111 protein-coding genes and 7 pseudogenes are annotated in these 108929 nt (G+C 56.9%); 59 read left to right on the top strand and 59 right to left on the bottom strand.

From position 1 onward, the window contains the following. Positions 1-41 precede the first annotated feature (41 nt). The 12 genes from M0H32_RS22380 to M0H32_RS22435 form a co-directional block, all read right to left on the bottom strand. Entirely contained in the window at positions 42-656 is a 615-nt protein-coding gene (locus tag M0H32_RS22380; RefSeq protein WP_248157778.1) for a plasmid pRiA4b ORF-3 family protein, read from the bottom strand. Further along, positions 653-2290, bottom strand: coding sequence for an IS66 family transposase (tnpC, locus tag M0H32_RS22385; protein ID WP_425607350.1), 1638 nt, complete (start codon positions 2288-2290; stop codon positions 653-655). Before tnpC (M0H32_RS22385) ends, M0H32_RS22380 begins: the two co-directional genes overlap by 4 nt. Before the next feature lie 45 nt (positions 2291-2335). Beyond that, positions 2336-2683 (bottom strand): IS66 family insertion sequence element accessory protein TnpB, encoded by a 348-nt coding sequence (gene tnpB, locus M0H32_RS22390; protein WP_248157780.1) that lies wholly within the window; start codon positions 2681-2683, stop codon positions 2336-2338. Continuing rightward, positions 2680-3117 (bottom strand): IS66-like element accessory protein TnpA, encoded by a 438-nt coding sequence (gene tnpA, locus M0H32_RS22395; protein ID WP_190294435.1) that lies wholly within the window; start codon positions 3115-3117, stop codon positions 2680-2682. Before tnpA (M0H32_RS22395) ends, tnpB (M0H32_RS22390) begins: the two co-directional genes overlap by 4 nt. Positions 3118-3440: 323 nt before the next feature. Further along, positions 3441-4343, bottom strand: coding sequence for an alpha/beta fold hydrolase (locus M0H32_RS22400; RefSeq protein WP_248157782.1), 903 nt, complete (start codon positions 4341-4343; stop codon positions 3441-3443). A gap of 249 nt (positions 4344-4592) precedes the next feature. Further along, entirely contained in the window at positions 4593-4961 is a 369-nt protein-coding gene (locus M0H32_RS22405; RefSeq protein WP_248157784.1) for a VOC family protein, read from the bottom strand. A 65-nt stretch (positions 4962-5026) separates the two neighbouring features. After that, positions 5027-6265 (bottom strand): RNA polymerase sigma factor, encoded by a 1239-nt coding sequence (locus M0H32_RS22410; RefSeq protein ID WP_248157786.1) that lies wholly within the window; start codon positions 6263-6265, stop codon positions 5027-5029. A gap of 23 nt (positions 6266-6288) precedes the next feature. Next, positions 6289-6606, bottom strand: a complete 318-nt coding sequence (locus M0H32_RS22415) for a YciI family protein (protein WP_248157794.1) — start codon at positions 6604-6606, stop codon at positions 6289-6291. A 479-nt stretch (positions 6607-7085) separates the two neighbouring features. Then, on the bottom strand, positions 7086-7559 hold the full coding sequence (locus M0H32_RS22420) for an SRPBCC family protein (protein WP_248157796.1): 474 nt from the start codon (positions 7557-7559) through the stop codon (positions 7086-7088). Then, complete coding sequence (locus M0H32_RS22425) at positions 7556-7912, bottom strand: ArsR/SmtB family transcription factor (RefSeq protein WP_248157804.1); 357 nt, start codon at positions 7910-7912, stop codon at positions 7556-7558. The genes M0H32_RS22420 and M0H32_RS22425 overlap by 4 nt, the downstream gene beginning before the upstream one ends. Positions 7913-7955: 43 nt before the next feature. After that, positions 7956-8312: a nuclear transport factor 2 family protein gene (locus M0H32_RS22430; RefSeq protein WP_248157805.1), complete on the bottom strand. Its 357-nt coding sequence runs from the start codon at positions 8310-8312 to the stop codon at positions 7956-7958. A gap of 354 nt (positions 8313-8666) precedes the next feature. Beyond that, positions 8667-8945, bottom strand: a complete 279-nt coding sequence (locus M0H32_RS22435) for a winged helix-turn-helix transcriptional regulator (RefSeq protein ID WP_425607351.1) — start codon at positions 8943-8945, stop codon at positions 8667-8669. A 23-nt stretch (positions 8946-8968) separates the two neighbouring features. Here M0H32_RS22435 and M0H32_RS22440 point away from each other — a divergent pair. Beyond that, positions 8969-10320, top strand: a protein-coding gene (locus M0H32_RS22440) for an IS3 family transposase (protein WP_248157806.1) whose coding sequence is annotated in 2 segments (ribosomal slippage) — positions 8969-9305 and positions 9305-10320 — 1353 coding nt in all. Because the reading frame shifts where the segments join, the coding sequence is not laid out codon by codon here. A 108-nt stretch (positions 10321-10428) separates the two neighbouring features. On the opposite strand, the gene M0H32_RS22445 is transcribed toward M0H32_RS22440, so the two are convergent. Continuing rightward, complete coding sequence (locus M0H32_RS22445) at positions 10429-10863, bottom strand: winged helix-turn-helix transcriptional regulator (protein WP_248157807.1); 435 nt, start codon at positions 10861-10863, stop codon at positions 10429-10431. Between the two features lie 45 nt (positions 10864-10908). On the opposite strand from M0H32_RS22445, the gene M0H32_RS22450 reads away from it, so the two are divergent. The 4 genes and pseudogenes from M0H32_RS22450 to M0H32_RS22465 all read left to right on the top strand — a co-directional run. Further along, positions 10909-11304, top strand: coding sequence for a hypothetical protein (locus M0H32_RS22450; protein ID WP_248157808.1), 396 nt, complete (start codon positions 10909-10911; stop codon positions 11302-11304). Next, positions 11304-11696 (top strand): MAPEG family protein, encoded by a 393-nt coding sequence (locus M0H32_RS22455; RefSeq protein WP_248157810.1) that lies wholly within the window; start codon positions 11304-11306, stop codon positions 11694-11696. The genes M0H32_RS22450 and M0H32_RS22455 overlap by 1 nt, the downstream gene beginning before the upstream one ends. 227 nt (positions 11697-11923) lie before the next feature. After that, a pseudogene (locus tag M0H32_RS22460) lies at positions 11924-12633 on the top strand (IS3 family transposase); the annotation flags it as partial. A gap of 296 nt (positions 12634-12929) precedes the next feature. Then, positions 12930-13409: pseudogene (locus tag M0H32_RS22465) on the top strand (transposase); the annotation flags it as partial. A gap of 15 nt (positions 13410-13424) precedes the next feature. Here the strand turns inward: M0H32_RS22465 and M0H32_RS22470 are convergent. The 4 genes from M0H32_RS22470 to tnpA (M0H32_RS22485) all read right to left on the bottom strand — a co-directional run bounded on the left by M0H32_RS22470 (position 13425) and on the right by tnpA (M0H32_RS22485) (position 16155). Beyond that, positions 13425-13721: a hypothetical protein gene (locus tag M0H32_RS22470; protein ID WP_248157812.1), complete on the bottom strand. Its 297-nt coding sequence runs from the start codon at positions 13719-13721 to the stop codon at positions 13425-13427. Continuing rightward, a complete protein-coding gene (gene tnpC, locus M0H32_RS22475) occupies positions 13721-15358 on the bottom strand; it encodes an IS66 family transposase (RefSeq protein ID WP_248157819.1) in 1638 nt (545 codons plus the stop codon). The genes M0H32_RS22470 and tnpC (M0H32_RS22475) overlap by 1 nt, the downstream gene beginning before the upstream one ends. Before the next feature lie 135 nt (positions 15359-15493). Continuing rightward, entirely contained in the window at positions 15494-15769 is a 276-nt protein-coding gene (tnpB, locus tag M0H32_RS22480; protein WP_345779356.1) for an IS66 family insertion sequence element accessory protein TnpB, read from the bottom strand. Further along, on the bottom strand, positions 15766-16155 hold the full coding sequence (tnpA, locus tag M0H32_RS22485; protein ID WP_248157820.1) for an IS66-like element accessory protein TnpA: 390 nt from the start codon (positions 16153-16155) through the stop codon (positions 15766-15768). The genes tnpB (M0H32_RS22480) and tnpA (M0H32_RS22485) overlap by 4 nt, the downstream gene beginning before the upstream one ends. A 98-nt stretch (positions 16156-16253) precedes the next feature. On the opposite strand from tnpA (M0H32_RS22485), the pseudogene M0H32_RS22490 reads away from it, so the two are divergent. The 3 genes and pseudogenes from M0H32_RS22490 to M0H32_RS22500 all read left to right on the top strand — a co-directional run. After that, a pseudogene (locus M0H32_RS22490) lies at positions 16254-16985 on the top strand (IS256 family transposase); the annotation flags it as partial. Between the two features lie 510 nt (positions 16986-17495). Further along, positions 17496-19007 (top strand): group II intron reverse transcriptase/maturase, encoded by a 1512-nt coding sequence (ltrA, locus tag M0H32_RS22495; RefSeq protein ID WP_248157821.1) that lies wholly within the window; start codon positions 17496-17498, stop codon positions 19005-19007. Positions 19008-19071: 64 nt separating this feature from the next. Beyond that, positions 19072-19551, top strand: a pseudogene (locus M0H32_RS22500) (IS3 family transposase); the annotation flags it as partial. 239 nt (positions 19552-19790) lie between these two features. Here M0H32_RS22500 and M0H32_RS22505 read toward each other — a convergent pair. Then, complete coding sequence (locus M0H32_RS22505; protein WP_248157822.1) at positions 19791-20363, bottom strand: EamA family transporter; 573 nt, start codon at positions 20361-20363, stop codon at positions 19791-19793. Between the two features lie 171 nt (positions 20364-20534). Here M0H32_RS22505 and M0H32_RS22510 point away from each other — a divergent pair, with 171 nt between their 5' ends. After that, entirely contained in the window at positions 20535-21464 is a 930-nt protein-coding gene (locus tag M0H32_RS22510; RefSeq protein WP_248157824.1) for a LysR substrate-binding domain-containing protein, read from the top strand. A gap of 99 nt (positions 21465-21563) precedes the next feature. Here the strand turns inward: M0H32_RS22510 and M0H32_RS22515 are convergent, their stop codons facing one another. Then, complete coding sequence (locus M0H32_RS22515) at positions 21564-22475, bottom strand: LysR family transcriptional regulator (RefSeq protein WP_248157826.1); 912 nt, start codon at positions 22473-22475, stop codon at positions 21564-21566. Between the two features lie 103 nt (positions 22476-22578). Between M0H32_RS22515 and M0H32_RS22520 the strand changes: the two genes are divergently transcribed. Next, positions 22579-23532 (top strand): DMT family transporter, encoded by a 954-nt coding sequence (locus M0H32_RS22520; protein ID WP_248157828.1) that lies wholly within the window; start codon positions 22579-22581, stop codon positions 23530-23532. A 396-nt stretch (positions 23533-23928) separates the two neighbouring features. On the opposite strand, the gene M0H32_RS29760 is transcribed toward M0H32_RS22520, so the two are convergent. Further along, on the bottom strand, positions 23929-24222 hold the full coding sequence (locus M0H32_RS29760; protein WP_425607352.1) for a TetR/AcrR family transcriptional regulator: 294 nt from the start codon (positions 24220-24222) through the stop codon (positions 23929-23931). Positions 24223-24310: 88 nt separating this feature from the next. Between M0H32_RS29760 and M0H32_RS22525 the strand changes: the two genes are divergently transcribed. From M0H32_RS22525 to M0H32_RS22540, 4 genes are all read left to right on the top strand, one after another. After that, positions 24311-25449, top strand: a protein-coding gene (locus M0H32_RS22525; protein WP_248157830.1) for an IS3 family transposase whose coding sequence is annotated in 2 segments (ribosomal slippage) — positions 24311-24578 and positions 24578-25449 — 1140 coding nt in all. Because the reading frame shifts where the segments join, the coding sequence is not laid out codon by codon here. 516 nt (positions 25450-25965) lie between these two features. Further along, the gene (locus tag M0H32_RS22530; RefSeq protein ID WP_248157832.1) at positions 25966-26691 is read left to right on the top strand and encodes a DMT family transporter; all 726 of its coding nucleotides are present in this window, start codon (positions 25966-25968) and stop codon (positions 26689-26691) included. Positions 26692-27570: 879 nt separating this feature from the next. Next, positions 27571-29355 carry a methyl-accepting chemotaxis protein gene (locus tag M0H32_RS22535; RefSeq protein WP_248157834.1) on the top strand — a complete coding sequence of 595 codons (1785 nt, stop codon included), beginning with the start codon at positions 27571-27573 and terminating at the stop codon, positions 29353-29355. Between the two features lie 187 nt (positions 29356-29542). After that, a complete protein-coding gene (locus M0H32_RS22540; protein WP_248157836.1) occupies positions 29543-30022 on the top strand; it encodes a hypothetical protein in 480 nt (159 codons plus the stop codon). 259 nt (positions 30023-30281) lie between these two features. Here the strand turns inward: M0H32_RS22540 and M0H32_RS22545 are convergent. From M0H32_RS22545 to trbB, 12 genes are all read right to left on the bottom strand, one after another. Next, positions 30282-31384, bottom strand: a protein-coding gene (locus tag M0H32_RS22545) for an IS3 family transposase (RefSeq protein ID WP_248157838.1) whose coding sequence is annotated in 2 segments (ribosomal slippage) — positions 30282-31123 and positions 31123-31384 — 1104 coding nt in all. Because the reading frame shifts where the segments join, the coding sequence is not laid out codon by codon here. 162 nt (positions 31385-31546) lie between these two features. Continuing rightward, complete coding sequence (trbI, locus tag M0H32_RS22550; protein ID WP_248157841.1) at positions 31547-32890, bottom strand: IncP-type conjugal transfer protein TrbI; 1344 nt, start codon at positions 32888-32890, stop codon at positions 31547-31549. Between the two features lie 12 nt (positions 32891-32902). Beyond that, on the bottom strand, positions 32903-33367 hold the full coding sequence (locus tag M0H32_RS22555; protein WP_248157842.1) for a conjugal transfer protein TrbH: 465 nt from the start codon (positions 33365-33367) through the stop codon (positions 32903-32905). Between the two features lie 2 nt (positions 33368-33369). Continuing rightward, positions 33370-34203 carry a P-type conjugative transfer protein TrbG gene (gene trbG, locus M0H32_RS22560; RefSeq protein WP_425607353.1) on the bottom strand — a complete coding sequence of 278 codons (834 nt, stop codon included), beginning with the start codon at positions 34201-34203 and terminating at the stop codon, positions 33370-33372. A 29-nt stretch (positions 34204-34232) separates the two neighbouring features. Next, positions 34233-34895, bottom strand: coding sequence for a conjugal transfer protein TrbF (trbF, locus tag M0H32_RS22565; RefSeq protein WP_248157844.1), 663 nt, complete (start codon positions 34893-34895; stop codon positions 34233-34235). Positions 34896-34910: 15 nt separating this feature from the next. After that, complete coding sequence (trbL, locus tag M0H32_RS22570) at positions 34911-36128, bottom strand: P-type conjugative transfer protein TrbL (protein ID WP_248157857.1); 1218 nt, start codon at positions 36126-36128, stop codon at positions 34911-34913. A 20-nt stretch (positions 36129-36148) separates the two neighbouring features. Next, positions 36149-36391, bottom strand: coding sequence for a hypothetical protein (locus M0H32_RS22575; RefSeq protein ID WP_248157858.1), 243 nt, complete (start codon positions 36389-36391; stop codon positions 36149-36151). A 4-nt stretch (positions 36392-36395) separates the two neighbouring features. Further along, positions 36396-37187, bottom strand: a complete 792-nt coding sequence (gene trbJ, locus M0H32_RS22580; protein WP_248157859.1) for a P-type conjugative transfer protein TrbJ — start codon at positions 37185-37187, stop codon at positions 36396-36398. Next, on the bottom strand, positions 37165-39600 hold the full coding sequence (locus M0H32_RS22585; RefSeq protein ID WP_248157860.1) for a conjugal transfer protein TrbE: 2436 nt from the start codon (positions 39598-39600) through the stop codon (positions 37165-37167). The genes trbJ and M0H32_RS22585 overlap by 23 nt, the downstream gene beginning before the upstream one ends. A gap of 2 nt (positions 39601-39602) precedes the next feature. Then, positions 39603-39899, bottom strand: coding sequence for a conjugal transfer protein TrbD (locus tag M0H32_RS22590; RefSeq protein ID WP_228933519.1), 297 nt, complete (start codon positions 39897-39899; stop codon positions 39603-39605). Next, positions 39892-40251 (bottom strand): TrbC/VirB2 family protein, encoded by a 360-nt coding sequence (locus tag M0H32_RS22595; protein WP_248157861.1) that lies wholly within the window; start codon positions 40249-40251, stop codon positions 39892-39894. Before M0H32_RS22595 ends, M0H32_RS22590 begins: the two co-directional genes overlap by 8 nt. Beyond that, entirely contained in the window at positions 40241-41245 is a 1005-nt protein-coding gene (gene trbB, locus M0H32_RS22600) for a P-type conjugative transfer ATPase TrbB (RefSeq protein ID WP_248157863.1), read from the bottom strand. Before trbB ends, M0H32_RS22595 begins: the two co-directional genes overlap by 11 nt. Positions 41246-42011: 766 nt before the next feature. Here trbB and M0H32_RS22605 point away from each other — a divergent pair. Then, entirely contained in the window at positions 42012-43034 is a 1023-nt protein-coding gene (locus M0H32_RS22605) for a nucleotidyltransferase family protein (RefSeq protein ID WP_248157865.1), read from the top strand. Between the two features lie 116 nt (positions 43035-43150). On the opposite strand, the gene M0H32_RS22610 is transcribed toward M0H32_RS22605, so the two are convergent. The 4 genes from M0H32_RS22610 to M0H32_RS22625 form a co-directional block, all read right to left on the bottom strand. Continuing rightward, entirely contained in the window at positions 43151-43600 is a 450-nt protein-coding gene (locus M0H32_RS22610) for a Ros/MucR family transcriptional regulator (RefSeq protein ID WP_248157868.1), read from the bottom strand. Between the two features lie 907 nt (positions 43601-44507). Beyond that, positions 44508-44861 carry a hypothetical protein gene (locus M0H32_RS22615; protein WP_248157870.1) on the bottom strand — a complete coding sequence of 118 codons (354 nt, stop codon included), beginning with the start codon at positions 44859-44861 and terminating at the stop codon, positions 44508-44510. 142 nt (positions 44862-45003) lie between these two features. After that, positions 45004-45708: a B3/B4 domain-containing protein gene (locus tag M0H32_RS22620; RefSeq protein ID WP_248157872.1), complete on the bottom strand. Its 705-nt coding sequence runs from the start codon at positions 45706-45708 to the stop codon at positions 45004-45006. Positions 45709-45799: 91 nt separating this feature from the next. After that, positions 45800-46591, bottom strand: coding sequence for an SDR family NAD(P)-dependent oxidoreductase (locus M0H32_RS22625; protein WP_248157874.1), 792 nt, complete (start codon positions 46589-46591; stop codon positions 45800-45802). A 102-nt stretch (positions 46592-46693) separates the two neighbouring features. Between M0H32_RS22625 and M0H32_RS22630 the strand changes: the two genes are divergently transcribed. The 9 genes from M0H32_RS22630 (at position 46694) to M0H32_RS22670 (ending at position 55555) form a co-directional block, all read left to right on the top strand. Next, complete coding sequence (locus M0H32_RS22630; protein WP_248157876.1) at positions 46694-47530, top strand: helix-turn-helix transcriptional regulator; 837 nt, start codon at positions 46694-46696, stop codon at positions 47528-47530. 651 nt (positions 47531-48181) lie between these two features. Next, positions 48182-49420 carry a plasmid partitioning protein RepA gene (gene repA, locus M0H32_RS22635; RefSeq protein ID WP_248157878.1) on the top strand — a complete coding sequence of 413 codons (1239 nt, stop codon included), beginning with the start codon at positions 48182-48184 and terminating at the stop codon, positions 49418-49420. Further along, positions 49420-50433, top strand: a complete 1014-nt coding sequence (gene repB / locus M0H32_RS22640) for a plasmid partitioning protein RepB (protein ID WP_248157880.1) — start codon at positions 49420-49422, stop codon at positions 50431-50433. Before repA ends, repB begins: the two co-directional genes overlap by 1 nt. A gap of 371 nt (positions 50434-50804) precedes the next feature. Then, complete coding sequence (gene repC, locus M0H32_RS22645) at positions 50805-52076, top strand: plasmid replication protein RepC (RefSeq protein WP_248157881.1); 1272 nt, start codon at positions 50805-50807, stop codon at positions 52074-52076. Between the two features lie 91 nt (positions 52077-52167). Beyond that, complete coding sequence (locus tag M0H32_RS22650; RefSeq protein WP_248157882.1) at positions 52168-52416, top strand: type II toxin-antitoxin system VapB family antitoxin; 249 nt, start codon at positions 52168-52170, stop codon at positions 52414-52416. Beyond that, positions 52413-52826 carry a type II toxin-antitoxin system VapC family toxin gene (locus tag M0H32_RS22655; protein ID WP_248157883.1) on the top strand — a complete coding sequence of 138 codons (414 nt, stop codon included), beginning with the start codon at positions 52413-52415 and terminating at the stop codon, positions 52824-52826. The genes M0H32_RS22650 and M0H32_RS22655 overlap by 4 nt, the downstream gene beginning before the upstream one ends. 528 nt (positions 52827-53354) lie before the next feature. Next, the gene (locus M0H32_RS22660; RefSeq protein ID WP_248157884.1) at positions 53355-54632 is read left to right on the top strand and encodes a Fic family protein; all 1278 of its coding nucleotides are present in this window, start codon (positions 53355-53357) and stop codon (positions 54630-54632) included. 270 nt (positions 54633-54902) lie between these two features. Next, entirely contained in the window at positions 54903-55151 is a 249-nt protein-coding gene (locus tag M0H32_RS22665; RefSeq protein ID WP_248157885.1) for a type II toxin-antitoxin system VapB family antitoxin, read from the top strand. Then, positions 55151-55555, top strand: a complete 405-nt coding sequence (locus M0H32_RS22670; protein WP_248157887.1) for a type II toxin-antitoxin system VapC family toxin — start codon at positions 55151-55153, stop codon at positions 55553-55555. Before M0H32_RS22665 ends, M0H32_RS22670 begins: the two co-directional genes overlap by 1 nt. Positions 55556-55597: 42 nt before the next feature. Here the strand turns inward: M0H32_RS22670 and M0H32_RS22675 are convergent, their stop codons facing one another. Further along, positions 55598-56527, bottom strand: coding sequence for a recombinase family protein (locus M0H32_RS22675; protein WP_248157960.1), 930 nt, complete (start codon positions 56525-56527; stop codon positions 55598-55600). A 282-nt stretch (positions 56528-56809) separates the two neighbouring features. Between M0H32_RS22675 and M0H32_RS22680 the strand changes: the two genes are divergently transcribed. Together M0H32_RS22680 and M0H32_RS22685 are read left to right on the top strand one after the other, a co-directional pair. After that, a complete protein-coding gene (locus M0H32_RS22680; protein ID WP_248157889.1) occupies positions 56810-57916 on the top strand; it encodes an RHE_PE00001 family protein in 1107 nt (368 codons plus the stop codon). A 126-nt stretch (positions 57917-58042) separates the two neighbouring features. Further along, positions 58043-58210, top strand: a pseudogene (locus M0H32_RS22685) (IS6 family transposase); the annotation flags it as partial. A 55-nt stretch (positions 58211-58265) separates the two neighbouring features. On the opposite strand, the pseudogene M0H32_RS22690 reads toward M0H32_RS22685, so the two are convergent. After that, positions 58266-58841, bottom strand: a pseudogene (locus tag M0H32_RS22690) (IS6 family transposase); the annotation flags it as partial. Positions 58842-58936: 95 nt separating this feature from the next. Here M0H32_RS22690 and tnpA (M0H32_RS29765) point away from each other — a divergent pair. The 4 genes from tnpA (M0H32_RS29765) to M0H32_RS22710 all read left to right on the top strand — a co-directional run bounded on the left by tnpA (M0H32_RS29765) (position 58937) and on the right by M0H32_RS22710 (position 62083). Beyond that, positions 58937-59347, top strand: coding sequence for an IS66-like element accessory protein TnpA (tnpA, locus tag M0H32_RS29765; protein WP_425607354.1), 411 nt, complete (start codon positions 58937-58939; stop codon positions 59345-59347). Beyond that, positions 59344-59691, top strand: coding sequence for an IS66 family insertion sequence element accessory protein TnpB (gene tnpB / locus M0H32_RS22700; protein ID WP_248157892.1), 348 nt, complete (start codon positions 59344-59346; stop codon positions 59689-59691). The genes tnpA (M0H32_RS29765) and tnpB (M0H32_RS22700) overlap by 4 nt, the downstream gene beginning before the upstream one ends. Positions 59692-59753: 62 nt before the next feature. Continuing rightward, positions 59754-61325, top strand: a complete 1572-nt coding sequence (gene tnpC / locus M0H32_RS22705) for an IS66 family transposase (RefSeq protein ID WP_248157893.1) — start codon at positions 59754-59756, stop codon at positions 61323-61325. Further along, complete coding sequence (locus M0H32_RS22710; RefSeq protein ID WP_248157894.1) at positions 61322-62083, top strand: hypothetical protein; 762 nt, start codon at positions 61322-61324, stop codon at positions 62081-62083. Before tnpC (M0H32_RS22705) ends, M0H32_RS22710 begins: the two co-directional genes overlap by 4 nt. Before the next feature lie 30 nt (positions 62084-62113). Here M0H32_RS22710 and M0H32_RS22715 read toward each other — a convergent pair. Beyond that, positions 62114-62296, bottom strand: a pseudogene (locus tag M0H32_RS22715) (IS6 family transposase); the annotation flags it as partial. Here M0H32_RS22715 and M0H32_RS22720 point away from each other — a divergent pair. Continuing rightward, a complete protein-coding gene (locus M0H32_RS22720; protein WP_248157895.1) occupies positions 62295-63095 on the top strand; it encodes a type IV secretory system conjugative DNA transfer family protein in 801 nt (266 codons plus the stop codon). The pseudogene M0H32_RS22715 and the gene M0H32_RS22720 sit on opposite strands and share 2 nt — an antisense overlap. Positions 63096-63243: 148 nt before the next feature. Here the strand turns inward: M0H32_RS22720 and M0H32_RS22725 are convergent, their stop codons facing one another. The 4 genes from M0H32_RS22725 to M0H32_RS22740 form a co-directional block, all read right to left on the bottom strand. Further along, positions 63244-64614: an IS1182 family transposase gene (locus M0H32_RS22725; RefSeq protein WP_248157896.1), complete on the bottom strand. Its 1371-nt coding sequence runs from the start codon at positions 64612-64614 to the stop codon at positions 63244-63246. Positions 64615-64744: 130 nt separating this feature from the next. After that, a complete protein-coding gene (locus tag M0H32_RS29770; protein WP_425607357.1) occupies positions 64745-64924 on the bottom strand; it encodes a transposase in 180 nt (59 codons plus the stop codon). Between the two features lie 253 nt (positions 64925-65177). Continuing rightward, complete coding sequence (locus M0H32_RS22735; RefSeq protein WP_248157899.1) at positions 65178-65447, bottom strand: transposase; 270 nt, start codon at positions 65445-65447, stop codon at positions 65178-65180. Between the two features lie 102 nt (positions 65448-65549). Then, the gene (locus M0H32_RS22740) at positions 65550-66302 is read right to left on the bottom strand and encodes a DeoR/GlpR family DNA-binding transcription regulator (protein WP_248157901.1); all 753 of its coding nucleotides are present in this window, start codon (positions 66300-66302) and stop codon (positions 65550-65552) included. 149 nt (positions 66303-66451) lie between these two features. Here M0H32_RS22740 and deoC point away from each other — a divergent pair, with 149 nt between their 5' ends. The 8 genes from deoC (at position 66452) to M0H32_RS22780 (ending at position 75792) form a co-directional block, all read left to right on the top strand. Further along, a complete protein-coding gene (gene deoC / locus M0H32_RS22745) occupies positions 66452-67438 on the top strand; it encodes a deoxyribose-phosphate aldolase (RefSeq protein WP_425607356.1) in 987 nt (328 codons plus the stop codon). Positions 67439-67443: 5 nt separating this feature from the next. Continuing rightward, complete coding sequence (locus tag M0H32_RS22750) at positions 67444-69807, top strand: aldehyde dehydrogenase family protein (protein ID WP_248157903.1); 2364 nt, start codon at positions 67444-67446, stop codon at positions 69805-69807. Positions 69808-69858: 51 nt separating this feature from the next. Beyond that, positions 69859-70797, top strand: coding sequence for a ribokinase (gene rbsK, locus M0H32_RS22755; RefSeq protein WP_248157905.1), 939 nt, complete (start codon positions 69859-69861; stop codon positions 70795-70797). Further along, positions 70794-71669: a carbohydrate ABC transporter permease gene (locus tag M0H32_RS22760; protein ID WP_248157907.1), complete on the top strand. Its 876-nt coding sequence runs from the start codon at positions 70794-70796 to the stop codon at positions 71667-71669. Before rbsK ends, M0H32_RS22760 begins: the two co-directional genes overlap by 4 nt. After that, positions 71666-72694 carry a carbohydrate ABC transporter permease gene (locus M0H32_RS22765; protein WP_248157908.1) on the top strand — a complete coding sequence of 343 codons (1029 nt, stop codon included), beginning with the start codon at positions 71666-71668 and terminating at the stop codon, positions 72692-72694. Before M0H32_RS22760 ends, M0H32_RS22765 begins: the two co-directional genes overlap by 4 nt. A 51-nt stretch (positions 72695-72745) precedes the next feature. Continuing rightward, positions 72746-74200, top strand: a complete 1455-nt coding sequence (locus M0H32_RS22770) for an ABC transporter substrate-binding protein (protein ID WP_248157909.1) — start codon at positions 72746-72748, stop codon at positions 74198-74200. Between the two features lie 75 nt (positions 74201-74275). After that, entirely contained in the window at positions 74276-75364 is a 1089-nt protein-coding gene (locus M0H32_RS22775; RefSeq protein ID WP_248157910.1) for an ABC transporter ATP-binding protein, read from the top strand. Between the two features lie 14 nt (positions 75365-75378). Continuing rightward, the gene (locus M0H32_RS22780; protein ID WP_248157911.1) at positions 75379-75792 is read left to right on the top strand and encodes a putative quinol monooxygenase; all 414 of its coding nucleotides are present in this window, start codon (positions 75379-75381) and stop codon (positions 75790-75792) included. Between the two features lie 80 nt (positions 75793-75872). On the opposite strand, the gene M0H32_RS29775 is transcribed toward M0H32_RS22780, so the two are convergent. From M0H32_RS29775 to M0H32_RS22810, 7 genes are all read right to left on the bottom strand, one after another. Continuing rightward, complete coding sequence (locus M0H32_RS29775) at positions 75873-76052, bottom strand: transposase (RefSeq protein ID WP_425607357.1); 180 nt, start codon at positions 76050-76052, stop codon at positions 75873-75875. Positions 76053-76186: 134 nt separating this feature from the next. Beyond that, positions 76187-76498, bottom strand: a complete 312-nt coding sequence (locus M0H32_RS22785) for a hypothetical protein (RefSeq protein ID WP_248157912.1) — start codon at positions 76496-76498, stop codon at positions 76187-76189. Between the two features lie 71 nt (positions 76499-76569). Then, on the bottom strand, positions 76570-77352 hold the full coding sequence (gene istB, locus M0H32_RS22790; protein ID WP_248157913.1) for an IS21-like element helper ATPase IstB: 783 nt from the start codon (positions 77350-77352) through the stop codon (positions 76570-76572). Continuing rightward, on the bottom strand, positions 77342-78871 hold the full coding sequence (gene istA, locus M0H32_RS22795; RefSeq protein ID WP_248157914.1) for an IS21 family transposase: 1530 nt from the start codon (positions 78869-78871) through the stop codon (positions 77342-77344). Before istA ends, istB begins: the two co-directional genes overlap by 11 nt. A 555-nt stretch (positions 78872-79426) precedes the next feature. Beyond that, positions 79427-81649 carry a S8 family peptidase gene (locus M0H32_RS22800; protein ID WP_248157915.1) on the bottom strand — a complete coding sequence of 741 codons (2223 nt, stop codon included), beginning with the start codon at positions 81647-81649 and terminating at the stop codon, positions 79427-79429. After that, complete coding sequence (locus M0H32_RS22805; protein WP_248157917.1) at positions 81642-82772, bottom strand: AAA family ATPase; 1131 nt, start codon at positions 82770-82772, stop codon at positions 81642-81644. Before M0H32_RS22805 ends, M0H32_RS22800 begins: the two co-directional genes overlap by 8 nt. Before the next feature lie 213 nt (positions 82773-82985). Further along, complete coding sequence (locus M0H32_RS22810) at positions 82986-83351, bottom strand: helix-turn-helix domain-containing protein (RefSeq protein WP_248157919.1); 366 nt, start codon at positions 83349-83351, stop codon at positions 82986-82988. A gap of 283 nt (positions 83352-83634) precedes the next feature. Between M0H32_RS22810 and M0H32_RS22815 the strand changes: the two genes are divergently transcribed. From M0H32_RS22815 to M0H32_RS22850, 8 genes are all read left to right on the top strand, one after another. After that, entirely contained in the window at positions 83635-84312 is a 678-nt protein-coding gene (locus M0H32_RS22815; RefSeq protein ID WP_248157921.1) for a multiubiquitin domain-containing protein, read from the top strand. Then, on the top strand, positions 84287-85471 hold the full coding sequence (locus M0H32_RS22820; RefSeq protein ID WP_248157922.1) for a ThiF family adenylyltransferase: 1185 nt from the start codon (positions 84287-84289) through the stop codon (positions 85469-85471). The genes M0H32_RS22815 and M0H32_RS22820 overlap by 26 nt, the downstream gene beginning before the upstream one ends. Continuing rightward, positions 85468-85929, top strand: coding sequence for a ubiquitination-like system serine protease family protein (locus M0H32_RS22825; protein WP_248157923.1), 462 nt, complete (start codon positions 85468-85470; stop codon positions 85927-85929). Before M0H32_RS22820 ends, M0H32_RS22825 begins: the two co-directional genes overlap by 4 nt. Before the next feature lie 300 nt (positions 85930-86229). Then, the gene (locus tag M0H32_RS22830; protein WP_248157924.1) at positions 86230-86541 is read left to right on the top strand and encodes a hypothetical protein; all 312 of its coding nucleotides are present in this window, start codon (positions 86230-86232) and stop codon (positions 86539-86541) included. Positions 86542-86555: 14 nt separating this feature from the next. Then, positions 86556-86996 carry a DUF3846 domain-containing protein gene (locus M0H32_RS22835; RefSeq protein ID WP_248157925.1) on the top strand — a complete coding sequence of 147 codons (441 nt, stop codon included), beginning with the start codon at positions 86556-86558 and terminating at the stop codon, positions 86994-86996. A gap of 17 nt (positions 86997-87013) precedes the next feature. Further along, positions 87014-87859 carry a methyltransferase gene (locus tag M0H32_RS22840; protein ID WP_248157926.1) on the top strand — a complete coding sequence of 282 codons (846 nt, stop codon included), beginning with the start codon at positions 87014-87016 and terminating at the stop codon, positions 87857-87859. A 991-nt stretch (positions 87860-88850) separates the two neighbouring features. Next, positions 88851-89054 carry a trans-acting factor B gene (locus M0H32_RS22845; RefSeq protein ID WP_228933632.1) on the top strand — a complete coding sequence of 68 codons (204 nt, stop codon included), beginning with the start codon at positions 88851-88853 and terminating at the stop codon, positions 89052-89054. 179 nt (positions 89055-89233) lie between these two features. Then, the gene (locus M0H32_RS22850; protein WP_248157933.1) at positions 89234-89872 is read left to right on the top strand and encodes an HAD family hydrolase; all 639 of its coding nucleotides are present in this window, start codon (positions 89234-89236) and stop codon (positions 89870-89872) included. Between the two features lie 49 nt (positions 89873-89921). Here the strand turns inward: M0H32_RS22850 and M0H32_RS22855 are convergent, their stop codons facing one another. Beyond that, a complete protein-coding gene (locus tag M0H32_RS22855; RefSeq protein WP_248157934.1) occupies positions 89922-90374 on the bottom strand; it encodes a Ros/MucR family transcriptional regulator in 453 nt (150 codons plus the stop codon). 544 nt (positions 90375-90918) lie between these two features. Here M0H32_RS22855 and M0H32_RS22860 point away from each other — a divergent pair. From M0H32_RS22860 to M0H32_RS22900, 9 genes are all read left to right on the top strand, one after another. Beyond that, positions 90919-91782 carry a DUF932 domain-containing protein gene (locus M0H32_RS22860; protein ID WP_248157935.1) on the top strand — a complete coding sequence of 288 codons (864 nt, stop codon included), beginning with the start codon at positions 90919-90921 and terminating at the stop codon, positions 91780-91782. Between the two features lie 85 nt (positions 91783-91867). After that, on the top strand, positions 91868-93784 hold the full coding sequence (locus tag M0H32_RS22865; RefSeq protein ID WP_248157936.1) for a ParB/RepB/Spo0J family partition protein: 1917 nt from the start codon (positions 91868-91870) through the stop codon (positions 93782-93784). Positions 93785-94378: 594 nt separating this feature from the next. Continuing rightward, positions 94379-94921 (top strand): hypothetical protein, encoded by a 543-nt coding sequence (locus M0H32_RS22870; RefSeq protein ID WP_248157938.1) that lies wholly within the window; start codon positions 94379-94381, stop codon positions 94919-94921. A gap of 29 nt (positions 94922-94950) precedes the next feature. Next, positions 94951-95244 (top strand): hypothetical protein, encoded by a 294-nt coding sequence (locus M0H32_RS22875; protein ID WP_248157940.1) that lies wholly within the window; start codon positions 94951-94953, stop codon positions 95242-95244. A 100-nt stretch (positions 95245-95344) separates the two neighbouring features. Then, positions 95345-95632, top strand: a complete 288-nt coding sequence (locus tag M0H32_RS22880) for a hypothetical protein (protein ID WP_248157942.1) — start codon at positions 95345-95347, stop codon at positions 95630-95632. After that, the gene (locus M0H32_RS22885) at positions 95633-96937 is read left to right on the top strand and encodes a Fic/DOC family protein (RefSeq protein WP_248157944.1); all 1305 of its coding nucleotides are present in this window, start codon (positions 95633-95635) and stop codon (positions 96935-96937) included. It begins immediately after the preceding gene. A gap of 456 nt (positions 96938-97393) precedes the next feature. Further along, positions 97394-97738 carry a DUF736 domain-containing protein gene (locus tag M0H32_RS22890; protein WP_248157946.1) on the top strand — a complete coding sequence of 115 codons (345 nt, stop codon included), beginning with the start codon at positions 97394-97396 and terminating at the stop codon, positions 97736-97738. 551 nt (positions 97739-98289) lie between these two features. Beyond that, the gene (locus tag M0H32_RS22895; RefSeq protein ID WP_248157947.1) at positions 98290-98922 is read left to right on the top strand and encodes a glutathione S-transferase family protein; all 633 of its coding nucleotides are present in this window, start codon (positions 98290-98292) and stop codon (positions 98920-98922) included. A 347-nt stretch (positions 98923-99269) separates the two neighbouring features. Next, on the top strand, positions 99270-100118 hold the full coding sequence (locus M0H32_RS22900; RefSeq protein WP_345779357.1) for an MBL fold metallo-hydrolase: 849 nt from the start codon (positions 99270-99272) through the stop codon (positions 100116-100118). Positions 100119-100373: 255 nt separating this feature from the next. Here the strand turns inward: M0H32_RS22900 and M0H32_RS22905 are convergent, their stop codons facing one another. Both M0H32_RS22905 and M0H32_RS22910 read right to left on the bottom strand, forming a co-directional pair. Further along, a complete protein-coding gene (locus M0H32_RS22905; RefSeq protein ID WP_248157949.1) occupies positions 100374-100736 on the bottom strand; it encodes a DUF805 domain-containing protein in 363 nt (120 codons plus the stop codon). 57 nt (positions 100737-100793) lie between these two features. Next, positions 100794-101426: a hypothetical protein gene (locus M0H32_RS22910; RefSeq protein ID WP_248157950.1), complete on the bottom strand. Its 633-nt coding sequence runs from the start codon at positions 101424-101426 to the stop codon at positions 100794-100796. A gap of 95 nt (positions 101427-101521) precedes the next feature. On the opposite strand from M0H32_RS22910, the gene M0H32_RS22915 reads away from it, so the two are divergent. After that, positions 101522-102208 carry a hypothetical protein gene (locus tag M0H32_RS22915; RefSeq protein WP_248157951.1) on the top strand — a complete coding sequence of 229 codons (687 nt, stop codon included), beginning with the start codon at positions 101522-101524 and terminating at the stop codon, positions 102206-102208. A 400-nt stretch (positions 102209-102608) separates the two neighbouring features. Here M0H32_RS22915 and M0H32_RS22920 read toward each other — a convergent pair whose 3' ends face one another. From M0H32_RS22920 to M0H32_RS22935, 4 genes are all read right to left on the bottom strand, one after another. Further along, a complete protein-coding gene (locus M0H32_RS22920) occupies positions 102609-103160 on the bottom strand; it encodes a hypothetical protein (protein ID WP_248157953.1) in 552 nt (183 codons plus the stop codon). After that, entirely contained in the window at positions 103115-104005 is an 891-nt protein-coding gene (locus M0H32_RS22925; protein ID WP_248157954.1) for an SMODS domain-containing nucleotidyltransferase, read from the bottom strand. Before M0H32_RS22925 ends, M0H32_RS22920 begins: the two co-directional genes overlap by 46 nt. A gap of 704 nt (positions 104006-104709) precedes the next feature. After that, entirely contained in the window at positions 104710-104919 is a 210-nt protein-coding gene (locus M0H32_RS22930; protein WP_248157955.1) for a hypothetical protein, read from the bottom strand. Positions 104920-104936: 17 nt separating this feature from the next. Further along, positions 104937-105161, bottom strand: a complete 225-nt coding sequence (locus M0H32_RS22935) for a DUF2188 domain-containing protein (RefSeq protein ID WP_116700225.1) — start codon at positions 105159-105161, stop codon at positions 104937-104939. A 107-nt stretch (positions 105162-105268) separates the two neighbouring features. Here M0H32_RS22935 and M0H32_RS22940 point away from each other — a divergent pair, with 107 nt between their 5' ends. Both M0H32_RS22940 and M0H32_RS22945 read left to right on the top strand, forming a co-directional pair. After that, positions 105269-106348, top strand: coding sequence for an XRE family transcriptional regulator (locus M0H32_RS22940; RefSeq protein ID WP_116700174.1), 1080 nt, complete (start codon positions 105269-105271; stop codon positions 106346-106348). After that, positions 106345-106851 (top strand): PIN domain-containing protein, encoded by a 507-nt coding sequence (locus tag M0H32_RS22945; protein WP_116700173.1) that lies wholly within the window; start codon positions 106345-106347, stop codon positions 106849-106851. The genes M0H32_RS22940 and M0H32_RS22945 overlap by 4 nt, the downstream gene beginning before the upstream one ends. A gap of 341 nt (positions 106852-107192) precedes the next feature. Here the strand turns inward: M0H32_RS22945 and M0H32_RS22950 are convergent, their stop codons facing one another. Both M0H32_RS22950 and M0H32_RS22955 read right to left on the bottom strand, forming a co-directional pair. Beyond that, positions 107193-107771, bottom strand: a complete 579-nt coding sequence (locus tag M0H32_RS22950; protein ID WP_248157956.1) for a VirC2 family conjugal transfer protein — start codon at positions 107769-107771, stop codon at positions 107193-107195. Then, entirely contained in the window at positions 107761-108678 is a 918-nt protein-coding gene (locus M0H32_RS22955) for an AAA family ATPase (protein ID WP_248157957.1), read from the bottom strand. The genes M0H32_RS22950 and M0H32_RS22955 overlap by 11 nt, the downstream gene beginning before the upstream one ends. Between the last annotated feature and the right edge of the window lie 251 nt (positions 108679-108929).

A 108929-nucleotide genomic window follows, 5' to 3' on the forward strand; every position in this document is an offset into this window, starting at 1 on the left:
AGTAAGCATCCGGCGAAGACCGCCTCGCGGTCAGTTTCCGGTCAGCGCTGTTGGTTCTGGCTCTTTGCGAAGCCCGCCTTGCCGAGTGTTCGACGCCGGACGAGCTTTTCGATGCGCTCGTTGATCAGATCGATGCTGATATCACCCGGATCAAAGCGACCGCCATACCACCGCACCAGCTCGCGATGTTGCGGGTGGCGTGGCTTTGACATCGCCTCCAGGAAGTCCGTGAAGCCGAAGGTCCCGCCAACGTCTTCCGGCGGAGCACGGTTTTCGCCTTCCAGGAAGCGAGGATACTCGTAGGCGGGATCGGCATCCTCAACAGCTTCAACGATGAGGGTGTGGCGCCAATTGTCGCCAAAGTCATAGGTATAGGTGAAGGTGGTGATGCCGCGGTCGATGAGCGTTCGGATGCGGACATTCTTCGCAGCATAGGTCTTGCGGCCGAAGTCCTCGGCAGGGTCAGGAACATCATAGAACCTGCCACCGGCCTCAAATTCAAAAAGGTGGTAGTCCTCAAACAGCATGACGGCCTGGATAACGTCGTGCAGCCCCTTCAGGCTCATGGCGAGCGGAACTTCAACCCGGCGCCAGATCAGGGGTTCGATGTCATCAAGCTTGATGAGCAACCGGGCGTTCTGTTCGTTCTGCATCATGACGCTGGTGCCGATGCCGGAGTACGCGGTTCCCAGTTCCAGGGCAGCAATTCTTCGACCCTGGAAACGGGCGTTTCGGCGATGCGGGCGAGGACATCGGCAAGCCAGGCTTGAGGATCGACGTCGTTGAGCTTTGCCGTGTTGAGCAGCGTCGCCATAAAGGCGGCGCGGTCGGCGCCGCGATCCGATCCGGCGAACAGCCATGACTTCCTTCCGAGGGCAAAGCCGCGCAGTGCCCGTTCGGCCGCATTATTCGTCAGGCAGATCCAGCCGTCGTGAAGGAAGGTGGTGAAGCCGTCCCAACGCTTGAGCATGTAATCTATCGCCTCGGCAACAGAGGAGCTGCGCGACAGCTTGCTCCGCTCGGCACGCAGCCATTCCTCAAGACCTTCGGCAAGAGGAACGCTGTCCCTGCGCCGCCGCTCCAGGCGTTCGCCGGCGGAGAGCCCGTTGATCTCGCGCTCGATGTCGAACAGGGCATCGATGCGCTTGACCGCCTCCAGCGCTATCGGTGAGATCGGTGCGGCGTTCTTCCTGCGCCTGGCGTTGGCGGCGATGTCGGCAAGCACGAAGAATTTGCGGCGCGCATGTGACCAACACAGCGCCTGGGTCAGCGGACCAGGATCACGGTCCACCTTGAACAGCGGATTGTAACCGCTGTAGGCGTCGGCTTGCAGAATACCGGCGAAGCTCCTCAGATGGCGCTCGGGATGTTCCTGGCGCCGGTTGCGAGAGGCATAGTAAAGGGCCGCCGGAGGAGATTGCCCACCGAACGGGCGATCGTCGCGGACATAAGTCCAGATGCGGCCGGTATCGGTCTTGCCCTTTGCGAGGATCGGCACGGTGGTGTCGTCGCCGTGCAACCTCTCGGCACTCATCACATGCGCCTCGATCAGCGAATGGACCGGCTTGAGAGCCGCCGCGCAGGCGCCGACCTGGTCGGCCAGCGTCGACAGGCTGAGATCGATACCCTCGCGCGAATAGCGCTCGCTCTGCCGGTTCAGCGGCTGATGCTGTGCAAACTTCTCGAAAAGGATCATCGCCAGAAGGTTCGGACCGGCAAAGCCGCGAGGCGTCACATGGAACGGAGCTGGCGGCTGAGTGATCTTCTCGCACTCCCGGCAGGTGAACTTCTCCCGCACGGTCTGGATCACCTTCCACTGGCGCGGGAGCACTTCAAGCGTCTCGGTGACATCTTCACCGAGTTTGGCCAGCTTCGCGGATCCGCAGCACGGGCAATTCACCGGCGCGGCGACAACAACACGCTCGCGCGGCAGATGCTCCGGAAACGGTTTCTTTGACGGACGTCGGCGTTCAAACGCTTTGATGGTCGATGTTCGCGCCGAGACCTCAACCGCCAGCTCGTCTTGGGCGGCATCGGCTTCCAGCTCTTCGAGCTGCAATTCCAACTGTTCCAGAAGACGGGCTTTGCGCTCCGAACGGTGTCCGTGGATCTCCCGCTTGAGCTTCTCGATCTCCAGCTTCAGCCGGGCGATCAGGGCTTCCGAGTGCGAGTTTACCGCCTGGGCACGGGTAGCGAGTGCCTCAGCTTCACGGCGGGCCGCACGCTCCGCGAGGATCATCGCGTGCGCACTGGCAAGGTCGTCGGGAAGGTGTTCGGCCGCATCGAGCATGGCGGGATGGAATCATATTCGCTCCCGCCACACCAGCGCTTTCCACTATCCGGCCGAGCTCGGCCGCCAGGTTTTTTGCGGCATCCGCCAATCGATACCTTCCAGAAGATATCCGAGCTGAGCCGGGGTGATGGATACCGTGCCGTCCGCCGCCGATGGCCAGATGAACCGGCCGCGTTCCAGCTTCTTCGTGAACAGGCAGGCCCCTTGTCCATCGTGCCAGATCACCTTGATCAAGCCTCCGCTTCTGCCGCGGAAGACAAACAGGTGGCCGCTCATAGGATCCCGCCTCAGTGTCTCCTGAACCATCAGCGACAGCCCGGGAAAGCCTCTGCGCATATCCGTGTGGCCCGTCGCAAGCCAGACCTTCACACCACTCGGGACCGGGATCATCGCCGCTCCAGGAGATCGAGAATGCGTCCCAGAGCTTCCGTGTCGATATCACTGTCGACCCGAACCCGTTTACCCCGGCCCAACTCGATCGTCACAACGCTCGGCTTACGCCGCGAACGTGGTGGCGGAGTTGGTTCCGGCGATTGACTAGGGGCCGGCAAAGACCCGGCATCGGAGATCGTTACCGGGACAAACTCAGGTGAAGATGTCGGTGCGGGTGTCCCGTGATCCGCAGCCGTTCGGCCGTCAGAGATCGTGCAGAGTTGCTTGCGCCACCGAAATAACTGGCTCACGTGGCAACCCGCCGCCCGGGCAATCTCAGACACGCTTGCGCCCGGTTCGAGGCATGCCGCTACAAGTCGCTCCTTGTCTTCCTGCGACCACCGCCGGCGGCGCTCCACCGACGTGATCACCTCAATATGCTGCTTGGTCATATGACTACTCCTAGTGCTACCACTAGGACTGACAGTCTTCAGCCTTCGCCAGCAAGACGGCCTTCACCGGAGGGGTACGTCATTGCCCGCGTCAAGGCTCAATCGCCGCGGTAACAATCGGTCGGTTACGATTGCTCAGCCCCCTGAGCGCAACGGTTCTGGGATGGGGTTTTCTGAACGAAACGCTGACCATGTCTCAGGCCCTTGGCCTGTGCGTGGTATTGGGAAGCGTGGTCGCGGGACAATACGCCTTAAGATCCGGCTAAGGCAGCTCTGTTGGGGGCGTTTTGATCATCACCCGAAGGGGCTTACCACTGGACAGATCAATTTGACCTGACGATCTGACTGACCATCTCGGCGACACGCATGGGGTTTTCTTCGGACAAAAAGTGATGTCCCGGGCCAAAATCATGCGCTTGGATTTGCGGAAACATCTGGCAGAAGCGGGCAAACTTCTGTTGGGATGGCGGATAATCTTCGGACACGATGACACCGGGTGATGGTAACAGCCAATCGATGGGCATCGGATGCGTTTTCATGCCTCTTTGGATTTCCCTGATGATCTCCATCGACGCTTTTGGGCGGCCTTCAAGCGGGTTCAGCTTGACCAGGGCAAGGACTGATCTGCGCGAGCGGATCGTCGGCAGACACTCCTTATAATAGCGCATTCCCTCATCCGGTATCGGGCAGTGTTCAGGGATAAGTTTTTTGATCATCAAGTTCAGCACTTGCACAACGAAGTACCCAGCCGGGCCGCGCATCATCTTGAAAGGAAGCCGGAATTTGGGTTCAAAGTCATCGGCGTAGGTGAAATCCCAAAGGAAGGATTCAAACAGCACGGCCCGCGCGAACAGCTCTGGTCGGCGCACCGCGTTCAGCATGCCCAGTGGCCCGCCCCAGTCTTCAGCGACCAATGTGATGTCTTTCAATCCTAATTGGTCAACCAGTCCTGCGATGATCTCGGCATGAATATCCAGAGTGTATCGCAGGTCCATCGGTTTGTCCGACTTGCCAAATCCAAGCAGATCCAATGCGATACAGCGCGCACCGGTGTCGCGCTGAACCTTCGGCATGATGTCGCGCCAGACATAGGAATTGGTAGGGCTGCCATGAACAAAGAGAATGGGTTGAGCGTTCTCTGGCCCCAGTTCCACAACGTGGATTTTGTAGCCGTTGATTGTCACAAATCGGCTATTGAACGGGTAGGCGGGTGAGTGATCGAACATGGTGCCGACCTCCTTTAAGCATTCGCAGGTGCGCGCCTTGATAGATCAGGCCCAGACACAGGACCAAACAGGGTGAATTGCAAATGGCGGGCACTGGCCTCGGTCATAGTCCAAGCACGAACACCGGCGGTGGCATAGTTTGACGGGTCAGCCAGCGCGATATCGGAGCCGAAAAAAGCAGTGCACCTGATAATCCCGGAGGCCTCATATGCAAGTGGCGCGCTGGCCGCCAAGGCCAACGCGTCGGTCTCAGGCCTTCGAGTAGTCAATCAGCGTCAGGCGGGCACCAAAAGGATCCTCAATCGTGGCCATGCGGCCCACACCTGATACTGTCATGGGCTTTGCAACAACCGAAGCGCCAGCGGTCTCGGCTTTTGCGACACGCGCATCAACGTCGTCCACGGTGATGTAAAGCTTCCAGCCGTCATTTCCGGGCATAGGGGCAAAACCGCCCACAGGCTTTTCTTCGATCATGATGGCGGCATATGTGCCTTGTTCCATCTCGGTATCCGCGACGGTCCAGTCCAGCACATCCTGATAAAAACTCCGCGCTTTATCCGCGTCGGGGCCGGAATGCTCGACCCAGCTGACTGCGCCATGTGTTTCCATTGGGTTCATGTGTGTCTCCTTGTCAATACGGCGTCCATTCTTTGGACGTCATACCAAGGACGCATCGGTGCCTTTCATTCGGACAGCCCGTCAGTATTTTTTTCCAACCGTGCGATTTCGCATCGCAGGTGGTTTTCTTCTTCTTTGGACGGCCCGCATTCCAACGCCCGTCGCAATGCGTCCAGGGCATTGTCCGTGTTGCCAACGGCCTCGGACAGGCCCGCAAGTACGGCATGATAGGGCAGGTAATCAGACAGCTGCTCTGACAGTTGCGCCATCTGCGTCAGTGCCTCGGTTGCGCCCACCACTTGGGACAGCGCCACCAGCCTAGCCAAAAGAATGACCGGCGTTGGCTGCATTTTCGTCAAAGCGTCATACAGCCGCAGAATCTCGGGCCAGTTTGTATCTGTCGCGCATGTCGCCGAATTATGGACATCACAGATCGCCGCCTGCAGCTGGAACGGACCGACCCGACGGTTCAACAGGGCCTTCTGCGCCAAAAACCGCGCTTCTGAGATTGCGCTTTGATCCCACAATTTGCGATCTTGAGCCTCAAGCGACACCAAGGTGCCGCTGGCGTCTGCTCGTGCAGGAAATCGCGCCGTATGACCTATCATCAGCGATAACAGTCCCATCGTTTCAGGCTCATTCGGGAACAGGCGCAGCAATAGTCGGGTCAGTCGAATGGCCTCACGACAGAACAGAGGCTGAATATGCGGCTGGTTTTGACTTGCGGCATATCCCCTGTTGAACATGAGATAGAGAACAATCCTGACTTGACCGATTTGATCTGCGCGCTGTTTTGCCGATAGCGCGCCGCCATCAGGCGAGCCAAGCCGCCCTGCGCGGTCTCGGGCCCGCGAGATCCGCCGTTGAAGCGTATCCGGGGTGACGAGAAAAGCCTGAGCCATATCAGGCACCGCCAAGCCGACAACATAGCGCAATGCCAATGTGATCTGGTCGAGGTCGGTAAGCTGTGGGTGACAACAAAGAAACTGCAGCCGCAGAACATCATCCTGAAAACTGGCGGCGTCGAACGCCCCTTCGATGTCTTCGCCGTTTGTATTTGGAACAGGGCCGGTGCTGTCCATTTCGGTCAGGCGGCGGTCTTTGCGATACTGGTCCAACAATGCGTTATGACCCACCCGCACCAGCCACCCCTCTGCGTTGCGTGGCACTCCGGTTTCGGGCCAGGCTTGCAGTGCCCTGACGACAGCCATCTGATATCCTTCTTCGGCTGTCTCCAGATCCCTGAACCGACGCAAGAGGGCCGCGATCACCGCAGGGCGGCTCGCGGTCAGATGGGCCTCCAATCCAGGCTCTTTCCCGGAACCAGTCAAAAACCGGAAGACCAGTTTACCGCGCGGATCTCTATGTGCGAGATACCTTGCGGCAGGTCCTTGGCCGCTTCGGTGACATATTCGAAACTGTCGCTTTCGATCAAATAGAACCCGAGGAATTGTTCTTTGGTCTCGGCAAAAGGTCCGTCGATAATCAAAGGGTCTGCGCCACTACCGTCGATATGAGATGCCGTCGAGGGTGGCATCAACTGCACAGATCCGCGATAGGTCTTGTCCCTTTCCAATCGCGCCTGAAGCGCGCGGTGTTTTTTCAGAAGCGCTTCATGTTCATCCGGGGGCAGCGCGTCGGCCACTCCCTCAACTCCAAAGACAAGTACTGAATAAAGCAACGCTGCATCTCCTCGCGTGGGATTATACTGATTCAAGAACGTTCTACACCGGTGATTTCGGACACGCCTAGCCTAGCCGATTTTTGGGCCAGGTCGCTGCTGCGCTAAGGGCCAACACCACATTTCACAAGACTCGGAGTCTGTGTACTGCGTCCGCCGCCGCGCAGCGTTCGAACCGGGAGCAGCCCGGTTACTTTGGTGGACTGCATCTCCAATTAGCCAACGTCAACGCGGGATCTAAATATCGCTTATCTGCGAAGCTATTCGCGACAACACGACAGGTGTCTTATTTCAGAACACGCATTTCGCCGACCGAACCGGCATGTTGAGATACAGCGTCAGACAGGTCCCGCCTTATAACGACGCTTTTTGCACTGCATTCGGAACAGCAGCGTTGAAGCTACCCGGGGACGGATGCGCGTGGATAATGATCGTGTCAAATTTCAGCTGTTCCATGCATTGCCCGTGTTCAAATGCCGAGCAAGGTTTTCAAGCGTCGGTGTCCAGCCATTCTCGTGGAAAATGCGGCTGGCCTCATCCATCAAGCCGTCATGCTCAAGGACGAGTACGGTCTTGTCACCCTTGGGAGTCATTGTGATCGTGACGCGGCTTGTCTCCTCCCGGCCTTCCCATGCCCATGAAAAGGCTAACTCATGAGGCGGCTCAATCCGCTGATATGATCCATAGGCCGTCAGGTGGTCACCCACCTCGGGCGGTGGGCGCATGGCGGCGCCACTCGCGTCCATCACGATCCGAAATGTACCGCCAAGCCGAAAGTCTGCCTCAACTTCAATTGCCTTCATACCAAGAGGGCAGAACCATTGCTTCATAAGCTCGGGCTTTGTCCAAGCATCCCAGGCCCGGCCCGTGGAAGAGTTCAGAACGCGCGTTTGAAGGACGGTGTGAGTGGTGGTCATTTGCGCTTTTTCTTCTTGATATCGTGGTCTCGGGACTCCTCAAGAAATCTCTCGAGCCCATCCAGATTATCCGACCAGAACTTTTGATAGAAGGCGAGCCAGTCGAAAGCCGCGTGCAGCGGTTCGGCTTGCAGGCTGCAAATGTGCCGCCTTCCATCCAGTTGCTTGGTAACCAGCCCTGCGGACTGAAGCACCGACAGATGCTTGGAGAACCCTGCGGGCGAAAGCGAAAACGGCTTTGACAACTCGCCCACCGAGAGCGGACCTTCGGCGAGCCTTGCCACGGTGGCCATGCGCACCGGGTCACTCAGCGCGGCGAATGTGCGTGTCAGTTCAGGGGTCAGGTCTTGCACATCGACAGCCTCTCTGGCGCGGCTCCGCAGGCCGGGTGTGGCCCTAGGCGGCCTCGGCCGCGACGAAGTTCGCCGAATCGGTATAAAGCGTTTGCTTGACGATCTTGTCGCCCTGGAAGGTGAATACATCGCACATCTCGATATGTTTTTCACCATCGGGAAGCTCAGCGACAAGCGTATAAAGATGCGCGACGGACTCACCTTCGGCGATGAACCGCGATTGGGTTACGCGACCGACGAAATTGACCAGATGGGCGATATAATCATCGGGGTTGTCGAAATTCATCAGCGGCGAGTTATGCGAGAAGTTATCGGTCAGAAGCGGCCGGATCATCGCGGGATCCTGGGCGGTGGCACCGGCATAGAACTGATCCAGGGTGGCTCTTTGTTCGGGGGTCATAGTCTTTTCCATGTTATTGATTCGGTACTTATCTAATATTTCGCTATCTGGCGAATTTGTCAAGGCACCAAGAGCTATTTTCACGACTGCTGTACCCCCAAAATTAGGCAACTTTGGACGGCAAGCACCCTAAAAATGATCAAACCGAATAGATGAAACTAGCCCTCCGACACGCGGTTGGATGCGCATAAACCACCGCTTCTGCAAGCTCCGTCTAGATAACCCCGTCTTATGCGTCTTTGGCAGAGCGCGAACGTCTCCGGTCACATGGCGTGATTCTACCCGTGAACAATTGATCGTTTGCAACCAACCTGATCATACCTGCCCGTCCACACGTCCTGCGTTGACAGCGATCTACTCGTGCCGCTTCCACCAATCGTGAAGCGCCAGAAAAACAGGTTGAAGATCCAAGGCAAGTTCCGTCGCCGAGTATTCCACGCGTGGTGGAACTTCGGGAAAGACTTCGCGATGCACCAATCCGTCTTTCTCGAGCGCCCTGAGCTGGCCCGTCAGCATCGACTGTGTCACGCCATTTATCGCGCGCTTTAACTCACCAAAGCGCTTTGTGCCCTGTCTGACGTCAGCACCAATGGGACAGTTTAGGTCGATTTGATAAGAGAGGGTTTCTGGCACATCGTAACCACCAAGGAGTGGAGATGAGACAGAAACCCGGAACCCGTAAGAGCCACGGCGAGAAGGTTGTTAAGGACATCCGCCGTGCCACACGCAAGCAGTATTCGGCCGAAGAGAAGATCCGGATTGTGCTGGACGGCCTGAAGGGCGAGGACAGCATCGCGGAGCTGTGCCGCCGCGAAGGTATTGCCCAGAGCCTGTATTACAGCTGGTCCAAGGAGTTTCTTGAAGCTGGGAAGAAGCGCCTGGCTGGGGATACAGCACGTGCGGCAACGTCGAACGAGGTAAAGGACCTGCGTCGGGAATCCCGCGATTTGAAAGAGGTCGTGGCCGAACAGGCCCTGGAGTTGCGGCTGCTCAAAAAAAGCATGCTCGGGGATGGGGGCGACGACGAATGAGGTATCCTGCATCTGAGAAGCGGGAGATCATCCGGCTGGTCGAGCGGTCGCACCTGCCGACCAAGCGCACACTGGACAAGCTGGGCATCCCCAGGACCACGTTCTACCGCTGGTATGATCGGTATCAGACCGGCGGCCCCGAAGCGCTTGAGGATCGTAGCCCCAAACCCTCACGGGTCTGGAACCGCATTCCTGAGCCCATTCGTGAGAAGATCAAGGACCTGGCCCTGCAGGAGAGCGATCTGTCGCCGCGCGAGCTGGCCGTGCAGTTCACTGACACGAAAAAGTATTTTGTGTCAGAGGCCTCGGTGTATCGCATCCTCAAGTCCTACGACCTGATCACCAGCTCGGCCTATGTGGTTTTGTCGGCCGCTGATGAGTTCCGGGACAAGACAACGCGGCCTAATCAGCTGTGGCAGACCGATTTTACTTATCTCAAGGTCATCGGCTGGGGCTGGTTATATCTTTCGACGATCCTCGATGACTTCAGCCGTCACGTCATCGCCTGGAAGCTCTGCACGACGATGAAGACGGGCGATGTGACCGACACGCTGGATCTGGCGCTGCAGGCCTCGGGTTGTGACCAAGCGACGGTTCTGCACAAACCGCGGCTGCTATCGGACAATGGCGCCAGTTACATCTCCGGTGAACTGGCTGACTGGCTGGAAGATCAGCAGATGGACCATGTGCGCGGCGCTCCATATCACCCGCAGACCCAGGGTAAGATCGAGCGATGGCATCAAACCTTGAAGAACCGCATCCTGCTGGAAAACTATTACCTGCCAGGAGATCTCCGACAGCAAATCGACACCTTCGTCGATCACTACCATCACCGGCGCTATCACGAGAGTCTGCAAAACCTCACCCCCGCAGACGTCTACTTAGGGCGCGGCCAAGCCATTCTGAATCAACGGGAAAGGATCAAACGAAAGACCATCGAAACACGGCGCTTGCTTCACCGCAAATCCGCCGCATAATCAAACGAACCAGATGAGCCAGATCCTCTCTTAGATCACGCTGCCAACTGGCCCAAAACCTCTGACGACGGACACAATGGCGGTTTTCCTTTAGTGCATTCTAACATGTTATCCTATGTGGGCTTGTCGGCTGGCCTCGTCAATCCGATTCTCGTAGAACTGGATGATGCCGGCCGGATTGCGAGCGAACCCTTCTGAAAAGCTCTGCGGCGCTTCGGTATCGTCGTCATAAGTGACAGACCATATCATGATGCTTAAGGAGGCTGGCAGGAGCGCGATTGCTTTCGCAGTGGGGAAGTAGCACACCATGTTCTTCTTCTGGGGATGCACTTTTCGAAAGAACATCCCGGTTGCAACCAGCTTCGCTAGCCGATCGGCTAAGATATTGGTCGAGATGCCTTCTTCTGAGTTCAGAAAGTCACCGTATGAGCGCTTGCCATGAAGCAAAGCGTCCCTCAGTAACAAGAAGGTCCATTTGTCGGCCAAGATGCCAGCCGCGTAGCGAACCGGGCAGCCAGACCATGGAATTTTTTGCTTGTTCATCAGCGACAGTTAGCTTGCAAACTTCCTGCTTGCAAATCGGAAGTAATGTCGGTACTAAATCACTTGCAGATCACAAGTGATGAGGGTGAAGCGATGCCAAATCCATATGTTTGGTTCGATAACCTCAGTTCGCTTCGGTCCGAAGTCACTGCTTTTTGGGCACCCATGTTTGATTGGGATCGGAATGAAATCGGACCAATGGCGTTGCTGACAGACGGTGAAAATGCTCCCTTTCCAAGGGGGCATGATCGGTTTGAAGGTTTGTCGCGCTCGGTTTCCCAAACAGATGTGGACGATATTGCAGACGCGGGCCGTCGTGAAAAAGAGGTCGGTGCCAAGGTGATCGCTGAACACGCGCCAGAAACGGCAGTCGACGTCACCATCATCAAAGAGGCCGGCGCATCCGATATGGCGCTTTGGAAACGAAAGGCAGGTATGTGATGGTGTTGTCCGTTACGCTTTATTTCATCGCAGGATTTGCCCTTGCGCAGGTCGTCATCACGAACCTAGTCGGCCTCGCCCGTATCAAGAACGAGGTCCATTTTTATGATGAAGGCGATCTCGACTTGCGTCGCAATGTGCGGGCGCATGGTAACTTCACCGAGACTGTGCCGATGTCGCTCATGGCGATGGCCGCAGCCGAGATTTCTGGCACGCCGCCGATATTGCTCGTCTTGGGAGGTGCCTTCTTGGTCGTCGGTCGGGCCATGCATTACTGGATCATTCGCACACGCGGCTGGGGAAATGCACGCGCCATATCGATGGTCCTAACGCTCGTCGCGATGGCGGGATTTGCGATAGCTACGCTTTGGAACTTGTTAACGGGCGGTTAGTACATGCGCTGTGTGTACTTTATGATGCTGCGGCTCATAAAGTCACGCACGCCTTGTTTGTTTTTTTGGAGACAAACCGCGAAAAGCCACTTTTGGGTATTGCCAAGCGAACCAAAGTAAGTTCCCACATACCGGACCCCATTAGCCTCCGGAAAGCGACGGCGCAATTGAGGTGCCCCTAGATTTGTAGACGCTTTGCCGCCTAACTGTGAGGCTAGGAGGCCGAGATGGGGACAAGCAATTTCAGCGACGAGTTCAAGCGCGATGCGGTGCATCAGATCGTAGTACGCGGGTATCCGGTTCGGGAGGTTTCCCGACGGTTGGGCGTCAGCACGCATTCTCTGTACAAATGGATGAAGCTGTTCTGTGATCCCGTACCAAAGAAGCCCGGCGTGGATCATGAAGCCGAGAACCGTCGGTTGAAGCGTGAACTGGCCAGGGTGACCGAAGAGCGCGATATTCTAAAAAAGGCAACGGTGTACTTCGCGCGAGGGTCCCAATGAAGTACGCCTTCATCCGGGCGCACCGCGAAGAGTTCGGCGTCCGCGCCATGTGCCGGATACTGCGGGTCCATTTCAGCGGCTTCTATGCATGGGTTAAGGAACACTTAAGCCACCGTGCGCAGGAGGATGTACGCCAGACCGAGTTGATCCGGCAGGCGTGGACCGAGAGCGGCAAGGTCTACGGCTATCGGAAGCTGACGGACGATCTGCGCGACCAGGGCGAGCAAATATCCGAGAACCAGGTCGCCCGGCTGTCATCGCTGGCCGGAATCGCGGCCCAAGTGGGCTACAGACGTCGGCCAGGTCGTTACGGCGGCAAGCCAGCCATCGTGGCTGAGAACAAGCAAGAACAGCAATTCAGCGCTTCTCAGCCCGACCAAGTCTGGGTGACAGATATCACCTACAGTGCGCCTCGTCCCGGATGGTCCTGGGTGCATATGTCTGGAATGCATTGAGAAAGGAGGAATGGAAGATTGCCTTGCCCCCTGCTGCAATGGGGCATGAGCCCAAGCGGCGGTGACCTGCTGTCAACTGGCAGGGTGACGTAGCCCGCAGGTAAAGGGGATTGAGGCGAAGCCGTTACGCCGAGATGGTTCCCGAGGCTGAAGTATTGGAAGGTTGAGGAACACGAACCGGTGACGTCCCCGGACGTGGTGTAGCTTTGGGTGGCCATCGGGTTTCTCGGTAAGGTCGGGTTGCGACCACCAACCTGAACCAAGGACGACACCCGATGACCAAACCCATGATGGACCTGCGCGCGCTCGTGGAAAAGAGCGCCGATGCTGACCTGCTTCGTGAGATGATCGGATTTGCGGCGGAGCGGCTGATGGAGCTCGAAGTCGGCGCCAGGACCGGAGCTGATTATGGCGAGAAGAGCACAGACCGTCAGGCGCAGCGCAATGGATATCGTGACCGGGACTGGCAGACCCGTGCGGGCTGCGTTGAGCTGCGCATTCCCCGGCTTCGCACGGGGTCCTACTTCCCGTCTTTCCTTGAGCCGCGGCGCCCCGTCGAGAAGGCTCTGACGGCTGTGATCCAGGAGGCCTATGTCCATGGCGTCTCGACGCGATCGATGGATGATCTGGTGCAGGCAATGGGCGGGACCGGGATCTCGAAAAGCCAGGTCAGCCGTCTGTGCGAAGATATCGACGAGCGTGTCGATGCTTTCCTGACCCGGCCAATCGAGGGGGACTGGCCCTACCTGTGGATCGTAACCGACCGATTGTTACCGCGGCGATTGAGCCTTGACGCGGGCAATGACGTCAGGATCTGAGACGAAGTCTTCGAGGAAGCCGTGCCAGTTTTCGGTTGAGCTTCTGGCGTCGGCCAGCATGTCTTTCAATTCGTGGATGCCGTCGTCGGTGAGCGCTGTAACGTAGTCGTCCTGACCAGTTTGAACGCTGACGATGCTGCCATAGGTCAGATTGTCATCGTTTTCGACGATGGCCTCCAGGAGCTCGAGGTCTTCTCCGAGCAACTGCGCGACACAAGCGAGCGTGGTGACATGAGTGACGGCGGCCATCAGGCAGCCTCTGCGCAGGAGACCGGCATGGGTTTCCAGTTCCAGGGAAGCAGATCGTCGAGACGATTGATCTTGTGATCGTGGATGCGATCGAGAACATCGGTCAGATAGGCCTGCGGATCGAGCCCGTTCATCTTGACGGTTTCGATGACCGTCATGGCACGCGCGAGTGTCTCGGCACCGGTGTCGGCGCCGGCGAATAACCAATTTTTCCGGCCGATACCAATCGGACGCAGGGCGCGTTCAGCGGCATTGTTGTCTATCGCCACGCGGCCATCTTCAAGGAACAGGCAGAAGGACGGCCAGCGGCTGAGGCCATAGCGGAACGCCTTGGCAAGTTCGCTCTTGCCGGGCAAGCGTGTCAGTTGCCGCTCGGCCCAGACCTTGAAGTCGTCGACCTTCGGCTTGGCTCGCGCCTGGCGCGCGGCACAGCGGATGTCGGCAGGCTGGCCCGAGATCTCACGCTCGATGTCGTAGAGGGCTCCGATCCGGTCGAGCGCTTCGCGGGCGATCTCGGATTTGGTTGCACTCCAGACATCGTGGAAATCCCGGCGCAGGTGTGCCCAACATGCAGCCTCGCGGAACCGGCAGGTTCCGTCGAGCCCGGGCTCATAGAGCTTCGCAAATCCCTTATAGCCATCGGCCTGGAGAATGCCGCTTGCGTGCCTGAGATGGTGCTGGACGTGCCCTTCCTTCCAGTCGGGGGCGAAGTAATAGACTGCTCCGGGTGGCGCGGCACCGGTCCATGGACGCTGGTCGCGAACGTACGTCCAGATCCGGCCCTTCTTCACGCCCTTGCCAAGGCCCCCACCAGACCCTTTGTCCCGCAAGGATCGATCCAGCACCCGGATCGGGGTGTCATCGGCATGCAGCAGATCACTGCCCATGACCTCGGCCTCGATCCGGTCGATCAAAGGCTGAAGCACCCGCATGGCGCGGCCGCACCAATCCACCAGCGTGCTGTCGGGGATGTCGGCGCCCATTCGGCCGAAGATCTCGTTGAGGCGATACAGCGGCAGGTGGTCGTCGAACTTGGAGACCAGGATGTAAGCCAACAGGCCCGCGCCTGCCATTGAGCCCGGGATCGGCCGGCTCGGTGCAGGAGATTGCACCATCTTCTCGCATCGGCGGCAGGATTTCTTCAGCCGGGCGATCTGGATGACCTTCAGCTGCGCCGCGATCATGTCGAGGATTTCGCTGACGTCCTCGCCCACGACACGCAGATCGCCGCCGCAATCGGGGCAACATGTGCCAGGATCCAATTCCCGGCGCTCGCGCGGGGTCTCATCCGACACACCCGGACGCCGCCGCGGCTTGTGCGCGCCCGCGCCCTTGTCAGCAGTTACAGGCTCGTCTTCATCCCGACCTTCGTCGACCGGCACATCAGCGCTTTCGGTAGCTGCGACCAGCAGATCTTCCAGCGCCAGTTCCAGCTGCTCGATTTCACGCTCTATCTTTTCCGAGGACTTGCCAAAGGCCTGTTTCTGGAGTTTGGCGATCCGAAGCCGCAGGGCCTGAACCAGTTGGTCATGGGCCCGAAGCGTTGCCGACATCTTCGCGTTTTCCGCCTGCAAAGCGGCGATTTTCGCCTTCAGGATGGCTGGATCATCAGGAAGATTTGCGGCATCAATTGACATGCTGTCAATCTACCACAGCCCACTCAAAAGTTCATAAAAAACAAGCAAAATCAGAGCGATAATTCACCCCACCCGAGCCGGCGGCGAACCCCAATCCGGCCTGCGCCAATCGATGCCTTCCCATAACATCGCCAGCTACGCCGAAGTCAGACGAGCCGTGCCGTCGGCAACCGAAGGCCAGGGGAAGTGGCCCCGCTCCAAGACCTTGTAGTAAAGACAGAAGCCTTGGCCATCCCAGTACAAAAGTTTCAGCCGATCACCCCGTCGGCCACGGAATGCAAACACTGCTCCACTCGTTGGCTTCTGACGAAGCACATCTTGCGCAAGCGCCGCCAGACCCCCGATGCCCTTGCGCATATCAGTGGCGCCGCAGGCGAGATAGACCCGAACGCCAGTCCCCGGGCCGATCATGCCGCTTCCACCGCCCGGATCAGCTGCGTCAGCGTGGCCGCATCCAGGCGGCCGTCGAAACGCAGGCAACGCCCGTTGCTCAGGCGCAATTCAACCGGAACCGGATCCGAATTGACCGACTCCTCACGGATAGCCGGACGAACGTCCGGAATTCCCTGCGCGGATGAAAGCTCCACCGGAAAGAACAGCGCGCCGTCGTCCGGCGACCACAGTCCTTTCTTCTTCAGCTCACGCCGCCACGTATAGATCTGCTGTCGGTTCACATCGTGGCGCTGCGCAACCTGGGTCACCGTCGCGCCATCAACCCCGACCGACATCACGATCCCGAGCTTGTCCTCATCTCGCCACCGCCTTCGCCGCTCAAGCCCAAGAATTTCACCACGCATCGACAACCCCGCATAAGACACGTCGCAAACGACGTCGTTATGCACGTCTCTTACAATAAAGGGCTCAATTCAGGCAGGCGGTAGCAACCGGGTGGTTACTGTGGATCGACGCCACTTACCTGAAGGTCCGCCAGGGAGGGCGCATCGTGAGCGTCGCGGTCACGCTGGCGGTGGGTGTCAACACGGATGGGCGCCGCGAGGTGCTGGGCATGGCGATCGGCGCCTCTGAGGCCGAGCCCTTCTGGACAGAGTTTCTGCGAGACCTCGTGCGCCGGGGCCTGTCCGGCGTGAAGCTGGTGATCTCGGACGCACATGAAGGCATCAAGGCCGCGACTGCCCGGGTTCTGTCCACGACCTGGCAGCGCTGCCGGGTGCATTTCCAGCGCAATGCCCTGGCCCATGCCGGCAAGAACAGCCGCCGGGTGGTCTCGGCCTTCATAGCCACCGCCTTCGCGCAGCCCGATCATGCCGCGGCCAAGGCTCAATGGCGCCTGGTGGCCGACCAGATGCGGGGCAAGCTGCCGAAGCTCGCAAACCTGATGGACGGAGCGGAAGAGGACGTGCTGGCCTACATGACCTTTCCTCAGCAGCACCGCGCCAAGCTGCACTCCACGAACCCGATCGAGCGCTTGAACGGTGAGATCAAGCGGCGCACCGATGTCGTCGGGATCTTTCCGAACGAGGCTTCAATCCGGCGCCTGGTCGGCGCGATCCTGATGGAGCAGACCGAGGAATGGACCGTTCAGCGCGGCCGATACATGACGCTGGAAACGCTCGCCCCGGTCGGCGATGATCTCACCGTCAGCTTGCCTGCAGCGCAGAGCGACTGATCAACTCGGCCCGCCAAAAAACGCGAGGGCCCGCCACGAGCTACACCACGACAGGGGACGTCACCCACGAACCGGTTCACCCGCATCTGAGGGCTGGAATGTCGCCTTCGCCTACACGGCTTAACAGACGGAATGCCGATGAAGGCGCTGGATAGGTATGTCAGTGGCTTCGAATGCGAGCGTATATGTAGGCCGCTCGTAGGACGTCATGGGGAGAACGCAGCCAGACCATGGCATCGGCATCGACTTGCGGAACGCAAGGGAAAAGACTGCGACCGGCAACCTCACCAATACGAAGACGTCCAGCATACGAACGAGGGAAGGCATGATGGAATGCCCATGATGCTCTGCATCACAAGGGAGTTGACCCTGATGTCCATCATGTCGGCGGAGTTCCCGTAGTAGTCCGCGGCGGGGAAAGCCTGCCACATGGCGAAGGGGAACAGTTCAATCTGCTTGGAGTGCAAATTACCTGACCACATGAGGTGAAGACCTTTGATAATCAGCGAAATGCAGCACAAGCTCGCAACATGGGCTAAGGCCGATCCGGACCGGCGGTTCGATCGTTTCCTTCGGCTCATTGCCGATCGGGAATGGCTTGCCGAAGCGGCCCGGATTGTTCTGGCATCAAGCGGCGCCCGGACACCGGGCATAGACGGAATAGACAAGCAACGGATGCAGGCCGGGTTGGATCACCATCTGACCGATCTGCGGACTGACCTGCTGAAGGGTAGCTATTGCCCGAAGCCGGTCAAGCGGATCTATATCCCGAAAGCCAATGGCAAGCTACGACCGCTGGGTATACCGACCCTGACAGACCGCATCGTCCAGCGCGCCATGCTGATGGCCATGGAGCCGATCTGGGAGAGCGACTTCCATCGCCTCTCCTATGGCTTCCGGCCGGAACGCAGCGTGCATCATGCTGTCCGCACCGTGAAGATCCAGCTTCAGGATGGCGGTGGCACGAAGGGCCGCTGGATCATCGAAGGTGATCTGGCAAGCTACTTTGACACGGTTCATCACCGGCTGCTTCTTAAATGCGTACGGCGGCGGGTGCGGGACGGACGGTTTGTCGATCTCCTCTGGCGTATTCTCAAGGCAGGTCACATTGATCGTGGCCTGTTCAGGGCTGCCAGCGAGGGTGTTCCGCAAGGTGGCGTCCTGTCACCGCTCCTGTCCAACATCATGCTCCACGAGTTCGATGTCTGGCTGGAGGCGAAATACCTGAACCGGAAAGCCCGCAAGGATCGTTGGGCATGGAACTTCGGCATACAGCAGGGACGCCCCATCACGGTTCGGGAGAACCGGCAATGGAAACCTGCGATAGCCTACTGTCGCTACGCCGATGACTTCGTTGTCATCGTCAAGGGGACGAAGGCTCATGCTATGGAGATACGTGAAGAATGCCGGGCCTTTCTGGAGGACCGCCTGAAGTTGACGTTGAATATGGAGAAAACCCATATCACGCACGTCGATGACGGGTTCGTCTTTCTGGGGCACCGGATCATTCGCAAGCGAGGGTCGAACGGACGCATGTCCGTTGTCACGACGATACCCAGGGAAAAGGCCAAGGCGTTTGTCCGCAAACTGACCGAGACCCTTTCCGGCAATCATAGTGTCAGTACGGTCGATATGATCGCCAGCCTGAACCGCCAGTTGGCGGGATGGGCGGCGTTCTACAAGTTCACCGACTTCAGGGCGTATGTCTTCCGGCGCATCGACCATGTCGTATTCTGGAAAATGGCGCACTGGCTGGGGCATAAATACCGGAGCCGTATCAAACCCTTGATGCGGAAGTGGTTTAGGCCCCCGGAACCGGGCAAGGCGAAAACCTGGCTCGTTTACGGTCGCAATGAACGTGGTGAAGCCATCGGAAAAGACTTGAAACGGCTTGTCTCAAGCCCGAAGGCTCAATTCCGTTGGCGCAATCCGGAGGTCAATCCATACATCTTCCGGAGTGAAACCCGCAGCACCGTCACCTCTCGCTATCATGATGTTGCCATGGCCATGGGCCAAGATTGAATGGAGAGCCGTATGCGCTGAAAGGTGCACGTGCGGTTCGGGGAGGAGAAGCGCTACTGCGCTTCTTACTCCACTCAAGACCCACGAAGGCTGGCTGTACTTGTGCGTGGTCATCGATCTGTTCTCACGCCGGGTCGTTGGTTGGTCCGCGCAATCTCGCATGACGACGGACCTCGCTTTGCAAGCCTTGCTGATGGCCGTCTGGAGGCGAAAGCCAGACGGGAAGGTCACGGTGCATTCAGACCAGGGCTCCCAGTTCACCAGCCGCGAATGGCAAATGTTCCTGCGCCAGCACGACCTCGAACCCAGCATGAGCCGACGCGGGAACTGCCATGACAACGCGGTCGCCGAAAGCCTCTTCCAACTGCTGAAACGGGAGCGAATAAGGCGCAGAACCTATCCGACACGCGACGATGCAAGGCGCGACCTGTTCGAATACATCGAGCTCTTCTACAACCCGAAGCGCAAGCACACGAACAACGGCATGCTGTCGCCCGTTGACTTCGAAACCAGACAGCTCAAACTGAAACAGGCAGGTGTCTAGGAAACTGGGGGCACCTCATTTCGACACATGCGTCAACCCAGACGGCGGTTGTCAAATCCAGCCCGGTGCGCATGCGGCCACCGCCGCTTGAGTGAAACGTCTAGATCAATGCGTGGGCATTACGTGTCGATGCTTAGCGGCGTAGTCGCAGCAAAAGTGCGCTACTTTTCACAATTCATGTTGAACGTCAGATGACTTTGACCTTCACGTCATCAACTGTCCTGATACAAGTCGGAACACTATGCCACCCTATAGCTGATCAGGGCTACTCCAACTATCGAGAGCAGAACGCCGAGCACGTTGATAGGTGACAGCGCCTCTTTGAAAAGCAGAAATCCGATACCGAGCAGTACAATGTTGATTGCAACGCCTGTTACAACGTTGCCAACACTCAGATCCCAACCGCTGCGGTACATCAGGAGAAATCCCAGTTCCATGCAAACAACCGCACAAGCGACCCCAAATTGGGTCCAGTTGACCATGCGAATGTTGTCCGCGATAGCACTGCGGTCGACAAAAAACGGAAATATCAAAGCGGAAATGATCATAACGAACACGTAAATCGCTATTACCGAGATGATCGGATCAATCGTCGCAGGAATCATTTTGATGAAGTTATGGTACCCAATCGTACCGACGACCGCCAATGCGGCTGATCCAATGAATAGGAAGTTTTCGTTGCTACCCATGATATTCGAGTTCCCTTTTTCTGAACCAGGTGGTTTCATGAAGTCTCTGATCCATGTATTCGCCCACCAAATGTGGATGATCAGCTTGCGATCGAGCCAAAATTCGCCCGTCAAGATCGCCAAATCGCGCTGCCGGAACACTCACTACGGTTCACGATGGGTGGTTGGTCTGAAGAAATTCGACAATACTAAAATCTTTACAGAACTGGTAATTTTTTGTTACAATGCACCGACCCGCTAGACGCGTAACCAACTAATTTAATTGAATTTCTGTCCACTGGATTTGAGTGCCATATGACAAGACGACTGCCGCCACTAAATTCGCTTCGGGCATTTGAAGCTGCCGGTCGTCACCAGCATTTCACCAAAGCCGGGCATGAATTGTCGGTGTCCCACGTTGCGATCAGCAGGCACGTCAAGGAATTGGAGCACTGGCTGGGATTCAAATTGTTCAGGCGCACAGGCCGCGGGGTCGTCCTGACCGATCAGGGATCAGACTATCTCGCCAGTTTATCTTCTGTGTTTGATGAACTTCTGGCCGCGACGAAATCGGTTGTGGAGGCGACACAGGACGATGTTTTGAGGGTCACATCTGATCCCGCATTGGCATTCCAGTGGCTCATTAAGAGACTTCGAAAGTTCTCCGATATTTATCCTGCAATACAGGTGTCCGTTGATCCGAATGAGGACATCGTGGACTTCATTGAATCTGATTTCGATGTCGGCATTCGCTTCGGTTCGGGTGTCTGGGAAGGTGTGGAGGCTATTGAAATCCACAGACCCAACCTGTTTCCAGTTTGTTCGCCGGAATATCTGGCCGGCCGCAAGTCTGTGGACCTCGCCGGCATGGCAGCTGCTCACTTGTTGCACGATGATTCTTTTTCCATGTGGCGCGATTGGCTAAAAGCTGTGGGTGTGCGACGAAAACGCGGCGCCAGCGAAGCAACCTTTGAAAAATTCCTTGCATTGGCGGCGGCTGAATCTGGATTGGGGTTCGCGCTCGGGGATGAATTGCTCTGCATTGAGGCATTAAAACGAGGAGCTTTGGTACGACCTCTGGAGCGGTCAGTTTCCAGTAACAAAAGCTACTACCTCGTCTTCCCCGAGCAGTTGGGGTACTACGAGGCGGTGCAAAATTTTGCGGCATGGCTATCTACCGAGGTCGAGAACTCGATTTCAGAATTTCTGTCGCTGGGGGTGACGATAGAGAAACAAACCAGCTAGGGCCTGAAATGTCCGCGATGTTGCCGTTGGCACCACATCTGCCATTGGCCAAGGCTGGTTTCGAACCCCCACTAACTGACGCTGCACACCGCGCAAATATCAGTTTCCGGGATGCTTTTTCGATCTGTCTTTCAAGAACTCAACAAGCACTTTGAGGCATTCAACCCTTTTGTTCTGCATCGGGTAATAAATGTAGAACGGTGAAAGGTCCTTTGCGTAGGGTTCGAGAACCGTCTGCAATTCGCCTGTCTTCAGGTAATCTTTCATTGCCGCCTTCATGGACCAGCCGACACCGTGCCCGTCACGCGCCGCCTCGATGACACCCGCTGCTGAATCAAAGATCAGACGTGCAGGCGGGTCGATCAGCTTGTCCTGACCGTCTTGCGTCACCCACCATTGGTGCATGGTGCTGGATGTGAGGTGTCTGTGCCGGATACATTGGTGGTGCAAAAGGTCGCGCGGACATTTGGGGACACCGTGGACCTTAAGGTAATTGGGGGCTGCAAAGAAGGCCGACTTGACGGTCGGAGTGATACGGACAGCGATCATATCGGGCGACAGCACATCCCCCATGCGGATGCCGCCATGGAAACCGTCTCGAACGATGTCCACAAGTTCCTCATTCCACGACAGGTCCAGATTGATGCCAGGATTTTCGGCAAGGAATTCCTTAAGGGCGGGCGCGAGGGCTCCGATATAGGCCCCGCGCGACAAACTCAAGCGCAGAGTCCCGGTGGTGGATTGTGCCATCTCCCTTGTTTTCTTGATCGCATAGATCAGGTCGCGGTGTGCGGGGGCGGCGGCTTCGAATAGGACTTTCCCGGCATCGGTAAGCGCAACGCTGCGGGTTGTTCGGAAAAACAGCTCGATCCCCAGCCTCTCTTCCAGGGATTTCAATTGCAGGGTTACGGCAGATGCGCCCACACCGAGCGCGTCTGCGGCCGCGCGCATCGACCCTTCGCGAACGATGGTCAGAAAAACTTCGATGCCATATGTGGGCAGGCGCTGCATTATTCATAAGTACTAAATAGTGGGTTTATAGTGCAAGGCATATTCAAACTAACACGTTCATTGTATGCCATGAAAATCAGGAAATTGGGATGTGGAGACTGATGTGGGCGACAGTGCGATAGCCCGGCCGGAAAACATCATGCGCGGTGTGGCGCTGATCATTGCGGCGGCCCTTACGATCTCGCTTCAGGATGTCGTGTTCAAGATCTTCAGCAGCGAACTTTCCTTGTGGCAGATATTCGCGCTGCGCGGCATCCTTGCGATACCGTTGCTCATGGTGGTGCTATGGATGCGGGGGGCGCACCGCGGCGTCGTACACATGGCTTTGCAAAAATGGCCACTGTTGCGCGCGGTGTTCATCACAACCACGTTTCTGGCTTTCTATGCCGCAATCCCGTTCCTAAGCCTATCAACTGTCGGTGCCGCGAACTATATCGCGCCGATCTTTGTGGCACTGCTGTCGGCCTATGCCATCAGGGAACCCGTCGGTCTGCTCGGCTGGCTTGGGGTCTTGCTTGGCTTTGCGGGTGTTGTTGTTCTGTTGCGACCGGGAACCGATGCGTTCTCCCTGTGGTCAATATTGCCGATCATCGGGGCCGCTTTCTATGCTCTGGCGCATATCACAACGCGGGTGAAATGTCAGGATACACCGCTGCCCGCAATATCTCTCGCGCAGAATATCGTCATGATGTCAGCGGGGGTGCTTGTCAGTATCTTGCTGATCTGGGCGCCGTCTGATGCTGAATTTGTCCGCGACTATCCTTACATCTTTGGTATATGGTCGGATGTCGCTTTGATGGATGGTCTGATCCTTGTGATCCTTGCGGGGTTTACAATTCTGATCAGCGTTCTGCTCGCGGCAGCCTACCAAGCCGCGCCGCCTGCGATTATTTCCACATTCGAATATAGTTATCTTGTGTTCGTCGCCATCTGGGACACTCTGTTTTTCGGGATAACACCGACCTTCACTTCAGTCACCGGCATGGCCCTGATCGTAATTGCGGGTCTACTGGTCTTGCGCCGTGGCAAAGCCAAGGCAGCAAAATTTCGTCGATAGACGCGATGAACCATGAGGCAGAGATCGCCGCGATCGCGGCAAAAGGCAACTTCGTCCGCTAAGTAGACCCTCAGCCACGGCGCGGCGAGCGGCCTCGTCTATGAGCCAGGGTTCACCAATGCATTACGCTGCACGATTGTCCGCATTCGGGTATCGAACAATGCAAGCCTCGAAAGTATGAAGTAACTTAGGCCGTGCGCGCTAGGTTCATTGCGGCCTGGATGCATGCCGCCCGAAGATTGTCAGCGAAGGTTCGATCAACTGATCCCCGTGCGATGACCATCCCACCTACACACAATGCAAGGCTCGCCAAAGCCTGCTCTCTCGAATACTTGCCTCTGAGGGGTGATTCCAGAGTATCAGCGATTGATTTCGCGACTTCTGTGTATGCCTGCTTCAACTCATCTGACCCTCGTGCGACGTCTTCAGGGAATGCGATAGGGGGCATGTGGCGTCTAAGTTGTCGAGGTGAAAGTCTGCCAGATAAGCCCGCACCATATCTTCAAACAAATCCAGATTTGGACCTTCGCTCCATCGAGATGACAACACTCCCACTTTCCCGGCGCGCACTACCTCGACAAAAAGTTCCGCCTTGCTCGAGAAATGCGCGTAAAAGCCGCCTCTTGTCAGCCCGGCTTCCTGCATCAGTCGATCGATGGTCACGTTTGTATAGCCGAGCTCATTGAACACACGAAGAGCTGGCTCGGGAAATTTTCACAGCTGGGATAAGTGGAATTTCTGCCTGACTTTGGCTTAGATGCCGGAAACAGGAGAGACGATGACGAGACGACCGCGCCGGAACCACAGCCCGGCTTTCAAGGCGAAAGTTGCGCTTGCCGCGATCAAAGGCGAGCAGACACTGGTGGAACTGTCCCAGCAGTTCGACGTGCACGCGAACCAGATCAAGCAGTGGAAAGACCAGCTTCTTGAGGGAGCGACAGGCGTTTTCGGCGATGAATCGAAGGCGGTACCGGCAGGGCCGACCGTCGATGTCAAAACGCTGCATGCCAAGATCGGGGAGCTGACGCTGGAGAATGATTTTTTAGCCGGAGCGCTCGGCAAGGCGGGATTGCTGAGCGGAAAGAAATGATCGACCGCGAGCATAAGCTATCCGTTGTGCGCCAGGCAAAGCTTCTCGGCTTCAGCCGTGGCAGTGTCTATTATCTGCCTCGTCCGGTGTCTGAGAGCGATCTGGCTCTGATGCGCCGGATCGACGAACTGCATCTCAACTACCCGTTCGCGGGAAGCCGGATGTTGCAAGGGCTCTTGAATGGAGAAGGGCTGCGTGTCGGGCGGCTTCACGTCGCCACGCTGATGAAGAAGATGGGCATCGAGGCGATCTATCGCCGCCCGAACACCTCGAAACCAGCGCCAGGTCACAAAATCTATCCCTATCTCCTGCGAAAGCTGGCGGTCACCCGGCCCAACCAGGTGTGGGCAATGGACATAACCTACGTTCCGATGGCTCGCGGTTTTGTCTACCTCTGTGCCGTTGTGGACTGGTTCAGCCGGAGGGTTCTGTCGTGGCGGCTGTCGATCACTATGGAGGCAGCCTTCTGCATCGAGGCAGTCGAGGAGGCGCTGGCTCGCTATGGCAAGCCAGAAATATTCAACACTGACCAAGGTTCGCAGTTCACTTCCATCGACTTTACGGCGGTGCTGAAGAAAGCTGAGATCGCCATCTCGATGGACGGCAAGGGCGCTTGGCGGGACAATGTCTTCGTCGAGCGGCTTTGGCGGTCTATCAAATACGAGGAAGTCTACCTCCACGCTTACAAGACCGTGTCCGAGGCCCGCGCTGGCATCGGCCGCTATCTGACCTTTTACAACACACGACGCCCACATTCATCCCTTGACCGGCAGACGCCGGATCAGGCCTACTTCAACGCGCTGACGCCGATGATGGCGGCGGCATAATCCAGGCGGAAATCCACTTAGCAAACGCCCTGAACTGTTCAGACAAACCGAGCCACCTCTAACTGCGGAATCGGAAAAACAGCTCCTCGGATACCAAGAGGAGTTCTTAAGGAAGCGTCGTGTTAGGAGCCAGCAGCGGTCGGAGCTTATCAATTCTGGTAATGATATAACATAACGCATAATTGTAATTATGGAATATTTTTGACTATTTGGTCAATTTCCTACTGCTGGATTGGCTCGCCAAACGGGACGACAGGGCCGTGAACGGCCAGGCCCCCCCAAAAACCTAACTACACAAGCCGCCGTTCGCTCTTCGACGCTTTCGGCCCAAACCTGTCTTCCATGCATTGCTTGAATGCTACAGGGCAGCTTTCTCATATCTGCCGTTCGTTATCTTGCAGCAACCTCTGCTCGGGCCACCGCAGGCAACATCCGGCGTCAATGTCGCATAAGAGAGATCAGAACTCCGGCCGGCATGCTAACTTGCGGGGGCAAGACCTATTTGAATGGCCCAAAATGACATCCATATCGACGCGCGCTCATAGTGCGGATGCCCACAAGCACGGTGTGCTTTTCGTCTTTGCGGCCGGGGTTCTGTGGTCGACAGTCGGCATTGGTATTCGCATGATCGACGATGCCGTTGTGTGGCAGATTCTGCTGTATAGGTCGATCAGCATGTCGCTGTTTCTTTACATTCTTTTTCGAATGCGGTCGGGCGAAAGCCCCTTTGTTCAAATCCGCCGAATTGGTTCCCCCGTTGTTGTCGCAGGGCTTTCACTGGTTGCGGCCTATAGCGGTGGGATCTACTCAATTCAGAACACGTCAGTCGCGAATGCCATGCTGCTTTTTGCGACAGCACCGTTTATGGCAGCTGTTCTGGGATGGATCGTTCTGCGTGAACGTGTGCGCTTTGCAACCTGGATTGCGATTGTTGTTGCCATTGGAGGGATCGCGATCATGGTTGCCGACAAATCCGGCAGCGTCGCCCTTAAGGGCAGTCTGGCGGCCCTTGGATCGGCGTTCGGTTTCGCTGCCTTCACCGTGGCGTTACGATGGGGCCGAACAGGTGAGATGCTGCCGGCGGTCTTCCTTTCGGGCCTCTTCGCGTTCGCCATCACCCTGGCGATCTGCTTTGGCCTCGGGCTCTCCGTCGTTTTGAGCCCGAATGACGGCTTCATTTCCATGGGAATGGGGGGGGCAAGTCGGTGCCGGTCTGATCCTCTACACGCTGGGCTCACGTAGCCTCCCGGCAGCAGAGCTTGCCTTGTTGTCTCTGGCTGAAGTCCTGCTCGGTCCTCTTTGGGTTTGGCTCTTTCTGGGCGAAACGGCGAGCGTCAACACTCTGATCGGCGGCCTGGTTCTCCTCGTGGCCATCGCTGGGAACGCCTTGTCAGGCAAGCGACGAAAACCTCCGCCTATCACCGCTCCATAGCGACAGCGGGAATCGGGGCCTGACGGCACGCACAGGTATCACCCAACGCTGGCACTTTCTCGCCGTTTGCCCGGGCAAGCTTCCAATGGCCGTGCATCACGATCAGGGTTTCGTGGGCTTGGATTGGTTGGATCCAAAGCGCCGGTGACTTTTCCCATCTCCGGCAAGGCGTTGATGGCAATTTGAACTGTAATTCCGCCTTCAGACTAAATGTTAAGAAAGCAATAACAAAGAAAGCATGCATATTGTCGAAAAATGTCAAAAAGTTGACATTTTACGCAATTCCTATCGAAAGAGCATTGGCGACTAGAGAAAAGTCGTGCAAAAACTCTACCAAATCACACAATTATTGGTTGCAATCAACTTTATATTGAAATCCAAAGATTAAATACGATAAAACTGCCACGCTTTTTTTTGTGATAACGGCGGCTTATTTGATTTTTACTGACAAAATTCACCTAAAGTAATTTTTCATTAATTTCACTTGGTGTATTTGATTGTTTATGGGCATTTTTTGAGATCAGGGAGGCTTGGGGTCAATACGCTCCTTTTCAGCTTTCCCTTGGAGCATCTCAGAGATTGATATGTAGTAACCGAGCAAAATATTGAAGGCGGCTGCAAATAAACGGCCTTCAACGTCAAGTGAAACCGGTCTAGTCGAATTACTTTTCATTCGGTGAGAGGACACAATGAGCATTACGGCAAATCAACCAAGCGGAAACCAGGCATCCAGCAGGTCTTTCGGCATTGGAACCAAGATCTTATCTGTGGTGGGCATATGTCTAGTCGGATTAGTCCTTGTGGCGGCAATCGGTCTTTGGCAGCTGAACCAGATCGGCTTGCTCATCAACAATGTTGCCAACAAAGACATCCCGCTTACCAGTGCGGTAACTCAAATCACTACCCACCAGCTGGACCAATCCATCAATCTGGAGCGAGCCTTTCGGGCCGGAGTGATGATGAAGGAGCACGCAAAAGCCCGCGCAGATTTTGACAAGGCACGCATGACTTTTCTGAAATACGCCGAGATGGTTGATCGCGAAATTCTGGAAGCTCAGGACCTGGCGATGACCGCTGAACAAGCCTCGCACTCCGAAAAGCTGAAGTCCGAATTTCAAATGGTTTATGAGGCATTCGATCAAATAGGCGCTGCGCACAAGGCATATGACAAGCATGCTCTTGAAGCCTTCGAACTGGTCGAGGCTGGAGAGATAGACCTTGCGCTTGCGCTGCTGCCAGGGATTGAAAAAGAAGAAAACAACTTGAACCATGAGCTTGAAGCCCTGGTGCAGGAACTGCAATCGTTCACCTTGGACGCGGCGCGCGAGGCGCTTGAAGCTGAAAAAACAGCGTTAAAAGCCATTCTAGCTATAGCGGTTTTTGTCTTCGTGGCCGCGCTCGGCATCGCCTCCTTCGTTATTCGAAAAGCCATCACGCGACCGCTGAATGAAGTTGTCCTAGGCATAAACGCCTTGACGGCGGGTGACTTCACAATGGACGTCAAAGTCCATGCCAAGGATGAAATTGGAGCCGTGGCGACAGCCTATCAAACGTTCCGGGAAACGATGATCCGCTCAAAGGAACTGGAAGAAGAGCAACGGCGCCAAAGCCAGATTGAGCAAGACCGTCAGAAAAGGATGACCGACGCCTCCAGCCGATTTGCCGCAAATATTGGCACCATCGTGGAAACGGTGTCCTCAGCGTCAACCGAACTGCAAACCACGGCCCAGTCGATGTCCAGCATCGCAGAAGAAACCAGCAGCCAGGCAACATCCGTGGCAGCCGCCACCGAGGAGGCCACGACGAACGTGGCGACGGTTTCCTCAGCAACCGAGGAACTTTCTAGCTCAATCGGAGAAATCAACTCTCGTATTTCTCAAGCAACTGACATTTCCAAACAAGCCGTAGACGAAGTGTCAAAGACCGAGGGGCAAATCGGTCAGCTTGCCGAGACCGCTGAAAAGATCGGCGAAGTGATCTCAATGATCTCGGACATTGCGGAGCAGACGAACCTCTTGGCACTGAACGCGACAATCGAATCTGCCCGGGCAGGCGAAGCTGGCAAAGGGTTCGCAGTGGTCGCAAGCGAGGTGAAGGTCCTGGCCGGTCAAACAGCGAAGGCGACCGAAAATATTGCCGGCCTCATTAAAGAAATTCAGGACCAGACTAACACTTCTGTGGCTTCCGTCACTGATATCGGCCGTATCATTTCGCAGATCAACGAAACGTCGATTGAAATTGCTGCTGCGATGGATCAGCAGGACATGGCAACACGGGAAATCGCCCAAAACGTCACGGAAGCGGCAGCAGGAACGCAGGCCGTATCTGAAAACATTGCCGGGGTCACTCAAGCATCACAGGAAACCGGGGCCGCAGCGAGCCAGGTGACAATGGCAGCAGGGGAACTTTCAAATCAATCGTCCCGACTTAAGATAGAGGTAGACGGCTTTCTCGCAGAGATTCAGTCGGCCTAAATCGACGAGGCGCATGTAAGCTAAAACGACTCCGGGCCAAGAAATAGAATTCTGAATATAATCATTGGCGAAACCAGTTTCAGCATAATGAACAATTAGACCCCAAATGTTTATCTGGAGTTTGGACAAATAAATGTCATTTCTTTAATTAAGAAACACAAAAAAATTCTACTCAATTGAAGCCGGCATGAATTCCAGATTGTTTAGGCAGGTAGAAATGGGCAGGAAAAAACTCAACATCATGATTATTGACGGTAACAACGAGGACCTCAAACTCCTTTGCAACGAGATACCTCGCTATTCCGAACGTCACAGGTTCGAATTCAGAACGCGTGTAGCCTCGCATGGGAAAGCCGGTCTGCAAATCGTTTCGTCCTTGCTGGGAACTCCAGATCAGATAGACATAATTCTTTTTGACATAAGCACGACACGACAAGAGGATTTAGATGCTCTTGGACGCTTAAGTAGCATCGCTTTAACCGAAAAAATGTTCGTTTTTCTTATGTCAAATAATCTTGACGATGATATACTATGCATAGCCAAAGCAAAAAGAGCCATTGCCATCGAGAAAAAGCCAAATTCTCAATATAAAATCGACCTTGTAATTGACCGAATGGTGAGTGTCTGTACGGAAATTACTACAGAAGCCTATGTTTTAGATTGTTAGCGTGGCGCTTAATCTTTTCGGCAAAGTCGAGGGGCTGCTTTTCCTTAACGTTTTCTTGGCTAGGCCGTGTGGGCAAAGAGCAGGCTGTGTAATCAAAATTGCATTAATAGTTGCACCCAGTGCAAGCGTGCCATTTTTTGGCGTCCGCTTGGCGTCTGACCTGAGACCCGAGTTTCTTCCGGCTTAGCGCGGAGTCCTTCGGTTGAGTGGAGTGCGACCCACGGTGCCCCCGGGACGGGCTAGAGTTTTCCGGACCAAATCAGGAACACGGGCTGGCTGCGTGTTCTGATTTCATCAAGTCCACCGGCACTTTGTTGCCGATGGCACCATGAGGTCTGTGTTCGTTGTAGTCCTTGCGCCAATCCTCCAACTTTTCGGCTGCATCCGCAAGGCTGAGGAACCAGTGTGCATTCAGGCACTCCGCCCTGAACCGCCCGTTGAAGGCCTCGATGAACGCATTGTCCGTCGGTTTCCCCGGTCTTGAGAAGTCCAGCGTAACGCCCCTTCGGTAGGCCCACAGATCGAGATTCCCAGAGATAAATTCGGAGCCTTGATCGACGCGGATTGTCTTGGGATAACCAATCCGCATGCAGACAATCTCCAGGGTTCTCACCACATCCTCGCCCCGATAGCTGAAGCGCGGATCAAGCGCCGGCACATAGCGGGAATACGTGTCGATCACCGTTAGAACGCGGATCTTTCGGCCGGTGGCAAGCTGGTCATGCACAAAATCCATGGCCCAGACATCGTTCGGCCCGACAGCTTCCTGCCGGTCTTCGCGCAGCTTTGCCTTCACCCGGCGCTTGGGATGCTTGCTCCTCAGTTGCAGGCCCAACTCGTTGTAGATCCGCCGCGTTTTCTTCTGATTGATCATCCAGCCCTCCCGGCGCAGCAAAACATGCACCCGACGGTATCCGAACCGGACGCGCGTTTGGCAAATCTCCCTGATCCGCTGTTCCAAAGCGGCCTGACCGGATCGACGGGATTTGTAACGGTAGGTCGTCGGGTCAAACCGGATCACCGCGCACGCACGGCGAATGGACACTGACCAGTCCGACCGCATCTCGTCGACCAGCGTTCTCTTCCGGGCAGGCCTCAGAGCTTTCGTTTGACAATATCCTGAAGCATCTCCTTGTCGAGCGACAGGTCCGCGACGATCTTCTTGAGCCGGGCATTCTCCTGCTCCAGCTCTCTGAGCCGCTTCATCTCCGACGGCATCAGACCCGCATACTTCTTGCGCCAGTTGAAATACGTCGCCTGGCTGATGCCGGCTTCACGGCAGATCTCCGCAACAGGAACACCTTCTTCCCCGCGCTTGACGATGAACGCCTTCTGCGCGTCCGAAAACTTCGATGCCTTCATCAATTCCGCTCCTTCCCAGCCAGGAAAATCGTCGCGGAAAACTCTAACCCAAATCGGGGGTATTTACCGGGAGCACATCATGAGTGGAGTGCGACCCAACATGCCCTCAGCCATCGGAACATCTCTTTCCTAATTCAATCGCCTTCCTGTGTTTCAGCATAGTCAGCCATACGATCCCGGAAAGATGATGTCCTGATCGACCAGAATATTGAAATTGTATCCCGGCCGGATCTGAAGTGTCGGCTGGACATCGAGGTTCTTGTTGATGGTCCGCTCCACCACCCGGCCGAACACTTCCGCGAAGTTGCGGCGGGCGACATCGGAGGCCGTGTCCTGGGTGGAAAGCGTAGAACTCTCCGGAACAGCCATATCGATCCCTGTTCCAATAATTGCGAGAAGTGCTGCGGACCCAAAGGTGCGTAGGTAATGGTTGTTCACCTTATCCTTGAAACCGCCATAGCCTTCGCCGTCAACGCCCCCCATGGAGCCGATCTGCAAGGTAGCTCCATTTGGGAAGATGATATCCGTCCAGACGACGAGCACCCGCTTTTGACCGAACGACACATCGGAATCATACCGGCCGAACAGTTTGGTTCCTTGAGGGATCAAAAGCAGATGGCCGGTTGCGCTATCATAGACGTTCTGTCTGACCTGGCCGGTAATCCGGCCGGGAAGGTCCGAATCAATGCCGGTGATGAGGGTTGCCGGGATCACCGAGCCACGCTTCAATTCATAGGGTGACTGCTGCGGAACAACGCGGTTTGCGAGATATCCGGCTTCCGAGATGTCCTGATTGAAGAAATCCTGTTTACCGAATTGTCCGTTCGGATCCGCATTAGCAGACCCGCCTTGAGCCGCCTGCAGGGCTGCGGATAGAAGATCCGGAGAAGACGGGCTGCGCGTAAACGCCCCGTTTCCTGTCTGATTGCCCTGGGTGGTCTGCGATCCCTGCCCCTGCCCCTCCAGTTCATCAATGTTCACGACGATTGGACTGTCATAAGCCGCGTCAATGGATTGCAGGCGCTTCATCCGTTGACGCTGCAATTCCCGCATTTCCTGCTCTTCGTTGCGGCGTTTCATCCTTTCGCGCCAATCTATTTCTGTTTCCTGAGGTTCGATCACCGCGTCCGGTGAGACGGGCTGCTGCTGAAACGGATTGCTATACGGCTTCTGCGCTTGCACGATTTCCGGTTTGGCAACTTCAACTGGTTCCGGCCGAACCGGCGTGATCGGTTGCCCTGGGGGATCGATAACGCCGTTGCTGATGCCGGCCTTGAGTTGGTCAGCAAAACCGCTTGCCGGCGTGCCACCTCCATCCTCGACAATACTGCCGCCCGACGTGATGCCACGGGTCGCGAGGCCATAGATGATCACAACACCGAAAACGACAACGAGCCCGATGAATAGAAATATCGGCAGCCGGTTTAAGCGACGAATCTTGGGAGCTTCATCGTCGGCGCGAATGTCGTCACCCGCCAGATGCACATTGGAATCCGAATTGCTCATATAGGATGGCCCTTACGCTGTGCGCGTCAGCACGGAAACAGGGCTCGTCGGCGACGCGCCGGCCGCCGTAGCCTTATAGGTCCGTGCCAACTCGACAGTCGGTGTGGTGAGACGCACGAAGATCTGCCCGGCATCGGAATCGACCGTGTAGGCCAGGGGAATGATCGTGTCGCCCGATGGCTGTTGGTCGGCTTCGGCGACCGCGTAGCCCCATCCCCGCAGAGAGCTTTCAAGCGCAAGGCCGAACTGGGAGTTGTCAGCCTTGAGGAAGATGGTGCCCGTTCCAGCTCCGACATGTTCAGAGAGTTTCGCAACCATGTCGCCGGCGACGATGCTTGCGGCTGAAGGCGACAGATTGGCAGCGTCAACGCTTGTTGTCGGGTTGAACCAGCCACTTTGCGTCATGCAGCCGGCCATGGGTGTTACCAGCGCCGAAATGCCGATGGCATTCAGAATTGAGCGGCGAGTGTGCAACATGATCAGCCTCCGCTATTGATGCGAACTTTTTGTTGGCTGTAACCGACGCCCGACACGAGCACCGCCTGGTCGATCGTGTAATCAACGATCATGAGGCTACCCTTCAGTCGATAGTTGACGATCTGGTTCTGTCCCCCGGAGGTGATGTAAAGAACCGGCGCATCCCCGGACGCCATTCCCGAAGGAAACTGGATGTAAGTCTTGGTACCGTCCGAATAGACACGTGTCGGCCGCCAGCGGGCTTGCCCGTGAACGTGATATTTGAAGTCCAGGTTTTCGGCGGGGACACCAGCGCCGGGGATGATGCTGGCTTCAAGCTGGCGATTGGCCGCTTCGAATTTCGCCTGGATGTCTTCAGGATAATCGAAGCCCACCCGGGCCATGTAACGGTGACTGTCACTTTGAAGCTTGATCTGATAGGTGCGCCTCGATGTCGTCACCACCATGGATGTGAGGAGCCCAGGTTCAGTCGGCTTGATGATCAGGTGAACTGAGTTTCCACCCGGTCCCCCCGATGTTGCCGGATCCACCTTCCAGCGAACAGTGTCCCCGACCATGACGTTGCGAACGGCTTCCCCAGGCTGCAGCTCCACGTCGCAGACCTGCAAGGGGGCGCAGACGACAGTTGGCTGCACTTGGCCATAAAGATAGATCACTTTGCCGTCCGGACCTTTGGTAATGACGCCGCGGCCGTTGCGCCAGTCGCTAGAAAGCCCGAGGGCGCGTAGCTCCTTTGCCGTGTAGTCGGCCGCCAATGCTTGAACTGGTAGGGCGCTGACAGCGGCCGCGGCCGCGAACATGCACACGCCCGCGTGCAGTCTGATTTTCTGGAACATAACTCTCACTCTCTGAGCGTGTGAATTGCTTACAATTGCGCGGTCCAATCGAAGTCTTTGAGGTAAAGACCGATTGGATTTAGCCTGATGATAGCTTCGTCCTGTGGTGGCGATAGAGTCACGGCTGCAACTCCGCGCCAACGCTTTGTCTGAAGCTCTTTGCCCTTCCGGTCCCGTTCAATCTCCGTCCAATCGATCTGATAAGATTGATTGGAGAGCGGGACGATACTTGTCACCTCGACGGACACAGTTCGGGACTGTGCGCGATCGAATGGAGAGTTCGTCCGGTAGAAGTTGTTGACTTTCTGGGTGGCGACGTCCGTCTGCCGCAGCATCGCGTAAACCCGGTCGATGTAGCCTTTGGCTACAACCGTGTCCGGGGTGACAGAGCGGAAATTGGTGATCCAGGCTCCAAGCATTGAGCGGACAACGCGCTCGTCGGCGTATTCGATTTGAGCGGGGAAGCCACCGATAGCGGGTGTGCCGAGCTTGTCCACCTCGACGATATAGGGAACGAGTTTGACTTGCGTGCTCTGGTAGAGTGCGAACCCAAAGCCGATGATCGCCATCGCCATGGCGAGCAGGCCGATACCCTGCCACACGCGAGCGGTGCGCACGTACGATCCGTAACGCTCGTTCCATTCCATCCGAGCGGCAATATAGGGATTATCGATTGGAGTATGTTTTGCCATCTAGGTGCCTATTGCTCAGGAGGATTTGGGCGAAGACCCGCCGCCAGTTGGTTTGTTTGGAAGGGATTGCTTCAGCTTGTGATTGGCGAGGCCAAGTGTTGAGGATCCGTGAGCGCTTGGCGCTCCGGTCAATTTATCCGCGGCAGCAGAGGTTAGGGCTTTTCCGCCTGTGCCAAATGCAGCGGCAACACTGCGGGCTGGCGAGTGCCCGGCATCGGACGCGGCTCTTCCAGCTTGATAAGAACCGGATGCTAATCCGGCGGCACCGATCCCGGCCCCAGCAATTCCTCCTGCCACACTGGCAGTTTGCCGAAACGCCGCGCCAGCGTAATAGGATGTCCCTTGGCCCGTTCTAATGACCTCCATCCCGCTGCCGGCAGACACGCCTTGAACCACGCCCTGGACAATATTCGGAACGAAGATTGAAAGCGCGAACATCGCCAAAGCTATTGCAGCCAGCATTCCGGGACCGGATGCGGTCGTCGTCATCGTCGGATCCGCCGCGAGGTTCGTCAAAAGAGTTGAACCTGTTTTGGCGATGATGCTGAGGGCCATCAATTTCATGCCGATGCTGAACGCATAGATCAGGTAGCGAACAGCAAAGTCTTTGGTGTAGGACGACCCGCCCAAACCGAGCATGATCATGCCGGCGATCAGCCCGATATACATTTCCACGATGACAGAGAGCAAAACTGCCGCAAACAACGCCATGCAAAGGAGAACGATGAGGCCGGAGCCGGCAAGCATCAACGCTTGCGCAATGGCAGTCCAATCCAGATTTTGAATTTGCTCATTCAGGATGCCGTTGACCTGCAAACCTGTATCGAAGAGGTCCGCTGGGGAGAGTTTACCCGAGACACTTCCGCTTCCGATCCCCCAAAGGCTATCAACGATGTCCTTTGCTAGCTGTGGGCCTTGGGTCAGTACGAATGCGAAAAAGCCGATAAAAATGATCCGTTTGACCAATTCTGTCGCCCAGACCTCCAGAGAGGCAGCGTTCACGCCAAGCCAGACAGCCGCCAAGCCGATCTCGATAGTGGCTAGCAGCCAGAAGAGAGACGTTGCGCCGCTTATGAGCGTGGACTCCCAGCTCTTGGCGGCGTTTGCCAAACTGTTTTGAACAGTATCCAGCGCGCCGCCGCTCTGAGCAAATCCAGTCGAGGCAAATATGCTTGCGAACACCATTCCCAAAATGAGTGTTCCAAAAAGCGGTCCGAACTTCCTCCTGGCCATAGCCACAGCCCCCTACTTACTTACCACTGAGGTTTGAAATCCTGCCCGTTGCCCGGTTCAATATCAGGCGCCTTGAAGAACTCTTTGGCGGCCTTCTGGGAGGCTTCACGCTTTGCTTTTGCTTCTTCCGCCAACTCAACTTGGCGTCTCAGCAGTTCGGTAACTTCGGGATCGGTTTTCGGTACGATCACGTATGTTGCGCCCGCCCCGGCGACAGCCGCTAGGAGCGCGATTAACACGACGATGGGGAGTTTGAATGTCATATGTTTACCACTGAGGTTTGAAGTCTTGCCCGTTCCCAGAAGAGACGTTCGGGTTTTTGAAAAACTGATCTGAGGCTGCTTTGGTGTGATCGCGTGCCGTCTGTTCGGACTGGTACCAGGTTCCCATCATGGTCATCTGCTGGGAAACAAGGCCGCGAAGTTTCTGCATCTGCTCAACCTGCTGAGCGGCAATCTCGTGACCCACCTGCAGGGCCTGCTTTTGGCCCTCCGCGGACTGAGAATGCTGCCGGAGCTGGCGCATGGTGTCCTCTTCGGTCGCGAACTGGTCCGACGTGTATCCGGCCGCTTTCAGTGTCGAGGAGATCGTGTCCCGATTGGTGTCGGACCAGCCTTGATACATGGTCGAAAACGACTGCCCGTCCGGCAGGCCGTTCTTTGCGAAGTCGGCGTAGCTCTGGAACCGCTGCTTCAGCGTGTCATCCAGATTGCCCATCGAGAACGCCATCGCCTGACCCTTTTGAACCAGGCTCTGCAGTTGGCCGAGGTTCTGCTCGACCTCGCCCCAAACCTGCATCGGCAGCGACAGCGTGTTCTGCAGCATGTTCTCGTAGATGGAGATCTGGTTTTCGATCATCTGGATCTGGTTGCCGATCTGCTGCACTTGATTGGCAATCTGCTCAGCATTCTGACCGCCGAGGGCAACAAGCTCACTGTTGTTGAGGATCTGGGTGAACTCGGTCGCCCCAGTGACCGCACCACCGGCCTGGACCGGTCCTGCAATTCCGATCACACAAAGAACGCTGGCGAGCGATCTAGCCAAGAAGCTGTTCGGCATTGGCAATTCCTCTTTGCTTGAGCCATTCGGCGGGCCATTTGTCGCCGTAGTGGAGGTGAAGGTCTTCGATGCACTTGAGATCGTCCTTGGCGGACGCCCCGACGAAGGACAGCGTGATCGGGCCGAGCGCCATGTTGAACAGCCGGCGCCCATCCGGAGACGTGACGTAGTACTCGCGCTTCGGGATCGCCGAGGCGATGATTTCAATTTGTTGGTCGTTGAAACCGAGCTTTTCGTAAAACGCGCGGGTTCCGGAAACCCTTGCCTCACCATTGGGCAGGCATACCTTTGTCGGGCAGCTTTCCTTCAGAACGTCGATGATGCCGGATCTGTCGGCATCGGAGATCGATTGCGTTGCCAGGACCACCGCGCAATTCGCCTTGCGGAGAACTTTCAGCCATTCCCGGATCTTGTCGCGAAAGACTGGGTGACCGAGCATCAGCCAGGCCTCGTCCAGGATGAGCAGGCTTGGTTCACCGGTCAGGCGTTTTTCGATCCGGCGGAACAGATAGAGCAGGACGGGGATCAGGTTCCGGTCGCCCATGTTCATCAGCTCCTCGATCTCGAAGGTCTGGAACCTGGAGAGCGACAGGCCGTCTTCTTCGGCGTCGAGGAGCGAGCCCATCGGGCCGTCCACCGTGTAATATTGCAGCGCGTCCTTGATCTCCCGGTTCTGGACGCCCGACACGAAGTCGGTCAGCGACCGGCGCTGCGACTTGGACATCAATTCAATCTGCGTGGTGATGGCGTTGCGGTGTTCTGGGATCACCTTCACACCCTGCATTTCGATGAGGGTTTCCAGCCACTCGGCGGCGAATGCCTTGTCGGTGTCGTCCTCGAGCGATGAGAGCGGTGCAAAGGCCAGTGTGTCCGACTTGCCGACGTCATAGTGATCCGCGCCGACCGCAAGCGTCAGCGGGTACATCGACTTGCCCTTGTCGAAGACAAACACTTGCGCGTTCTCATAGCGCCGGAACTGAGCTGCGATCAGCGCCAGAAGCGTCGATTTACCCGAACCTGTCGGCCCGAAGATCAGCGTGTGCCCCAGATCCCCGACATGGAGATTGAACCGGAACGGCGAGGAGCCGGACGCCACCTGCATGAGCGGCGGCGATCCAATTGGGTAAAAGGGGCATGGCGCTTCCGGCGATCCCGCCCATACGGAATTCAGCGGAGCCAGATCCGCGAGATTGCGCGTGCTCACCAGAGGTTCACGAACGTTGGCATAGGAGACACCTGGCAGGCTCCCAAGGAACGCTTCAGTGGTGTTCAGGGTTTCGATGCGTCCGCCAAACCCTTCGTTCTGCACGAGCCGGCGCACCGCCTCGCACTTCTCCTGAAGCCGCGCCTGGTTTGTGTCGAAGAGCACGATGACCGGCGTGTAGTGGCCGAAGGCGACGAGCTGCGAGTTCGCCTCGGCAATCGCGTCCTCGGTTTCCCCGACCATCACCATGGCGTCCTGATCGAGCGATCCGGAATTGGTCTTAAAGAGCTGGTCCATCATCGGCCGCACCTTCTGCAGCCATTTCTTGCGCGTCTTTTCCAGGACCGAGCGCGCCTCGATCGGATCGAGGAAGATGAACCGGCTCGACCAGCGATAGGTGATCGGCATCAGATCGAGCGCATTGAGGATTCCCGGCCAGCTTTCGGCCGGGAACCCGTCGATCGCCACGACACCGACATAGCGGCCGTCGATGATGGGATTGAGCCCGTGATGGAATTCCGCCGTCACCAGATAGTCGAGATACATCGCAATGTCAGGCAAGCGGATCGGATGGGTTTCCCCGATCAGCGCGAAGCGGGCAAACTGCAGCAGATCATCGTAGCGGCCGCGCCTCTCCCCTTCCCTTTCCGGCACTTCGTGCGTTTCCATGCGCCGGATCGTCACGACGTTCGCCATGTACTGTTCGAATTCGCGGATGGTCGTCTTGAAGTGCTCAAGCGTCCGGGAGGCAAAAGACGTGTTGCGGCTGGCTTCGTCGGAATAGACGTACTTCACCAGCTTGGACTTATTTTTCTCCGGCGGCCGGTAGGTCAAGATGATGGCGTGCTGGCTTTCGAAATGCCCCTCCCCGGCATCGAAACGCTGCCGGCGCTCGTCATCGATCAGGGCCGTGACCGGGTCCGGAAAATGCGAGCTTTCCTTTTCCGGATACCCGATTGAGGGAATGCGCACGGCTTCCATCTGAATCATCCAGCCGTTGCCGAGGCGGGCCAGAACCGAGTTGATTTGCCTGGAGACTTCGTTCCGCTCAAACGCGGTAGAGCTTTCGCTGTCCGGCCCGGCAAAATACCAGCCGGCCATCAAGCCCCCGTCCTTCAGGAGCACGATTCCGTTGTCGATCAGCGCCGCGTAAGGGAGAAGATCGGAAAAGGATGGCGCAACGTGCCGGAATCTTTTGAGAGCAACCATGTTCAGTATTTCCGCCAGGGCGTGGATGTCGGCCGGTAATAAGCGCGGTATTTGACGTGCCGCAGATAGACAGCTCTCATCCGAGGGTCCGCCTTGGCCATCATCCGCAGCACGCCAACCACCACGATCCAGATCGCCACGCCGAGCACGGCGGCATAGGGCTTCAGGATCACGAAAATCAGAATGACCGAGGCAAGACCGGTCACGAGCACCAGCTCCCGGTCTGCCCCGAACAACAGTGTCGGGCGTGAAAGAGCGCGGTGGATCCGCGCTCTGTTGAGGCCCGGCGCGTCAGCCATGAGCGGGTTCCACGGTTGCCGCTTCCACTTCGGGAGCGATGCCGATGGAGGCACCGGAAGAGCCGAACAGGCCGACGATGGTGGAGGCGCCGAGCAGGATCCCGAGGACGAGAACCACGTAGGCCATGCGGCGAGCAAAGTCGTTGAGCTCGCCCCCGAAAATCAGCATGCCGCCGGCGATCGCGACCGCGATCAGGCCAACGGCGCCGGCGACGGGACCATTGATGGATGCCTGAATTTGCTGAAGCGGGCCTTCCCAGGGAAGCGAGCCACCGCCGGTAGCGAAGGCAGGTTCAATAAAGAATAGTCCGGCACCGACAAGAGCCAGAAGAAATGTAAAATTACGCGACATGGAGGTTCCCTTGCCTTTCGTTGGAAACATCAGTTTGGAACTTGGGTAGGACGGCTGAGTGGACGTCATAGGAGCCGTCCCGGAACCCGGAGACGGTCACGATGTCCCGAACGATGCGTCCCTTCTCCGGGGAGCGCTCGATTGAGACAATCAGGTCAACAGCTTCCGCAATCACTTGGCTCATGGGCTGCTGAGACACTTCCGCGATAAGCTGTTCGAGCCGCGTCAGTGCGGTATAGGCATTATCGGAGTGAACCGTGGCGATGCCGCCCGGGTGGCCTGTGTTCCATGCCTTGAGCAGCGTCAGCGCCGCACCGTCGCGCACTTCGCCGACAATGATCCTGTCAGGCCGCAAGCGCATGGTTGATTTCAATAGACGCTGCATATCCACGCTATCGGACGTGTGCAGGATCACAGCGTTCTTGGCCGCGCACTGGATTTCCGCGGTGTCTTCCAGAATGACAAGGCGGTGATCCGGAGCGACAGAAACCATTTCGCCAATGATCGCGTTCGTCAGGGTCGTTTTGCCGGTGCCCGTGCCGCCCGAAACCAGAATGTTCTTCCGGCCGGCGACTGCATCACGGATCACGGCGGCCTGGCCGTCTGTCATCACGCCATCCTCGAAGTATTTGGAAAGCGGGATGACCAGCGATGCCTTCTTGCGGATCGTGAAGGACGGCTTGGAAACGACAGGTGGCAATAGGCCCTCGAAACGATGGCCCCCTATCGGCAGCTCACCGGAAATGATTGGCTTGTCAGAGGTGATTTCCGTACCGAGCGCATGAGCGACCTTGCCCATGATGATCTGGGCGTCATGGGGCGTCATCTCGCCGGAGGGCTCCATCCCAATGCCGACGCGCTCAATGAACAGCTGTCCGTCAGGGTTGAGCATGATCTCAACGACGGTGTCGTCCGCCAGCGCCGACAGGATCGTAGACCCTAGCGCGTCTGCCAGTCCGTCGATTAGCCGACGGCGGCTTTCACCGTTCCTCAATGTCCCCTCCCCTACCGGTGAAAGCTGAGATGTTCAGGGGATGGTGCGGCCTCGCCGAGACAGCATTTATCGGACCGGGCACGGGGATGTGCACAGGCTCTCCGGAGGTCATTCGGAGTGTCCTTTTATATTTGAGATCAATAATTTACGGCTACAGCAATCAGTGGTTGATTACCTCGCGAGAGGGCGCAACCCAACACGGAACGAAGCGTCATCGCAAGGTTGAGAAAAATGTTTTCCACACCTAAGGAGAGTTATTTGAATTGGCAAATATAACAGTCAATTGGGCTACGTTGCCGACCGTTCATCTAGGTCTTAGCTAAAGAGATATTCGACGTTACGAAGCTTGGTAGTCACAGAACCTTATGGCTGGGGTCAAACCTGGACCTATCAGCCGTGTCAAAAAGCAGGCGCATCTCTGCGCCTGCAGAAAGGTTTAATGTATGTGGCTTGAACGACCACGAAGTGCTACCCCCTGAAAAACTCTGCAATTGTGGGAATGGATTTTTTTATTGAACGCGGCTAAAAGGGCAAAGTGACCAAGCGTCACGTGCACACCTTTCCAGGCGCGCCCAAGTGTCTTCCTCCCAAGGGTCAACGCGGGCACGCTATTTTTTTGAAGCAGCTGCTCGTTGGAGTTCCACACAAAGGACAAGGCGGTTCGGAAGGTACCGAGATCTCGTTCCTTATGTACCCCACAAAATAATTTCTGTGGGATAGAAAATCTGCTATTCTTACCCCACGAGAAAAAGTATGTGGGGTACATATGGCCATCGACTATCACAGTGCAATCGGCACGTCCGCCTGGACGGACTTGCGGCGGTCCCTGTGTGACAGCGTGGTGTCGGAGCTGCGCGGCGCACCACGATCGAAGGTGGTCGGCTCCAGGACCTATTGGTACGACCACTTTCGCGTCGGGCAGAAAACCATCGACCGGTATATTGGCGAAGACACGCCAGAACTTCGGGACCGCCTGGAGCGGCAATCGGAGATCACCAGGGCCGCAAAACTCGCCGAACGGGACCGGGCGAGACTGATGCGGGTGCTGCGGGCCGAAGGTTATCTGTTCGCCGATGTCGGGTCCGGCCAGGTGGTTTCGGCCATGGCCAAAGCCGGCGTCTTTCGGCTCGGCGGAACGATCGTCGGTACGCAGGCCTTCCGCTGTTATGAAGGCGAACTCGGCATCCGGATCGGGTTCGACCAGTCGGCCACGACGGATGACATCGACATTGCAAGTTTCGAGCGGTTGTCACTGGCTCTCGCGGACACGGTCGACCCGCCACTTGCAGAGGTTTTTTCCGAGCTTCAGTTCGATCCCGTGCCTGCGATCGAAAACGGCAAGACCTGGCGCTGGCGGCAAACAAATCGTCAGACCCTGGTCGAGTTTCTGACGCCGTCCTTCGAAGAGGATGAGGCCATCCGCGATCTTGCCGCCCTTGGCGTCAGTGCGCAAAGTCTGCATTTTCTCAATTACCTGATTGCCGATCCGATCAGTGTTCCCTTTCTCTATCGCTCAGGCGTGTTGGTGCAGATCCCACGCCCGGAACGCTATGCGGTGCACAAGCTCATCGTCGCGGACCGGAGACAAGGAGGAGCGGACGCCCTCAAAGCGCACAAGGACCGGGCCCAGGCGGCATTTCTGATCGAGGCATTGACGGAGACCAGGCCGGATGACCTTGCCGAAGCCTACCAGGCCGCTATGGAAACCGGTCCGGAATGGCGCAAGCGCATTGCGGCAAGTCTGGAACGCATGCCGGCAACTTCGGCCCTGCTCGATCTGCTGTCTTGACCGGCGGACTTGCCGGCAGGGAGTCGGTTGCTGCAGGCAAGTGCTTCAGAGTGATCGATATGCGTCCGCGCGCCGGAGATTCAGCTCCAGCGGGGTTTGCCCTGGCGAGAAGACGACTAGCTCTTGCTCGCCGACTTGCTCCTGCGACCCTGTTTCTGGCCCAGTCCCATTTTCCTGGCGAGTTCCGACCGCGCCGCGGCGTAGTTCGGGGCGATCATCGGGTAGTCCGCAGGCAGGTTCCACTTGGCCCGGTAGTCTTCCGGCGTCATGTCGAAATGTGTCCGAAGATGCCGCTTCAGCGATTTGAATTTCTTGCCATCCTCAAGGCAGACTATGAAATTATCCGTCACCGACTTCTTGAGCGGGACGGCGGGGACAAGCTCTTCAACAATAGGCTCCTGCGCCGTTTGTGCTGTCGAAGACAGAGCGGAGTGAACGGTCGCGATTAGTGCGGCAAGCTCACCCGAAGCAATCGTGTTGTTACTCACATATGCGGAAACGATACCTGCTGTGAGATCTACGATATCATTCTCGAGAGATGGGCTGCTGGGTGAGGTATCGGACATTGGGCTCTCACGGAGTGGCTCAGGGGAAAGGAACGCTGTTCCTATTCTAGTTCTACAACGAAGTAAATTGAACGAACTCGTTACAAACGATGGGGCTCATCCTGCGCTTTTCCCGTGTCGGACGAAGGCGAATTTGAGGACATTCGAATTCAGCCCTGGTTGCTCCAGTTCGGCCCCCTCCCCTCTCCTCTTTGGTTTGTCGGATACAACATCGGAACGGTACTGTCAGTCACATCTTGGTGGTGGGGGCATTTTCGATCATCAATTTGCTTCAGCTCGTCTGTGACCGCTCTACGTTGCAGACGGGAAATGGGCAGCTTGGGTCGCGCACTTGGCGCCTTGCTAAGTGGGGCGCCGGCGCTACGACGAGGTGGCATTACACCTGGGCTGGTTTTCCAAAGCGTATGCATCGGAATATCAAGATTGGGCGTTTCCGGCGCTTCTGACGCGAATATAGCAACTGCTATATTTTCTTGAACAGTCACACGATCATGCAACCATGCCCCGCGACGCGAAACGGGCGATATAGCAATTGCTATATTTAGGAAAGCTGTGGGCCGAAATGCGATCCTGTGCCGGTTCCGGTGCAAAACGACAGCCGCTGGCAAGGAAGAGCGATGGCGACCTGGTTCTTGAGGTCACCAAAAGGGCTGCAAGGAGACTGGCGGCTTCTGCTTTTCGGGAGCTGGATAGTTGTCCTTAGCATCGGCTGACCTCGACGACATGCACCGGTATCGCTTCCGGCTTCCCAGAGGCCTCTGCTCTTGGCTCAGTGCTCGACTTAGACCGTCCAGATCTTAACCTGTTTGTCCACTCAGTTTCCGACGTGACGAAGGGCGGTCCCGGTGCCGAAATCACTGGCGCCGGGACAATGTTATTTCTGCTACTGCAGTATCTGCGAGCGGCGTCAGGCCAACGGCATACCCGCGAGGCCAGCGGCAAGAATTCCGGCCAGAAGCACTGAAACAACGAAATGATAGATTACCCGCGGATCGGTCAGCTTGCTGATGGCCCTGCCAAAGGCGATGATCGTGATCAGCCAGGCAACGACTCCGATGAGCGCGATGACGCTGACCGGTTCAGGTGAAGCTTCCGGCCCAATCACGGCGACCAAGGCTGCCAACAACGCGGCCTGAGCAGCCGACCCGAGTGACCACACTCGAGCCGTCGACCCTTTGGAATAGGCAATCAACGATCCGTAGCCGTGAAGCAGTGCGCCGACGAACAACAGGGCGCAGAGGACATAATAGGCAATCAGCATGGTTTCTCCTTATTCAGCCTGTTCCCAGGCCGTGTGTAACCAACCAAAAAGAAAATCTTTCAGGCGGCAGCGCCTGGTGATGCTCACGTGAAACGGAAAGAGCTTCGAGGCCTTGAATGAGCCTGGAATTTTATGCCGCCTATCAAAGCGGTGCCGTCATGTGTGGTTGGCCGGTCTCCTTGCTGGAAATCCCGGCGATACGAGATGGGCAGAAACGAGACCGAAAGATGCAGGTTAATTCAGCTATGAGGCGTTGGACATCTTCAACCGCCGTGGTGTGATGCGCTTCAGCTACGATCAGAATGTCAGTTGTTTCAGCTCGTACCGCAGATTGGCTGCTCTGACGATGCGACCAACGCCTCGCGTGGGCATTGCCCTTAAGGTCTGCGAAGATCACTTCGTTCACTTCCGCACGTTCGACCTCGCCGGAAAACGTGGCAAGAGGCTCGCCGCCTTGTGCGTAGCGAACTTTTAGCAGATCGCCCGTTCGGGCACGGTCGAACACCGCCACCGGAATCGCGTAGGCACAGGAGGCCGCATTGCAAAGATCGATGACAGGATGAAACGAGGGCAGGTTTCCCTCCTTGCGCAGACGTCTGAGTAAAGCTTCGGCGGCACAGCGATATTGGGTCGGTTTGAGCCCCATTTGGGTGAAGGCTTGCCGCCAGGCACGGATTTCCGGAAGCTCGGATTCGTTGTGCGCCGCAAGCCTTGTCCTCGCCCTGTCAAGCAGTGCGGCTATGTCCCCGGACATGTCTACCTGGTTCGAAATCCCATCGATCTCAACCGCTCCGAAAACCAGTTCGGGAAAAGCCAAGAGGATCGGTTGTGCGTAACTCAGCTGCATCGTCTACTCGATGTGTCCATGATGTTTTGGTGTGGTCGGAAAAAGGTGCCGCTGTTGATCTAAGGGGATCACGCAGCGGCTGTGCGGAGTTTCACCAAGGTAGGGTCTGCCGCGATTCGAAGAAGCCGCCGGTTGGACCGTCATCGGGAAGAGTGGCCGCCCAGACGATAACGTCAGCGCCTTCTTCGACCGATCGCATGGCTGTCGGGCCGCCCATAGCCGTACGGACCCAGCCGGGGCTGACAGAATTCACCTTGATGCCGAGACCAGCGTATTCGTCGGCCTGAATCCGTGTCACGGCATTTAGTGCGGTCTTGGAAATGCGATAGGCAGGCCAGCCACGGGCCATGCCGACGAGAGATGCCATGGCGGTCGAAACATTGACGACCCGCGCCGCTGAAGACTGCCGGAGAAGTGGTAAAAGTGCGGACGTCACCACGACAGCACTTAGGGCTTTGGTGCAGAACGAGTTTTCGAACGCCGACAAGGGGGTGGTGGCAATCTCGGTCGTCACCATCGCCTCCTGGTTTGTAGGCTCGAAAAAAGCGCCGGCATTGTTGATGAGCACGTCGAGATGCCCGAAATCTTGTGCGACATGATGCGACAGGGCGAGAGCGTCGGCTTCGCTCGTGACGTCCAACCGGAACGCTGAAACGTCACCCGTCAGGGTACTTACGGCAGAATGCAGTTTAGGCTCATCTCGGGCCGTCAAGACGACGTGATACCGCCGTTCCAACAATTGGCGGGCGGTCTCGAGGCCGAGGCCCTGGGCCGCGCCGGTGACGACAGCTACCTTTTGTCTCATATTGTTGATCCTCAACTGACCCTGAAATTTCTTGAGCCGCTGTTTTGCCCGGAGGCCCGAGCCATCGTGCAGTTCCAATTTGATCAGATATTCACGTTTGCAAACTGACGCGTCTTGAATGAAATTGCTCTTCTCAGTCTGCTCAGACCCGCGCAGCTTGGGAGCCGGTGGTAGTCACCCATGAAAGACAGTTCCGGATCGCAATCGACAGACGAAAAGATTTGCCTGCGGCAGACGGCGCTGCCGGGCGTCATATCGGTGGAGGCGCGTTCGCGCCGCACCTACAGTCGCCATACCCACGACGAGTTCGGCATCGGGGTACTCCTCGAGGGCGCCCATGAGTCGGTAAGCGGACGTGGACAGGTGCGTGCCGAGACTGGGCAGGTGATTTCAGTCAATCCCGGTGAGGTCCACGACGGTCATCCGGTCGACGGTGAGGCTCGGCGCTGGAGAATGCTGTTCTTCCGCCCAGAAGCGCTTGCTTCGGCGTTTGCGGGTCTTGGAGCTTCGCCAGGATCTGAATTCGCTTACCCTGTGCTCGCCAGTCCGTCGGCTGCCTGTGCATTTCTCGACCTGCACACGAGCGTTTCCGGATATTCGGCTTCGGCGTTCGTCGTGGAGAGCCTTCTGATCGAGATGTTGTCCCACCTTGTGGAGACCGATATCGGTACGCAAATTCCGTCGCCCTCAAGCGTCGCACCGGCGCAAAAACTGCTTGATGCGGAGCCAGAGGTCGAAGCCAGTCTGGACGACCTTGCTACACTTTGTGGGCTGAGCCGGTTCCACTTTCTACGTGCGTTTCGCTCCGCCACGGGGCTTCCACCGCACGCTTACCAGGTGCAGCGTCGGCTGCATATGGGTCGGCGGATGATCCTCGACGGGTGCGGACTTGCCGATGCGGCCAACGCGTCTGGTTTTGCGGATCAATCGCACTTCAGCCGGCACTTCGTGCGTACTTACGGTTATACGCCAGGTGAGCTGGTCAAAGCCCGGAAGACAGCTGGCCGGGTTACTTGAGACAATTGGCGGGCAAAAGACCCTGGAGTCCTCCCGTATAGCCGACGCAATCAAGTGCGGTAGAACAGAATGATGACGATCGGCCTCAAAAGCTGGTCTTCCACAATCGGGGCAACCGCTCTCGGCGATCCGCGAAACACGACGACTGCTTTCGCTTATCCATCCAGGCCAACCGTATGGCGGAAATGGCGACGCTTTCCTGTCGTTCAAGCAGGATGCTCAGCGTATGTGTTTCGATAAAATTGCCGAGTGTGTAACTCGCTGATTCTCTCCTAGACGATGGCGATGGTTTTGAAATCCCCAAGAGCCCTTCGATTTCCTTGAAAGAATTTACAGGTCATGCAGCCGATGCGGGGGACTTTGGTTCGAGTTTCCGATATTTCCTGGCTGGTTCTTTCCTGTTGGTACGAGTTTTCCTAACGCTATGAAAGAATTTAAAGATTCCACTCTTCTAAAGAATGCGGGCAAATTCAGTAGGTCTTCCAATAGTGTTTGCTGGCAGAAATTTTTTGTGCTGCCGAACAATTTCCCACCGTTGAGATATGCCGTTAGGAAATCGTTAACTTAAAATGCCTTGCAGGTTCGGTTGGAATCCGGCATCCATGACGGAGTGATCTGTAGGAACGGGTCATAAACCGTCAGAGGGCATCAATGGCCGTTACCGAACAAATTTCCGGCGGACGCGATACGACCGCAAAGATCGAGAATTTCACGCAGAGGCTGTCAGACCGTTTGCAGACTATGCGCGAGATGACCTATCCGCCGGAAGCGCGCAAGGTTTTCGGCAGGACGTTTTCAACGACTGATCTCGTGCGTCTTCTTGGTGTGCCTGAAAGTACGCTTCGAACCCTGACTTTGGAGGGGAAGGGACCGCAGCCGCACCGGGCTGACAATAACCGCCGGATCTATACCGTGGACCAGGTATGGGAGCTGCGGAGCTTCCTTGCGGACCTGCGTCCAGACGATGCCTTGCGCCTGCTGCCGCACCGGCGCCCGGGTGAGAAGCTCCAGGTGATTGCCGCGGCGAATTTTAAGGGCGGCAGCTCCAAGACGACAACATCGGTCCATCTGGCACATTACCTCGCCTTGCAAGGCTATAGGGTGCTTTGCGTCGACCTGGATCCCCAAGCCTCGATGACGACAACGTTCGGCATCCAGCCGGACCGTGACCTGAGGTCAGGGGAGGGGGAAGACGAGCGCACGGACACCACCTATGACGCCCTGCGCTATGACAATTATCGCATCCCGTTTGCCGAGGTCATCCGCGAGACCTACTTCCCGGGGATACACCTTGCCTGCGGCAACCTGCGTCTCATGGACTTCGAATACGATACGCCGACGGCTCTGGCTGAGCGGCGGACCGATGAACTGGGGCTTTTCTTCCAGCGTCTCGACGCAGTCATCGGGTCAGTCGAAGATTATTACGACATCGTGGTTCTCGATACACCGCCTTCGCTTGGCTACACCACCATGGCGGCGCTGTATGCAGCGACGGGTCTTATCATCACCGTCCATCCGGCGATGCTCGACGTCTCATCCTGTTCTCAATTCCTGAAGATGATTGCCGATGTGACGCATACCCTTTCCGATGGCGGCGCTGTCTTTGAACATGACTTTACGAAATTCCTGCTGACCCGCGTCAACCCGAACGACGGTCCGCAGAAAATCATGTCCGGCACGATGCGGGATCTGTTCGGAACCGATGTCCTGGTCGCCGAAGCGATTGAGTCCACGGCAATCGCATCAGCCGGCGTAGCGAAGAAAAGCCTCTACGAAATCGAGCCTGGTGAAGTCGGTCGCGAGACGCTGAAACGCGCGCTTGAAAGTGCCGACCGCGTGAATGCGGAAATTCTCGACCTGATAAAAAAGGTCTGGGGCAGGGAGGTTTGATGATGAAGAAATCAATCGTCAAAATGATGTCTGATGCCGCTGCTGCAGCAGCAGATGAAAAGAGCGATGTCCAGACACCAACGCCGAGCCAAAGGACCACAACGGCCCCTGTAGTGAATTCGATGGGGCGCGCGCTGTCGCATATGCGTGAAGACAGCATCGTCTCGCTCGATCCTTCCAAAATCGATCCGAGTCCTTTCTCGGACCGGTTCGAGACGGATGAGGAGGCAGGCGAAGCTCTTGAGGAGTTGAAGCTTTCCATTCAGGATGAGGGACAGAAGATCCCGGTCCTTGTGCGGCCGCATCCAAGCGACAGAGACCGCTATCAGCTTGCCTATGGGCATCGTCGTCTGTTGGCCATTCAGGCACTTATGACTGAATCCGGCCGACCCGAGACATTCAAGGTCAAGGCCTATGTCCGGAAACTGAGCGATGCGGAGCTGATCAAGGAGCAGTCCCTTGAAAATGGCGTTCGCGAAAACCTCACCTTTGCCGAAATGGTTCTGTGGGCCGAACAGCTTCGCCAGGCTGGTCTCAAACAACGCGAAATGCAGCCGGTGCTTGGTCAGGTTCAAACCGTTATTTCAAACATGCGGAAGATTGCCGACAGCATCCCGCATGACATTATCCGTGCGATCGGCCGAGCAAAAAATGTCGGTCGTCCTGCCTGGCTGGACCTCGCGAAACACTTCGAAAATCCTGGTGCAGAGAAGCGCGTCCGGAAGCTCCTGGAAGGCAATGATTTCAAAGTAGCTTCGGCTCAGGAGAGGGTTTCAATGGCTTTGCGCGCAGCAAAGGGTCGGGAAAAGAAAGCGGCGGCCTCTGAACCCTCTGTTGTTGAAATCGCTTCAAATGGAACGGTGTTCGCCAGGATGAAATCATCGGCGTCGACGACGACGATTTCCATCCCGCGATCGGAGTCGGACTTCAGCCATTGGCTCGGTGAAAACCTGCCGGAGCTTTACCAGAGCTTCCAACAGCAGCGGAACCATGGAGAGAGTTCAGAGAACTAAAGGACGCCTTACGGTGTCCAAGACACTCTTACCGGTACGGCAATTTGTTGGGGAAACCGACCAAGACGGGTCCCATAATTGTTCCGCAACCGATAGGTGAAGTCCCGAAGGAGGAAGAAGGAGGAACTGCAGAAGAAATAGGGTCAAAATGAAAAGAGACCGAAACGGCGGCAACCGATCGATCTCTTTAATCACGGTTCAGCAGGGAAAGCCCAAACAGGAACCTCAACACTTCTCTGTTTTAGGTGAATTCCGAATCACGCGCAAGATCCATCTTGTGTGAGCAGTGGATTTCTGCCGATTTCCCATCGTTGAACCTCCCGAATTGATCGACGCCGTACCATGCATGGCTACGGCGAACGGAGGTTATTATGCCTACTGTTTCGAACGTCTCTTCCTTCCGGAAGGTGACGCCAGGTATTCTTGCGTCTCAACGATTGGCGATGTCCAACGACATTCCGGACATCGGAAAATCGGAAGTCGCAATCGCTCTTAAAAGAGCGGCGCAGCCACTGGGCCTCACATCTACAGCCTATCATGTGCTCGATATTCTGCTCGGGCTGTCGAAGTCTGAGGACTGGAAGGGGGCGGCCCGGCCGATCGTCGCGATCTCCAATGAAAAGCTGGCCTCCTATGTTGGCCGAAGCGAGCGCACGGTTATCCGCGCCATCAAACAACTCGTCGAAGCGCAGGTTCTGGCCTACAGGGACAGTTCGACGGGGCGCCGCTGGGTGCACCGGAATGGTCGCGGAGATATTACCTTCGCCTATGGCCTGGATTTCACGCCAGCGCGCATTCGCTACCAAGAAATCAAGCGGCTGGCGGACGAATGGCAAGCCGAACTCAATGCCAGACGGGAAGCGAAACGCACGGTCACGCGGGTTTCCCGGGCGATTGTCGATATCCTTGACGCCAATTCAGATCCGTCTCTGGCCGACTTTCTGGGACAGATGGATGCTATCCTGGCAAATGGCTTGGATGTCCTGGAAAAGGCCATAGCCTTGCTGGATCTGTACGATCTTCTGATTGAAGCGGTAGCAGAGGCTCAGACAGCCGAAAAAACATCTGAAAACAATAGTATGACATGCGAGCATGACATTCGCGTCACCCAATTATTTAATACAAACTCACCAGACTCTTATTCTAATAATCGGACATCCGCTGACGCGGATGAAATTAATTCCCTTGCTGACGTCGCCTACGGCGCCGAAATAGCTCCTGAAAGGGAGCAAGCGGAGCCGGGTAGGGCTCAAACTGCCGCCAAAGGCCTGCAGAACCGCCCAAGTGGAGCGGATTTCCAGAGAACAGCATCCCTGGATGCGGTTTCGATATCCTTACTGGAAAGCGCCTGCACGGCCGTTCAAAGCGATTTTGGGCTATCACTCAGCAGCTGGCCGGAATTGATGTCGGCGGCTGAAGTCATGAGGGTGGGGATTGGCCTCAGTGAATCCGCCTACGCAAACGCCTGTGGCCGGCTGGGAAGGCAGGCTGCTGCTGCAATCCTGGCAGTGGTTGCCGAGAAGGCCCTGCGCGATCCGGAGAAAATCAGCTCGCCAGGCGGATATTTCCGGGCGTGCTGCGACCGGGCTGCGGAAGGAAAGCTGGCGCTGGCGAAGTCACTGTTCGGACTGGCCGCGAAATAAGCTCAGTCAGGCGAAGGTGATGGCTTGCCGTCAGCTGCCATCTTGATGGCAAGGCTGCAGTTCGCTATATTTGGAACAAAGGAGATCCCTCGTGGCAGAACCTCAACTTTCCGTACGCAGTGCCAAGGCGCGAGACTTGGCTCATCGCCTTGCTCGCCGGGAACACCGTTCGATCGCCGATATCGTCGAGCGGGCACTTGAGGCATACGAGGTTAGGGAGGCCGGCAAGGAACCTGCTGCGGACTTTTACGCCCGAGTTTCAGAAAACTTTGGCACCGATATCGATCTTGAGGAAGTGATCCGCGAGAACCGTAAGGTCCATCTGGGGCCGGAGCTTTGATTTTCCTGGACACCAATGTGATCTCGGAAACACTGAAAAAGGCTCCTGAACCGGCAGTGATCGCGTGGCTGGTACGACATGATGCTGAATTGGTGTTGTCGACGGTTGTCATTGCCGAGATAGCGTTCGGCATACAGAAAATCCGTCCCGATCAGCGCGCCGATCGTCTGGAACAAGGGCTTTCGGACTGGCGGCGCAGATTTGCCGATCGGATCTTTGGACTGACTGAAGCAGCGGCACTGGCATATGGCGACGTCATGGGCGAGGCCGCCCGTAAGGGCCGCGGCATGTCAGCGCCGGACGGAATGATTGCCGCAATCGCACGTATCAACGGTGGCCGCCTGGCCACGCGAAATCTGAACGACTTTCAGACGACTGGCCTCGAACTTATTTCTCCCTGGGAGTTCTAATTCGGTGAGCAAGGCATCGCACCAGGCTGAAAGTCTGAAATTCGACTGGTTTACTCACCGAGCGGGCAAGACGATTGCTCTGATTCCCGAAAACTGGATCGCTTTTGACTGGAGTTTTCCGCGATAGGATCCGGGCTGGGAGAAGGAACGGAAGCGATGAAGTCATCAAAATTCCCGAAACCAACCTGGATGGTGTTTCCATAGGTCTCATTCAGTCGGCATGTTCGACAGCGCAGGCTGAAACCGGGATCAATTTAAACAGTTGGCCAGCTCTTTGTGTATTTGCGCGTTCTGTTCGGCCGGATATCAGCTGGCGGTCGAGCAGCAAGGGCTTGCGGGATCCGGAGCACATTGCTTCGCCGGCGGATATTTCCGCGCCATGATAGACAGGGCAGAAGAGGGCAAACTCCACAAGTTGCCTAGGCTTCAGAGAACTCGCGGGCGTGGCTATGGCGCCGATCATCAGATGGACCCGTCAACTAAAAGACAACCGGCCACAGTAGCGGACAAATGTCCGGTCGAAAAATAGTGATAGATTTGACAAACGTATGTAAAGAAACGATAAAACGGAAAATCATTCCGGACAATGAAGTGGCCAAAACAGAGGATGAAATGATACTGCGGGACGATGGCGAGTCAATCGGACTATTCGAGCCACTGATGATCAGTGAGGGCGCGCACAAACGAGCGGAGCTCAACGACCTGGCGCTCGATCTTGCCGCCCGATCGGCCGCCTTCCGTAGCAGCCTGCCGGCGTCGATCGCTTCCGCGCTGGCCGATCTAATCCGCTCCATGAATTGCTACTATAGCAACCTAATTGAAGGCCATAACACGCATCCGGTCGATATCGAGAGAGCCCTTCATGGAGATTACAGCGCTGATCCCAAGAAGCGTGATCTTCAGCTCGAGGCCAAGGCCCACATCTCTGTACAGCAATGGATCGACCTGGGCGGATTGGTGGAGCCACCGTTCTCAGAGGCAGCTATTCAGGAAATCCACAAGCGTTTCTGCGAACTCTTGCCCGAAGATCTTCTGTACGTGGAAAACCCTGAAACGGGTGAAAGGCTCAGAGTTGTCCCTGGCGAGCTAAGGCAACGCGATGTTGTGGTGGGGCGCCATGTCGCAATCAGTCCTGGTGCTGTTCTGCGCTTTCTTCTCCGACTTAACGAAGCCTATCGCAAGAGCGGGCGGATAGATTCTATTTTGGCGGCCGCGTGTGCACACCACCGCCTGCTTTGGGTACATCCATTCCTCGATGGAAACGGGCGCGTTGCCCGCCTGATGTCCTATGCGATGTTGCGTCAGGCTTTGAATACCGGCGGATTGTGGTCAATCGCGCGTGGTCTGGCAAGAAATGAAGCAGATTACAAAAGGCATCTTCAGGCGTGCGATGAGCCGCGCCGCGGCGACCGGGACGGACGAGGCAGTCTGAGCGAGGGAGCGCTGGCCACCTTCACCGAATTTTTCCTCAGGACTTGCATTGATCAGGTCGAATTTATGGAAGGACTGATGAAGCCGGACAGGTTGCGAGATCGCATTCTTATCTGGGCGGAGGAAGAAATTCGTGCCGGCCATTTGCTGCCCAAGTCCGATATCATCCTGAAAACTGTGCTCTATCAGGGCGAGCTTCCACGTGGTGAAGTTGCCGATGCCTTGGGGACGAGTGACCGGACTGCGCGGCGCATAACTTCAGCGCTGCTCGAGGCAGGTGCCCTTCGATCCGAAAGCACTCGCGCGCCCCTGTATCTGGCATTTCCCGCGAAACTGGCGAGCCGATGGATGCCTGGGTTGTTTCCGGACCAGTGATGGGGCGAATATCGCCTTTCGGCGACGAAATCATGCCTCGAGCGGGTATTTCCGCGCGGCGATCGACAGGACAGGGGGAAAACCGCACCTCCACAAGTCCCTGCATGGCTTGGTCTGAGCAAAGTGAACGCGTAGATCGACGAGACCAAAATGCCGGTTCAAGAGGCACGAACGTGCGCATTTAGGCCTCTTGCAGAGCAAATGGTGCCTTGCCGATGTAGATTTTAGTATCTACATTAGTTAGTGAATTTATCTACATTAGAAAAGGCCATGGCACTCAACGTCAATAATCAGGAGGCGGATGCGCTGACACGCAAATTCGCAAAGATGACCGGTGTGTCCATCACCGATGCCATCGTCATCGCCATGAAAGAGGCAATTGAGCGACGGCGCAATGCCGAGACACCGTTGGAGACTGCCAGACGGCTCCGCGAAAAGCATGGAATCGCGCTGAGTGATACCGCGCGCGAGCCGCTGCCCAGGGAAGCGTTTGACGAGATGTGGGACGAGCAAAGCTGATGTTTGTCGATGCCTGTGCGATCATCGCGCTCCTGTCGGACGAGCGAGAGGCTGAACGTGTTTCCGACGCACTGGCAAATGCCAAGAAGCGGTTGACTTCACCTGTCGCGATACTTGAGGCCGTCATCGGTCTGGCCCGGCCGGATAAATTCAATATGGCCGTCAGTTCGGTCGAACCCATCGTGATGGAGTTCCTGGACGAGCGCGGCATCGAGGTCCGGGACCTGCCGCCCGCCAAACGGGCAACGGTTCTCGCAGTGTCGGCCGCGGACAAGTACAGAACCGGAAAGAACAAACTCAATCTTGGCGATTGCCTGCACTACGCATGCGCGAAATATTACCGCGTGCCGATCCTCGCCACCGACGACGAGTTTCGCGACACGGATCTTGAAACAGTTTCATGAAGCAGGCATCGCGCCAGGCCGAAAGTCTGAGACTCGACTGGTTTACTCATCCAAGACAGTCAGAAGACCGGATCTGCGTGCGCGGTCAATGAGGTTCTTGACGGAAGAAGGCGACCATTTCGTTCCACCGCGTGGGGTACGCTCGTGCAGGCGTTCGAGCTGACCGGCGATTTCGCGCAAGGTTAGCTCCGGATTGGACGAATGGATGCCGGCGACCAGCGTCATCAACCGGTCTTCCGGCGGGCGTGGAGGCGATTTTCTCAGCAGCTCCTTGTCTGCCATTCCCTCAGCAACCATCCACTTCACCGCGCGCCGCAGCCGTTCGGGTGTCCAGTCATGCCCGCGGTTTTTGAGGAACCGTGCGATATCGTCCCAAGTGTGATCAGGACGCATGCGCCGGACAATAGGAAGCCATTGACTGGCAGTAACTTGGATGCGTGCACCATAGGCCTCCTTTTGAGCAGCCGTCATTTTGGCCAGCGCTTCAGGTCTGCGCTCTCGAATTCCTGGATTGCCGGGTAATTTTCCCTTTGCCTTTGCAGCCTTGATGCCCGCTTTGGTGCGTTCGGAGATCAAGGCGCGCTCGAGCTGGGCGACTGCCCCCAGAACCTGCAAGGAGAACATGCCCTGGGGGGTAGTTGTGTCGATCGGATCGCTCAGCGAGCGGAAATGTGCGCCCTTGGCGTTCAGATTATCGATAACTTCCAACAGATGGGTCACCGAACGGGCAAGACGATCGAGACGTACGACGACCAGCGTCTCGCCGGCACCGATCTCCCGAACCAGTCTTGCAAGGGCAGGACGAGCTCGTGAAGCACCGGATCCATATTCCTCCACGATTGTCTCGCAGCCGGCCGATCGCAGTTCCAGTTCTTGCGCTTCTGTCGTCTGTTCGTCAGTGGAGACGCGCGCATAGCCGATAAGCCGTCCCTCAGGTCGATGAGAAGAGCGATTGAGCGCTGATTTGACCATTTGGGACGCCTGAGAGCCTATAAGAGAGCGATTTTCCAAATAAAGAAGATAAGGATAACTGATCGTTTGTAAACGTCTCTTGAGTGCCTTTTCCACCACCTGAAGCGTCAAAACCCCAGGAAAACCCGGCATTCTCGTCGATCTGAGCACGGATTGCCGGGTCTTTGTTCAATCCAGCATGCGTCAGACTGAATATGAGTGAGTTCGAGTTGAAGAGGCAACCTATGACCGAAGCAAATGTCATGTTAACTTCCGTATAGAAGCTGTAATCACGATAATACAATGCCTTACGAAATTGGAAAACTGAACCTCGAGGCTCTCTTGACGCCGAAATCGGCGGCGGAGGACGCGCTGGCGCGGCTTGATGAGCGTGTCGACCGATCTGAGGTCGGACGGGGCTTTGCAGAACGGGCCGATTTCTTCGAAGCCGTTTCCAACATGTGGGTTGCTGGTGAGCTCGTCCATCTGGAAGACCTGGTTCTGCACGATGCCCGGATGGATGTTCGTGCACCAAGCCATGAACTTGTCATTGCGCACCGGATCGTGCGGGCAAGACGACGGGCAGTGAGAAACGATCCGGGCTGGGCGGTCTCGCGAACTGGGATCATGGCCTTTGCGGGGATTGCCGAACAAGAGGATGAGGCACCTAGAAAATTCAAAAGACGAGGGGAGGGGAGGGACCTCGAAACGGACGAGCACGATGCGCTTCCTCCGGAGTTGGCAGAGTTCGACGAGGTGCTTGCCGAAACCAGCTGGCTGGTGGAAGCCGTTTCCCCCGGATCTATCAGAACCCGGCAACCTGAGCTCGTTGTTGGCGAGTTGGTCATCCGGGATCCTGATTGGGACGAATCCGAACGGATCTCTGAATGGCTTGAGTTGGTCAGAAAAGTTGAAATGCTTCCGGCAACGTTGGCGGCTGCGGTTCTTTGGGACGCCTGGGACCAGCTCGAACCGCTTCAACGGCAGCATTGGCTTGGGCAGGTCCTTGTTTCGGATTTCCTCAGATCACGTGGAAAGGTCCGATCTCACCTTTTGGCCTTCTCAGTGGGTCTGCGAGAGATGCCTCGTGAGCGGCGACGTGCTCGGGACAGGACAACCAGGCTGATCGCCTTTCTCGACGCGATGAGAGCGGCTGCTGTCGCTGGGATGAAGGATATTGATCGGCTGACGCTCGCGAAGTATCAACTTGAGCGGCGCGCTGTCGGCAAGAGATCTAACAGCAGCCTGCCGGCTGCGATCGAGCTCATACTTTCGCGGCCGATCGTATCTGCGCACATGCTTGCAAAGGCGGCAGAGATAACGCCGCGAGGGGCGCTCAACCTAGTCGCCGCTCTTGGTGTGCGGGAGGTGACGGGGAGGGGACGGTATCGGGCGTGGGGGATTTTGTGAGCGCTTCGCTGTTGATTTTAACCTAGAACGGTGGGGGAATTGGGGTGTGTCGCAAAGTTTTTCGCGTTAACCACGCCTTGAGATTTGGCTGTTGAAAGGGCGCTCCAGAAATTGGAGTTCCGCGTAATGATTCTAAGTGCCATCGTTGAAAAACTGAAACGCCAGTCGAAGGATGACTTCAAAGGCAGACAGTTCGACGCTTGGCTGATCATCCAGGCGGTGTCCTGGTACTTGCGTTATCCGCTGAGCTATCGGGACTTGGAGGAAATGTTCCTGGAACGTGGCTTTGAGGTAGGGCCTGTCGCAACTTTCACTGACGGACAGATTTCTCCCGTTTTGGGAGCGATTTTCAGGCTTTGTTAACTTTTCCAATTCCGAAGAGCACCGCCAGCAAATCGTTTTGTTCGCGGACACTCCATTGACCGGTAAAGTCGAAGCCCTTCTTGAGCCACAGCATGGCTTCAAAGCCGGCGATAGATTTTCTGGCTGAGTTGAACGAGCGGAACCCGCCAACCTTCGGCATATTCTTCTTCACCCTGAAATGATCGCTCTCAATACCCTGTTGCAAATGTTTGGTCACATAGTGCACCGGATCCGAAGCAAGCAGGCCGTCGTCAACCGTGTCCCCGATGGCCGGAGGAAAAGTGCCGGCGCCATCGGTGCCGATTTTGCCCGGTGACAGCAGCGGGGCATCCTGTAACATTTTTCGAAAAAACCGCTTGGCTGCATTCAGATTGCGCTTCGCCGTGAGCAGGAAATCGACCGGATTTCCATGCTTATCGATGGCCCGATACAGATAGCGCCATTGGCCCTTGATGCGCACATAGGTCTCATCGATGCGGATCGAGCCGCAATGCGGTTTGCGGAACCGGCGTAGCCGCTTTTCGATCAGCGGCGCATACGCCAAAACCCATCTGTTGATGGTACGTAAGCGTCCGGTGACACTCCCTTTTCGATTTTGGATCTTCGGTTGAAGTTACGGAATTAGATACGTCATTAATTCCGTAGCGAAGGTGATCGATGGGTCGGGTTGAGATTTTGACGGGCCGGGAGCGGCGGCGCATTTGGTCGGATGATCAGAAGCTAGCCATTCTTGAGGAGGTCGCGGCCAGCGGTCTAACGGTTGCGGATGTTGCTCGGCGGCATGATGTTCTGCCGCAGCAGATCTACGCCTGGCGCCGCAAATTTGCTCAAAACCAGAGGGAGCATTTGCAGGAACCGTGTTTTCTACCGGTGACGCTGGTGGCAAGCGAGACAGCGACACCTGATCAGGCACCTGAGGAAGAGACTTTCCGGAAAACGGCTCCGAAGCAGGCTGCTCGGACCGGGCGGGTGGAGATCCGCTGTAAGGGCGGCCGGGTGCTGAAGGTGGATGCCGGGCTGGACCCTTTGATGCTGCAAGGACTGATCCGCTCGGTGGAAGAGGCATGATCGCGCCCGGATCGAACGTGCGGGTATATCTGGCCTGTGGGGCGACAGACATGCGCAAGGGGATCTCCGGCCTCTCGGCCCTGGTACAGGAGGTTCTGCGTCAGAAGCCGACGTCGGGCGCGGTGTTTGCCTTCCGGGGGCGGCGCGGCGACCGGGTCAAACTGCTGTATTGGGACGGCCAAGGTTTTTGTCTTTATTACAAGGTTCTCGAGCGTGGCCGCTTTCCCTGGCCGTCAGTTGCCGATGGCGTGGCGCGGCTGACGGCAGCGCAACTGGCGATGTTATGGGAAGGCATTGACTGGCGTCGTCCGGCCTGGACGTCCCCACCGATGCGGGCCGGATAAAACCAGCTTTTCCATGAGGATAAGGTTGGCTGAACTCAAGCAAATCAGCTAAGAAATTGGCCATGAGTTCCACTGTTGCCAGCCTACCCGACGACATTGATGCCTTGCGTGCGCTGTGTGCCCGGCAGGCTGAGGAATTGGCCAGGCAGAGCGGGCAACTTCAAGCGCGCGACAGCCTGATCGACAAGCTGAAGGAGCAACTGGCGGTTTTACGCCGGGCACGCTTTGGCAAGTCTTCGGAGAAGATTGACCGCGACATCGCGCAGTTGGAACTGGCGCTGGAGGAGATCGAAGCGGCTGAGGCGGAACTGCCTTTTGAGGCTCCAGCCGGTCGCGCCGAAGCGCCGAAAACCAAGCCTGCACGTCAGCCGCTTCCGGATCATCTGCCGCGACACGAGATCGTCCACGATCTGGGTGAGCGTTCCTGCCCATGCTGTGGCGGACGTGACTTCCTCAAAGGCGGAACGGGCGTCACCGAAGTGCTGGATTACATCCCCGCGTCCTTCCGGGTTATGCGCCATGTCCAGCCGCGCTTTGTGTGCAAGGGTTGCGACAACGAGATCACCGCGGCAATGCCGTCGCTGCCGATCGAGCGAGGCAAGCCAGGTCCGGGCCTGGTTGCACATGTGCTAACTGCCAAATATTGCGATCACTTGCCGCTCTATCGCCAGTCGGAGATTTACGCCCGCGAAGGCGTTGAGCTGGCCCGCTCGACCATGGCCGATTGGGTCGGCAAGGCGAGCGTATTGATGGCACCGTTGATCGAGACCCTGCGCGATCATGTCTTTGCAGGAGACCGTTTGCACGGGGACGACACACCGGTTCCGGTGCTGGCGCCCGGCAAGGGCAAGACGAAGACCGGCAGATTGTGGACCTATGTCCGCGATGGCCGGCCGTATGGTTCAAAGACGCCGCCAGCGGTCTGTTACTTCTACAGTCCGGACCGCAAGGGCGAACATCCGACGGCTCATCTCAAACACTTCCGGGGCGTTCTCCACGCCGATGGCTATGCCGGGTTCAAGGAGCTTTATGAGGCGAAGCCGCCGAAGGTCCTGGAAGCAGCCTGCATGGCGCATGTCCGGCGCAAGTTCTTCGATCTGACGGGAAACGGACCAGCGCCGATTGCCGGGGAAGCCTTGCAACGGATCGGCGCTCTCTACGATATCGAAATGGCTATCCGGGGTTCGCCGCCTGATGAGCGGCTGAAACTCCGTCAGACCAAGAGCAAACCGATGTTCGAGGCTCTACAGAAATGGCTGAAGACGCGCCTTGCCGAAGTGCCCGGGAAGTCCGGCACAGCGGAGGCAATCCGCTATGCCCTGAACCGCTGGCAGGCCCTCGGGCGGTTCCTTGAGGACGGCACCATCGAGATCGACAACAATGCGGCTGAGCGTTCCATCCGCCCGATTGCGCTTGGGCGCAAGAACTGGCTGTTCGCCGGATCGGATAAGGGCGGGGACCGGGCCGCCGGCATCCTGTCGCTGATCGAGACCGCCAAGCTTAACGGACTCGATCCGGAAGCCTATTTGCGGAACGTACTGACCCGCATCGCCGATCATCCTATCAATCGAATCGATGAGCTTCTGCCTTGGGCATTTGCCGAGGTAGCAACCCCGCAGACTGGTTTGGTATGACGTTAGCTAGTTGCCCTTTGGCATTTTCAGCGGCCGAAGAAGGCCTTTTTCCCGAGCTTGTTGTTCAAACCATTATCGCTCTCAGACTTGACCGTGGGCGTAGGTCCCCGGCGCAAGCAGCGCGCTTTGCTAGAGGTGACTTCGTAGGGGGGCAATCCGACATTAGTTGTGATCAGCAGATCTATGTGATGCTCGAATGCGCCGAGATTATCGATCATCAGCTTCACTTCAAACTTACAGATGATGCTCTGCCCGCGCATCTAGCCAATGGCGCTAGATTTGGCGTGGACCTCCTGTGGGCCTTTGAATGTTTCCTGAACACAACGGCAGAATGGCACCCTGATGGATGGGACCATCCACTGTTTTCCTACGAACCTTTTGAACTGCCGCCGGAACTGGTATCTCTGGGAGACGCATTTGCCGAAGCCGGATACCTTTCCAAGACAAACGCTCGATACCGGTGGACCACGAAAGCCAAGCCGACACTGGGTCTTATTTGTTGGGGCTATTCGACTGAACGCGGTCTAGAAACACGGCATGAATTGAAAAGGATGTTTGCAAGCCTTCCTGACCAATTGAAAGACAGGATCACTACGGATCGGAGCAGCAACTTGCAAGCGGAGTTGGAAGATGTCCTCTCCAACCATTGGTACAATGATCAATGGAATGATGCCCCGGTGCGTGGCTCTCGAGACCGGGTTCACGTTCGGAGCGAAATGAACGAACGTGCGTCGATCATTTTGACGCTCTTTCGATGAAGAAAATTGGGTAATTCACCGGACGCTTACGATGGTACTGTGGTCTACCTCAAAGCCACGTTCCAGGAACATTTCCTCCAAGTCCCGATAGCTCAGCGGATAACGCAAGTACCAGGACACCGCCTGGATGATCAGCCAAGCCTCGAACTGTCTGCCTTTGAAGTCATCCTTCGAGTGGCGTTTCAGCTTTTCAACGATGGCACTCTGAATCATGACGCGGAACTCCAATTTCTGGAGCGCCCTTTCAACAGCCAAATCTCAAGGCGTGGTTAACGCGAAAAACTTTGCGACACGCCCTCAAAACGTCATGGCGGCAGCCGGTCTGCTCTTTGGCTGGCTCGGAGACGAAGAACTCGTGATGCTCGTGAGCAACTGCGATTTGACCTGCCTGGAACCTCTTGATGACAACACGACCGTCTATCTCGGCTTGAACCCGAACGAACTGAAGGAGAGCCCCTGCGCTAAAGCCATCATCTATGCGTTGCTGACAGCACAAGAACAGGCTTCTGCGAAATCCGAGACCCTCTACCTGCTTGACGGCATGGACATGCTTGGAGACTTCGATTTCCTGCATGAGCGACTGTTGTTCCGGGGGCGTCAGACCGGAACCAAGTTCGTCGGTGCCGTCAGTTCACTTTCTCGTTTCAAGGACATGGCCGGTTCCCAGGCGATGGCGATCTGGATGGACAACGCCGGACTGATGCTGTTCTCCGATATCTCGGACCGGGCGGGTGCCGAATGCATTTCCGAACTTCTGGGTGTTGCGCCCGTCGTCGCGACGGATCCGAAAACCGGTGAGAAGTTGGAGGTGCTTCGTCCCTTACTCGAAAGCGATGAAGTCTGCCGGCTGGATCGCACGAAATGGCTTGCCGTCTCAATGGGCCGGAGCTTCGCCATGATCGACAAGCTGGCTTCTTTCGATCACAACGGCCACTTCCGGATGCATCCGGACATCTCGGCGAGATGCGCCGCCAATCCCTTCCATGCTGATGGCGAAGAGGAGGTCGTTTAATCGGGGCGAGGTCCTGAAATAAGAACGGGCGGCTTCGGCCGCCTCAGACTGCTGACGAACCCGCCGTTTTTGGCGGGTTTGTTTTTTTTTGCAGTTTTGGTTTTCAGGTTTTGAGCGGATTTCATTCAGGGTGAGCTTGGTTCTCCCCTCAGGCTTGTGCCTGTTTAGGGCTCTTGGTGAGGGCTATTGCGATCTTTTTGATGTTTTGGGCGGCGGCGGCGAGCAGGCACTGCGTTTGCACGCGCACAAGACTTCGGAACCTGGCATAGCGGTGTCCATGGAGCTGCTTGGCATCGGCAAACGAACGCTCCACGGTCTCCTTGCGCCGCTTGTAGACGGCCCTGCCCCAGGCGCTCAGACGATGGGCATCGGTCCGCTCCCGGCTTTCCTGCCAGACATGACGGGTCAGGGTCCGCTCTGCCTTGGCGTTGGAGGTGCAAGAGGCCAGCAGCGGACAGGTTCTGCAAACCTGCGGGTCGGAGCGGTAGTGCTTGTAGCCATTGCGATCCGTTGTGGCGTAGGTCAACAATTGGCCTTCCGGGCAGCGGTAACCGTCGACTTGCCCCTCATAGGTGAAGGCAGACTTGCGCATCATGCCAGGCTTCGGGGCTGGCGGGCGCCGGTAGCCGGTCACTCCCAGAATGTCCCGTTTCTCCAATCCCCTGGCGATGCCCGCCGTCGCATAACCCGCATCGAGCCCAACGGCCGCAACCTCGAAATCGAAGCGCTCCCGCTGACGGTCAAGCCGGGACAGATAAACGATGCTGTCATGCACATTGGCGGGGGTGGCGAACGTGTCCGTGACGATCCCCAGCCTGCCGTCCACCGTGCGGTGGTCGAGGTAGAAGAAGCCCTTGGGCTTGCCCTCGCGCACCATGTAGCCGGCATCCGGGTCCGTGCGGCTGACCTTGGTCTCCTTGACCTCCAGTTCCCGCGCCTTGTCCTTCAACGGCTTCTGGCCATGCAGCTTGCGTTCCGCATCGATGGCCCGGTCCAGATCGCTGCAGTAATCGGCCCGGGACCTGGCAATCTGAGCCAGATCGTATTTGCCTTTGTTGGCATTCGCCTTCAGATGCGTTGAATCGGTGTAAAGCACCGTGCCGTCCACAAGCTTGTGGGCGATCGCCTGCTCGACGATATGGTCGAAGATATCCTGCGCGACCGAGGCGTCGTTGTAGCGCCGCCGCCGGTTCTGGCTCAGCGTCGAAGCGTCAAACACCTTGTCCGTCAGCTTCAGCCGCAGAAACCATCGGTAAGCCACATTCACCTCGATCTCGCGCACCAGCTGGCGCTCCGAGCGGATCCCGAACAGGTAACCGACGAAAAGCGCCTTGAACATCAACGTCGGATCCAGCGGCGGACGGCCATTGTCCGCGCAGTAAAGATCCGAAACACGATCATGGATGAACGAAAAGTCGATCACCGCGTCGATCTTGCGCAACAGGTGATCGGCGGGAACAAACTGATCGAGCGTCACCATCTCGAAAGCTGTCTGGACAGGGCCTGGCTTCTTCAACATAAAAACAGTGAATCAAAAACCCCCAGCTTACGCCAGGGGTTTGTCAGCAGTCTGGGGCGGCTTCGGCCGCCTTTTTCACTTGCAGGTCAGTTTCACTGGTCGAATTAGATAAGATCAGGGAAACGGACGCCTAGGCCGTGTGGACGGATTTGATCAAGATGAAGGCCGCGGCGATTGCGACGATGGACCGGAAGTTTCTGGCGGTTTTCTCGCAACGAAGGTCGACGCGTTTAAAGCGTTTGAGCTTCCCCATCATTTGTTCGATGCGTGCGCGGCCACGGTAGAGCGCTTTGGCGAAGTGCCTGGGAATCTCGCGCCGGTTTGATTTTTATGGAATGACCAGGACAGCCCCGGCCTTTCGCGCAGCTTCGCGATTGGCGTTGCTGTCAGAGGCTTCACCACCGGTCAGCTCAAAGCCAAGCGGCAGGCCGTTCCGATCCTTTTTCAGATGGATTTTGGTGCCGAACCCGCCGCGCGAACGCCCGAGCGCTTGACCTTCCTGCCCCCTTTGGCGCCTGCCGCAGAAACATGGGCGCGAATGACGGTGCTGTCGAACATGGCAATCAGGTGTGCCCCTTCATCAAGCCCGGCCAGAATGGAAAATAGTCCTCGAACACACCAGCCTTGCCAAGACGGTCGAAGCGTTTCCTGACGCTGTTCCAGTTGCCGAACCGCTCGGGCAAAGCGCGCCAGGAGATGTTGTGAAGCGTGAAATAATGCAGTGCCTCGAGAAACAGACGGTCATTCTTTGCCTTCGCGCCAACCCGTGGCAAGCAAGCCCGGAAAACATCCAGTGCCAGTTCGAAATCCCGTTCTGTCATCTTGGTACACATCGCCGACCTCCAAATCACGTCGGCAACCTATGATTCACTTTGAAATCAAATCCGGAATCCCAAAACTTATACCTGAGTCAATTCGTCCACACGGCCTAGCATTCAAGGCTGAAAAGAACATCCCTCTTCCGTCACCAACATGTCGAAATCTGTCAGGTGAGCAAATGCCGCGGCTTTAACTTGACCAAATTTAGACTTGTCCACCACAAGAACCTTTTCCTGAGAGCGTGCCATGGCGGCGCGTTTCAATGCAGCTTCGCGGAATGTGGTGCACGTTACGCCGAGTTGGCGATCGACGCCAGCCGCCGAAATATAGGCACGATTAATAGCGAAACTTCCCAGCAGATGGTCTTCTTCCGCCGGATAGAAGGAGGCCGTAGGCGCGTGGTACACGCCGCCCAACATGACAAGCTTGATCTTTGGTTTACGAACAACCATGTCCGCGATGTTCAGAGCGTAACAGATAATTGTTAATTCCATATCATTTGGAATTAAGTTGATTAGATGAGGCAACGTTGTGCCGCAATCGACAAACAGCGTTTCCTCGGATTTCAGATGCGGAACGCAGGCAGCACAGGCCGCGCGCTTGGCCGGTTCGTTCAGCTCGGCCGCATGAGCGAGGTCATAAGGCGGGCGATGCAGTCCAGCATCCGCGAAAACGATGTGACCGCCCAGAAACTGAAGAATCTCTGCATTTTCATAGACGTCCCGACGGATGGTCATCTCAGAAACGTCCAGCAACTCGGCCGCATCGCGGACGTGCAGGCACTTGTGTTTGGCGACGGCGTCGCGGAGCTGCTGAAGCCGTGCTTCCTTGCGGCTCAGGGCGCGTCCGCGCGGGTGTTCAATCTGCATGGTAAATCGGTCCTGACCAGAGATGTGATTAAAGTAACAAAAAAATGTTGCAATCGCAACAGTGATGGGGCATATCTCGAAACGGAGGAGGCGGACCGATGCCAGTCGGACCGTAATACGATGCGAGGAGTTCCATGCCCGAGACTGCCATGACGCAGACGACCGAGCCGGTTGCTGCCGGCCACAATTCCGAACGCAACGCCGGAATGCCGTTGGACCTTGCCGCCGTCAATGCCGTTCAGGCCAACCGCTCGGCCACGGAACGCCGAGCCGCATCTCTTCCGGGGCGCCGCGCTGTAAAGGGAGATGCACAGAGTGCCTGGCTGTTGAAGGCGGTGACCTGCATCGATTTGACGACGCTCAACGGCGACGACACCGACGGCCGTGTGCGCCGACTCTGCGCGAAGGCACGCCGGCCGATCCGCGCCGACATCCTGAATGCGCTGGGGATGGGCGACCGCCGAATCACCACGGGTGCTGTCTGCGTCTACCATCGTTTCGTAGCTACTGCTGTCGATGCGCTGAAAGGCTCCAACATTCCCGTCGCGGCCGTATCGACCGGCTTTCCGGCTGGTCTCGTGCCGCATGACGTCAAGCTCGCCGAGATCGAAGCTTCTGTTAAGGACGGCGCCGAGGAAATCGACATCGTCATCACCCGCGAACATGTGCTGACCGGGAACTGGCCGGCGCTTTACGACGAAATGCGCGACTTCCGCGCCGCCTGCGGCGACGCGCACGTCAAGGCCATACTAGCGACTGGTGATCTCAAAACCCTGCGCAATGTCGCGAGGGCTAGCCTTGTTTGCATGATGGCAGGAGCCGATTTCATCAAGACATCCACCGGGAAGGAAGGCGTCAACGCAACTCTACCCGTCACGCTGACAATGGTCCGTGCGATCCGCCAGTACCGGGAAATGACGGGCGCGAAGGTTGGTTACAAGCCCGCAGGCGGGATTTCCAAGGCCAAGGACGTTCTGACCTATTTCGCACTGATGAAGGAGGAGCTCGGCCGCGAATGGCTTGATCCCGAACTTTTCCGGATCGGCGCCTCATCGCTACTCGCGGATATCGAGCGTCAACTCGAGCACCGTGTGACCGGCGCCTACAGCGCACTCAACCGCCACCCGATCGGATGACCACGATGAACGTTGCGAGCTACTTCAACACAATGGATTACGCACCGAGCATGGAAGACGACAGCGGGGCCCGCGCGTGGCTGGCAAGGCATGGTGGCCGGTTCGGCCACTTCATCGGCGGCAAGTTCACCGCGCCGTCCGAAGGCTTCGAAACCCGCGAACCTGCCAGCGGCAAGGTACTGGCCGTGGTGTCTCAGGGGCTGGAAGGCGATGTCAACCAGGCGGTTGCCGCCGCCCGCAAAGCGCAGAAGGGTTGGGCTGTCCTTTCGGGGCACGAACGGGCGCTCAAACTCTATGCCCTGGCGCGTATCATCCAGCGCAACGCACGGCTGCTCGCAGTGCTGGAGGCGCTTGACAACGGCAAGCCTGTCCGCGAAACCCGCGACATCGACATTCCGCTTGCCGCTCGGCATTTCTATCATCATGCTGGCTGGGCCCAGTTGCAGGAAAGCCAGTTCCCTGATCACGATCCGGTCGGCGTAATCGGCCAGGTCATCCCCTGGAACTTTCCGCTTCTGATGTTGGCCTGGAAGGTCGCGCCGGCACTGGCGCTCGGCAATACGGTTGTCCTGAAACCGGCGGAAGCCACCCCGCTGACGGCGCTGCTCTTTGCCGAACTGGCGCAGGCCGCAGGGCTTCCCGAAGGCGTCCTCAACGTCGTAACCGGCGACGGCGAAACCGGCGCTCTAGTCACCAAGCATGAAGACATCGACAAGGTCGCCTTCACCGGGTCCACGGAAGTCGGGCGGAAGATCCGCGAGGCCACAGCGGGAAGCGGCAAGTCGCTGATGCTGGAGCTTGGCGGAAAATCGCCCTGCGTCGTTTTTGAGGATGCCGATCTCGATGCGGCAGTCGAAGGTGTCGTGGATGCGATCTGGTTCAACCAGGGGCAGGTCTGCTGCGCCGGCTCGCGTCTGCTGGTGCATGAAGCTGTCGCCGAGGACTTCCATGCGCGGCTTGCCGTTCGGATGCAGACGCTGCGGCTGGGATCTTCGCTGGATAAGACAATCGACATGGGGCCTGTGATCGATGCCGGTCAGCGCGCCCGCATCGCCAGCATGGTAGACTGTGCTGTTGCCTCCGGTGCCGAACTCGTGCAGGCGAAAATCGTGACACCGGAAACCGGTACCTTCTATCCGCCAACGCTTCTTTGCAACGTGCCGGCAACCGCCGAGGCCGCGACCGAAGAGATCTTCGGACCGGTTGCCGTCTCCATGACCTTCCGCACACCGGGGGAAGCGGCCCAGCTCGCCAACCACTCCCGCTACGGCCTCGCTGCAAGTATCTGGAGTGAGAACATCAACCAGGCGCTGGAACTGGCCGCGAAGGTGGAGGCTGGAATTGTCTGGGTGAACTGCACCAACGTGATGGATGCGGGCGTCGGGTTTGGCGGTGTAAAGGAAAGCGGCTTCGGCCGGGAGGGTGGCCGTGAAGGCTGCTACGACTATCTGAAGCCGCGGCTCTTCGCCAAGGCTCCCGAACGCAAGCCCTTCGTGCCCGCAAAGGCGAAAGGCTTCACCTTCGACCAAGTGGACAGAACCGCGAAACTTTTCATCGGCGGCAAGCAGGCCCGTCCCGATGGCAACTATTCACGTGCCGTGGTCGGTGCAAGCGGCGAAGTCGTCGGCGAAGTTGGCGAGGGCAACCGCAAAGACATCCGCAACGCTGTGGAAGCCGCACGCGGTGCGGCAAGCTGGGGTGCCAAGACCCAGCACAACCGCGCGCAGATTCTTTATTACCTCGGTGAAAATCTCTCGGTTCGCGCCAGCGAGTTCGCCGATCGTCTGCGGGCAATGACCGGCGTCAAGGCAGACAAGGCGAAGGCCGAAGTGGCGGCCTCCGTATCGCGGCTCTTCAGCTACGGCGCCTGGGCGGACAAGTTCGAAGGCGCGGTACATATGCCACCAATGCGCGGCCTGGCGATCGCCGTACCCGAACCGCTCGGCGTTGTCGGTGTCGTCTGTCCGCCTGAACTTCCGTTGCTCGGCTTTGTCAGCACGGTGGCGCCGCTGATCGCGGCCGGCAACCGCGTCGTGGCCGTTCCTTCCGAGCCCTTTCCGCTGTCGGCCACCGATTTCTATCAGGTCGTGGAGACATCGGACGTGCCCGCAGGCGTTCTGAATATCGTCACCGGCGAAGCCGGCTCGCTGTGCAAAGAGTTGGCGAAGCACAACGACGTGGACGGGCTATGGGCGTTCGGGTCAGGGGACTTGTCGGAGGTGGTGGAGCGCCTTTCGACAGGCAACCTGAAACGGACTTTCACCGATTACGGGCGCGCATGGGACTGGAGCGCAGCGGTGTTCGAAGGCGAGGAGTTCCTCCGCCGGGCCACACAGGTGAAAACCATCTGGGTGCCTTACGGAGAATAGGAATTTGCGCCCGGCGAAAGAGACGACGGGCGCGCATGGGAGGAGAATGCCATGGCAGGTGGCAAGGGGATTGCGATCCTCGGCATTTATGTTGCCGATACCGCCTATTTAGCGGGGCGGATGCCGAAAGTCGGCGAGACGATTTTGGGCAGCGGTTTTTCGCTCGGACCGGGTGGTAAGGGCTCGAACCAGTCAGTTGCCGCTGGACGCGCGGGGGGTAAAGTCAGCTTCATCTCCAAAATCGGCGATGATCCTTTCGGAAAGATGGCGCTAGAAATCTACGCAGAGACCGGCGTGACGCCACGCGTCGAGGTCATGGCCGGCATGCCCTCAGGCGCGGCCTTCATCTTCGTCAATGACCAGACCGGTGAGAACGCGATCATCGTCTACCCCGGGGCCGCCGGCACGATCTCCATCGCCGATGTCGAGGCGCACCGCGCGGAGATCGAGAACGCTGCGGTCTTCGTAACGCAGCTTGAGCAACCCGCAGACGCGGCCCTTGCAGCCCTGCGTATCGCGCGGAACGCCGGAGTAACGACAGTCTTCAATCCAGCCCCCGCCAACCCCTTTGACGACGAATCCTACGGCCTTTGCGACTTCTTCGTTCCGAACGAGAGCGAGGCGGCGGCCATTGTCGGTTTCGCGATTGAGACGGAAGAAGATGCAAGACGCGCGGGCGAGGAATTTCTGAAACGTGGTGTGAAGACCGCCCTGATCACCCTCGGTGAGAAGGGCGTCTATATCCATTCGGCCGAAATGAACTTGCGCATTCCTGCGATTTCTGCCGCACCGGCTATCGATACGGCCGGCGCAGGGGATGCCTTCATCGGCGGTCTTGCGACCGCACTCTCCGAGGGGCGTGAAATCAAGGACGCGGTGCGCTTCGGCTGCGCAACTGCGGGCATCGCCGTCACCCGTCGCGGCACGGCGCCGGCCATGCCCGAGCGGGCTGAGATCGAGGCGCTACTGGAACGGGAGGCACTGGTATGAACCGCGACGACCCGGTCAAGCATCTGTTTCTCTGGCCGGCTTTCCTGGTCGTCTTGGCCGTCGCGATGTTTCCGCTGATCTATTCGCTCGCGAACAGCATGATGTCATTGCGCCTCGTGCCGCCCATACCGGCGCGTTTTGTCGGCGTCGACAACTACACGGACCTTCTGACCAATCCCCGCTTCTGGCAGACGGTACGCACAACCGCATTCATTTCCATCACCTCGGTTGCCTTCCAGTTCGTGATCGGTTTCGCCATAGCGCTGGCGCTGGCCAAGCGCGTGCGCGGTGTCGACTTCTTCCGCACCACCTTCCTGATGCCTATGCTGGTCGCGCCTGTCGCCGTGGCTCTGGTCGCCCGCCAGATCCTCAACCCTACGATGGGCCCGCTCAACGAGATCGCGACGTTCTTCGGGTTTCCGAACCTGCCGTATCTAACCCAAGCCAACTGGGCGCTCGGCTCGCTGATCGCTGTGGAAATCTGGCAGTGGACACCCTTTGTCATCCTCCTGCTGCTCGCCGGCTTGCAGGGGCTGCCCGACGATGTCTATGAGGCAGCCGAAGTGGAGAACGCCTCGCCTTGGCAACAGTTCTGGGGCATCACCTTTCCAATGATGCTACCGATCTCGGCGGCTGTGATCTTCATCCGTATCGTGGAGAGCTTCAAGATCGTCGACACGATCTTCGTCATGACCGGAGGCGGCCCGGGCGTTGCCACCGAAACACTGACCCTCTTCGCCTATCAGGAGGGCTTCAAGAAGTTCAATCTCGGTTACACGTCGGCGCTGAGCTTTCTGTTCCTTGGTGTCGTGCTCTTCATCAGCCTCGTCTATCTCGCCCTCCTGAAGCCCTATCTGGAGAAGTACAAATGAGCGTGCGCGACCTGACTGGCAGACGCCGCTGGCTGGCCTTCGCGGGTTGCTGCGTGTGGTTCCTGTTCACGATCTTCCCGCTCTACTGGGTAGCGATCACATCTCTCAAGTCGCCGCCGGATGTGGTCAACGGGCCGACTTATTTTCCTTTCATCGACTTCCAGCCGACACTGAAGGCTTGGCACGAACTCCTATCCGGCATTCGGGGCGAGTTCTACTCGAATTTCTGGTCGTCCGCGATCGTGGCTCTGTCGTCCTCGCTCTTCGCGACGCTTCTGGGCGCCATGGCGGCTTACGCTCTTGTGCGCTTTCCCTTCAAGGTGCGGCTGCTCTCCGGTGTAGTCTTCTTTGCCGTCGCCATGGGAGGCTTTCTCCTGGGCCGCAACGTCTTCGGTATCTCGCCTGCCATGGCGTCGATCCTGGCGTTCACGATTGCGCTTGCGCTCTCGGTGTTCCTGAACCGCTTTCCGCTCCCCGGGAAGGTTTTGGTCAACGACGACATCGTCTTTTGGTTCGTCAGCCAGCGCCTGTTCCCGCCGATTGTCGTCGCCTTCGCGCTGTTCCTGCTCTATTCGGAAATGGGCAAGTTAGGCTTCAAGATGACGGATACCTACCTCGGTTTGACGCTTGCCTATGTGGCCTTTTCGCTGCCCATCGTGGTCTGGTTGATGCGCGACTTCATCGCCGCTCTCCCGTTGGAAGTGGAGGAGGCTGCACTGGTCGACAACGTTCCGCAATGGCGGATCTTCTACGGAATCGTTCTGCCAATGTGCCGGCCGGGCCTGATCGCAACCTTCGTGATCACGCTCGCCTTCACCTGGAACGAATTTCTCTTCGCGCTCTTCTTGACGAACTCCAAGTGGCAGACGCTTCCGGTGTTGATCGCCGGGCAGAACAGCCAGCGCGGCGACGAATGGTGGGCGATTTCCGCCGCCGCCCTCGTGGCCATCATTCCTATGGTCGTGGTCGCCGGGCTGCTGGGCCGTCTCATGCGTTCGGGCCTTCTGACGGGAGCCGTGAAGTAACAGTCTTTGCAACAGCCCCTGTGAGGAGGGGGCATCAAGGGAGGAAGTAGAATGAAAAAGGGATTGATAACGAAGGTCGGTGCGCTCGCGCTGACGCTTGCCGCCGGTCAGGCATTTGCCTGCGATCCGGACTATACGGGGGTCGAGATCACCGCAACCACTCAGACCGGGCCTTATATTGCGTCGGCTTTGACGCTTGCTGCTCACAGCTGGACAAAAAAGACATGCGGTACCGTCAAGGTGGTCGAGTTCCCCTGGTCGGAACTCTACCCGAAGATCGTCACCACGTTGTCGACGGGCGATGACTCCTTCGACGTAATCGCCTTCGCTCCAGCCTGGGCGCCGGACTTTACCCCGTTCCTGACGGAAATGCCGGCACAATACCAGCAAGGGGAGACCTGGGAAGACATTGCGCCGGTCTACCGTGAATCCTTGATGGTCTGGAACGGGAAGGTTCTGTCCCAGACGATGGATGGCGACGTCCACACTTACACCTACCGGATCGATCTTTTCGAGGATGAAGCCAACAAGTCCGGCTTCAAGGAGAAATTCGGCTACGATCTTGCCGTGCCGAAGACCTGGAAGGAATATCTCGACATCGCCGAATATTTCCAGGAAAACGTGGACGGCGTTTATGGAACGGCCGAAGCCTATCGCCGCGGCGGCCAGCAATTCTGGTTCCTGTTCAGCCACGTGGCGGCTTATGCGAGCCATCCGGATTTTCCGGGAGCTATGTTCTTCGATCCCGAAACCATGGACGCGCAGGTCAATAACCCGGCCTGGGTGCGCGGTCTAGAAGAATACATCCGCTCCTCCAAGCTGGCTCCACCGTCCGCGCTCAACTTCTCCTTCGGCGAAGTCAACGCGGCTTTCGCCGGCGGCCAGGTGGCCCAGTCTATTGGCTGGGGCGACACGGGCGTGATCGCCGCCGATCCGGAGCAGTCGACGGTTGCCGGCAAGGTCGGCTCCGCAGTTCTACCGTCATCCACCGAGGTCTACAATTATAAGACCGGCGAATGGGATACCTTCGACGCGCCAGTCGACACTTCCTTCATGGCCTTCGGCGGCTGGCAAGCGGCCGTACCGCAAAGCTCGAAGCACCAGGAAGCCGCCTGGGACTTCATCTCCCATCTAACCAGCCCGGAAGTCTCTGGCGAAGCGGCAGTGACTGGCGGCACGGGCGTCAACCCCTATCGCATTTCGCACACCACCAATCTTGACCGGTGGTCGAAGCTCTTTTCCGACCGTGAAGCCAAGGAATATCTCGGCGCGCAGCGCGATGCGGTGACGGCCGACAATGTCGCGCTCGACATGCGGCTACCGGGCTACTTCTCCTACACGGAGATTCTAGAAATCGAACTGTCGCGCGCGCTTGCCGGTGAAATAACTGCGCAGGAAGCCCTCGACAAGGTGGCCAAGGGCTGGAACGAGCTGACCGACCAATTCGGCCGTGACACCCAGCTGGCGGCCTACCGTGCCTCCATGGGCTTGCCGCCCTCGCAGTAAAGATGGGAGCGCCGCCAGCTTTGCCGCGGGCGGCACCACTCCAATAGGTTTCAATCCAAAAAAGAGACACCCGGAATGGCAAAGATATCGCTGAATGGCGTTACGAAGTCCTATGGCGCGGTAGAGGTCATACCTGCTATGGACCTCGACATAGAGGAAGGAGAGTTCATCGTCTTGGTCGGTCCGTCCGGCTGCGGCAAGTCCACTACGCTTCGCATGATCGCAGGGCTAGAGACCGTCAGTAGCGGCACCATGACGATCGGTGACCGGGACGTGACCACCCTACGCCCGGGACTTCGAAACTGCGCCATGGTTTTTCAAAGCTACGCGCTCTATCCGCACATGAGCGTGCGTGACAATATCGGTTACGGGATGAAAGTGCGCGGTGTCCCGAAGGCCAAGGTCGACGAGGAAACCGAGAACGTCGCGCGCATTCTGAGCCTCAGCGAATACCTTGACCGCAAGCCGGCCGCTCTCTCCGGCGGTCAACGCCAGCGCGTCGCAATCGGCCGCGCTATTGTCCGCCATCCCGATGTCTTCCTGTTCGACGAGCCACTCTCCAATCTTGATGCCAAGCTACGCGTAGAAATGCGAGTGGAAATAAAGCAACTTCACCGTCGGCTGAAAACAACTATGGTGTACGTCACCCACGACCAGACCGAAGCGATGACTATGGCTGACCGCGTTGTTGTGCTTCGTGACGGAGTTATTGAACAGGCAGCCGATCCAATCACACTCTATGAGAACCCGGCCAATCAGTTCGTTGCCGGGTTTATCGGTGCACCAAGTATGAATATGCTGGAGGGCCGTCTAGAGAAAGTTGGTGAAAAGTTGCACTTTCGCGGTCCAGCCGGGACTGATTTCGCGATTCCGGAAAGCCGGAACGTCGCTGCATCCCCGTTTGTTGGCAAACCATGTATCCTCGGCATTCGTCCCGAACACACAACGGATCACGGTGAAAGTTTGCCCTCTGTCGAAGTCGAGGTCGTCGATATTGAGCCGCTTGGGCCACACACACTGATCGTTGGTCTGGCAGAAACAGCCAAATTTGTAGGCCAAGTCGCACCTGGTAATTCTGCTGTTCCAGGCGACCGGTGTCGAATCCATTTCGACGCCGAAAAGATGCATTTGTTTGATGCAACGAATGGGGACGCTATTCGTTGAAGGGAGAAAACGAAGTGAACCAAAGCGACAATAGTTCCAATATTCTAGTGATGGAAGCTTTCGAGCACGTGCATCCTGATCACTGCGATAAATACGAAGCCGCCGCGCTTTTTATCGATAATTTGGTCAAGGAAAGCGAACCGGGAATGCTTGTCCACGCGCTCACCAAAATGAACAAGTCACCAGAATTGGTCACATACCGCTGGCTTGAAGTCTTTTCTGACAGCAATGCGCTCAGAACCCATTTAGACAATCCTGCTGTCATAGAACACGTTGCAAAACTCAACAGCGGCATTTTGGCCGCACCTACAGAGCTAGTACTCTACACCAGTTGGTCAGATGAAGAAAAAAACGATTGGCGCCGCAAATTAAACAGTACGAAACTTACTTTCGCTCCTGTGATCGCTGGATTCTATTTAAAGAGATAAAGACTCGATATTCGAATAACGATTCACGTCACTAAGCTTATACCTGTCGAGTGCCAGCGCATCGCAAGCCAGCTGACAGTCTAGGCCGTGTGGACGGATTTGATCAAGATGAAGGCCGCGGCGATTGCGACGATGGACCGGAAGTTTCTGGCGGTTTTCTCGCAACGAAGGTCGACGCGTTTAAAGCGTTTGAGCTTCCCCATCATTTGTTCGATGCGTGCGCGGCCACGGTAGAGCGCTTTGGCGAAGTGCCTGGGAATCTCGCGCCGGTTTGATTTTTATGGAATGACCAGGACAGCCCCGGCCTTTCGCGCAGCTTCGCGATTGGCGTTGCTGTCAGAGGCTTCACCACCGGTCAGCTCAAAGCCAAGCGGCAGGCCGTTCCGATCCTTTTTCAGATGGATTTTGGTGCCGAACCCGCCGCGCGAACGCCCGAGCGCTTGACCTTCCTGCCCCCTTTGGCGCCTGCCGCAGAAACATGGGCGCGAATGACGGTGCTGTCGAACATGGCAATCAGGTGTGCCCCTTCATCAAGCCCGGCCAGAATGGAAAATAGTCCTCGAACACACCTGCCTTGCCAAGACGGTCGAAGCGTTTCCTGACGCTGTTCCAGTTGCCGAACCGCTCGGGCAAAGCGCGCCAGGAGATGTTGTGAAGCGTGAAATAATGCAGTGCCTCGAGAAACAGACGGTCTGTTGATTTTCACCGAGAACTGACCCGGTATTTCCACCGAGAATTGACCCGCCTTTTGTGTATGGAACGGCAGTTACGCCGTGGTCAAGATTTTGGTTTCCTCCTTTCGTTGTCGGCCTGATTTGCGGTGCTGTTTTTGAAGCGGAAGCTTTCATTTCCGGTTTCAAGGATATGGCAGTGGTGGGTGAGCCGGTCGAGCAGCGCGGTGGTCATTTTGGCATCGCCGCAGACGGCAGCCCATTCCGAGAAGCTCAGGTTGGTGGTGATGATGACGCTGGTGCGCTCATAGAGCTTGCTCAGGAGATGGAAGAGCAGAGCGCCGCCGGACGCGCTGAACGGCAGGTATCCTAGCTCGTCGAGGATGACGAGGTCGGAATGGACAAGCCGGTTGGCGATCTGCCCTGCCTTGCCCTGGGCTTTCTCCTGTTCCAGCGCATTGACGAGTTCGACGGTGGAGAAGAAGCGGACACGCTTGCGGTGATGTTCGATGGCCTGGATGCCGAGGGTTGTTGCTAGATGGGTCTTCCCGGTTCCGGGGCCGCCGAGGAAGACGGCGTTGTGAGCCTGCTCGATAAACTCGCAGCGGTGAAGCTGGCGCACGAGTGCCTCGTTGACTTCGCTGCTGGCAAAGTCGAAGCCGTTCAGGTCCCTGTAGGCTGGAAAGCGTGCCGCCTTGAGTTGATAGGCCACGGACCTGACCTCCCGCTCCGCCGTCTCGGCCTTGAGTAACTGGGACAGGATCGGGATGGCAGCCTCGAAGGCGGGAGAGCCCTGTTCGGTGAGGTCGCCGACAGCTTGGGCCATGCCGTGCATCTTGAGGCTCTTGAGCATGATGACGACGGCGGCGCTGGCTGGATCATGACGCATGGCGGGCCTCCTTCAGTTTGCGCAGAGCGTCATAGCGTTCGACATTGGCCTTCGGTTCCTGGCTGAGCGTTAGCGCCTGTGGCGCCCGGATGGCCGGAGGGGTCAGCGGTTTTCCGTCCGTCAGCCGGTGCAGCAGGTTGAGGACATGCGTCTTTGTCGGAACGCCTGCCTCCAGAGCCGTCTTGACTGCTGTCAGGACAGCCTGCTCGTCATGATGAAGCACGAGGGCCAGGATCTCGGCCATTTCCCTGTCCCCGCCGGGTTTCTTGAGCAGATGCCGTTGCAAGGTCCTGAAGGCCTCAGGCAATTCGGCGAAGGGCGCGCCATTGCGCAGAGCTCCCGGCTTGCGCTGGATGACGGCCAGATAATGCCGCCAGTCATAGACCGTCCTGCCGGGCCGGTCATGGGAGCGGTTGATGATCCTGTGATGTTCGCAGATGCTTAAACCTTCCGCGACCACGACGATCCTGTCCGGATAGATCCTCAAGCTGACGGGACGGTTGGCAAACGATGCCGGCACGCTGTAGCGGTTACGTTCAAAGTGAACCAGGCAGGTTGGCGAGACCCGCTTGGCATATTCGACAAAGCCGTCGAAGAGACGCCCGACCTGCATGAGCTTCGGAACTTCTTCTGCCCAGATATCTGCGATCGTTCCTGGTTGCGTTCCGTGCGCAATAGTCTTCCAGAGGTCCTTGCAGCGGCTTTCCAGCCAGTCGTTCAATTCCTCAAGGCTAGCCACACGGGGCATGGGCTGCCACAGCCTGTGCCGCGCATCCCTGACGTTCTTCTCGACCTGTCCCTTCTCCCATCCGGAAGCCGGATTACAGAACTCGGCTTCGAAGAGATAATGGCTGACCAGGGCCGAGAAGCGAGCATTGACCTGGCGGTCCTTACCGCGCCCGACCTTGTCGACAGCGGTCTTCATGTTGTCATAGATCCCGCGACGGGGAACGCCGCCCAGAACCCGGAAGGCATGGTTGTGGGCGTCGAACAGCATCTCGTGGGTTTGCAGGAGATAGGCGCGGACGACGAAGGCCCGGCAGTAACTGAGCTTGAAGTGGGCGACCTGCAACTTGGTCCGCTCGCCGCCGATGATCGCCCAGTCTTCGGACCAGTCGAACTGGAAGGCTTCACCGGGCTCGAACGCCAGCGGCACGAAGGTCCCGCGGCCGCTGGTCTGCTGTTCGCGCTGCCGGTCCGCTTTCCAGTCACGCGCAAAAGCGGCCACCCGGCCATAGGAGCCATCATAGCCGAGGCTCACCAGATCGGCGTGCAACTGCTTGATCGTCCGTTTCTGCTTGCGCGATTTGGTGGCCTCCGCGCGCAACCAGGCCGACAGCTTGTCGGCAAAGGCATCGAGTTTGCTGGGCCTCTCGGGAACCTGGAACGCGGGTTCAACCGTATCCGCTCGCAGATACTTGCGCACTGTGTTCCGGGACAATCCGGTGCGCCGGGAGATCGCCCGGATCGAAATCTGATCACGAAAATGCCAGCGTCTGATAACGCTCAACAACGCCATGTCTATCACTCCGTATTCCCCCGCCGAAATCACGCAGGGGTGGGTTTAAACATGGGTCAGTTCTCAGTGAAAAAATCGGGCCTTACCGGGTCAGTTCTCGGTGAAAATCAACAGGAACCCCACAGGACGTTCTACTGAGCGGCGAAATTCCACTTCGAGTAGTTGTTCGTCCAATTGAACTAATTTTTGCGGACTCAAACCCGCCTGGCTTGCAAAAACGGTTGTTGCGGGTTTGGGCATTGCTGTAATTCGACCACACAGTCAAAATACTCCATAATTGCTACTACGCGAATTTTATAAGAAATTGAAAATAAATAAGTTTTCGAGAAATTGTCGAGCGACGCGAACAGCTTTTCGGTTCTTGTTGGCTTTCAACAGTTGCGCCTGACTGCGTATTGCTCTGTCCAACAACGGCTCAAATGGGCCAGCTGACTGTCTCAAACGTGCTCCGAACGTTATTAGCTGTCATTAATCGACGCTGGTTGTGGTGGCGATTTCGGCCCTTTTGTATGTGCTGGCTGATGCCGGGAGCGAAGGTCACAAGAACAGACCTGCTTAGGTTTGTACAGGGATGTCGATGACGGGGCGGAAGACTTCAAGCATAGTGGCGTATTTGCGAACAACCTGGTTGTAAAAGTCATCTACCTTCTTTGCCCGTACTGTCACAACCATTGAGTAGGGAAGGGGCCGACCGGCCGACGCATTCCGGCTTTCCATCCGTGCGTTGTAATGGACGTCAAAGCAAGGGTTGCTAAAAGATGAGCCACGAAACCGCCGCGATCGGTGGAGGCAGTTCTCCCATTTCCAGGCATCACGTCGTACTTCCTCCTCTTCTACGGTCTCCGTAGGATCGGAGAAGAACGACTTTGGATTCGGGTGTTTCTGGGTTTCAGCTTTGTACTTTCCATCATGCGGCCGGAAAGTCGGGATTAAGCCAGAGCGGGTATAATTGCTCGGATGATGCGGGTCAGTTTGCGATTTGAAGCACAAAGTGGCCGTGACTTCGACCATCCCTTCGATGACACCGTCGGGCAACGGCACGGGCAGACGCAAAAACTTCCCTGGCGAGATCTCGCCTTGGTAAAGCACACGAACAGAATCATCAGGCACGGTCAGAATATCATCGAGGCTCTGTTGAGCTCGACCCCAACCAACTTCGCGCAGATCGCGATCGCCCCGTTCAGCGGTATGCACCATCAAAGTGCGGGTTGTCAGAAGGTTGACGTTGGCACCTAGATGCGCCTTGATTCCCGCTCCAAGACGCAGCAAGGCGGGAGCGGCAAATGACGTACCGCCAGTGGCCTCCAAAACGGTTTCATCCTTGTGAGACGCCACCAAGAACGGCCTTTCGAGGGAACCGCCAAATCCCACAAGGTCAGGTTTGATCAAGCCTGGACTGCGTCCAGGGCCTACCGAGCTATAACTTGCACGGTTCCAATTCTTACCAGTGCGATCACAAGCACCAACGGCAATCGCATTCACGCAATCCGCTGGGACCTGAACACGGTCATACCCGAGTATTGCATCGCGATCTCCTCCGTTGCCAGCGGCAATTGTAGCCAGTGTGTCGGGGCCGGAAAAGCGTTCATCAAGAATGGCCGTCCATGCATCGAGCTCATCGTCTTCAATGGGCAGTTCCGGTCCGATGCTGAGATTCACGAAGTCGTAATGCTGGCTGTTCAGGACCTGGTCCACTCGCCACAGAACCTCATACATCTCCTTGGGATTCTGGCCCGGCTCAGTGTCGAGAACACGATAGTGATCCACATTCGCGTAAGGGCGCGGTGCCTGCTCTCCGGGCCGAAGATGCCCAAACAAAAAGGCAGATGTCACGCCAAGACCGTGTTTTGTGAAGTCATCATGGCCACCGCCGACACCGGTTGCATCGATTGGCGTGGCCCAAGCTGTCACCGCATGATTGTCGGGAAGACCGCCATCGAATATTGCAACTTTCAGCTCCGGGTCGATTGCCTCATCGGTGGGATATTGCAGTTGCTCGGCCGGCGCGGCAGTTGTTCGAACCGTTGGCCGCAGCATGCGCAATCGCGGCATCTCGCGCAGTGCCCGTACAGCGGTAAATGTTGAGATTGTCTCGGCCAATTCAATTGGAGCCTCCAGCCCGACAAAGCAGAGGCCACCAGCATAGAAGCGTTGTTCAAATTCGGCATCGATACCGATCTCATTCAGATACTGACGAAACTGGTGCAGTCGCCGGCTTTCGCCCAAATGCTGGTTTGCGTGGAGAACAACCTCAAAGGTGGCGATCCCGTCCGGTGGCAGCACACCCTTAATCTTATCTGAGGGGGAGGGAGCGGTGATCTCCTCGATTGTAACGAGGTCCTCCGCCTGTCGGGTCCCTTGTGCCAGAGTGGGCAGGCTGCTTTGCCAGGATCGGAAAGCCTGACGGGTTCCCATAACAAAGAGCTCGGTCGTGACGGCCGGCTCGGGTTCCCGCCCCTTTGATTTTTTCTCCGGTGTGATCCGGCGAGGCTTGCTGCCTATCGCCTCCAGCCCCGCGTTCTTCAGGAGTTCGACCGGAAAATACGATTTGGCAATGTACTCCGGATTGAGCGTGAGGGACACAACGGCCTGATCATCGGGACAAGCTGCGTCAGGCAATGCATCAACCGCGGCTACCGTTGTTTGCAGCATCGGTCTTAAGCGCTCCCGCGCTTCGTAAAAACTGTAGGGCGCATGCTTGTCGGGAGCACCGGACTTGACGATGACATTTTCAGCCAGGCGTTCGCCTCGGCCGAGCAGATAGTTCCGATTATTCATTCTTCACCAGTCTTCTTTTGGGCGTCTTCGTTCCAGAGACCCGCTTGCGGATTGTGTCACGCGAAACACCGGTCAAATCATGCGCTGTGCGTTGGGAAGTTGTTCCAGTTTCCACCAAGATCTCGGCAAGGTTGATGCGATCTGTCTTGGATAGACCCTGGCCCCGAAAGAGCCCGGTCAGGTGATCATCGACAACCCCACCATTAATTGCCGCCGCGCGCCTTGCCGAAAGGATGTCGCGTTCGATGTCGCTGAAAGAATGCCCTTTAAAGGCAACGCTCATGATCCGTGCCCATTTGGTCGGATCCTTGCTTTTGTGGGTAAGCAGGTGTTGAGTAAAAGCTTCGATCGCTTGCTCGTCGGGCAATGGGAAATCCGCGACCAGTTCAAAACGACGCCAAATGGCCGGATCCAGTAGTTCCGAATGATTGGTCGCCGCAAGGAGCAGTCCGGTCGAAGGCCAATCATCGATCTCCTGAATCAAAACGGTGACAAGGCGCTTCAACTCGCCAATCTCGCTTTTGTCATCGCGCCGTTTGGCGACCGCATCAAGTTCGTCAAGAAGCAATACGCAATCGAGAGATTTTGCATATTCAAGCACATGTCTGAGATTCGTTCCGGTGCGACCGAGGTAACTGCTCATAACAGCTGCGAGATCGAGTATAAGCAACGGCCGTTCCAGGGACCGTGCTATCCAGCGCGCCGCCATCGTTTTCCCGACACCCGGGGGGCCAACAAAGAGCGCGGATTTGGTGGGGTGCAGGCTCTGCTGGAGTAATGCATCAATATGCCGTCGCTCACCAACCAGACGCTCCAGTTTTACGGCGATTTGGTCGGAAAAAACCGGTTCGTGCTCGAGGATCGGATTGTCTTCGACCCGCAGGAGCTGAAATCTTGTGTCGACATCAACAGGCAACGCGGTCTCGCTTTTCCGGCGCAGCGGTGAAGATCGCGTGGGTGCTTCGCGAAGCAATTCAGTCACCTTGGCGGCGAGTTGCGGAGATGTGTCACGATATGCTTTTGCCAGGCGATGCAGCAGCAGCTGCACATCCTGGTTGCGGCCAGCCAGCGCGACCCGCGCAAGATGTACGATATCTCCTTCAACGTTGCCCAATTTTGCCATGACCCATGTGTGCTCCCGTGCTGTGTTTGCAAAAATCGTATCGCACCATGTGGACTAAAACAATTGAAGAAGTGTAAAATAGCCCGTCAATGTGCTAAGGCACTGTAAAAAAGAAGTAATATCGTGGACAATAGGATCGCGGCGGGTGTCAGGTGTCCTCGAACGCAAGGTCGCCCGGAGGCCCTGATTGGATGCTCTACCGGTGCGGGGCTGTTACTTCCTGCTTCTAAGGAACTGGAGGTATTCCAACAGTTTTCCTTCTTCTTCGGCAGTCAGGTTGTGTTCGGCAAATGTGGGAACCTTCCGCCGGCCAGGATTTGCTTTCCCCGAAGAAGTGGAATACCCGGCCATTTCCATCAATTGTTCGTAACTAATGTCATAAGTCGTTGATAAAACGAGTAAAATATTGGGTGACGGCTTCTTGATCTTGTCATTCTCAATTTGTGAAAGATAGGCGTTAGAGACCTCTTTTCCGGTGGCCTCTTCAACATCGCGCAACGTCAATTTCCGATCCTGACGGATGGACGCCAAGTATTGACCGAGCGAACGGCGACCTGAATCTTGTTCGGATGATTTCAATCCAAGGACTCCTCGAGATCAGTCTGAAAACCGCCGAATCCTAAGACTTTTTGCTTGCTATGTCAAGCGCGCTAATTATTTGCTTGACATAGCAAGCAAGCACTCTCTATATAGCGAACAAGGCGGCGATGAAGCCGTCGACAGATGCGAAATGTCAGACCCAGGTCCGACGATCGCGAACAGCGCCGCGAGTTTTTGGTCATCAAGAGCGGTCTTGCTGAACTTGAAGAATGCGCCTGTTTCGACAAGTGCTGCCTTTTGCAAACAGCTAACGGAGAAAACCATGGCTCAGGCCGCACAAGCACATCACTACCGTTTGATCGTCAACGATCAGAACTATGAATGCGATGATCCCGTACTCACTGGACGGGACATTCTTGCCATTGCGGGCTGCCGTCCGGCATCTGCTTTCACGACAATCGTTTTCGCCGGTCTGGGAACTCAGATCATCGGTCTTGATGAAGCCTTTGAGATCACCGGTTCGCAGCCGCCCAAGTTCCGTACCTTCAAAGGTGACCGGATGTTTCGGGCTGTCTTGAACGAGCGCGAAATTGTGTGGGGCGACAAGTCCATCTCAGCGGCAGAGCTGCGCATCATCGGCGGAATATTGGACGATGAAGACCTCTTCTTCGATTCCGGACGTGAACGTCCGATTGACGACGACGAGATTCTCTCGTTGCGCAAAGAAGGTGTGGAGCGTTTTCGTTCTGGCGCTCCGCGCGACCAGAGTGTCGACATTGTTTTGAATGGCGAGGTCATCTCGGTCGACAAGGGCCGCCTGTCGTTTTCTGAGCTCGCCAAACTCGCTTTCCCCAAACTCTTCGGCCGGGAACTGATTTGTTTCACAGTCTCGTTCACCCGGGGTCCTAAACGACGGTCCGAAGGCGTGCTTCTGGACGGGGATAAAGTTCGCATCGTGGAAGGGATGGTCTTCAATGTCTCAGCAACTGATAAATCGTAGCGAGGACCTTCAGCGCCTCGCAAAGGCTGGCTACGCCATCCGGATCGAATCCGGTCTCCTTGTCGTCGACGAGATTCCTTATCTCGACAAGGATGGGCGTATCCTGCGTGGGGTGTTTGCTTGTCCTTTGGATGCGACTGACGATTCTACGCTGCCGCCGAGTGATCATGTCATGTCCTTTTCAGGCGGGATGCCCCACGACCGGTATGGAAATCCGTTGGCGTCGCTCGGCCTGACGAGCCCGCGTTGCCGAATGCTCGGGTCTCTTACGTTTCAACACGGCTTCTCAAACAAGCTGCGCGGTCCCAATGGTCCACGTGCTTATGAAAGCTTTTATGAGAAAGTCGTCACCTATGAAAACCTGATCCTCGGCGAGGTTCACGCCGTTGACCAATCCGCCACGGCTCGTGTTGGAGCGCTTCCTGTCAGCGAATCCGAAGACGATCCCTTCGTCTTTCCCGATAGCGCGTCTGCACGAGCCGGGACGGTCGACTTGACTGCAATCTTCAAGGATGAGGTTGTCGCCTTCATCGGATTGGGCGGAACGGGAAGCTACATCCTCGATCATGTCGCTAAAACACCTGTGCGGGAAGCTCGCCTGATTGACGGCGATCGGCTCTATCCTTTCAACACGTTCCGTGCACCGGGCGCGCCGATCCGATCCGAGTTGCAACCTCCCCCATACAAGGTCGATTACTACGCCACCCGCTACGGTTCGATGAAACGAAACATCATTCCGCACGCGGTTTACCTCACGCCGGACAGGTTCCATCTGCTCGATGGCATTTCGTTTGCCTTTGTTTCAATTGATCCCTGCCCGGAAAAAGCACTCATCATTGCTGAGCTCGAACGTCGCCGTGTCCCGTTCGTGGACGTCGGCATGGGCCTTCACAAAGGCAGCAATGGCATCGGCGGAACCTTGCGGGCGGTCCTGAGCACCAATGAAAACCGCGACCAAGTCCGCGCACACATACCGATCGACCCTGGTGGGAACGATCTCATCTACCAAAACAACATCCAAATCTCCGATCTGAACAGCCTGAATGCCAATATGGCGGTTCAGCTTTGGAAGGGTTTTCGGGGCTTCTACGCTGATTTCGGTGGACCTGTTTGGCTTTACCAGGTCGAGACACGGCAGTTTATCCGCGAGGCCGCATGACAGGCAGCATCGAAAAACTCGTGCCGCAATTTGTCGAGTTCATCCCAAAAGTTCTTGAACCTGGTGTGCTCTACATCTCCGTCGAATACACGACGACAGCACACCGGTGCGCGTGCGGATGCGGCGAAAAAGTCGTTCTTCCTCTTCATCCTACCGATTGGCGTCTGACCTTCGACGGCAAATCGATCACGATGCGGCCGTCTGTGGGCAATTGGGGATTTCCGTGCCGGTCACATTACTTGATTACCTGCAATCGGATCGAATGGGCTGAAAACTGGTCTGACGAACAAATCTCTGCCGGTCGTATTCGTGATGCAAAGCGCAGATCTTCGTGGCACGGCACTCAGGCCGCAAACACACACAAACCCGTCGAGACACCTGCTCCGAACTTAAAATCGCATGGCCTTGCCGGTTTTATCCGGCGCATGAAGGAGTTTGTGACACAGTTCCGACGCTGACACGATGCTTCGCTGAAAACACTGCGCCGGTTTCTTTACTGCGGATCCGTTCCAACGTTAATTTGTGATTGCAATCCTGTTGGACCGGGCTCTTTTCGCTTCGCTCACGGAGCCAGCTGCGAGCGGCCGTCTCCGCCTTCCGGTCACGATCCCTCTTGCCTCCGGACATCGGTCCTGCGCGCTCCGCTTGTCCTGGAACGGTCCGCCGGCGCGGTCATACCCGTTAGGGCAGGAGAGGGGCCGCGCGGCTTCCCCTCTCCCACAAGGGCAAAATCAGGTCTCCCCATCCTTCCGCGCTGCATGAACCGGCTTCGCCGGCACATTCCGTTTGTGCAGGACCAGGCACGTATCCGCGTGGCCGCGAACCCGCACCTGGCCGTCCCGGTGGGCGATACCCCTCCTGATTTTCCCCTTGTCCCTCTCCCCTTCGCTCTCGCCGCCGAGGTCTCAGGAGCAGGAGCCGGGCTCCTGCCCTTCGTGGGCAGACCCCGCTTCGCGGATTGGGAAAAGGAGAAAACCCAAATGACAATCGTCAAAATCACCGCAGAAATTATCAGTCTGGGCTTGTTCCTCTCCGGCCTTTTCGGCCTGTGCCTCGCGTTCGCAGGCTGAGGGAAGGGGACACCGTGACCAGCACGTCCGTCACCGTCACCGCGTTTTTCTACGACAGTTTCAGCGGGGCTATCGCAGATATCTCGCTCAACAAGAAAAGCTACATCGATGAGATCAAACGGCGCATCAAATGCGGTCTGTTCGATGTCGTCCGCATCGATGACCATCACGAAATCTTTCTCGATGATAACGGCCTTACAGACGGCCTGCATACCATCGCTCAGCTCAAGAAATTCCCCAATCCCCTTGCCGGAAACTTCGTCATTGTCGGCAGGGGCGAAACTGGCGACATTGCCGAGCCGCGCATGACCGTCGAGGAGATCGCGGCGCTGCTCACCGTCTATCGCCCTGTCATGGATACGGAAATGACCACTCTCGAAGGCCCTGACCTCATCGGGTTCGGCTGTCGGGTTTCAAAATCCGGATGGAAAAAAGCGCGCCGATCATCGTTGTAGACGGGGAGTTTTGAGCTATGGCGAAACTCAGCAAACCGCAGCGCAAGGCACATGCAGAAGCCGAGGCGATCCTTACGAAAGACCGTCTCACAGAAGACGAAAAAGACTTCGTGTTCCAGAACTGGCACGAAGGCGCGAACCACATCAACGGGTCATCCGGGGCGTTCTTTACGCCCTGGGGCCTTGCGGCAGACTTCTCCATCGATGCCGGGGGCGCTGGCAGCCGCGTGATTGATCTGTGCGCGGGGATCGGAATCCTGTCCTACTTCCTTCACCACCGCGCGAAATGGGCCAACAATTGCCCGGACCTGACATGCGTTGAACTCAATCCCCGATATGTCGAGGTTGGCAGAAAGCTGTTGCCGGAGGCCCGATGGATCTGCGCCGATGTCTTTGACTGGCGGGACTGGCAAAGGGAGCTTGGTGGAGAGCGCTTTGACGTGGCCGTGTCCAATCCGCCGTTCGGTGCTGTGAAGCGCGCCGGTAACGGGCCGCGTTATCGTGGCCGCCAGTTTGAGTTTCACGTGATCGACATCGCGGCCGAACTGGCCAATCGGGGCGCATTCATCGTCCCGCAAGCGTCCGCCGCCTTCCGATATTCCGGCGCGCAATGCTTTCAGCGGGTTGAAACCGGTCCTGCGGCTGAATATCAGAAGTTGTCAGGGTTCTGTATGCATGAAGGTGCGGGCGTCGACACCTCGATGTACAGGGACGATTGGAAGGATACCTCGATCATCTGCGAAATCGCCTGCTATGACTTTGCCCAGGATCGCGCCCGTCACGGGCGGGTGCAAGAGCGCCTAAGCGCCCTGCCGGTTCCGGCCGTCCCTCATCGCCCCGCTGAACAGCTCGCCTTGCTGTGAGGGGAAGGAACAATGGCTCAGATCCGAAAAGTCAAAGTTTATGACATTGATTCCGGGCTCGGTGGAACGCACACAGTTTCCATCGTCGATGAATGGGGAGACAATCGCGTTATCGTTCGGGTCTGGTATGGAAGGGCAACGCCTACCGGTTGGGAGTCCTGGCCGGATTGGGATGGCTACAGGTTCGAAGCAACCCGGGACCAGTTAACGAACCCGAGAGTTTTGCAGCTCTACAAAGAGGAAGACTGATTCAGTTTTGGGGTGAGAAGCAGCAGCGCCGGGCCAGCGGCGCGACCGGGCCGGATTAGCCAGCCCGGCCGAGGCAGACGGCCTTTGCCCCAACCGGAGGAAGTACCAATGTGGTTCATACCCATTAGTATTTCCCTAGACGTGAAAAAGACCCGGAGCTACTGGCAAGTGCGCATCCGGGTCCAATTCATAAGCTAGGAAAAGGTGCGGCGGGGAAACCCGCCGCGCCGCTCCGGATCTCAATATAGGCCATTTCTCCAAAATCGCAAAGCCCCGGCCGTTTCCCGGCGCATCGAGCGCCAATAAACGGATCAAGGGGCGCCCCCTTCCGGCCCCGCCCCTCAATACTCTCCTCCCATGCATGAAAACCGCCCCGCAGCCGGTTCACAGTGTCAGCCGGTCTTGACGGACTTTGTGTCGGCTTCCGGATCGGCATGGAGCGGTCTACGCGGAAGCTGACGAAGGACGGCGATCAGAGCGGCAGTCTCTAGGCCCCACGTCCTTTCTTCAGCAGCTCGCCTGGCTGCGATCACCGAGGATGGTCCGTTCCCAGGAGAAGACTTTCCAAGGTCTCGTTTGTTGAAAATTTCGATGGTCGCTCAAGCGAATTTACGCGGCTGCCGTCAATCCTCAACCCTTCGGGTCCTTCACTCCGTTACGGCCGCAAGCGGTGCGGATTGCCCCCGGTCGCCGCGACGATCGGCTTCGCTACCCAATCGAAATCAACAAAACGGAGACCCGCATGAAAAAGATCTTCTCTTACCTGAAACGTACCAGCCGCAACGTCTTTGCCTATTTCGGCAAGCTCCTGAAGAAAGGCCGCTCCAACGGCCAGTTCAGCATCAGCGTCGCAATCGGCCTGCCGCCCTTTGTCAGCATCCGCTTCGGATACAGCGTCAAACTGCAGTCCGATAACGACAACACAAAGTCCGCCAAAACCGGCTGAAACAGCAACCCCGCATCCCTTCCGGGATGCGGGGTTTTTCATGCTTCACGGAGGACAGCGGGTGACGAGGAGAGGTCTCGATTGGACGCAGCGGATAAATCGGATGATCACAAGTTGCTTGTCTTGCCGATCAACGCCTGTATCTGTGTTCGCATCAGGTTCCAAAGACAGGGCTAAAAGTGAGCATTGAGAGCGTAATTTTTGACTGGGATGGAACGCTGGCCAAAACGTTAGATCTCTGGCTTCAGGGTTTCCAGGCCGCCTTTGGAAGCAGAGGCCACAGGTTTGATCCAAAGTTCATCGCCAAAGAGTTTTTCCATAACCATCCCGAGGTACCGGCCAGACATCCGGATTTGGAGTTTCCAACTGTCGCGGAGGAAACACGAAGCTATGTTTTTGACGGCTTGCCGACAGTGGAGCTCTACGAGGGGGCGACGGAAACTGTCAAATCTCTGAAAAACAAGGGAATAACACTGACTTTGGTGACGTCTAGCCCGCGGCATCTATTGGATCGTGCCCTGGGCGCTCACGATCTAGCACACTTCTTCGACTCTATCGTTGCCGGAGACGATGGGTTTGGCCACAAACCGAGCCCTCTGCCGTTTAAAGCCACTCTTCAACGTGTTGGAGCCACAGCATCCGAAACTTTGATCATTGGCGACTCGCACGTTGATATCCAAGCCGGAAAGTCCAGTGGCTGCCAAACTTGCTGGTTTGCACCCGAACACAACAGCCTGTTTCATGACTTTGAGCACATACGGTCAATGTCACCAGATCACGAGATATCGAGGATTCAAGAGCTCGTCGCAATTGCGTAGGGCAACGCCATCGCATCCGAAACCGGTAAGACAGACACCGTCAGGATCCTCAAGTTTTGGAACGGGGCTTCCTTGCCTTCCGTGCGCCGTTCTGGCCCAGGCCCATCTTCTTCGCAAGCTCGGATCGGGCGGCTGCATAGCCCGGGGCGACCATCGGATAATCCGCAGGCAAATTCCATTTTGTGCGGTATTCCTCCGGAGTCATACCGAAGTGTGTCCGTAGATGCCGCTTGAGCGATTTGAACTTCTTGCCGTCTTCCAGGCAGATAATGTGCTGGTCCGTCACGGATTTCTTGATCGGCACCGCAGGTTTCAGCTCTTCGATGGCAGGTTCTGAAGCGTTTTGAGCCGTGGAGGAAAGGGCCGAATGAACGCTCGAGATCAGCGCGGGGAGATCACTCGAGGCAACCGTATTGTTGCTCACATAGGCCGAAACGATGTCCGCCGTTAGATCAACAAAATCTGGTCCAAGAGAAACGTCGGACTGCGGAATTGCGGACATAAGAATTCCTTTTCGGAAATGACATAAACGTAAGTTCTGAGCCGTTTTTAGGCGCGTTATACAGCCAAGTAAATAGGTTCACGCGGGACCCGATGGGCACGGCTCTAGTCGCTTCGCTCCCCGAGCCGGCCGCAAGCGTCCGTCTCGGCCGTCCGGTGACGATCCTCCCGCCTCCGGGCTTCGCCCTGCGCACTCCGCTTGCCATCCCCAAATAGGCCGCCCTGCAGGCGGGCGTCATTACTTGTCAGCAGGAGAGGGGCCGCGCGGCATCCCCTCTCCCACAAGGCCAAAATCAGGTCTCCCCATCCTTCCGCACTTCATGAACCGGCTGCGCCGGCGCATTCCGTTTGTGCAGGACTTGGGCAGCGGACCCGCGTGACCGCAGCCCCGCTGCCCCGCCGTTCCGGTGGGAGATGCCCCTCCTGATTTTACCCTTGTCCCTCTCCCCTTCGCTCTCGCCGCCGAGGTCTCAGGAGCAGGAGCCGAGCTCCTGCCCTTCGGTGCAGAACCGGCTTCGCGGATTGGGAAAAAGGAGAAAACCCAAATGACAGTTTATGCGCACACCGCCAGATTCGATCATGGCCGCGCCCTCAGCGAAGACGAGCTGCGGCGCTTGGCCCCTTCGATCTTCGCAACGTCAGCCCACGAAAGCCGCTCAGACCGCTTTCAGCCGATCCCGACCATCGACATCCTGCGGGGACTGATGGAAGAGGGTTTCATGCCGGTTGGAGCCAAACAGGCGAGAACTCGCGACGAAACCAAATCCGACTTCACCAAGCATCTGATCAGGCTTCGCCGTCTGGACGATGACCGCAAATACAGCGTCGGCGATACGGTTTGCGAAATCCTGCTGAAAAACGCCAATGACGGCACATCCGCCTATGACCTGATGGCCGGATTGTTCCGCGTCTGCTGCCTCAATTCGCTGGTCTCCCAGACATCGACCCTCGACAGCGTGAAGGTGCGCCACAGCGGAGACGTTGGGCAAAAGGTGATCGAGGGAACCTACCGGGTGATGAAGGAAGCCGAAAAGGCCCTGATCGCTCCGGCTGACTGGTCAATGCTCAACCTCAACACCGACGAGCGCCACGCCTTTGCCGAGGCCGCGCATGTTCTGCGGTTTGGAGACGCGGAAGGCGAAACCAACACGCCTGTGAAGCCGCAACAGCTTCTCGATCCGCGCCGCCGTGGCGATACCGGCAAAGACCTTTGGACCACGTTCAACGTCACGCAGGAAAACATGATCCGGGGCGGCATTCGAGCCGTCAGCCGTGAAGCGAATGGACGCCGCCGCCAGAGCCGCACCCGCGCCGTCAACGGCATCGATCAGGACATCAAGCTCAACAAGGCGCTTTGGGTTCTCACCGAGAAAATGGCCGAACTCAAGGGTTTCTCCGCTGCAGCCTAAGCCAGAACCGGGAGCGGGATCACTCCGCTTCCCATCCTCACCTTTCATCGAAATCAGGCCGATCACGGCAACCGGAGTTATCCAAATGACCACCAACTCTGCAGACATCATTTTCGTGCCGCTCAACAAGTTGGAAATCGACCCGCTGAACGTGCGCAAGACCTATAGCCAGAGCAGTATCGAAGAACTGGCAGGCAGCCTTGCCGCCCAAGGCATCCTGCAAAACCTTTTGGTCCGCAAAGCCAGGGGCAACGGGCGCTTTTATGTCTCCGCAGGCGGTCGCCGGTACCGCGCCGCGCTCTATCTGGCCGAGAATGACAAGTTCAACGCCGATCATCCCGTGCCAGTGAAGGTGATCAGCAAGGACGAAGCCTTGGAACTCAGCCTTGCCGAAAACGTCATGCGTGAGGCTATGAACCCGGCTGATGAGCTGGAAGCATATTCAGCTCTAGCCCAGACCGGCCAGTCTATCGCGGACATTGCCGCTAAATTTGGAACCACAGAGACCATCGTCAGAAAGCGTCTGGCACTCGGGCGGGTCGCGCCGGACTTGCTGGACCTCTATCGCAAGGAAGAGATGAGCTTCGACCAATTGTCTGCCTTCACGATCACTGACGATCACGAGGAACAGCTTCGGGTCTGGAATGCGCTGCCGACCTATGGCCGCTATGCCAGCGCCATCAAGGAAGCCTTGGCCGGAGCAGGCCTCAGGGGAACCGCCAAGCGGCTGCGGTTCATCGGCGGACTGGAAGCCTATGAGGCTGCAGGCGGTGCCGTCAAACGCGATCTCTTTGATGACCGCAGTGGCGGCTATGCCATGGATATCGCATTGGTCGAAAAACTGGTTGCCAACAAACTGGACGCAGACGCCGAGGCGATCAGGGCCGAGGGGTGGAAATGGGTCGAAATCGTTCCGGAAATCGACTGGCAGGCCCTGCAGGATTATGACCGGCGCTATCCCGAGCACGGGGAGTTGACCGAGGAACAGGCCGAGGAACTGGAAACGCTGGAACAGCGGTATCACGAGTTGGAGCTTTGCGACGAAACGGAAGAAGCCGAAACCGAGCTGAACGACCTCGGCGAAAAAATCACCGCGCTTGAATTGATCGTGGAGCGGGAAACCTACGCTCCGGAGGACATCGAGACTGCCGGTGTGCTTATCTGCCTGAACCACAATGGAATGCTGCGCATCGAGCGCGGCTTGATCAAACCGGAAGATTGTCAGGTTGAGGATGCAGGCGCGGGGGAACCCGGTAAGGGCAGCGAAGAAGAAGGTCCAGCAGGGCAGGGGACACCCGTTCTCAAACACTCCGCTATCCTGATGGAGGACCTGACCGCCCAGAAGACCGCAGCACTGCGTCTTGAACTGGCGAACAATCCGGATGTGGCCCTTGCCAGCGTGGTTCATGCTCTCCTGCTGCGCCTTGTCTATACCGGTTACAGTGCCCATGAGCAGTCCGCCTTGGAATTGTCGATCACGCACACCGATCTGGCAGGCTCGATGAAGCAGCCGGATCAATGCGCCGCCCTTGAAGAACTGGAAAACCTGTCGGAGCAGCATGGAAGCCACATTCCGGGCAACCCGGCCGATCTTTGGGATTGGTGTATCGACCAGACCCGCGATCAGCTTTTGAACCTGCTGGCATGGGCGGCTTCGCATTCCGTCAATGCGGTGGAGGGCAAGTTTACGCGGGAAAAGGTGGTCGTCCATTCAAACCAGATCGGCGCAGCCGTTGGCATCGACATGCGGAATTATTTCAAGCCGACGGCCGAGAACTATTTCTCGCACCTGCAACGTAGCAGCATTCAAGCTGCGGTAGCAGAGGCTTGCGGCGATGACTTTGCCGATGGTGTAGCCAACATGAAGAAAGCAGAGGGAGTAGCGTTCGCCCAAAAGGCCCTAAAAGATAAGGATTGGTTGCCTGAACCGATCCGTTGCGGCAATCCCACAGCGCCGCAGCACGATGACACTGCCTATCGGTTCCCCGAGGCGGCTGAGTAATCAGCCGTCGCCGGTCGTGGGCTTCTCCCCCGCGACCGGCTTCCGTTTATGTCTATTTACGTTGCGTTAAGGCCGACTCGCGCATTAAGGTCATGTGGGTTTCGTCTCTCAAGAGAAACTCGTGCACAGCGTTTGCCATCTGGGTGTGGCAAACAAACACTCGGCCTGTAGGCTCTCAGCCTGCAGGCTTTTTCTTTTGCTCAGGGTGTTTCTTCGGTTCCCCATGTGTGTGCGGCCCGGCCGTTTTCCTGGCGCATCGAACGCCCGCAAAACGGATCGAAGGGCGCCCCCTCCGGCCCCGCCCCTCGGAACTCCCCTCCCGTCCGGTAGGCGGCTTTATGGACGTGTCACGGTTTTCACGCGGTGGTCTGGATATAGTCGGCAGAATTGCTCCCGCGCCTCTTTGGAGAGACGCGGGAGCTTCATTGCAGTTCGGTGCGGCCTCAAGAACTGCGATGAAAGACAACGTTTTAAGACCGTAGATTGTTCACTTTATGAATGGCCGTCCATCTGAACGGCTGTTGCAATTCATAATCGAATAGATTGTGTTATATGAAAAATTCAACCAGCTTGTGACGGTGCGAGGTGGTCCGTTTGTTCAGAAAGGTCTATTTGATGAGATCGATTTTTTTGCTTGCTGGTTTTGGTGCTTTTGTTGCTGCCACGTCGCTTTCAGTGCAGGCGCAAGCCCAGGATTATGACATGGATTGCAAGGTCATCCTGTGTCTAGCCGGCGGTTTCCCTGCGACGTGCGGCGATGCGAAATCCTACATGTTCAATCGCCTCAAGAAGGGCAAGAGCCCGTTCGGTATCTGCAGCTATGACGATGGCGGAGCGTATGAAGCTGTTAAAGCGGACGCCCGTTTTCTGCACGGCAGAGAGAGCTACCTTTGCGGGCCTGGAAAGCAGCTCTTCTACGAGAGGGACAGTGACAGTCACCGCAATGAGGTCTTTTGTTATTCAAGCTCGCGGAGGATCCGTCAGGGTGACGAGTACGTGACGATCTACGAGGGCAAGGGTTCTGCGACTTTCGTCAATTTCATGACGCAGGTCACTGTTGAACCTGGTTCGGCTGAAGCGTTTACGTCGCCGCGGTACTATGTGAACACCGGGAACGGCACGGTCATCGAACGATAATGCGGCTTTCCCGCCTGTCCGTCCTGCTTTTGCTGGCAGGTATCAGCATCGGACCTGTGCCGCTTCGGGCACAGGATTCCGTCTGCTATTTGCCGGAACGGCCAATTGATTATCGTTTGGTCAAAAGCGACCCTCTTTACGAATTTGCCCGTCAAGAATTCCAGGACTACCTGGAAGAGATGGAAACCTATATGCGCTGCCTGGAGCAGGAGCGGGCAAACGCGTTTCTTCAATTGAAAGAGGACTATGAGGAATTCCAGCGCATTTACGGCGCCGATGCCGTCTTCCGGTCGCCTGTTCCCGACTACTCAAAACCGCAATAAATGAGGGTTTCTGCTGGTTTTTGCAGGCTCAAGACTAGGTTTTGAATTCATTTTATGCTATAAAAACAATCATATAGTTCGATTTTGGATAGGGTCTTTCATGCTCGAATTTGTGCGCCATAAAGAGCAGAAGTTGTCGGTTGACTGGAACGACCGGACGCGAACCGCGCTGGACATTATCCAGGGCCTGGCGGCGGAGCATGGCGTGACGCCAGCCGTGACCAAGCTGGACGAATTCTGCGATGACATGGCCCGGCTTGCGGGTGACGATGTCAAATTGGATCCGGTCGAGCAAACGATCGCCAATATTGGCAAGCTGCGCCTCTATGACGGCAAAGACTTGACGCGGCTTCATGCGCGGTATCTGAGCGAGACGGCTTCCAAATAAATGGCGTTTGATCCGTTCGGCGATCATGCCGAAAAAGGCTATCTGCGCAATTTCGCCGGAGCTTCAGATCCTGATGTCGTCAAACGGCTGGAACATCGTTCTGTCGTCTCGAATATAGAAGAGGCGCTTGCCAACCTTCAAACCGGTAAGCCGCTCACCTATCGGGACGTTCTCAAGACCCACGAGACGCTGTTCAAGGATATTTATCCCTGGGCAGGCAAGGACCGATTTAATGTTGCCCGTGAAGAAGCCGAGCTGACTGGCGATGCCTCCAAGCGCAATCTTGGAGGCATTGTCACGAAAGGTCCCGTGACCTTCATGCCGTCCAGTCACACGGAGCGAGGCGTCGATTATGCGCTCATGATCGGCAATAACCCCGAAAAGATGCGATCTTCGCCAGGGGAGGTTATGGGGCATCTGGCCTATGCCCATCCGTTCCTGGATGGGAACGGGCGGACGCTTATGGCGGTGCACAGCGAGCTTGCCTCCCGGGCAGGGATCCACATCGATTGGTCCCAGACCACAAAGGCCGATTACCTCGCGGCGCTGACCAGCGAAATCAACGATCCGGGTTCATTGGACAGCTATTTGAAACCGTTCGTGCGGGAGGGAGCGCTCAGCCTCACAGACCGGCAAGAGGTGTTCTCCTCCTTACAGGGCCTCTCCAAACCGGATGACCGGCCGACCTTGACGATAATAGCCGGTCCGGAGGGCTCCGGCCGGGACGAAGCGGTCAGCGAAATCAAGTTGGAATCGGCTTCGGATTTCGTGAAAAATCCGGCCGACCAGCTCAATGCAATCAAGTCGGGCAAATCGCTGACGGTGAGCAGCGCCCTCAGTGACGATCGCACTGGCGACCTTGTCGACCAGGCCAAGGCGGCAGGATTTGAGATCCACGTGAATTTCGTTGGCAAGGAAGGACTGGGGGAGGGGATGAAACAGTCCCTGCAAGGTTTGTCGCAACTCTCCGGACAGGTGGATAGCGTTCGGTTCTTCGAGAATGAGGGATCCAAGGTGCGCGAGCTCGCGCACGTCACAGATGCCTCCCTTGTAATGAAGGAGCCGACGTCCTGGGCTGTCGATGCTGTGTTGGACGGATTATCGGCCAAGTTGGCGAAAACGGATCAGCTCTCTGAAAAGAGGCAGCATCTAGATCGGATCATCGAGGCGGCGAATGCTGGAACGGACGCGCATAAAGCGATTGCCGAACGCGCGGAAGCTTACAAACAGAAGCTTGAAGGCCTCCAGGCTCCGGAGCGCGAGCGGGCGGCTCCCAGGCGTTCGGACGACGGGTATGGGCTATGAATGAAATACTTTTTTGGATCATCATTTTCTCTTCGCCAGTCTGGACGTATATGCTGTTCAGGATCATTCTGAAATATTGCCAAATTGCCGAGGCGCGGATGACGGACGGTTGCAATCCGATCCCCGGAGAAACGCAAGAACAAGCGAAGCCGGCCGAGCAAAGCAATGGCAGGCCTGTCCGCTAGCCAGGCGAAACAGATGGCGGAGAGGGCAGTGGGCCGGCCAGGCCCGTTCCTCTGATCAAATCCGAATATGCCGAGGATGGACACTACGGCCTTGAGCTTGTCCGCAACCTTGTGCGTAAAGAATTTCCCTGCCGGTTCCCGGCTTCCTCGCGACCCAAATTCTTCCCGCCCTGCGGTCCTGCACTGGCGTTGCGGTCCCTTCGGGATGCGGCCTGCGCTTTTTGCGGCCGTTCTTTTTGTCCATCGGCAATTCGAACAAGAGGAACGGAACATGACCGACACCCTGACCAACTACATCCAGTTCGCCGGCGACAAGCTGACAGGCAACATTGCCACCCTGGCCTTCGACGTCGATGTTACCGGCGAAGCCCTGCACAGCGGCAACGACAAAGCCCCGAAGTTCCGGCTCTTTGCCAAGAGCCCTGCAGGCCGGCGCATCGATATCGGCGGCATCTGGGAGCGCACCAACGCCAATGGCGATCCGTACTTTTCGCTGACCATTAACACCGGCCATTCCAAGTTCTACGCGAACCTCGGCCGGTATCCCGATCAGGACGACGACATGCTTCAGGCCGTCATCCCGAACGACTTTCTCAACAGCGATCGCCGGGGTTAATCCCCCGGCCTTCGGGCCGTTGGATGGCGGCGCCTTTATCCGGGCTTCGCCCTGCATGTGGCGTCTGCCATACCAGTCGCGAATTGCATTTATCCGCGGCTCGGATTGCAAACGTCCCAATCCCTCGCTCGAGTTATTTGCGAAGTAACCTCAAACATCCGGCCACGATCACTTTCCGTGCAACTGTCCGAATGACGTGGTTGGGGCCGGGAGGGATCTGGCGGGTTACGCCCGAAAGGTCAAAGAAGTGGACGTTCACGCAGAACAAGTTCTCGGTAGGTTTCGGCCCAAGCCGGTCATTCACTCGCTGATACGTTGCGGTGATGCAGTCCGCCGAAGCTGTCATTCATTGCATTTGCGAAGACGTGTGGCCGCCAGATGCCGGCAACGTGGGCAAAGCGAGAATTCACTGTGGGCGTGCCGATGGCAGTTTTAGATGATGAGAGAAACGCTAGTCTCGATCCACTAACTCCTCCCGGTTTTCCTCTTGAAATAAATCGGTACGATAGCCGAAAAGTGCGAAGTAAGCGGTACGTAGGGAGGCGGTGCCAATGCCTGAGATTATCTTCTACACGAATCCCATGTCACGTGGACGTATCGTGCGTTGGATGCTTGAAGAATTGGGACAGCCATATGAGACGCGGGTGCTAGATTACGGCCCATCTATGAAATCGCCAGACTATCTGGAGATCAATCCCATGGGCAAAGTGCCGGCTGTGCAACATGGAAAGGCCGTAGTAACTGAAGCTGCCGCTTGCTGTGCCTACCTTGCTGCTGCCTTCCCTGAGGCCGGTCTCGCTCCGGCACCGGGCACCCCTGAGAGCGCGGCCTACTTGCGTTGGATGTTCTTCGCAGCAGGCCCCGGCGAGGCAGCGATCACTAATTCCTATTTCAATTTTGAATTGCCCGATGACCCACAGGCGCGCGGGCGCTCCGGGTATGGCTCGCTGGAAGCGGTCGCAGACGCGCTCGCAACAATGCTGTCGGATGGGCGGGATTTTGTCACCGGAGAGGTATTCAGCGCCGCTGATATTTATGTTGGCTCACAAATTCTCTGGGGAAAGATGCTTGGCACTTTGCCTGACAGACCAGGATTTGCAAAGTATGCTGAACGCCTGACAGCGCGCCCAGCAGCGGCACGCGCGCGGGAAATCGACGACGCGCTGATGACGGCAGCAAAATAACATAGCCGAATTGTAGAGCGGAGCGGAAAGCAACCTCCAAACCCTATGGTGCGATCCGTCGAAACAGACATAAGTTTACTCCGCAGCATCAGTCAATTTGGGCTCCAAGCGGACTTGCCGCGGTACAGCAGCCCGATTCTGACCATCGCTGGTGCCTGGTCGTCACAAACGGCCCAAACCAGTCATTTGACTGCTGGTGTGGCACTGCGATGCAATCCGTCAAAGCAGCCATTCTTTGCACCTGCGAAGGCAGCTAGCAACCAGATACCGGCACGACTGACTAAGTGATGTTGACAGGAGTCGCGTAGACGTTGCCTAGTTAGAGGCCGAGTTCTTCCGCTCTGACGGTGACGTCCGATACGCCAGAGGCAAATCCATTGACGACAATAACTATATTAGGATGCGGCGCCACATATGGCGTTCCCTTGGCCGGGGGTGTCTGGGGCCTGTGTGATCCGGCCAACCCCAAGAACGGAAGAACACGGCCATCGGTTCTGGTTACTCAGAATGAGCAATCCCTGATGATCGACATCGGGCCGGATTTTCGGCTTCAAACGTCCAGGGCGAATGTAATCCCCGACACCATTGTGATCACCCACGGCCATTGGGACCATATCGCAGGGATCGGAGAGCTTCCTTACTATATGGAGGAAGTCCTTAAGCGCGACTTGAATGTTTATACCGATGAAACTTGTATGGCCTTCATTCGTGGCATGTTTCCCTATTTGTTTTTTGAAGAAAAAACAGAAGGTTCCACCAGCATTGTCGGTTTTGGGGAAAGCAATCAATATCAGATTTTTTGGCATCGCATTCGCGCCTACGAAGCCGTCGAAGCGAATGACATGAAAATACTCCCGTTTTCGCAGCATCATGGTGGATCGGACAGCCTGGGAATAAGAATTGCTGACTTTGTCTATAGTCCGGACGTGAAGTCTTTTCCGGTTCAGAGCTGGGATTGTTTGGCGGATATCGACACCTGGATTCTGGATTGCGACTATTGGGAGCCATCGGAGTCGCATGGCGATCCCGAAACAGTCCTGAAGCTTGTCGATCAGTTCAAGCCAAGGCAGGTTTTTCTCACCCACATGGATGAGAAGATGGACTATTCAGTCCTGAAATCCTGGTTTGTCGATCGCGGATACGCTCATGTCGTGCCGGCCTATGATGGCCTAATGATCGAACCGAGTAGCACTTGATCGAGCAGCGCTTCATAAAGATGTTTCGGCTAGAAGCCGCCATGCGACGGCGCGGCAGGGCTGCGGTATCCCATCGACTCGCTAGCGTCGCTTCCGGCCCTGAGCTGCCGTTCACCTGCTGATATGGTGCAGAGATGCGCCCGCCAAAGCCGCCGTTCGTTGCATCTGCGAAGTCGATTGTCCGCCAGATGCCGGCTGTGCGGGACGAAGTGAGCTTCCGCTGCATTCATATCTGTGACCGGTTTTCCACGGTTGCTATGAATTCAAGGGGTCATTGCCATAGCGGTTCGGCCCCTTGGTTCCGCGCAAGCATCCGCCATCAACAAACCACCAAATAGATCCAACGATGGGGATCAACAGAAGCAGTAGCCACCACGCCGACTTGTCCCGATCATGCAATCGCTTCACGGCTACGGCAAGCGACGGCCAGACCATGGCCACCAAAACCACGGCGAACACGGATTTTAGGATCGGTTCAGCCTCAGGCATGGCGTTTGCCAGCATCCCGACCAACAGGATGAAACCCGAAAATGGCAAGACAAATCGCAGCCAATAATCTGAGCGTGGTGTGCGCCCGCCAAACGACAGCAGGAAAGTTCTCCAATTGAAGGAATTCACGATATTTCTCCTTACTGAAATTCCAAGGGATCGAATTCGCCACATTGCGGCACACCATTAATTTTCGGCCTTTCGGACAAACAATGACACGCGTTGCGGAACCAAGAGACCGTGCTGACTGCGCGAATAGATTGTTACCGCCGTCCATAAACCCTGGGTCAAACCAACAGCAGGCTGACCGTTCCATTCTGTGCGAAAAATGCGCTCGGACAGGACCCCGCCAAGAACTGAATTACTTGCCAAATCCTCTGGAGCGAGACTTGTGCCGAGCACCATTGAATACCCGAGGCTGGCCAGGGTCTCCGGTTCAAAGAGCCGCATTGTCAGAAGTGTGCCTTCATGCTGACTGAACGCAGCCATAGCCTTTGAATTCAAGTCGCCGAGGTTGATATCCCTGACGGGATCGCCGAGTTTGTCGATTTCCAGGTAGGTCAGGTCGGACACGGCATCATCCACCTGCGCCGTCACTGCAGTCCAGTTTTGACCGTAGATTTCCAACATCGCGTCCGAACTGCCCAGGTTCACCAGTGCTGCGACGATATCGGCAGGCGCATCCGGCAAGTCATTTACCGCTTGCATGACCCATTGATCTGCCTTTTTCTCCAGATCACGAAACGCTGGCGTTTCGGCAAAAACACCACTGGATAGGAAGAAAACACTTGCGATTGCAGTTGAGCAAAAATACTTCATGAAAACAGAACCTTGAGATTCAAACTAGGACCACCGCCCACCCACATAGATTGCACCGTCGCCTCATGTAAACATTTGCAGGACCCAAAATTCCTATGTTGAAAAGATTTTCGCCCGGACTGTTCCAACGGACAGACCGAAAAGCCCTTCCCCAATTCGGCCAAAAGATCGCAGGTTTGCTGACGTCAGCCGCTTTGATTGCTGAATCACTTTGCTTTGCTCCGACATTGGCAATTGCTCAAAGCAAACCGAAATGCACGGAAATCACTGAACCGAGCGGGCATCTGTTATGGATTGCCAAGAACACGGGCTGGTTTGTGAATGTGGCCAACCCACCCAAGAACTCCTTGTCCTTGTGGTTTCGCCAATCCTCAACAAGCCGGGATGAGCCAAACCAGATTGTAAGCGGGCTTTTTTCCTATCCGTCCCTGACCCCGGCGGAAGCCGAAGCCGCCGGGGTGGGTAAAGACGTCATCATCAGTTTCGAGTTTGATGGAGAAAAGCCGGTAGAGTTTGAGACCATGCTCAAACCCAAATCTCATAAAGGCAAAGCGTATTTCTATATGCCATATCCCTTGAATGCCGAGGATCATGCCAGGTTGTTCAATGCGGCACGGAAATACCATGTCGTGGATATCCAGATCAGTGATCACGCCACCGGCCAGACTTTGCGACATACGGTACAGTCCTTGGACGGATTTACGGCGACGGTGGCCAAAGCCCAAAAGGAATATGCGCATCTTTCTCGATCTGAGCCGCCAGGAACCTGTCGACGCTTCTGACAAATAATTGCAGTCACATTTCGGGAGGTCAGCTTTCGATGGCTTTCAGTTAGGTCCAATCAAGCGCAGGAATCGACACTCCGGGCTCAAAGCGGCCATAGGGCAGCGCGGCAGGCTTGCCGTATCTAAACCGACTTCACTGGCGTCGCTTCCGGCCCAGAGCGGTCATTCACCCACTGATAGGGTCCTGCTATACAGCCCGCCAAAGCCGCCATTCGTTGCGATTGCGAAGTCCTTTGCCGTAAGGAGGCGGCAATGCGGGACGAAGCGGACATCAGGCCGACCGCCCGTTTCGACCCTATTGCGGTTTATCAAGGTCAGTTCGCAATGCCCCACGCGCGGCGACCTCGTCGTCTAGAAATGCGGAGAGCGGCCTTGCGATGGCAGCCTTAGCCTATGCCTATTCCCCGGTTTGAGGCTGATCGACCGAAAAGTCATAATGTCCTTCGGCGATCTTCCGTTGGGCTTCTTTGAAAGCCGATTCCGGCGGTGTGATGCTGCTGCTTCGCGCGACATCCATCCGATCCATCAATTCGGCCAAGGCGTCTTCCGCCGCCTGCAGATCGCCCAAAGCGGTGATGGTCGCGGTTCGGCGGAAGCGATCCTGTAATGCCTTGAATTCGGCCGCAAGGCGCGAAATTTCATCGACACTGGTTTCGAACTTCAATGCATCCGCCAAGGCCGGGAACAAGCTGGCGAGAATGGCCAGTACTGCCATTACCCATTCCAAACCCCATTCCTGCAAGATCGAAAGCCCGGCAAAGCCGCCGATGACGATAGGCGCAGCAACGAAGAATTGCTTTTGCCGACGTACGCGCCGAAGCCAAACATAGAGGGTGGTGGACGTGTAGAGGCAGGATTCCTCCTGCCGTCGACATTCCGCGATGATCGCCCTGCGGCGGTCGTCTATTGGACGTGGATCGGGATCCGATCCCCGAATATCTTCTGCCATTCTTGACCCGCCGAGATTGTGTAATCGTTGTACTCATCCGCGCACGCCCGCAGAGCGCGATCGCGGGCGGTTTGCGCCCTCGACAACCACGCTTCGCCCAGATTTATGGATTCGAAGGTGCCTGGGATGATCAAGTTCGCCCAAGCCTTGTTGCATAGCCAGGCGAAGAAATCGCGCATAAACCAATCATACCAATAATAGTCGTATTGCCGGTTCTCGTAGGTCGACATGAACTCGGCCGCGAGCAATTCGATCTGGTAGGATTTTAGCGGCACGTTGCAATGCCGCTTCCATGCTTTGAGCATCTGCGCCATCGGCCGCACGTTGCCGCTTGCATTGCGATCGGCGGTATCGATGAAGGCAATCTCGGCTTGGGGGTCCACCAGCTTCCATCGGCCGCCATCGTTGGTATCAGGCATATAGAAACGGCCGTAGTCATCATATCGGAACGCCGGCACTACCTCTACGGTGATCGAATTGAAGCCGACGATAACCACTTGGCCGTCGCCACGCATATTGGTTTGCGAATAGGTTTCGAGAAGATGTGCGCGAACCTCTTGCAGCAACGCTGATTGCTTGTTGCCCTGATAGGCTTCGATGCGGTGATAAACTTCCGTTGGTAATTCGAAGAATATGTCGATGTCGCTAGGCGGCGCGACGACCGTTCCCTTGCCCCATGATCCAACGATGAACCCGCACGGGCTTTCGGTGGATTCGTCGTAATAAGCCCGGTGAAGCGATTGCCGCACGCCGTGCTGTTTGCCCAAGCCATCATCGATCTGATCCTTCGATAAGTTCAGATCTTCATGAAAGCGGCGGAACCGCTGCCTTACCCCTGCCCACATACGAATCGTCCTTTGCTTGGGGAAGTATAGGGGCTGCACGCTTTACTTGCACTCGAAGGCGGCGGCATTCCACCTTAACTTGCTGAGAAGGTGGAGAATCGAGAGGCCTACTCGGCGCACTTGGTTCAGAACCAGCGGTGAAATCCGTGCTTCTTAAAGGCTCCTCGCTTCGACCATTTGAGCACGAATTGTATCAACGACCGCTTACTTGAATATGACTCTAGAAGCTGTCGATCCGCTTCCCACCCCCATTCCTGCCATTCCGATTGATCTGAGAGGGGCCGCAATGGGCTCGAAGCAGCCATGCGGCGCCGCGGCAGGCCTGCCGTATCCGAACGACTTCGCTGACGTCGCTTCTAGCCCAATCCTGCCACTCGCCTTTGGTGCGCGACGCTACAGTAGCAACCCGTTTAGCGGACGTTCATGGCATTTGACGAGTCCAGCGGAGGGTCAGGTTCGGTAGTGAGAACTTTCTCCGGCATAGGTTCTGCTCGCGATGGGAATTCAATGCTCCAACTTCGCGATCGTCGGTGTGCGGCGGTGCCGAGAGTAAACAGAATTACCAATACTGTTAATGGCTGCAAACAAAGAACTCCCGTCTCCCGCTACGAGCGGCGGTTCAGCGACCGGAGTTGATGATCACCACCCTGAGGGGCGATCCAGTTGGGGAGGCGAAGACGCTATGTGCGGCTTCAGCGGCCACGTCAACGCAGCCGCTTCTTCATACGCTCAATCTGATCGGGCGAGCCCTCGAAGGTGTATCCATCGCGGGTCTTCTTCATCCGCACGCCGGGACCGGCAGCCTTTTTCAGGTTGTCTTCGAGCTGCTTCTCCATGCTGCGCGTCAGCTCTCGCTGAAGCTGCGATGCGGACGTGATCTTGCGGCCATTGAACCGCATTTCGATGCCAGCCATTGGCTTTTCCTTTCGTGTCAGCCCTTCGGAGGGAAGGGATCGTTGCCGTAGGTGTTACGCTCGCGGATGCGACCGTTCTCGCCGTGGATCAGCATCTCGCTGCCCTGGCGAATAGCGGATTCCCGCGCGGCCGCGATGGCCTCGCGCTGTGTGCCATGGACGGAAGACGCGCGCTCGTTGCCCGCCCCTTTCACTGCCCAACCGTTCTCATGCGGCACAACATGCTGATTTTTCTTAGACATTTCAAACCTCATATGTCGATTTCGGTTGACGATTCGCCAACCTTATGTTTATATGTATAGTAAATAATGGCGCTTATCAACCAAACAGTAATCGCCGGGAGAGGACCATGTTCGGACAAAGACTGCGACTTGCCCGCAAGCGGGCGGGTCTATCCATGCAAGCGCTCGCGGAGCGCGTAACCCCAAGCGTGTCAGCGCAGGCCATCAGCAAATACGAGGCGGACAAGATGATGCCGTCCTCATCGGTGCTGGTCGGCCTCGGCAAAGCGCTCGGCGTGTCGCTCGACTTCCTGCTCGGCGGACAGGTCGAGGCCCTGGAAAGCGTCGAGTGGCGGAAGAACTCGACCGCCTCGGCGCAGGATCGGGCGATGGCCGAAGCCATCGTGATCGAGAAACTCGAAGATTATCTCGCCATCGAGGACATCCTCGATCTGCACGCCGCCGAAGACCCCTTTGCCGCGCTGCGCGTGGATCAGGTCGCCGATGAGGAGGCCATCGACGCCAAGGCGCGGGAAGTGCGGCGGGAGTGGAAGCTTGGGATCGACCCGATCCCGAGTATGACCGCCCTGCTCGAAGACAAGGGGCTCAAGGTCATCGAGGCCGACCTTCCCGAACGGATCAACGGGCTGGCCTGTCATGTCGAACGGGCGGAAGGCGCGCCGACTGAAGTGATCGTCGTCTCGCGGCACACCAATGTCGAGCGCAAGCGCTTCAACCTCGCTCATGAGCTCGCGCACCGCATCATCATCGAAACCGGCAATGCCGCGCTGAAGAAGGAACCCTCCATGCACCGCTTTGCGGGGGCGTTCCTGATTCCGCGCGAACACCTCGAAGCGGAAGCGGGTAAGAACCGCCACGGCATGACCTGGATCGAGATCATGCGGCTCAAGCGCACCTATGGCGTCTCCGCCGCCGCGATGCTCGTGCGCCTCGGCCAGGTGGGCATCCTGTCGAAAAGCGCCGTGGAATATGCTTTCAAGACCTATGCGCGCGGCTGGCGGCGCGAGGAACCGCAGCCTATCGGTCCCGGCGAGGGGTTCGCGGCTTTCGAGAAGCCGCAGCGCTTCGAACGCCTCGTTTGGCGCGCTCTGGGTGAAGAGATGATTTCGCCTGTGCGGGCGGCACAGATGCTCGGCCTCCCTTTGAGCGTTATCGAGCGCGACATCAGGGGGCCGCGTGTCCAGTGACCTGTGTTGTCGTCAATGATGCCTCCTGCCTGATCGACCTGAAGAAGGGGGAGTTGCTGCATGTCCTGTTGCGGCTGCCCTATCGGTTCATCGTTCCCCTACCGATCCGCGAGGAGGAACTCCTCGACTTCACGGCGCAGGAATGGCGAATGCTCGAAGACAGCGGCCTCGTCACCTATGACCTGCCAAGTGAAGAAGTCAGTCAGGTATTTGCGCTGAAGCGCGAGCATAGCCGCCTGTCGGCCAATGACTGCTTCGCCCTTGTCACGACAACCTGCCAGGAGAACGGAATCCTCCTCACGGGTGACAATCTCTTGCGGAAGGTGGCCACGGCGCGGGCCGTGCGCGTTCATGGCGTTCTCTGGATCATTGACGAGCTGCACGCCGCCGAAGTCTGCGAGGTCGAACTTCTCATCTCTGCCCTGCAAGTCTGGCGGGCGGATGATGCGGTATTCCTGCCCCCTGCTGAGATCGACAAGCGGCTGCGCCGCTTAACAGAGTGATACAATCTGTTCACCCGCCTTGGCCTGCTCGGACGGGCGCATAAGCCCTTGTCTGTCAAAGGTCGAACATCTCCAAGGTCCGTTTTTGCGATGGTCGAAGAATCTATTGCGACCGCAGCGAATGACCGCTCTCCGCCCAACCTGTGAATTAGCCGCGCTTCCGATGAGCGTCGGCTTTAGGGATGCGGGCTCGGTTCCTAAAGAGCCTTTTCCAGCCCTTTAGGGCCGGAGCCATCTTTCAGGGGAAAGATGGCGGAGCAGTCCGGAGGCTGAACGCGCTCCCCCTCAAGCGCCGAAGAGAAGCCGTAGGATTGTGGGAAAGGCGGGCCGCTTGCGCTGGCCTATCCGCTTTTCTCATTTTTGAAGAAGGCCGCCAGGGCGGCCAGCGCGACAATGCGGCCGAACTGTCTGTTCGGCAGCATGTCGAGGGGATCGAACTGGCTCTTTGCGAGCTGGTAGGCATCCTCCGGCATTGTCCGCGTTGTCTTTAAATCACCGGGCTGGATGGGATAGTCTCGTGGCGCGGACTTGGCTTTCCCATCCAATAGCCGTCGCTCAAATTCCGGCATGGCTTTCCGCAAAATGAGGGCAAGAGCCTTCTTCGCGGAGTAAGATCGGCACAAAGTGTCGAATGTGGCTGAAACGCCTGTCGCCGGCAGCGGGACATCGACCGTGACGAGGACTCCCGGATTCTTGCCGCGCTCCGGCTTCACCGGTATTTTCGCGCGGCGTTTTTGTTTCTCCGGTCCCGTCTCAGCGACCGGAGAGGTGGCCGTTGCCAGGTCTGCGAGGTCAGGTTTCGGATCCGCGGCCGAGGACTCTGCAGCTTGTTCGACAGGGGAAGTGGCGCTTTCCTTTTTGCGGACTTCCCCTGTTTCAACAAACTCCTGATAGGAGACGGGCGATTTTCTAAGCGGCATCCGCCTTGTCCTTAACCAGAGAAAGAATGTCGCTCGTCAGAGCGTCCGCTTCTTCGATCGCGGACTGATAGTTGCGGGCAATGAGCCTGTCGTTTGGATTCTCTTCCATTTGGCGCATGGCCTGATGGAGCAGGCCTTTGAATTTCATGTCCTCGAAAGCGTTGCGGCTGTGCAGGCCCGTTGCCAGGCAGGGCAGGCCTGCAAGCAGATCACCTGTTCTCTTTTGCGCCTGGGTAAGCTTCGCCGTTGGAATTCTGGTTTTCAGAACGAATGTCGGGACCTTGATTTCGGCGGCCATCGCGACTTTGACCGCGTAGCTAAACGTTTGCAGCGTTTCGTCCGTGTCCAGGACAGTCAGCGCCGTTGGCAGAATGATCGCATCGGAATTGACCAGCACCATGTTGTTGAGTTCCGATCCGCCTCCCTGGGTATCGATCAGGGCAAAATCGCAACCTGCGTCCGAAGCCTCTTCATATGCTGTTTCAAAGTCCGCCTCGCTGTTGGCGAGGAACACGAGGCAGTTGTCATGCCAGGTGTTTTTGCTGACCGCATTCTCGCGCCACTCGGAAATCGGGTTGTTGTTGTCGGCCTCGAAGAGCGCGACCTTTTTGCCGCGCTCGATAAGACATGAGGTGACGGCCATAAGAGCGGTTGTCTTGCCAGCGCCGCCTTTGAAAGAAACGAAAGAAATGATTTTCACGGATTGAAACCTGTCGTCGGTTTGATGGGGTGGGGTTGCAGTTTTTAGCAATGCACCCTTATTCCCGCATTCCCGAATCTCCGTCAATCCGAAGTTGCAAATTTCCGGCAGCCCTCGCTTCAGAATTCCAAAATTCCAAAAGTTCAAAACTCCAAAAAAGTCAGAAAACCAGAAGGTCAAAAGTCCAGACTTCGAGAACATACGCATTCCCGAGAACCCGTACTCGCAAATCTACAAACGTCCGAATTCCAGAGCGTCCTCGGTCACAAATTTCCGCGTTTCTTCACATCCGATTTTCCGAACTTCAAAGCATCGGCAAATACGGACGCATGGCGATGTTGAATCGGAAGAGAGCAACTGAAAGTGGTTGCTCTGCATTAGGGACTTAGCGTAGGGTTCGTGGCAGGATATTGCAAATGTAACACATTTGCGCTTGCGGTGCCCAACACCCCCGCCAC

The organism is Roseibium sediminicola (assembly GCF_023156505.1).
GTDB classification, from domain to species: Bacteria; Pseudomonadota; Alphaproteobacteria; order Rhizobiales; family Stappiaceae; genus Roseibium; species Roseibium sediminicola.

Excerpts from the sequence above, each read along its gene's own strand:
- trbF (WP_248157844.1), bottom strand. The coding sequence starts at position 34,895 with ATGGCAAAACATACTCCAATCGATAATCCCTATATTGCCGCTCGGATG.
- M0H32_RS22585 (WP_248157860.1), bottom strand. The coding sequence starts at position 39,600 with ATGGTTGCTCTCAAAAGATTCCGGCACGTTGCGCCATCCTTTTCCGAT.
- M0H32_RS22910 (WP_248157950.1), bottom strand. The coding sequence starts at position 101,426 with ATGAAGTATTTTTGCTCAACTGCAATCGCAAGTGTTTTCTTCCTATCC.
- M0H32_RS22950 (WP_248157956.1), bottom strand. The coding sequence starts at position 107,771 with ATGCCGCTTAGAAAATCGCCCGTCTCCTATCAGGAGTTTGTTGAAACA.
- M0H32_RS22845 (WP_228933632.1), top strand. The coding sequence starts at position 88,851 with ATGAAAAAGATCTTCTCTTACCTGAAACGTACCAGCCGCAACGTCTTT.
- M0H32_RS22750 (WP_248157903.1), top strand. The coding sequence starts at position 67,444 with ATGAACGTTGCGAGCTACTTCAACACAATGGATTACGCACCGAGCATG.
- M0H32_RS22765 (WP_248157908.1), top strand. The coding sequence starts at position 71,666 with ATGAGCGTGCGCGACCTGACTGGCAGACGCCGCTGGCTGGCCTTCGCG.
- M0H32_RS22400 (WP_248157782.1), bottom strand. The coding sequence starts at position 4,343 with ATGTTCGATCACTCACCCGCCTACCCGTTCAATAGCCGATTTGTGACA.
- M0H32_RS22855 (WP_248157934.1), bottom strand. The coding sequence starts at position 90,374 with ATGTCCGCAATTCCGCAGTCCGACGTTTCTCTTGGACCAGATTTTGTT.
- M0H32_RS22665 (WP_248157885.1), top strand. The coding sequence starts at position 54,903 with ATGGCACTCAACGTCAATAATCAGGAGGCGGATGCGCTGACACGCAAA.
- M0H32_RS22595 (WP_248157861.1), bottom strand. The coding sequence starts at position 40,251 with ATGTCGCGTAATTTTACATTTCTTCTGGCTCTTGTCGGTGCCGGACTA.
- M0H32_RS22925 (WP_248157954.1), bottom strand. The coding sequence starts at position 104,005 with ATGTGGGCAGGGGTAAGGCAGCGGTTCCGCCGCTTTCATGAAGATCTG.
- repB (WP_248157880.1), top strand. The coding sequence starts at position 49,420 with ATGATGAAGAAATCAATCGTCAAAATGATGTCTGATGCCGCTGCTGCA.
- M0H32_RS22555 (WP_248157842.1), bottom strand. The coding sequence starts at position 33,367 with ATGTTGCACACTCGCCGCTCAATTCTGAATGCCATCGGCATTTCGGCG.
- M0H32_RS22815 (WP_248157921.1), top strand. The coding sequence starts at position 83,635 with ATGGCTCAGGCCGCACAAGCACATCACTACCGTTTGATCGTCAACGAT.
- M0H32_RS22860 (WP_248157935.1), top strand. The coding sequence starts at position 90,919 with ATGACAGTTTATGCGCACACCGCCAGATTCGATCATGGCCGCGCCCTC.
- M0H32_RS22720 (WP_248157895.1), top strand. The coding sequence starts at position 62,295 with ATGACGCGGAACTCCAATTTCTGGAGCGCCCTTTCAACAGCCAAATCT.
- M0H32_RS22940 (WP_116700174.1), top strand. The coding sequence starts at position 105,269 with ATGTTCGGACAAAGACTGCGACTTGCCCGCAAGCGGGCGGGTCTATCC.
- M0H32_RS22770 (WP_248157909.1), top strand. The coding sequence starts at position 72,746 with ATGAAAAAGGGATTGATAACGAAGGTCGGTGCGCTCGCGCTGACGCTT.
- M0H32_RS22450 (WP_248157808.1), top strand. The coding sequence starts at position 10,909 with ATGTCGGTACTAAATCACTTGCAGATCACAAGTGATGAGGGTGAAGCG.
- M0H32_RS22680 (WP_248157889.1), top strand. The coding sequence starts at position 56,810 with ATGCCTTACGAAATTGGAAAACTGAACCTCGAGGCTCTCTTGACGCCG.
- M0H32_RS22445 (WP_248157807.1), bottom strand. The coding sequence starts at position 10,863 with ATGAACAAGCAAAAAATTCCATGGTCTGGCTGCCCGGTTCGCTACGCG.
- M0H32_RS22675 (WP_248157960.1), bottom strand. The coding sequence starts at position 56,527 with ATGGTCAAATCAGCGCTCAATCGCTCTTCTCATCGACCTGAGGGACGG.
- M0H32_RS22740 (WP_248157901.1), bottom strand. The coding sequence starts at position 66,302 with ATGCAGATTGAACACCCGCGCGGACGCGCCCTGAGCCGCAAGGAAGCA.
- M0H32_RS22775 (WP_248157910.1), top strand. The coding sequence starts at position 74,276 with ATGGCAAAGATATCGCTGAATGGCGTTACGAAGTCCTATGGCGCGGTA.
- M0H32_RS22885 (WP_248157944.1), top strand. The coding sequence starts at position 95,633 with ATGGCGTTTGATCCGTTCGGCGATCATGCCGAAAAAGGCTATCTGCGC.
- tnpA (WP_190294435.1), bottom strand. The coding sequence starts at position 3,117 with ATGACCAAGCAGCATATTGAGGTGATCACGTCGGTGGAGCGCCGCCGG.
- istA (WP_248157914.1), bottom strand. The coding sequence starts at position 78,871 with ATGGCGTTGTTGAGCGTTATCAGACGCTGGCATTTTCGTGATCAGATT.
- tnpA (WP_425607354.1), top strand. The coding sequence starts at position 58,937 with ATGGGTCGGGTTGAGATTTTGACGGGCCGGGAGCGGCGGCGCATTTGG.
- tnpA (WP_248157820.1), bottom strand. The coding sequence starts at position 16,155 with ATGCGTGGTGAAATTCTTGGGCTTGAGCGGCGAAGGCGGTGGCGAGAT.
- M0H32_RS22530 (WP_248157832.1), top strand. The coding sequence starts at position 25,966 with ATGACATCCATATCGACGCGCGCTCATAGTGCGGATGCCCACAAGCAC.
- M0H32_RS22800 (WP_248157915.1), bottom strand. The coding sequence starts at position 81,649 with ATGAATAATCGGAACTATCTGCTCGGCCGAGGCGAACGCCTGGCTGAA.
- M0H32_RS22830 (WP_248157924.1), top strand. The coding sequence starts at position 86,230 with ATGAACCGGCTTCGCCGGCACATTCCGTTTGTGCAGGACCAGGCACGT.
- M0H32_RS22405 (WP_248157784.1), bottom strand. The coding sequence starts at position 4,961 with ATGAACCCAATGGAAACACATGGCGCAGTCAGCTGGGTCGAGCATTCC.
- M0H32_RS22630 (WP_248157876.1), top strand. The coding sequence starts at position 46,694 with ATGAAAGACAGTTCCGGATCGCAATCGACAGACGAAAAGATTTGCCTG.
- M0H32_RS22880 (WP_248157942.1), top strand. The coding sequence starts at position 95,345 with ATGCTCGAATTTGTGCGCCATAAAGAGCAGAAGTTGTCGGTTGACTGG.
- deoC (WP_425607356.1), top strand. The coding sequence starts at position 66,452 with ATGACGCAGACGACCGAGCCGGTTGCTGCCGGCCACAATTCCGAACGC.
- M0H32_RS22670 (WP_248157887.1), top strand. The coding sequence starts at position 55,151 with ATGTTTGTCGATGCCTGTGCGATCATCGCGCTCCTGTCGGACGAGCGA.
- M0H32_RS22915 (WP_248157951.1), top strand. The coding sequence starts at position 101,522 with ATGTTGAAAAGATTTTCGCCCGGACTGTTCCAACGGACAGACCGAAAA.
- M0H32_RS22760 (WP_248157907.1), top strand. The coding sequence starts at position 70,794 with ATGAACCGCGACGACCCGGTCAAGCATCTGTTTCTCTGGCCGGCTTTC.
- trbL (WP_248157857.1), bottom strand. The coding sequence starts at position 36,128 with ATGGCCAGGAGGAAGTTCGGACCGCTTTTTGGAACACTCATTTTGGGA.
- istB (WP_248157913.1), bottom strand. The coding sequence starts at position 77,352 with ATGCGTCATGATCCAGCCAGCGCCGCCGTCGTCATCATGCTCAAGAGC.
- repA (WP_248157878.1), top strand. The coding sequence starts at position 48,182 with ATGGCCGTTACCGAACAAATTTCCGGCGGACGCGATACGACCGCAAAG.
- M0H32_RS22820 (WP_248157922.1), top strand. The coding sequence starts at position 84,287 with ATGTCTCAGCAACTGATAAATCGTAGCGAGGACCTTCAGCGCCTCGCA.
- M0H32_RS22610 (WP_248157868.1), bottom strand. The coding sequence starts at position 43,600 with ATGTCCGATACCTCACCCAGCAGCCCATCTCTCGAGAATGATATCGTA.
- M0H32_RS22620 (WP_248157872.1), bottom strand. The coding sequence starts at position 45,708 with ATGCAGCTGAGTTACGCACAACCGATCCTCTTGGCTTTTCCCGAACTG.
- M0H32_RS22955 (WP_248157957.1), bottom strand. The coding sequence starts at position 108,678 with ATGCGTATGTTCTCGAAGTCTGGACTTTTGACCTTCTGGTTTTCTGAC.
- M0H32_RS22710 (WP_248157894.1), top strand. The coding sequence starts at position 61,322 with ATGACGTTAGCTAGTTGCCCTTTGGCATTTTCAGCGGCCGAAGAAGGC.
- M0H32_RS22895 (WP_248157947.1), top strand. The coding sequence starts at position 98,290 with ATGCCTGAGATTATCTTCTACACGAATCCCATGTCACGTGGACGTATC.
- M0H32_RS22510 (WP_248157824.1), top strand. The coding sequence starts at position 20,535 with ATGACAAGACGACTGCCGCCACTAAATTCGCTTCGGGCATTTGAAGCT.
- M0H32_RS22535 (WP_248157834.1), top strand. The coding sequence starts at position 27,571 with ATGAGCATTACGGCAAATCAACCAAGCGGAAACCAGGCATCCAGCAGG.
- M0H32_RS22725 (WP_248157896.1), bottom strand. The coding sequence starts at position 64,614 with ATGTTGAAGAAGCCAGGCCCTGTCCAGACAGCTTTCGAGATGGTGACG.
- trbI (WP_248157841.1), bottom strand. The coding sequence starts at position 32,890 with ATGAGCAATTCGGATTCCAATGTGCATCTGGCGGGTGACGACATTCGC.
- M0H32_RS22380 (WP_248157778.1), bottom strand. The coding sequence starts at position 656 with ATGATGCAGAACGAACAGAACGCCCGGTTGCTCATCAAGCTTGATGAC.
- M0H32_RS22615 (WP_248157870.1), bottom strand. The coding sequence starts at position 44,861 with ATGCTGATTGCCTATTATGTCCTCTGCGCCCTGTTGTTCGTCGGCGCA.
- M0H32_RS22735 (WP_248157899.1), bottom strand. The coding sequence starts at position 65,447 with ATGTGTACCAAGATGACAGAACGGGATTTCGAACTGGCACTGGATGTT.
- M0H32_RS22455 (WP_248157810.1), top strand. The coding sequence starts at position 11,304 with ATGGTGTTGTCCGTTACGCTTTATTTCATCGCAGGATTTGCCCTTGCG.
- M0H32_RS22890 (WP_248157946.1), top strand. The coding sequence starts at position 97,394 with ATGACCGACACCCTGACCAACTACATCCAGTTCGCCGGCGACAAGCTG.
- tnpC (WP_425607350.1), bottom strand. The coding sequence starts at position 2,290 with ATGCTCGATGCGGCCGAACACCTTCCCGACGACCTTGCCAGTGCGCAC.
- M0H32_RS22515 (WP_248157826.1), bottom strand. The coding sequence starts at position 22,475 with ATGCAGCGCCTGCCCACATATGGCATCGAAGTTTTTCTGACCATCGTT.
- M0H32_RS22840 (WP_248157926.1), top strand. The coding sequence starts at position 87,014 with ATGGCGAAACTCAGCAAACCGCAGCGCAAGGCACATGCAGAAGCCGAG.
- tnpB (WP_248157780.1), bottom strand. The coding sequence starts at position 2,683 with ATGATCCCGGTCCCGAGTGGTGTGAAGGTCTGGCTTGCGACGGGCCAC.
- M0H32_RS22590 (WP_228933519.1), bottom strand. The coding sequence starts at position 39,899 with ATGGCTGACGCGCCGGGCCTCAACAGAGCGCGGATCCACCGCGCTCTT.
- ltrA (WP_248157821.1), top strand. The coding sequence starts at position 17,496 with ATGCAGCACAAGCTCGCAACATGGGCTAAGGCCGATCCGGACCGGCGG.
- repC (WP_248157881.1), top strand. The coding sequence starts at position 50,805 with ATGCCTACTGTTTCGAACGTCTCTTCCTTCCGGAAGGTGACGCCAGGT.
- rbsK (WP_248157905.1), top strand. The coding sequence starts at position 69,859 with ATGGCAGGTGGCAAGGGGATTGCGATCCTCGGCATTTATGTTGCCGAT.
- M0H32_RS22805 (WP_248157917.1), bottom strand. The coding sequence starts at position 82,772 with ATGGCAAAATTGGGCAACGTTGAAGGAGATATCGTACATCTTGCGCGG.
- tnpC (WP_248157819.1), bottom strand. The coding sequence starts at position 15,358 with ATGTCAATTGATGCCGCAAATCTTCCTGATGATCCAGCCATCCTGAAG.
- M0H32_RS22930 (WP_248157955.1), bottom strand. The coding sequence starts at position 104,919 with ATGGCTGGCATCGAAATGCGGTTCAATGGCCGCAAGATCACGTCCGCA.
- M0H32_RS22825 (WP_248157923.1), top strand. The coding sequence starts at position 85,468 with ATGACAGGCAGCATCGAAAAACTCGTGCCGCAATTTGTCGAGTTCATC.
- M0H32_RS22935 (WP_116700225.1), bottom strand. The coding sequence starts at position 105,161 with ATGTCTAAGAAAAATCAGCATGTTGTGCCGCATGAGAACGGTTGGGCA.
- M0H32_RS22540 (WP_248157836.1), top strand. The coding sequence starts at position 29,543 with ATGAATTCCAGATTGTTTAGGCAGGTAGAAATGGGCAGGAAAAAACTC.
- trbJ (WP_248157859.1), bottom strand. The coding sequence starts at position 37,187 with ATGCCGAACAGCTTCTTGGCTAGATCGCTCGCCAGCGTTCTTTGTGTG.
- M0H32_RS22865 (WP_248157936.1), top strand. The coding sequence starts at position 91,868 with ATGACCACCAACTCTGCAGACATCATTTTCGTGCCGCTCAACAAGTTG.
- M0H32_RS22575 (WP_248157858.1), bottom strand. The coding sequence starts at position 36,391 with ATGACATTCAAACTCCCCATCGTCGTGTTAATCGCGCTCCTAGCGGCT.
- trbG (WP_425607353.1), bottom strand. The coding sequence starts at position 34,203 with ATGTTCCAGAAAATCAGACTGCACGCGGGCGTGTGCATGTTCGCGGCC.
- M0H32_RS22605 (WP_248157865.1), top strand. The coding sequence starts at position 42,012 with ATGGCCATCGACTATCACAGTGCAATCGGCACGTCCGCCTGGACGGAC.
- M0H32_RS22920 (WP_248157953.1), bottom strand. The coding sequence starts at position 103,160 with ATGGCAGAAGATATTCGGGGATCGGATCCCGATCCACGTCCAATAGAC.
- tnpC (WP_248157893.1), top strand. The coding sequence starts at position 59,754 with ATGAGTTCCACTGTTGCCAGCCTACCCGACGACATTGATGCCTTGCGT.
- tnpB (WP_248157892.1), top strand. The coding sequence starts at position 59,344 with ATGATCGCGCCCGGATCGAACGTGCGGGTATATCTGGCCTGTGGGGCG.
- M0H32_RS22420 (WP_248157796.1), bottom strand. The coding sequence starts at position 7,559 with ATGACCACCACTCACACCGTCCTTCAAACGCGCGTTCTGAACTCTTCC.
- tnpB (WP_345779356.1), bottom strand. The coding sequence starts at position 15,769 with ATGATCGGCCCGGGGACTGGCGTTCGGGTCTATCTCGCCTGCGGCGCC.
- M0H32_RS22470 (WP_248157812.1), bottom strand. The coding sequence starts at position 13,721 with ATGGCCGCCGTCACTCATGTCACCACGCTCGCTTGTGTCGCGCAGTTG.
- M0H32_RS22430 (WP_248157805.1), bottom strand. The coding sequence starts at position 8,312 with ATGACCCCCGAACAAAGAGCCACCCTGGATCAGTTCTATGCCGGTGCC.